Source organism: Cohnella xylanilytica (assembly GCF_014212175.1).
Lineage (GTDB): Bacteria > Bacillota > Bacilli > Paenibacillales > Paenibacillaceae > Cohnella > Cohnella xylanilytica.
This window is the reverse complement of sequence record NZ_JACJVR010000032.1, coordinates 1-115,343: the sequence shown is the minus strand read 5'-3', so window position 1 is coordinate 115,343 and position 115,343 is coordinate 1. Positions and strand designations below refer to the sequence as shown.

Annotated in this window: 104 protein-coding genes and 1 riboswitch (1 of these 105 running past the window's edge); of the genes, 81 read left to right on the top strand and 23 right to left on the bottom strand. The window is 61.9% G+C overall.

Annotated features, from left to right (window positions below):
* The 3 genes from H7B90_RS09760 to H7B90_RS09750 all read left to right on the top strand — a co-directional run.
* Positions 1-875 carry the 3' portion of a site-2 protease family protein gene (locus H7B90_RS09760; RefSeq protein ID WP_260410891.1) on the top strand. Its footprint begins 538 nt before the window's first position, so the window shows 875 of its 1,413 coding nt (coding positions 539-1,413); the start codon falls outside the window, past its left edge; it ends in the stop codon at positions 873-875.
* Positions 876-956: 81 nt separating this feature from the next.
* Entirely contained in the window at positions 957-2,147 is a 1,191-nt protein-coding gene (locus H7B90_RS09755; RefSeq protein WP_185135675.1) for an aminotransferase class I/II-fold pyridoxal phosphate-dependent enzyme, read from the top strand.
* Between the two features lie 28 nt (positions 2,148-2,175).
* Positions 2,176-3,054, top strand: a complete 879-nt coding sequence (locus H7B90_RS09750; protein ID WP_281421351.1) for a 5'-3' exonuclease — start codon at positions 2,176-2,178, stop codon at positions 3,052-3,054.
* Positions 3,055-3,129: 75 nt separating this feature from the next.
* Here H7B90_RS09750 and H7B90_RS09745 read toward each other — a convergent pair whose 3' ends face one another.
* The 3 genes from H7B90_RS09745 to H7B90_RS09735 form a co-directional block, all read right to left on the bottom strand.
* A complete protein-coding gene (locus H7B90_RS09745; RefSeq protein ID WP_185135673.1) occupies positions 3,130-3,420 on the bottom strand; it encodes a hypothetical protein in 291 nt (96 codons plus the stop codon).
* Between the two features lie 81 nt (positions 3,421-3,501).
* Positions 3,502-3,798, bottom strand: a complete 297-nt coding sequence (locus tag H7B90_RS09740) for a DUF3055 domain-containing protein (protein ID WP_185135672.1) — start codon at positions 3,796-3,798, stop codon at positions 3,502-3,504.
* A 48-nt stretch (positions 3,799-3,846) separates the two neighbouring features.
* The gene (locus tag H7B90_RS09735) at positions 3,847-4,965 is read right to left on the bottom strand and encodes a nitric oxide synthase oxygenase (protein WP_311772705.1); all 1,119 of its coding nucleotides are present in this window, start codon (positions 4,963-4,965) and stop codon (positions 3,847-3,849) included.
* A gap of 310 nt (positions 4,966-5,275) precedes the next feature.
* Here H7B90_RS09735 and H7B90_RS09730 point away from each other — a divergent pair, with 310 nt between their 5' ends.
* Positions 5,276-6,271, top strand: a complete 996-nt coding sequence (locus H7B90_RS09730) for an HRDC domain-containing protein (protein ID WP_185135671.1) — start codon at positions 5,276-5,278, stop codon at positions 6,269-6,271.
* 122 nt (positions 6,272-6,393) lie between these two features.
* Here the strand turns inward: H7B90_RS09730 and corA are convergent, their stop codons facing one another.
* Complete coding sequence (gene corA / locus H7B90_RS09725) at positions 6,394-7,329, bottom strand: magnesium/cobalt transporter CorA (protein WP_185135670.1); 936 nt, start codon at positions 7,327-7,329, stop codon at positions 6,394-6,396.
* Positions 7,330-7,669: 340 nt separating this feature from the next.
* Positions 7,670-7,791, top strand: a riboswitch (SAM riboswitch).
* A 100-nt stretch (positions 7,792-7,891) separates the two neighbouring features.
* On the opposite strand from corA, the gene metA reads away from it, so the two are divergent.
* From metA to mqnC, 5 genes are all read left to right on the top strand, one after another.
* Positions 7,892-8,809: a homoserine O-acetyltransferase MetA gene (gene metA, locus H7B90_RS09720; RefSeq protein ID WP_185135669.1), complete on the top strand. Its 918-nt coding sequence runs from the start codon at positions 7,892-7,894 to the stop codon at positions 8,807-8,809.
* Between the two features lie 259 nt (positions 8,810-9,068).
* Complete coding sequence (locus H7B90_RS09715; protein ID WP_185135668.1) at positions 9,069-10,229, top strand: aminotransferase class I/II-fold pyridoxal phosphate-dependent enzyme; 1,161 nt, start codon at positions 9,069-9,071, stop codon at positions 10,227-10,229.
* 4 nt (positions 10,230-10,233) lie between these two features.
* The gene (locus H7B90_RS09710; RefSeq protein WP_185135667.1) at positions 10,234-11,400 is read left to right on the top strand and encodes a trans-sulfuration enzyme family protein; all 1,167 of its coding nucleotides are present in this window, start codon (positions 10,234-10,236) and stop codon (positions 11,398-11,400) included.
* An 88-nt stretch (positions 11,401-11,488) separates the two neighbouring features.
* The gene (locus H7B90_RS09705; RefSeq protein WP_185135666.1) at positions 11,489-12,865 is read left to right on the top strand and encodes an EAL domain-containing protein; all 1,377 of its coding nucleotides are present in this window, start codon (positions 11,489-11,491) and stop codon (positions 12,863-12,865) included.
* A gap of 95 nt (positions 12,866-12,960) precedes the next feature.
* Entirely contained in the window at positions 12,961-14,100 is a 1,140-nt protein-coding gene (gene mqnC / locus H7B90_RS09700; protein WP_185135665.1) for a cyclic dehypoxanthinyl futalosine synthase, read from the top strand.
* Between the two features lie 719 nt (positions 14,101-14,819).
* On the opposite strand, the gene H7B90_RS33375 is transcribed toward mqnC, so the two are convergent.
* Complete coding sequence (locus H7B90_RS33375; protein ID WP_185135664.1) at positions 14,820-15,902, bottom strand: GGDEF domain-containing protein; 1,083 nt, start codon at positions 15,900-15,902, stop codon at positions 14,820-14,822.
* A 162-nt stretch (positions 15,903-16,064) separates the two neighbouring features.
* Here H7B90_RS33375 and ytxC point away from each other — a divergent pair, with 162 nt between their 5' ends.
* From ytxC to H7B90_RS09665, 6 genes are all read left to right on the top strand, one after another.
* Entirely contained in the window at positions 16,065-16,949 is an 885-nt protein-coding gene (gene ytxC / locus H7B90_RS33370) for a putative sporulation protein YtxC (RefSeq protein WP_185135663.1), read from the top strand.
* A gap of 519 nt (positions 16,950-17,468) precedes the next feature.
* On the top strand, positions 17,469-19,409 hold the full coding sequence (gene thrS / locus H7B90_RS09685; RefSeq protein ID WP_185135662.1) for a threonine--tRNA ligase: 1,941 nt from the start codon (positions 17,469-17,471) through the stop codon (positions 19,407-19,409).
* A gap of 87 nt (positions 19,410-19,496) precedes the next feature.
* Positions 19,497-20,303 (top strand): 3D domain-containing protein, encoded by an 807-nt coding sequence (locus H7B90_RS32830; RefSeq protein WP_260410887.1) that lies wholly within the window; start codon positions 19,497-19,499, stop codon positions 20,301-20,303.
* A gap of 168 nt (positions 20,304-20,471) precedes the next feature.
* Complete coding sequence (locus H7B90_RS09675) at positions 20,472-20,942, top strand: RNA polymerase sigma factor (RefSeq protein ID WP_376701724.1); 471 nt, start codon at positions 20,472-20,474, stop codon at positions 20,940-20,942.
* A gap of 115 nt (positions 20,943-21,057) precedes the next feature.
* Complete coding sequence (locus tag H7B90_RS09670) at positions 21,058-22,527, top strand: methyl-accepting chemotaxis protein (protein ID WP_260410886.1); 1,470 nt, start codon at positions 21,058-21,060, stop codon at positions 22,525-22,527.
* A gap of 93 nt (positions 22,528-22,620) precedes the next feature.
* Positions 22,621-22,971 carry a hypothetical protein gene (locus H7B90_RS09665; protein ID WP_185135660.1) on the top strand — a complete coding sequence of 117 codons (351 nt, stop codon included), beginning with the start codon at positions 22,621-22,623 and terminating at the stop codon, positions 22,969-22,971.
* 136 nt (positions 22,972-23,107) lie between these two features.
* Here the strand turns inward: H7B90_RS09665 and H7B90_RS09660 are convergent, their stop codons facing one another.
* Positions 23,108-24,385: an ammonium transporter gene (locus H7B90_RS09660; RefSeq protein WP_185135659.1), complete on the bottom strand. Its 1,278-nt coding sequence runs from the start codon at positions 24,383-24,385 to the stop codon at positions 23,108-23,110.
* 274 nt (positions 24,386-24,659) lie between these two features.
* Between H7B90_RS09660 and liaF the strand changes: the two genes are divergently transcribed.
* The 12 genes from liaF to glnA all read left to right on the top strand — a co-directional run bounded on the left by liaF (position 24,660) and on the right by glnA (position 37,977).
* Entirely contained in the window at positions 24,660-25,733 is a 1,074-nt protein-coding gene (liaF, locus tag H7B90_RS09655; RefSeq protein WP_185135658.1) for a cell wall-active antibiotics response protein LiaF, read from the top strand.
* 7 nt (positions 25,734-25,740) lie between these two features.
* Positions 25,741-26,748, top strand: coding sequence for a HAMP domain-containing sensor histidine kinase (locus H7B90_RS09650; protein ID WP_185135657.1), 1,008 nt, complete (start codon positions 25,741-25,743; stop codon positions 26,746-26,748).
* A gap of 48 nt (positions 26,749-26,796) precedes the next feature.
* Positions 26,797-27,462 (top strand): response regulator, encoded by a 666-nt coding sequence (locus tag H7B90_RS09645; RefSeq protein WP_185135656.1) that lies wholly within the window; start codon positions 26,797-26,799, stop codon positions 27,460-27,462.
* A gap of 99 nt (positions 27,463-27,561) precedes the next feature.
* Entirely contained in the window at positions 27,562-27,975 is a 414-nt protein-coding gene (locus H7B90_RS09640; protein ID WP_185135655.1) for a YugN family protein, read from the top strand.
* Between the two features lie 224 nt (positions 27,976-28,199).
* Positions 28,200-29,819, top strand: coding sequence for a S1C family serine protease (locus tag H7B90_RS09635; protein ID WP_185135654.1), 1,620 nt, complete (start codon positions 28,200-28,202; stop codon positions 29,817-29,819).
* A gap of 132 nt (positions 29,820-29,951) precedes the next feature.
* On the top strand, positions 29,952-30,638 hold the full coding sequence (locus H7B90_RS09630) for a response regulator transcription factor (RefSeq protein ID WP_185135653.1): 687 nt from the start codon (positions 29,952-29,954) through the stop codon (positions 30,636-30,638).
* A 441-nt stretch (positions 30,639-31,079) separates the two neighbouring features.
* On the top strand, positions 31,080-32,195 hold the full coding sequence (locus tag H7B90_RS09625; RefSeq protein WP_306421778.1) for a sensor histidine kinase: 1,116 nt from the start codon (positions 31,080-31,082) through the stop codon (positions 32,193-32,195).
* Positions 32,196-32,232: 37 nt separating this feature from the next.
* Entirely contained in the window at positions 32,233-33,180 is a 948-nt protein-coding gene (locus H7B90_RS09620; protein ID WP_185135651.1) for a 4-hydroxy-3-methylbut-2-enyl diphosphate reductase, read from the top strand.
* A gap of 43 nt (positions 33,181-33,223) precedes the next feature.
* On the top strand, positions 33,224-33,724 hold the full coding sequence (locus H7B90_RS09615) for a DUF2062 domain-containing protein (protein ID WP_185135650.1): 501 nt from the start codon (positions 33,224-33,226) through the stop codon (positions 33,722-33,724).
* Between the two features lie 185 nt (positions 33,725-33,909).
* The gene (aroF, locus tag H7B90_RS09610; RefSeq protein ID WP_185135649.1) at positions 33,910-34,971 is read left to right on the top strand and encodes a 3-deoxy-7-phosphoheptulonate synthase; all 1,062 of its coding nucleotides are present in this window, start codon (positions 33,910-33,912) and stop codon (positions 34,969-34,971) included.
* Between the two features lie 157 nt (positions 34,972-35,128).
* Positions 35,129-36,151 (top strand): LLM class flavin-dependent oxidoreductase, encoded by a 1,023-nt coding sequence (locus H7B90_RS09605; protein WP_311772703.1) that lies wholly within the window; start codon positions 35,129-35,131, stop codon positions 36,149-36,151.
* A 401-nt stretch (positions 36,152-36,552) separates the two neighbouring features.
* Positions 36,553-37,977 (top strand): type I glutamate--ammonia ligase, encoded by a 1,425-nt coding sequence (gene glnA / locus H7B90_RS09600; protein ID WP_185135648.1) that lies wholly within the window; start codon positions 36,553-36,555, stop codon positions 37,975-37,977.
* Between the two features lie 837 nt (positions 37,978-38,814).
* On the opposite strand, the gene thpR is transcribed toward glnA, so the two are convergent.
* On the bottom strand, positions 38,815-39,534 hold the full coding sequence (thpR, locus tag H7B90_RS09595; protein WP_185135647.1) for an RNA 2',3'-cyclic phosphodiesterase: 720 nt from the start codon (positions 39,532-39,534) through the stop codon (positions 38,815-38,817).
* Positions 39,535-39,661: 127 nt separating this feature from the next.
* Here thpR and serC point away from each other — a divergent pair, with 127 nt between their 5' ends.
* The 4 genes from serC (at position 39,662) to H7B90_RS09575 (ending at position 43,414) form a co-directional block, all read left to right on the top strand.
* Positions 39,662-40,750, top strand: a complete 1,089-nt coding sequence (gene serC / locus H7B90_RS09590) for a 3-phosphoserine/phosphohydroxythreonine transaminase (protein WP_185135646.1) — start codon at positions 39,662-39,664, stop codon at positions 40,748-40,750.
* A 168-nt stretch (positions 40,751-40,918) separates the two neighbouring features.
* Entirely contained in the window at positions 40,919-41,386 is a 468-nt protein-coding gene (trmL, locus tag H7B90_RS09585) for a tRNA (uridine(34)/cytosine(34)/5-carboxymethylaminomethyluridine(34)-2'-O)-methyltransferase TrmL (protein WP_185135645.1), read from the top strand.
* 175 nt (positions 41,387-41,561) lie between these two features.
* Positions 41,562-41,807, top strand: coding sequence for an AbrB/MazE/SpoVT family DNA-binding domain-containing protein (locus tag H7B90_RS09580; protein ID WP_185135644.1), 246 nt, complete (start codon positions 41,562-41,564; stop codon positions 41,805-41,807).
* Positions 41,808-42,193: 386 nt separating this feature from the next.
* Positions 42,194-43,414 (top strand): aminotransferase class I/II-fold pyridoxal phosphate-dependent enzyme, encoded by a 1,221-nt coding sequence (locus tag H7B90_RS09575; RefSeq protein ID WP_185135643.1) that lies wholly within the window; start codon positions 42,194-42,196, stop codon positions 43,412-43,414.
* A gap of 55 nt (positions 43,415-43,469) precedes the next feature.
* Here the strand turns inward: H7B90_RS09575 and H7B90_RS09570 are convergent, their stop codons facing one another.
* Both H7B90_RS09570 and H7B90_RS09565 read right to left on the bottom strand, forming a co-directional pair.
* Positions 43,470-43,775: a Rieske (2Fe-2S) protein gene (locus H7B90_RS09570; protein WP_185135642.1), complete on the bottom strand. Its 306-nt coding sequence runs from the start codon at positions 43,773-43,775 to the stop codon at positions 43,470-43,472.
* Positions 43,772-44,629 carry a DUF2161 family putative PD-(D/E)XK-type phosphodiesterase gene (locus tag H7B90_RS09565; RefSeq protein ID WP_185135641.1) on the bottom strand — a complete coding sequence of 286 codons (858 nt, stop codon included), beginning with the start codon at positions 44,627-44,629 and terminating at the stop codon, positions 43,772-43,774. Before H7B90_RS09565 ends, H7B90_RS09570 begins: the two co-directional genes overlap by 4 nt.
* 216 nt (positions 44,630-44,845) lie before the next feature.
* Here H7B90_RS09565 and H7B90_RS09560 point away from each other — a divergent pair, with 216 nt between their 5' ends.
* Complete coding sequence (locus H7B90_RS09560; RefSeq protein WP_185135640.1) at positions 44,846-46,741, top strand: ATP-dependent protease PrkA; 1,896 nt, start codon at positions 44,846-44,848, stop codon at positions 46,739-46,741.
* 192 nt (positions 46,742-46,933) lie between these two features.
* On the top strand, positions 46,934-47,290 hold the full coding sequence (locus tag H7B90_RS09555) for a KGG domain-containing protein (protein WP_185135639.1): 357 nt from the start codon (positions 46,934-46,936) through the stop codon (positions 47,288-47,290).
* Between the two features lie 164 nt (positions 47,291-47,454).
* On the opposite strand, the gene H7B90_RS09550 is transcribed toward H7B90_RS09555, so the two are convergent.
* Positions 47,455-47,910, bottom strand: a complete 456-nt coding sequence (locus tag H7B90_RS09550; protein ID WP_260410884.1) for a hypothetical protein — start codon at positions 47,908-47,910, stop codon at positions 47,455-47,457.
* A 253-nt stretch (positions 47,911-48,163) separates the two neighbouring features.
* On the opposite strand from H7B90_RS09550, the gene H7B90_RS09545 reads away from it, so the two are divergent.
* From H7B90_RS09545 to H7B90_RS09525, 5 genes are all read left to right on the top strand, one after another.
* Positions 48,164-48,814: a hypothetical protein gene (locus H7B90_RS09545; RefSeq protein WP_185135638.1), complete on the top strand. Its 651-nt coding sequence runs from the start codon at positions 48,164-48,166 to the stop codon at positions 48,812-48,814.
* Position 48,815: 1 nt separating this feature from the next.
* On the top strand, positions 48,816-49,346 hold the full coding sequence (locus H7B90_RS09540) for an accessory gene regulator ArgB-like protein (protein ID WP_185135637.1): 531 nt from the start codon (positions 48,816-48,818) through the stop codon (positions 49,344-49,346).
* Entirely contained in the window at positions 49,343-49,468 is a 126-nt protein-coding gene (locus H7B90_RS09535; protein ID WP_185135636.1) for a cyclic lactone autoinducer peptide, read from the top strand. The genes H7B90_RS09540 and H7B90_RS09535 overlap by 4 nt, the downstream gene beginning before the upstream one ends.
* Before the next feature lie 18 nt (positions 49,469-49,486).
* Positions 49,487-49,879, top strand: a complete 393-nt coding sequence (locus H7B90_RS09530) for a LytTR family transcriptional regulator DNA-binding domain-containing protein (protein ID WP_185135635.1) — start codon at positions 49,487-49,489, stop codon at positions 49,877-49,879.
* 173 nt (positions 49,880-50,052) lie between these two features.
* A complete protein-coding gene (locus H7B90_RS09525; RefSeq protein WP_185135634.1) occupies positions 50,053-51,399 on the top strand; it encodes an MATE family efflux transporter in 1,347 nt (448 codons plus the stop codon).
* Between the two features lie 112 nt (positions 51,400-51,511).
* On the opposite strand, the gene H7B90_RS09520 is transcribed toward H7B90_RS09525, so the two are convergent.
* Both H7B90_RS09520 and H7B90_RS09515 read right to left on the bottom strand, forming a co-directional pair.
* Positions 51,512-52,408, bottom strand: a complete 897-nt coding sequence (locus tag H7B90_RS09520; RefSeq protein WP_185135633.1) for an SDR family oxidoreductase — start codon at positions 52,406-52,408, stop codon at positions 51,512-51,514.
* A gap of 53 nt (positions 52,409-52,461) precedes the next feature.
* Positions 52,462-53,868 carry a SpoVR family protein gene (locus H7B90_RS09515; RefSeq protein WP_185135698.1) on the bottom strand — a complete coding sequence of 469 codons (1,407 nt, stop codon included), beginning with the start codon at positions 53,866-53,868 and terminating at the stop codon, positions 52,462-52,464.
* Between the two features lie 403 nt (positions 53,869-54,271).
* Here H7B90_RS09515 and H7B90_RS09510 point away from each other — a divergent pair, with 403 nt between their 5' ends.
* From H7B90_RS09510 to H7B90_RS09500, 3 genes are read left to right on the top strand one after another with little or no spacing between them, the layout of a single operon-like run.
* On the top strand, positions 54,272-54,853 hold the full coding sequence (locus tag H7B90_RS09510; protein WP_185135632.1) for a TetR/AcrR family transcriptional regulator: 582 nt from the start codon (positions 54,272-54,274) through the stop codon (positions 54,851-54,853).
* A gap of 43 nt (positions 54,854-54,896) precedes the next feature.
* The gene (locus H7B90_RS09505) at positions 54,897-55,511 is read left to right on the top strand and encodes a VC0807 family protein (protein WP_185135631.1); all 615 of its coding nucleotides are present in this window, start codon (positions 54,897-54,899) and stop codon (positions 55,509-55,511) included.
* A gap of 13 nt (positions 55,512-55,524) precedes the next feature.
* Positions 55,525-56,025 (top strand): GNAT family N-acetyltransferase, encoded by a 501-nt coding sequence (locus H7B90_RS09500; protein WP_185135630.1) that lies wholly within the window; start codon positions 55,525-55,527, stop codon positions 56,023-56,025.
* A 41-nt stretch (positions 56,026-56,066) separates the two neighbouring features.
* On the opposite strand, the gene H7B90_RS09495 is transcribed toward H7B90_RS09500, so the two are convergent.
* Entirely contained in the window at positions 56,067-56,219 is a 153-nt protein-coding gene (locus H7B90_RS09495) for a hypothetical protein (RefSeq protein WP_185135629.1), read from the bottom strand.
* A gap of 44 nt (positions 56,220-56,263) precedes the next feature.
* Positions 56,264-56,455 carry a hypothetical protein gene (locus H7B90_RS09490; protein ID WP_185135628.1) on the bottom strand — a complete coding sequence of 64 codons (192 nt, stop codon included), beginning with the start codon at positions 56,453-56,455 and terminating at the stop codon, positions 56,264-56,266.
* Positions 56,456-56,633: 178 nt separating this feature from the next.
* Here H7B90_RS09490 and helD point away from each other — a divergent pair, with 178 nt between their 5' ends.
* The 3 genes from helD to H7B90_RS09475 all read left to right on the top strand — a co-directional run bounded on the left by helD (position 56,634) and on the right by H7B90_RS09475 (position 62,092).
* A complete protein-coding gene (gene helD / locus H7B90_RS09485) occupies positions 56,634-58,997 on the top strand; it encodes an RNA polymerase recycling motor HelD (RefSeq protein WP_185135627.1) in 2,364 nt (787 codons plus the stop codon).
* A 5-nt stretch (positions 58,998-59,002) separates the two neighbouring features.
* The gene (recQ, locus tag H7B90_RS09480) at positions 59,003-60,823 is read left to right on the top strand and encodes a DNA helicase RecQ (protein ID WP_311772702.1); all 1,821 of its coding nucleotides are present in this window, start codon (positions 59,003-59,005) and stop codon (positions 60,821-60,823) included.
* Positions 60,824-60,964: 141 nt separating this feature from the next.
* Complete coding sequence (locus H7B90_RS09475) at positions 60,965-62,092, top strand: M24 family metallopeptidase (RefSeq protein WP_185135626.1); 1,128 nt, start codon at positions 60,965-60,967, stop codon at positions 62,090-62,092.
* Between the two features lie 63 nt (positions 62,093-62,155).
* On the opposite strand, the gene H7B90_RS09470 is transcribed toward H7B90_RS09475, so the two are convergent.
* Complete coding sequence (locus tag H7B90_RS09470; protein WP_185135625.1) at positions 62,156-63,397, bottom strand: MFS transporter; 1,242 nt, start codon at positions 63,395-63,397, stop codon at positions 62,156-62,158.
* A 228-nt stretch (positions 63,398-63,625) separates the two neighbouring features.
* Between H7B90_RS09470 and H7B90_RS09465 the strand changes: the two genes are divergently transcribed.
* The 9 genes from H7B90_RS09465 (at position 63,626) to H7B90_RS09425 (ending at position 71,511) form a co-directional block, all read left to right on the top strand.
* Positions 63,626-64,207 (top strand): TetR/AcrR family transcriptional regulator, encoded by a 582-nt coding sequence (locus H7B90_RS09465; RefSeq protein WP_185135624.1) that lies wholly within the window; start codon positions 63,626-63,628, stop codon positions 64,205-64,207.
* 482 nt (positions 64,208-64,689) lie between these two features.
* Positions 64,690-65,574, top strand: a complete 885-nt coding sequence (locus tag H7B90_RS09460) for a LysR family transcriptional regulator (protein WP_185135623.1) — start codon at positions 64,690-64,692, stop codon at positions 65,572-65,574.
* Between the two features lie 247 nt (positions 65,575-65,821).
* Positions 65,822-66,763, top strand: coding sequence for a transporter substrate-binding domain-containing protein (locus tag H7B90_RS09455; RefSeq protein WP_185135622.1), 942 nt, complete (start codon positions 65,822-65,824; stop codon positions 66,761-66,763).
* Positions 66,764-66,784: 21 nt separating this feature from the next.
* Positions 66,785-67,576 (top strand): amino acid ABC transporter permease, encoded by a 792-nt coding sequence (locus H7B90_RS09450; protein WP_185135621.1) that lies wholly within the window; start codon positions 66,785-66,787, stop codon positions 67,574-67,576.
* On the top strand, positions 67,573-68,283 hold the full coding sequence (locus H7B90_RS09445; protein ID WP_185135620.1) for an amino acid ABC transporter permease: 711 nt from the start codon (positions 67,573-67,575) through the stop codon (positions 68,281-68,283). Before H7B90_RS09450 ends, H7B90_RS09445 begins: the two co-directional genes overlap by 4 nt.
* The gene (locus H7B90_RS09440; RefSeq protein WP_185135619.1) at positions 68,280-69,032 is read left to right on the top strand and encodes an amino acid ABC transporter ATP-binding protein; all 753 of its coding nucleotides are present in this window, start codon (positions 68,280-68,282) and stop codon (positions 69,030-69,032) included. Before H7B90_RS09445 ends, H7B90_RS09440 begins: the two co-directional genes overlap by 4 nt.
* Positions 69,033-69,067: 35 nt before the next feature.
* Positions 69,068-69,562 carry a DinB family protein gene (locus H7B90_RS09435; protein WP_185135618.1) on the top strand — a complete coding sequence of 165 codons (495 nt, stop codon included), beginning with the start codon at positions 69,068-69,070 and terminating at the stop codon, positions 69,560-69,562.
* Between the two features lie 73 nt (positions 69,563-69,635).
* On the top strand, positions 69,636-70,160 hold the full coding sequence (locus H7B90_RS09430) for a GNAT family N-acetyltransferase (RefSeq protein WP_185135617.1): 525 nt from the start codon (positions 69,636-69,638) through the stop codon (positions 70,158-70,160).
* 25 nt (positions 70,161-70,185) lie between these two features.
* Positions 70,186-71,511: an LLM class flavin-dependent oxidoreductase gene (locus tag H7B90_RS09425; protein WP_185135616.1), complete on the top strand. Its 1,326-nt coding sequence runs from the start codon at positions 70,186-70,188 to the stop codon at positions 71,509-71,511.
* A gap of 99 nt (positions 71,512-71,610) precedes the next feature.
* Here H7B90_RS09425 and H7B90_RS09420 read toward each other — a convergent pair whose 3' ends face one another.
* Complete coding sequence (locus H7B90_RS09420; RefSeq protein WP_185135615.1) at positions 71,611-74,286, bottom strand: hypothetical protein; 2,676 nt, start codon at positions 74,284-74,286, stop codon at positions 71,611-71,613.
* A 241-nt stretch (positions 74,287-74,527) separates the two neighbouring features.
* Here H7B90_RS09420 and H7B90_RS09415 point away from each other — a divergent pair, with 241 nt between their 5' ends.
* From H7B90_RS09415 to H7B90_RS09355, 13 genes are all read left to right on the top strand, one after another.
* On the top strand, positions 74,528-76,300 hold the full coding sequence (locus H7B90_RS09415; protein ID WP_185135614.1) for a sensor histidine kinase: 1,773 nt from the start codon (positions 74,528-74,530) through the stop codon (positions 76,298-76,300).
* On the top strand, positions 76,281-77,330 hold the full coding sequence (locus H7B90_RS09410) for a response regulator transcription factor (protein WP_185135613.1): 1,050 nt from the start codon (positions 76,281-76,283) through the stop codon (positions 77,328-77,330). Before H7B90_RS09415 ends, H7B90_RS09410 begins: the two co-directional genes overlap by 20 nt.
* A gap of 225 nt (positions 77,331-77,555) precedes the next feature.
* Positions 77,556-78,980, top strand: coding sequence for an ABC transporter substrate-binding protein (locus H7B90_RS09405; protein ID WP_221481976.1), 1,425 nt, complete (start codon positions 77,556-77,558; stop codon positions 78,978-78,980).
* A 115-nt stretch (positions 78,981-79,095) separates the two neighbouring features.
* Positions 79,096-79,980, top strand: a complete 885-nt coding sequence (locus tag H7B90_RS09400) for a carbohydrate ABC transporter permease (protein ID WP_185135612.1) — start codon at positions 79,096-79,098, stop codon at positions 79,978-79,980.
* Complete coding sequence (locus H7B90_RS09395; RefSeq protein ID WP_212961300.1) at positions 79,977-80,801, top strand: carbohydrate ABC transporter permease; 825 nt, start codon at positions 79,977-79,979, stop codon at positions 80,799-80,801. The genes H7B90_RS09400 and H7B90_RS09395 overlap by 4 nt, the downstream gene beginning before the upstream one ends.
* Positions 80,802-80,837: 36 nt before the next feature.
* Positions 80,838-81,872: a Gfo/Idh/MocA family protein gene (locus H7B90_RS09390; RefSeq protein WP_185135611.1), complete on the top strand. Its 1,035-nt coding sequence runs from the start codon at positions 80,838-80,840 to the stop codon at positions 81,870-81,872.
* A gap of 238 nt (positions 81,873-82,110) precedes the next feature.
* A complete protein-coding gene (locus H7B90_RS09385) occupies positions 82,111-83,169 on the top strand; it encodes a lactonase family protein (RefSeq protein WP_185135610.1) in 1,059 nt (352 codons plus the stop codon).
* Positions 83,170-83,237: 68 nt separating this feature from the next.
* Complete coding sequence (locus H7B90_RS09380; RefSeq protein WP_185135609.1) at positions 83,238-84,035, top strand: lipase family protein; 798 nt, start codon at positions 83,238-83,240, stop codon at positions 84,033-84,035.
* A 227-nt stretch (positions 84,036-84,262) separates the two neighbouring features.
* The gene (locus H7B90_RS09375) at positions 84,263-85,066 is read left to right on the top strand and encodes a sugar phosphate isomerase/epimerase family protein (RefSeq protein ID WP_185135608.1); all 804 of its coding nucleotides are present in this window, start codon (positions 84,263-84,265) and stop codon (positions 85,064-85,066) included.
* A 40-nt stretch (positions 85,067-85,106) separates the two neighbouring features.
* Positions 85,107-86,237 carry a Gfo/Idh/MocA family protein gene (locus tag H7B90_RS09370; RefSeq protein WP_185135607.1) on the top strand — a complete coding sequence of 377 codons (1,131 nt, stop codon included), beginning with the start codon at positions 85,107-85,109 and terminating at the stop codon, positions 86,235-86,237.
* Between the two features lie 9 nt (positions 86,238-86,246).
* The gene (locus H7B90_RS09365; protein WP_185135606.1) at positions 86,247-87,416 is read left to right on the top strand and encodes an MFS transporter; all 1,170 of its coding nucleotides are present in this window, start codon (positions 86,247-86,249) and stop codon (positions 87,414-87,416) included.
* 87 nt (positions 87,417-87,503) lie between these two features.
* Positions 87,504-87,962 carry a cupin domain-containing protein gene (locus H7B90_RS09360; RefSeq protein ID WP_185135605.1) on the top strand — a complete coding sequence of 153 codons (459 nt, stop codon included), beginning with the start codon at positions 87,504-87,506 and terminating at the stop codon, positions 87,960-87,962.
* A gap of 296 nt (positions 87,963-88,258) precedes the next feature.
* On the top strand, positions 88,259-92,542 hold the full coding sequence (locus tag H7B90_RS09355; RefSeq protein ID WP_185135604.1) for a choice-of-anchor I family protein: 4,284 nt from the start codon (positions 88,259-88,261) through the stop codon (positions 92,540-92,542).
* A gap of 136 nt (positions 92,543-92,678) precedes the next feature.
* On the opposite strand, the gene H7B90_RS09350 is transcribed toward H7B90_RS09355, so the two are convergent.
* Positions 92,679-93,611, bottom strand: coding sequence for an AraC family transcriptional regulator (locus H7B90_RS09350; RefSeq protein ID WP_185135603.1), 933 nt, complete (start codon positions 93,609-93,611; stop codon positions 92,679-92,681).
* A gap of 183 nt (positions 93,612-93,794) precedes the next feature.
* Here H7B90_RS09350 and H7B90_RS09345 point away from each other — a divergent pair, with 183 nt between their 5' ends.
* The 5 genes from H7B90_RS09345 (at position 93,795) to H7B90_RS09325 (ending at position 98,915) form a co-directional block, all read left to right on the top strand.
* Positions 93,795-94,526 (top strand): ThuA domain-containing protein, encoded by a 732-nt coding sequence (locus H7B90_RS09345; protein ID WP_246578725.1) that lies wholly within the window; start codon positions 93,795-93,797, stop codon positions 94,524-94,526.
* A gap of 1 nt (position 94,527) precedes the next feature.
* On the top strand, positions 94,528-95,565 hold the full coding sequence (locus H7B90_RS09340; RefSeq protein WP_185135601.1) for a Gfo/Idh/MocA family protein: 1,038 nt from the start codon (positions 94,528-94,530) through the stop codon (positions 95,563-95,565).
* A gap of 160 nt (positions 95,566-95,725) precedes the next feature.
* Positions 95,726-96,775 (top strand): LLM class flavin-dependent oxidoreductase, encoded by a 1,050-nt coding sequence (locus H7B90_RS09335; RefSeq protein ID WP_185135694.1) that lies wholly within the window; start codon positions 95,726-95,728, stop codon positions 96,773-96,775.
* A gap of 823 nt (positions 96,776-97,598) precedes the next feature.
* Positions 97,599-98,621 carry a potassium channel family protein gene (locus H7B90_RS09330; RefSeq protein WP_185135600.1) on the top strand — a complete coding sequence of 341 codons (1,023 nt, stop codon included), beginning with the start codon at positions 97,599-97,601 and terminating at the stop codon, positions 98,619-98,621.
* Positions 98,622-98,684: 63 nt separating this feature from the next.
* The gene (locus tag H7B90_RS09325) at positions 98,685-98,915 is read left to right on the top strand and encodes a hypothetical protein (RefSeq protein WP_185135599.1); all 231 of its coding nucleotides are present in this window, start codon (positions 98,685-98,687) and stop codon (positions 98,913-98,915) included.
* A gap of 241 nt (positions 98,916-99,156) precedes the next feature.
* Here the strand turns inward: H7B90_RS09325 and H7B90_RS09320 are convergent, their stop codons facing one another.
* Positions 99,157-99,336 (bottom strand): hypothetical protein, encoded by a 180-nt coding sequence (locus H7B90_RS09320; RefSeq protein WP_185135598.1) that lies wholly within the window; start codon positions 99,334-99,336, stop codon positions 99,157-99,159.
* Positions 99,337-99,457: 121 nt separating this feature from the next.
* A complete protein-coding gene (gene yhbH, locus H7B90_RS09315) occupies positions 99,458-100,603 on the bottom strand; it encodes a sporulation protein YhbH (protein ID WP_185135597.1) in 1,146 nt (381 codons plus the stop codon).
* A gap of 219 nt (positions 100,604-100,822) precedes the next feature.
* Between yhbH and H7B90_RS09310 the strand changes: the two genes are divergently transcribed.
* Together H7B90_RS09310 and H7B90_RS09305 are read left to right on the top strand one after the other, a co-directional pair.
* On the top strand, positions 100,823-101,200 hold the full coding sequence (locus tag H7B90_RS09310; protein ID WP_185135596.1) for a DUF423 domain-containing protein: 378 nt from the start codon (positions 100,823-100,825) through the stop codon (positions 101,198-101,200).
* 134 nt (positions 101,201-101,334) lie between these two features.
* Entirely contained in the window at positions 101,335-103,056 is a 1,722-nt protein-coding gene (locus H7B90_RS09305; protein ID WP_185135595.1) for a sensor domain-containing protein, read from the top strand.
* A 50-nt stretch (positions 103,057-103,106) separates the two neighbouring features.
* On the opposite strand, the gene H7B90_RS09300 is transcribed toward H7B90_RS09305, so the two are convergent.
* Entirely contained in the window at positions 103,107-103,529 is a 423-nt protein-coding gene (locus H7B90_RS09300; RefSeq protein ID WP_185135594.1) for a hypothetical protein, read from the bottom strand.
* Between the two features lie 214 nt (positions 103,530-103,743).
* On the opposite strand from H7B90_RS09300, the gene H7B90_RS09295 reads away from it, so the two are divergent.
* Complete coding sequence (locus H7B90_RS09295) at positions 103,744-104,070, top strand: YunC family protein (protein ID WP_185135593.1); 327 nt, start codon at positions 103,744-103,746, stop codon at positions 104,068-104,070.
* Positions 104,071-104,115: 45 nt separating this feature from the next.
* Here H7B90_RS09295 and mtnA read toward each other — a convergent pair whose 3' ends face one another.
* From mtnA to H7B90_RS09280, 3 genes are all read right to left on the bottom strand, one after another.
* The gene (gene mtnA, locus H7B90_RS09290) at positions 104,116-105,189 is read right to left on the bottom strand and encodes an S-methyl-5-thioribose-1-phosphate isomerase (protein ID WP_185135592.1); all 1,074 of its coding nucleotides are present in this window, start codon (positions 105,187-105,189) and stop codon (positions 104,116-104,118) included.
* Between the two features lie 36 nt (positions 105,190-105,225).
* Positions 105,226-106,434, bottom strand: coding sequence for an S-methyl-5-thioribose kinase (mtnK, locus tag H7B90_RS09285; RefSeq protein WP_185135591.1), 1,209 nt, complete (start codon positions 106,432-106,434; stop codon positions 105,226-105,228).
* 307 nt (positions 106,435-106,741) lie between these two features.
* Positions 106,742-107,407: a GntR family transcriptional regulator gene (locus H7B90_RS09280; protein ID WP_185135590.1), complete on the bottom strand. Its 666-nt coding sequence runs from the start codon at positions 107,405-107,407 to the stop codon at positions 106,742-106,744.
* A gap of 174 nt (positions 107,408-107,581) precedes the next feature.
* On the opposite strand from H7B90_RS09280, the gene H7B90_RS09275 reads away from it, so the two are divergent.
* The 7 genes from H7B90_RS09275 to sufB all read left to right on the top strand — a co-directional run bounded on the left by H7B90_RS09275 (position 107,582) and on the right by sufB (position 114,370).
* Positions 107,582-108,115 carry a YbhB/YbcL family Raf kinase inhibitor-like protein gene (locus H7B90_RS09275; RefSeq protein ID WP_185135589.1) on the top strand — a complete coding sequence of 178 codons (534 nt, stop codon included), beginning with the start codon at positions 107,582-107,584 and terminating at the stop codon, positions 108,113-108,115.
* Positions 108,116-108,278: 163 nt separating this feature from the next.
* Positions 108,279-108,848, top strand: coding sequence for a DUF1802 family protein (locus H7B90_RS09270; RefSeq protein ID WP_185135588.1), 570 nt, complete (start codon positions 108,279-108,281; stop codon positions 108,846-108,848).
* A gap of 262 nt (positions 108,849-109,110) precedes the next feature.
* Entirely contained in the window at positions 109,111-109,890 is a 780-nt protein-coding gene (sufC, locus tag H7B90_RS09265; RefSeq protein ID WP_185135587.1) for a Fe-S cluster assembly ATPase SufC, read from the top strand.
* Positions 109,891-109,913: 23 nt separating this feature from the next.
* Positions 109,914-111,218, top strand: a complete 1,305-nt coding sequence (gene sufD / locus H7B90_RS09260) for a Fe-S cluster assembly protein SufD (RefSeq protein ID WP_185135586.1) — start codon at positions 109,914-109,916, stop codon at positions 111,216-111,218.
* Positions 111,219-112,448, top strand: a complete 1,230-nt coding sequence (locus H7B90_RS09255) for a cysteine desulfurase (RefSeq protein WP_185135585.1) — start codon at positions 111,219-111,221, stop codon at positions 112,446-112,448.
* Complete coding sequence (gene sufU / locus H7B90_RS09250; protein ID WP_185135584.1) at positions 112,432-112,881, top strand: Fe-S cluster assembly sulfur transfer protein SufU; 450 nt, start codon at positions 112,432-112,434, stop codon at positions 112,879-112,881. Before H7B90_RS09255 ends, sufU begins: the two co-directional genes overlap by 17 nt.
* A 91-nt stretch (positions 112,882-112,972) precedes the next feature.
* On the top strand, positions 112,973-114,370 hold the full coding sequence (gene sufB / locus H7B90_RS09245) for a Fe-S cluster assembly protein SufB (protein WP_185135583.1): 1,398 nt from the start codon (positions 112,973-112,975) through the stop codon (positions 114,368-114,370).
* Positions 114,371-115,343: the final 973 nt, after the last annotated feature.

Sequence of the window (115,343 nt, the reverse complement as noted above, 5' to 3'; positions counted from 1 at the left end):
TCGTCGCCCTTATTTTCGTGCACGAGATGGGGCACGTCTGGGTGGCGAAGCGCAAGGGGCTTCCCGTGAGCGCCCCGGTCTTCATCCCCTTCCTCGGGGCGATGATCCTGCTCAAGAGGCAGCCGAAGGACGCCGTCACCGAAGCCGCGATCGCCATCGGCGGCCCTCTGCTCGGATCGGCCGGAGCGCTGCTCTGCTACGGAATCTGGTATTGGTCGGGCAGCGAGGTTTGGCTTGCGCTTTCTTACGTCGGCTTTTTCCTCAATCTGATCAACCTGCTGCCGATCCACCCGCTCGACGGGGGGCGCATCGCGGTGGCGGTCAGCCGCTGGCTGTGGGTCGTCGGCGCCGTCGCGGGACCGTTCGTGATCTGGTACACGCACAGCATCCTGTTCCTGCTGTTGTGGATCTGGTTCCTCTGGCAGATGTACCGCAGGTTCTTCGGCAAGAGCAAGGGCGGGGGCCGGGCGCATTACGCGGAAGGCATGTATCGGGCCGACGTCGACCCGGCGCTTCCGGATTGGTATTTGTCCGGCCAGCTGCACAAGCGCGAGCTGCCGTTCACCGCCTACTGCCGGATGGACGGCCAGCATGTCGTCGAATTCAGCTGGGATACGCTGTCGTTCAAGGGAGAGCTGGAGATCGACCAGCCGTGCACGATCCGCAGCGTCTCCATCGTCCAGGTCGCCGGCCCCGACGCCGAACGCCGCGTGACGCTGCGCGTCCGGGCGGAAGGCGAAGTGCACGAGCCGTCCAACTATTACGAGGTGCCCCTGGCGGCCCGCTGGCGCTTCGGCCTCTTGTACGGCGGCTTGGCGGCGGGGCTCGCGTTCATGATGTGGCTCGTCCACGAATCCGGCTTGACGCGGCCGTAGCGCCGCAGTCGAGCCTCATCTGGCCCTCATCGAAGAATCCTCTGAGCGATTCAGCGACGAACGGAAGGAAGTATCGGAAAAATGACTCAATCGAAATGGCGGTCCGGAAGGCTGGACCGCCTCGGCTCCTCGATTTTCGCGGAGGTCGCCCAATGGAAGAGGGATGCCCGGTCGCGCGGCGTCGACGTCATCTCGCTGGACATCGGCACGCCGGCTTCGCCGCCGGCCGAAGAAGTGCGCGCCGCGCTCGCGCAAGCCTGCCTCGACCCCGGCCTGTACGGATACCCGGGGTCGCACGGCTCGCCGCGGTTCCGCGAGACCGTCGCGCGCTGGTTCGAGCATCGGTTCGGCGTCGCGCTCGATCCGAACCGGGAAGTGCTGTCTCTGATGGGCACGCAGGACGGCCTCGCCCATCTGGCGCTCGCGGTCACGGACCCGGGCGACGCGGCGCTGCTGCCCGATCCCGGCTACCCGGTCTACCAGGCGGGACTCGCCGTCGCCGGAGTCGAGACGGTTCCGCTCCCCCTGCTGGAGGAGAACGGGTACTTGCCCGACTTCGACGCCGTGCCGGAAGAGGCCTGGAGCCGAATCAAGTTCATGCTGCTCAACTACCCGAGCAATCCGCTGTCCGCCGTCGCCGACCTCGCGTTCTTCGAGAAGGCGGTCGCGGTCGCCCGCCGGCGCGGCGTTCTGCTCGTTCACGACAACGCCTACAGCGAGATGGCGTTCGACGGCTTCCGTCCGCCGAGCATTCTGGAGATTCCGGGGGCGAAGGAGATCGCCGTCGAATTCCATTCGCTGTCGAAGTCGTTCCACATGGCCGGCGCCCGCATCGGCTTCGCCGTCGGCAACCCGGACGTGATCGCCACGCTGCTGAGGTTCAAGGACAACATCGACTTCGGCGTATTCCTCGCCGTGCAGGAGGCCGCCGCCGTCGCCCTGGAGCGCGACATGAGCGAGCCGGACCCGGCGTCCTCGCTGTACGAGCGCCGCCGCGACCTGTTCGTAGGCGCGCTGCGCGAGGAAGGCTGGGACGTGCCGCTCCCGCGAGCGACGATGTTCGCCTGGACGCCCGTGCCGGAAGGCTGGACGTCCCGCGGCTTCGCGCGAGGCCTGCTGGAAGCGGAAGGCGTCGCGCTCGTCCCCGGCAACGCGTTCGGCGAGAGGGGAGAGGGCTACGTCCGGATGGCCGTCGTGGAGCCGGAGGAGAGGCTGCTCGAGGCGGCCCGGCGGATCGGCCGGTTCCTGCGCTCCGGTGGGCCCGGAGCTTAAAGAGAGGAGGATGCGAGTTTTGACCTTTATCGATAAAGAGACGCAGCATTCGGTGCTGCTCGTGGACGGAATGGCGGTCCTGTTCCGCGCCTATTACGCGACCGCTTACGGCGGTTCCGTCAAGCGGACGCGGACGGGCGTGCCGGTCAACGCGATTCACGGCTTCCTGCGCTACCTCGGCGACGCCGTCCAGAGGTTCAAGCCGAGCCACGTCGCTTGCTGCTGGGATCTGGGCAGCACGACGTTCCGGACGGCCGACTATCCGGCCTACAAGGGCAACCGTCCCGAAGCGCCGGACGATCTCATTCCGCAGTTCGAGCTGATCAAGGAAGTGACCGAGAGCTTCGGCATCCCGAACGTCGGCGTGCCGGGCTACGAGGCGGACGACTGCATCGGAACGCTGGCCCGCCGCTTCAAGAGCGAAGCCGCCGTTACGGTTATGACGGGCGACCACGACATGCTGCAGCTCGTCGACGAGCGCGTCACCGTCGCCATCATGAAGAAGGGCCATGGCAATTATGCGCTTTATACTCCCGAATACTTGATGGAGGAACGCCAGATGACCCCGGCCCAGATCGTCGATCTGAAGGGGCTCATGGGCGACGCCAGCGACAACTATCCGGGCGTCAAGGGAATCGGCGAGAAGACGGCGATGAAGCTTATCCGCGAATACGCTTCGATCGACGGCATTCTGGACAACCTGTCCCTGCTGCCGGCAACGCTCCGCGGCAAGATCGAGGCGGATCTCGAGATGCTGCGTCTGTCCCGCCAGCTCGCGACGATCCACTGCGAGGCGCCGGTGGCGATGGAACTGGCGGATTGCCTGTGGAAGGTTGATCTGGGGCGCGCGGCGGCGAAGTGCGAGGAGCTGGAGTTCCGCGATCGCCTTCGTTGGATCGCCGGTTAAGACTATGCGAACGACCCTATCGAAGTCCGACTCGCAAGATCGCGGTCGGACCCCGATAGGGTCGCGTCGTCTAAGTCAGTCCGTCTTCGGATAGCCGGCCGACTCGTCCCCGGCTTCGTCGTGCAAGCCGTGGTCGCCGGGATATTCCCGCTCGAAGCCGGCGTGCAGCTCCCGGTTCTCGTACGAGTAGGTGTTCGGCGGCCGCTGCTCGGGCCTCCAGGGCGTGCTCTTGCCGAGGGACGCGGCGACGATGGCCGAGCCGTAAGGCCCTTCGGGGAATTCCTCGGCCGTCAGGTCGTTGCGTCTGGATTCGACGGTGGCGAGATCGCCCGTCGGTTCGCGCTGGTCGCGGCGCAGGTAGAACATGGGAACGATACCTCCTTCCGGCGGATGTCCCTTTAGGGTGTCCCCGGCCGGAGGTTCCATGCGCGCCTTCCGGCTGACGAGTCAGTCCGTGAAATGAACGTCCCCGAGCACGAACGTCAGGAACTGGGCGAGCTCGGCCGCTTCGTCGTCGCTCAGCCTGAACACCGACTCCAGCACCCCCTCTTCCTCGAGATCGTCCGCGCCGAGCACGCCGCTGCGTCCCGATTGCATGTCGACGACGAGCTTCTTCCCGTAGAACCGGTTGGTCGTCGTGACGGCCAGGTCGAACCGCCGCAGCCCCGGGGTGATGAAGGTGACGAACCTCGTCGAGGTCTGCTCCGTGCTGTCCGACAGGAAGTCGAAGTCTTTGAGTTGCATCGTGATCCCTCCTCCTGGAATACCGGCCCGATCGGCCGGCTCGTCTTGCTAATCCGCGTAAGGCCGCGGCTGAGGGGCGAAGCCGGGAAGCACCGTCTTGTCCTCGAAGCTGTCGTGGAATATCGGAGTCAGCGCGGGCGACAGCGGCGGAATGAGCCACGACCACCTGCCCGTGACTTCCCGTCCTTCCTTCTCTTCGTTGCGGCTGAACGTCATGAACTGCTGCGCGGCCGTATGATGGTCGACGATGCTGACGCCGGCTTCGCGGAACGAATGGAGCACGGCGACGTTCAGCTCCACGAGCGCTCGGTCCTTCCACAACGTCGAGTTGCCGCTAGTGTCGAGGCCCAGATTGGCGGCCACCTTCGGCAGCAAGTCGTAGCGGAATTCGTCCGCCAGATTGCGCGCGCCGATCTCGGTTCCCATGTACCAGCCGTTGAACGGGGCGGCGGGATAGCGGACGCCTCCGATCTCGAGACACATGTCCGAGAGGATCGGAACGGCGTACCAGCGGGCGTCGAAGCCTCGGAAAAGCTCCTTCTCGGGGTGCGACAGCTTCACCTCCAGCACCGAGGATTCCGGCAAGGGGAACCAGCGGGGCTCCTTGCCCTCCAGCTGGATGACGATCGGCAGCACGTCGAACGGGGTTCCCCGCCCGCGCCAGCCGAGCTTCAGGCATTGCCGCGTGAAGGCGACGGAGGCCGGGTCGCCGACGATTCCGTCCGGCGTCTCGTAGCCCGCGTAACGGATCAGCTGGTGGTTCCAGATGCGGACCGGCTCCCGGTTCGCGGCCGCCGGCTTGAACAGCGTCAGCGCCGGGCGAATCTCGCCGCCGTTCGTCGCGTAATCGATATGCCGCAGGAGGGCCCGGAAGACCTCCTCCTCGGAATCGCAATCGCGCGCGTCGAACACGTGCAGCCGGTTCCAGAACAGCCGCCCGATGCAGCGGTTGGCGTTGCGCCAAGCCATTTTCGCCCCGTGGGCCGCCTCTTCGTACGTGTGCGCGTAGACGCCTTCGCGTTCGAGCTCGGCTTCGATCTCATCCAGCCGCGTCTTTAGACCGGCCTCGGGCTGGCGAAGCTCCGCGCGGCAGACGCGCAAGAAGCTCTCGGCTTCGGCGAGCGCGCGCGCGGCGTCCGTCATCCACTCCTTCGTCCTATGCGTCATTCCCGCCGCATCCTTTCCCATCGCGGCCCTGGGGTCCATGGCCGTCCTTATTAACCTAACAGTACCATAGGTCGAAGAAGCCGGGCAAAAGACAATCGTGTGACAGAAAAGCGCCGGAAACCGATGCCCTCTCTTGCCAATGTCGCCCAATTATGCTAATATAGACGTACATTGTTCGGGTTGCTCGGTAGAGGAAGCACCTCTCCGCCATGTGCGGAAGGGTGCTTTCTTTTTTGTATTCCTTCTTCCGCCGGGCTCGCGCCGGAACGAGACTATTTTCGCCGCAGAAGCGATGGAGGAGGAAGCGCAAATGGAGATCGTGTTTTTGAATCGGTTCGAACGCACGGAAGGGACGGCGGATACCGAGAGAGGCCAGGTGTTTATCGGGGAGGAGCAGGGGACGTGGTCGTCCGGCTGGCATTCGCTTCCCGACCAAGGCGAAGCGAAGCAGGACGTCTGGTACGAAGGGATGAGCTGGGAAGAGCTGCTCGCTTCGTTCCGCCACGGGGTCGCCCGGAAGATGAGGGAGGGCTTCCGCCCGCTGCTGGACGGCATGCTGGAAGACGCGCCGTTCTGGGAGCGCAGGCCTCCGCTGCCGGCCCTCCTGCAGTGCTACGCGGATCAATTCGACATGAGCGAGGCGCTGGAGCCGCTGCGGCTATGGCGCCGGGCCAAGTCCGCCGAGGAGAAGCGGACGGCGTACCTGATCGCGACCAACCGCGAGCTCCAGTCGCTGGCCGTGTACGTGCCGCGAACGCTCGAGGAGCTGAAGCAGATACCGGGCTTCGGCCACAAGAAGATCGAGCGCTACGGAACCGAACTGCTCGAGCTGGTGCGCGAGCTTCCCCGCGACCACGAGTTCCCGCTCGATTGGGTGGCCTCGGTCGTCTCGGACGAGACGCTGGCCGAATGGACGTTCAAGCAGAAGGAAGAGAAGTACGGGAAGAGCCTGACGAGCGTCCAGGAGAAGAAGAAGCTTCTCGCCGGCATCCGGCAAGGACATAGCCTCGCCGAGCTGGAGAAGGAGATGGGGATCTCGCGGAGACTGCTGCTCGAGAGGATCGACCGGCTGGACGAGGAAGGGTACGACGTTCTTCCTCTCGTCGAGCAGGAGCTGTCCGCCGTGGACGCCGCGGAGATCGACGAGGCGGAGAAGGCGATGGGCGAGCTGGGCGACAAGTTCCTGAAGCCGCTGTACCAGCGGCTGTACGCCGAAGGAGACGGCGCCGGCGAGACGGAGCGGAATTACGAGAAGCTGCGGATGCTCCGGATCCGGTTCCGCCGGACCCGCCAATCGGCCGTGTAGCCCGCGAGGCGCCTAAGCCCGCGAAGCCGCGACGAAGAACGAACGAGGGGCCGTCTCCCGGGTCGCCTGGACCTAGGGGGCGGCCCCTCGTTCATGAGGGACGTCTCGCGCCTCGGATTCGCTCATAGCCAATCCTTCTTGCGGAAGAAGTAGAACATGCCGAAGCCGAGGCAGACCATGACGACCAGCAGCACGATCGAGCCGTTCTTGTCGTGCATGCCGGGAATATAATCGAAGTTCATTCCGTATACTCCGGTAATGAACGTCAAGGGCATGAAGATCGTCGTCAGCGCGGTGAAGACGCGCATGATCTCGTTGGCGCGGTTCGCGACGCTGGACTGGTAAGCTTCTCGCAAGTTGCCCATCAGATCGCGGTACGTCTCGAACGTTTCGTAAATTTTGACGGCGTTCTCGTAGATGTCCCCGAAGTACTTCTGCAGTTGAACGTCGAACAGGCGAAGCTCCTTCTTGTTCAAGGCGCCGATCACGTCCCGCTGCGGGCCGAGCACCTTCTTCAGCCACAGAATCTCGCTTCGCAGACCGATGATCTCGGTCAGATGCGACTTCTTCGTGTGCATCAGGATGTCTTCCTCGAGGCTCTCGATCCTGGCTTCGATCCGGTCCCCGACGAGGAAGTAGTTATCCACGACGAGGTCGACCAGGTGGTAGAGCAGCCGGTCCGCGGAATTGACTTCTTCTTCCCACAGAATGGGCTTGATGGCGCGAAGCTCGTGGATCTTCTGCTTCGTGACGGTAATCAGGTAATGGCGCCCGAGGAAGATGTTCAAGGCTCTCAGGAAGATCTCTTCGTCGTCGAACCGGATGCTGTTGATAACGATAAAATAATGGCTCTCGTGCACTTCCAGCTTCGGGCGCTGCTCCTCTTCGGTCAGGCAGTCCTCGACTTCGAGGTCGTGGATGCCGAACAAGGGCTGCAGCTCGAGCAGGTCCTCCGTGTCGGCGTCGATCCAATAGAAGCCGTTGGCCGGAGGGACGAGCGTCTGCGTAATGTCTTCGATCGGCGTAAAGATGCCGTTGGTCACCAGTCGGATCTTCATCGGAATCCGCTCCTTCTGCATGGTATTCATGCAGGGCGTCAATCCGCGCCTAAGGAAGGCGATCCGACCGCGGAGCCGGCCGTAAGATCCCCTTCGTCGCGCGGCAGCGTCCCGCCGTGACGATAAACAAGCTGCGACTCGGCCCAGGATGATCTCCTTCCATGACCGGCTCCCCCCTTTCGATACCGTATTAGAATCGTGCGCAATTCGTGATAAGTATAATCCTCCTCCAAGCCCCTTTCAAGGGCATTTTCATGCGTATTCCGCGTCTTGACGGTGGGGGCGTTTTCGGGTACAGTAGGATGTAGATTTGATCGACGACAACCGAATAGGTTTTGCCATCTTATCAAGAGCAGGCGGAGGGACTAGCCCGATGAAGCCCGGCAACCGGCGTTCGCGAGGACGCACGGTGCTAAATCTTGCAGGATGCGCGGCTTCGGACGCGCATTCGGGAGATGAGAGAGGCGAGCGTACGAATACCGACGACGACCCTTTCTCATGCGAAGGGTCTTTTTTATTGCGCGGGATCGACGCCGCCTACAGACTGAGGAGGAATGAAGAGATGCCGATCAAAGTTCCGGACAACCTGCCGGCCAAGGAGATTCTGGCCGGGGAGAACATCTTCGTCATGGACGAGAGCGTCGCCTTCCATCAAGACATCCGGCCGCTCCGGATCGTGATCCTGAACATCATGCCGACCAAGGAGACGACGGAGACGCAGCTGCTCCGCCTGATCGGCAATACGCCGCTTCAAGTGGAGATCGTGTTGCTCCATCCGAAGACGCATATATCGAAGAACACGTCGACCGAGCACCTGGAATCGTTCTACAAGACGTTCGACGAGATCTCCCACCAGCGCTACGACGGGATGATCATCACCGGAGCGCCGGTCGAGCAGCTCGACTTCGAGGAAGTGAACTACTGGGAAGAGCTGAAGGACATCATGGATTGGAGCGCCAAGAACGTCACCTCCACCTTCCACATCTGTTGGGGGGCCCAGGCCGGTCTATTCCACCACTTCGGGGTTCCGAAGCACAACCTGGACAAGAAGCTGTTCGGCGTTTTCCCGCATACGGTGACGACGCGCAACATCAACCTGCTGCGGGGCTTCGACGAGCTGTTCTACGTTCCGCAATCCCGCCATACCGAAGTGAGGAAGGAAGACATCGAGAAGATTCCGGAGCTCGAGATCTGGTCCGAATCCGAAGAAGCCGGCGTCTATATCGCCGCCACGCGGGACGGACGGCAGATCTTCGTCACCGGGCATTCCGAGTACGATCCGCTCACCTTGAAGTGGGAATACGACCGCGACAAGGCGAAGGGGCTCCGCATCGACGTGCCGGTCAATTATTTCCCCGGCAATGACCCGACGAAGATGCCGCTCTCCAGCTGGAGAGCCCATGCCAATCTGCTGTTCTCCAACTGGCTCAACTACTACGTGTATCAACAGACGCCTTACGACCTTGGAGCCGGCATTTAGTTCTTTGTTACCCGCATAATAAGGATCGCAAGCGAAGCTTGGAGGATCGGAGAGGGAGAGCCCCGGAGGGAAGGGAATCTTCCGGAAGAGCTTGCGCCCGCCTTCGCTCGCCGATCGCTACCTTTGACAAGCTTGTTCAAGGCAATCGGCAAGCGACGGCCGGCCGGAGGAGGATGCCCGCAACCGGGAACCCCATTCGATGCTTGCGCCGCGCGCGATCCATTATTCACTACCTGACCAGCAGGAGGCCCGCCAATCGATGAACATTGAGAGCCGTTTAGCCCAGATCGGATCGCAGGAGGATCCGAAGACGGGAGCCGTCAGCTTCCCGATCTACCACGCCACCGCGTTCCGCCACCCGAAGCTCGGACAGAGCACCGGGTTCGACTACTCCCGGACGAAGAGTCCGACCCGGTTCGTCCTGGAGGCGGCCGCGGCGGAGCTGGAGGGCGGAGACGCCGGCTTCGCCTGCAGCTCGGGCATGGCCGCGCTGACGACGATCTTCGCGCTTTTCTCGCACGGCGATCACTTGATCGTCTCGCTCGACCTGTACGGCGGAACATACCGTCTGCTGGAGAGAATTCTGTCCCGCTACGGGATCTCGGCTTCCTATGTCGACACGAACGACATCGACGAGCTCGAATCCCAGTGTACGGACCGGACGAAGGCCGTTCTGATCGAGACGCCGACCAATCCGCTCATGATGATCACCGACCTGGAGAAGGTGTCGGCCTGGGCCAAGCGCCGCGGGCTGCTGACGATCGTCGACAACACGCTGCTGACGCCGTTCCTGCAGCGGCCGCTCGAGCTGGGAGCCGACATCGTCATCCACAGCGCCACCAAGTATTTGGCCGGCCATAACGACGTCCTCGCCGGGCTTATCGTGACGAAGGGCAAGGAGCTGTCGGAGCAGATGGCGTTCCTTCACAACTCGCTCGGAGCCGTTCTCGGCCCGCAGGATTCGTGGCTGCTCATGCGCGGAATGAAGACGCTGGCCCTGCGCATGGAACGCCACCAGTACAATTCCGTCAAGATGGCCGAGTGGCTCAAGACCCACCCCGCCGTCGACGAGGTGTATCACCCGGGCCTGCCGCACCATCCCGGCTACGACATCCAGCGCCGCCAATCGTCCGGCGACACGGGCATCTTCTCGTTCCGCATGAAGGACGCCCGCACGATCGAGCCGATCCTCCGCCATCTGAAGCTGATCGCCTTCGCGGAGAGCCTGGGCGGCGTCGAATCGCTGCTCACGTACCCGGCCGTGCAGACCCACGCGGACATTCCGGAGGAGATTCGCCGGAAGGTCGGCGTCGACGACCGGCTGCTGCGCTTCTCGGTCGGCATCGAGCACATCGACGACCTGATCGCGGATTTGGGCGGGGCTATCGACGCGGCATTGAAGGAAATCGGGGAGGCGTAAGGCCATGAGCCAGGGCAATTCGAATCATGAAGACAAAGACTTCGCGACGAAGCTGATCCACTTCGGCCTCGAGATCGATAAGGCCACAGGAGCTTCGAGCGTTCCGATCTATCAGGCTTCGACGTTCCACCACTTCGATCTGGACAACCCTCCGGCGCACGATTACAGCCGTTCGGGCAACCCGACCCGGGAAGCGCTCGAGCATTACATCGCGCTTCTCGAAGGGGGAGCCCGCGGCTTCGCGTTCTCGTCCGGCATGTCGGCGATCTCGACGGCGTTCCTGCTGCTGTCCGCGGGCGATCACGTGATCGTGACGGAGGACGTGTACGGGGGCACGTACCGGCTCTTGACGACGGTGCTGAACCGGCTGAACATCGACTCCACGTTCGTCGACATGACCGACTTCGAGCAGGTGAAGGCCGCTCTGAAGCCGAATACGAAGGCGGTATTCCTCGAGACGCCGTCCAATCCGACGCTCAAGATTACGGATATCGCCGAGATCGCTTCCTGGGCGAAGGAGCTCGGGCTCCTGACGATGCTGGACAATACGTTCATGACTCCGTACCACCAGCGCCCGATCGAGCTCGGAATCGACCTCGTCATTCATAGCGCGACGAAGTTCCTCGGCGGCCACAGCGACGTGCTGGCCGGGCTCGTCGTCACGGCCGACGAATCGCTAGGCCGCCGGGTGAAGCAGCTGCAGAACGGTCTGGGCACCGTCCTGAGCACGCAGGAGAGCTGGCTTCTGATGCGGGGCATGAAGACGCTGAAGGTGCGCATGGAAGCGAGCGAGAGCGGCGCGGCCAAGCTGGCCGCCTGGCTGAGCGCGCATCCGGCCGTGGAGCGCGTCTATTACCCCGGGCTCGCCGATCATCCGCGGCGCGAAGTGCACGAGAAGCAATCGAAGGGCTACGGCGCGGTCGTCTCGTTCGACGTCGGGAGCGGGGAGAAGGCGCGGAAGCTGCTCGGGCGGGTACGGATCCCGCTCGTGGCCGTCAGCCTCGGCGCCGTCGAGAGCATCCTCTCGTACCCGGCGATGATGTCGCACGCCGCAATGCCGAAGGACGTTCGGCACTCGAGGGGCATCACGGACGGCCTCGTCCGGTATTCGGTCGGGCTCGAGGACCCGGACGATCTGATCCGCGACCTGGAGCAGGCGCTGGAAGCTTGACCCTTTTTTTGTGCCAAACTCTTCTATTCAGCGTCTAAGCGTTCATGATACAATGTTCGTAACGTCACATAAGGGTGGCTGAGCTGTTGTGAACGTCCAATTGCTGATCGATCGCTTGGTCTTCGGCGCCAAGCTGCTGATGACCGACCGGGCTCTTAAATATTTCCCTCCGGACTTCACGATCCGGAGACCGCTCCTCTCCATGCTGGACAAGCATATGCGAAGAGGAGACGAATGCTATCTGGCCCTGTTCCGCTGGGAGTGCCCGGACTCCTACCTGGATACGTGGAAGAGCGTTCTTCCCCGGCTTCGCGAGGAGACCCGCCGGCTGCTCCGGGAATTGGGAAGCCAGCTGTGGGAAGAGAAGGATCTCATCGGGATGGACCAGTACGGCCCGCAGGAGTTCGTCGTCCTGATCCGGGGCGACCGTCCGTCCGAGGACGAATTCATTCCCGCGGACCTGTTCCGGAGGCTGGATCATCTGAGACACTGCCTGGAGCTCGGTCCGGATGCCGGCGGGCAGCCGGAGTACCGGAAGCATCTGAAGCTGACCGGCACGTACGTTCCGCTTAAGCTGCAAGGCTCGGAAGGCGGAACGACGGCGGAGCGGCTGGAGGAAGCTTACCAGTTCGCGCTGGCGCTCGCGACGAAGCAGGTGACCCCGCAGGTGATCGCCGCCCGCAAGCAGCTGGACCAGATCCTTCAGGACTGCAACATCTCGGTGCTGGCCCAGCCGATCATGAACCTGAACAACGGAGACGTCTTCGGCTGGGAGATTCTGACGCGCGGCCCGGTAGCCAGCGTCTTCCACCTCCCGGACGAGCTGTTCCGCTTCGCCAGCCAGAGCAAGCAGCTGAGCAAGCTGGAATTCATGGTCGTCAAGTTCGCCCTGGAGGAGATCGCATCGCGCCAAATTCGGGAGCCCGTGTTCCTGAACGTAACGGCGGTCACGTTGTCCCATCCGTTGTTCCTGTCCCACGTTCTGCAATGCCTGGAGAAGCATCCGCCGCTCTCGCCCGCGCAGATCGTCTTCGAGATTACGGAACGGCACGAGGTCGAAGACTTCAAGGCGATGACCGAGACGCTCGACCGGTTCCGCCGGCACGGCTTCCGCTTCGCCGTCGACGACATGGGGGCGGGCTATTCCAGCCTGCAGTGGGTCGGCGAGCTGGCGCCCGAGCTGATCAAGATCGACCGGTCCGTCATCCAGTTCGTCGACCGCTTCGCGGTGAAGATGAGCCTGCTGCGCGCCATCGTGACGGCCGCCCGCGAGATGAGCTGCGAAGTGGTGGCCGAAGGGGTCGAGCGCGAGGAAGAAGCCGACGTCCTGTTCCGCCTCAACGTGGGCATGGGCCAAGGGTATTACTTCGCCAAGCCGAACGTTCTTCTTCGCGAGAACGAACGGGAAGCCTTTCAAGAGACGAAGCAGCGCATTCAGAACCGCCGCGATCAAGTCGCCTCTTAGGTGACTGCGGCGGTCTTTTTGTGCTAGGATAGATATTGTGAAGAAAAGAACGAGTCCGAAGGAACGAAGCTTCAACGGAGAGGAGAGTGCGGGCGATGAGCACCGTAGATCGAATATTGCAGCAAGCCCTCCAGGGGGAGAGGCTGATGCAGGAGGATATTATCGCGCTGTTCGAGAGCGACGAGATCGAGAAGATCGGCGACGCGGCGAACCGGATTATGCTGAAGCATCATCCCGAGCCGATCACGACGTTCGTCGTAGGGCGCAACGTCAACTACACGAACATCTGCGACGTCTATTGCCGGTTCTGCGCGTTCTATCGGGCGCCGGGCTCGAAGGAAGGGTACGTGCTGCCGGACGAGACGATTCTGCAGAAGATTCAAGAGACGGCGGACGTAGGCGGCACCGAGATTCTGATGCAGGGCGGCACGAATCCGGATCTGCCGTTCACTTATTATCTGGATCTGCTCCGCAAGATCAAGGCCCGGTTCCCGAACATAACGATGCATTCGTTCTCCCCCGCGGAGATTCGCAAGATGCAGGACGTCTCGAACGGCCTGTCGCTGGAGGAGGTCGTGCGCCAGCTGCACGAAGCCGGGCTCGATTCGCTGCCGGGCGGCGGGGCCGAGATTCTCGACGACCGCACCCGCAAGAAGATCAGCCGCCTGAAGGGAAGCTGGCGGGACTGGATGGACGTCATGACGACCGCCCACAAGGTCGGGATGACGACGACGGGCACGATGGTCATCGGCTTCGGGGAGTCGATGGAGGAGCGGGCGCTTCACCTGATCCGCATCCGGGACGCCCAGGACGAATGCCTGAACAACGGCTACCCGTCGCGCGGCTTCCTCGCCTTCATCCCGTGGACGTTCCAGCCGGACAACACGAACATGAAGCGGGAGAAGGCGACTCCCGAAGAATACTTGAAGACGCTGGCGATCAGCCGCATCGCTCTCGACAACATCCCGAACTTCCAGTCGTCGTGGGTGACGATGGGGCCGGAGATCGGCAAGCTGTCGCTCTCTTACGGCGCCAACGACTTCGGCAGCACGATGATGGAGGAGAACGTCGTCTCCGCCGCGGGCACGACACACAAGGTCAACATCGAGGCTTGCCTGCGCATCATTCGCGAAGCCGGGAAGATTCCCGCGCAGCGCAACACGCAGTACGAGATTCTCAAAGTGTACGACGACGTCAACGAGAAGATCGACCGCGACTTCGTCATGCAGAACTGATCGGCCTACATTTATCGGAACAAGCAGCCCTTCTCGGGGCTGCTTGTTTGCGCGTATGGGCGGCGAATGTCGGCACCGACAGCCGATTGATGTTCTAACGGACGATTCGTCCGTTGCAGCGACCAATCTTCGCTCATGGGGCTCGGTAACGCTAATGAGCGGTGGAGCAGCCGAGTTCGGTATGCGAGCGAAGAGCTATTTTCCGAAGACCGTGGCGGTAGGATGAAGTCGGTTCGGCGACGTAAAATAGTTTGTGTACCATGATCTGGAGTCTCTCCAGAACCCAAAAAAGTAGGGTTCTCGGGATTGCTGAGATCACCAAGAAGGAGCCCTACTCGATTAATGGTCTACTTGAAAATGCTGTATCTAAGTTACTACAGGACAAACTAGAACAGCTGCTGCGCGAAGAAATCCAAAATTACATCCGGTGCTAACGGACTCAGGAGACGCTAATTCCCAAAAAACGCGCCAGATTTGATTCTAACGGACCCAGGAAGCGCTATTTATGTATTAAGGCCCCTATTTGACCTCAAATTTGGCAAATAGCGTCGCTGGAGTTCGTTAGAAAATAAAACACCCCTATTTTTAACAAATAGCGCTTATACGATTCGTTAGAGAAGCCGACCCGAACCATAACGGCGGGTCCCATCCGTAAATGTCCAAAAAACGAAAGGCAACAGCAAGCACTAACCCGCAATAGCCGATCCCCAAGCTCCCCCTTATCGGGCGAGCACGGTCCGGTTCTTGCCATGCCTCTTGGCTTCGTTCAAGGCCGCTTCGGCCTTCTCGAAGAAAGCCTCCTTGCCCTGGCCGGGCGAATACGAGGCGACCCCGGCGCTGACGGTGACGGACTCGCCGCCGATCGCCGGCTGCGGCCTGGCATGGATCGTGCCGCGGATCTCCTCCATCCGCTCGTACGCCTCCTCGGCCGTCATGTCCGCGAACAGAACGGCCAGCTCTTCCCCTCCGTAACGGGCGACGATGTCGTGCACGCCGACCATGGAACGGACGACCGAGCCGACGTCCCGCAGAACCGCGTCGCCCGCCCGGTGGCCGTAGCCTTCGTTCACGCTTTTGAAATTATCGATATCCAGCATCGCGAGCTGAAGCGGCATTCCGCTCGATTCGCTCTGTTCGACCAGCCGCTCGAGATACTCGTGAAAGGCCATATGGTTGTACGTCTCCGTCAACGCGTCCGTCTTCGCGAGCTTGTCCATCATGATGGTCCGCAAGAGCAGCTCCTGATTCGATTCGTAGGAGGACTTCAGATGCAGCCTCAGCTCCCGGCCCCGCAGCAGAATGCCGACGGCGACGATGCTGAACAGGATGAGGATGCTGACGATGCCGACGAAGGAGCCTGGAGTCAGAGAAGCGCAGTTGACTTCCCCGAACGCGAAGATCGCGGCCAGGGAGACGAAGCCGTTAAGCAAAGCGAACAGCAGGTGGGTCAGCTTAAAATAAAAGATGCTGATCATGACCGGGAAAAAGAGGGTGAAAATCAGGTAAGGTTCCTCCGGGTTCGATACCGTCAGAACGCTGGCGATCAAAGCCGAGGCGGAGATCAGGACGTAATCGTGCTGCTTCGGCAGGAAGCGAACTCCCGCCTCGGCGAGCAGAATAATCGCGAGGATAAGCGCCGAAGGGCGAACGATAAACGCCCAGACGAAATATTCCGGCCGGTCCGTCATCGTGAAGTAAACGCTCTCCACTCCGATCGAGAGGATCAGCACGAACCAGAAGCCGCGAAGCAAAAGACGATTCCACCGGAGCTGGTTATAGTCGGAAGACTGGTCGTCGAGCACGAGTATCGCCTCTCATCTGCCGGAAGGAGCGTAAGTCTGGCACGTCGCAAAAATAGAAGGATTTGTCTATTCGCTTATAAAATATACCATACCCGATCGCCGATCGTATATCCCCTTTTCGGCCACCATATAGTAAGAAAAGGGGAAGCCGGAGGTGGTCAGGTGAAGAGGGATGAATGGACGATCGACGCGGGAGGGGACCGCGATTCGGCGGCGCGTCTGACGGCGCTGCTGAACCAGCCTTTCGCCGGGTTGACGGGGCGCGGGGGCGAAGGACCGTGGGAGCTGTCGGAGGCGGACGGCCGCATCCGATGCGCCCTGACGATCGAGACGGGACGGGAGGACTTCTGCGCCAAGACCGGCGCCGCCTTGTCCGAATATATCGTGGCGGAGAGGGAGCCGGCGCTGCTGAGGCGGCTGATTCGCCATCCGATCGGCCTCAAGGCCGACAACGTGGAGGCCGACGTGCTCGTCTCGGAGGCGATCGGCCTGCTCGACGGCGAGCCCGAACCCGGCTCCGAAGCGCTGTCCGCGGGGCGGGGCAGGGAGCGGCGAATCCGCAAGTGGGGGCAGCTGTTCGCGGCTTATTTAATGGAGCATGAATACCTGCACGTGGAAGGATTTATCCGGTTCCGGCTGAAGGACTACGAAGCCGAGGTCCGGGAGGCGGCGGAGGCCGCCGTCGAGGAGAGACTGATGGAGCGACAGTACCAGGAGTTCGTCACGCTGCTCCAGTCGATGGTCGAATGGCAGGAAGTCCGGGTACCGGCCGTTCACGTGCTCCATTCGGGCGGACATGCCTTTCGCCTTCTCGACGACAAGATGCGTCCCCTCGAGAAGGATGCGGAAGCCCATGAAGCGCCGCGGCCGGCCGACGGGAACGTCCTGGACGAGCAGGAGGAGGAGAGCTTGCTCGTCAGCCGTCTGCTCGCGGCTTCTCCGAGGCACCTGTACATTCATACGGCCGAACCGGATGCCCAGGTGATCCGGACGCTGTTGGGCATCTTCGGAGAGAGGGCCGCCTTATGCCCGGACGTGCCGAAGTAACCGGACCCGATCGGACAACCGGTTGACCGAATCGGCTTGACCGAATCCGCTTGACGGGCGCGGGACGAAGGGGGTATAATTCCGGGTATCAACCTTGCGTGATCCCGGGAGACGTCGCATGACGGAATCCCGCCATATCCGAACAGCGATGAGAAAGACACCGATGCCCGTTATGGACGGCCCAGAGAGAGGAACCTCGGCTGCAAGTTCCTTCCGATACCGGCAGGCATCGACCCCTTTCGAGCTGCAACGCCGAACCCGCGGCCGATCCGGAGAGGATCGCAGGCGGCAGTAGGCGCTGCCGGGTCATGACCGTTACTCATGCCTGAGAATCGGCCGCCGTGCGCACATGCGCAAGCAGCCGGTTGAATAAGGGTGGAACCACGAGACGCGAACGATACCGAGCGCTCGTCCCTACGGGACGGGCGTTTTTTGTTTTTCTCGAAGGACCGATGCGCTCGTCCCTTGCCAAGTCCGCATTCACGACAAGGTAGAATGATCCAAGGGAGGCTGCAGAGTATGGCATTGAACATCAAGCTGCCGGACGGCTCCGTCCGGGAATACGAAGCCGGCGCGACCGTCGAGGACGTCGCCGGTTCGATCAGCCAAGGGCTGAAGAAGAACGCCGTCGCCGGCAAGGTGAACGGGAAGGTCGTCGATTTGAACACGGAGCTTAAGGAAGACGCTTCGCTCGAGATTCTGACCCTCGACTCTCCCGAAGGCCTCGAGGTCATGCGCCATAGCACGGCCCACCTGATGGCCCAGGCGATCAAGCGGCTGTTCGGGGGCGACAAGGTCAAGCTCGGCATCGGGCCTGTCATCGAAGACGGCTTCTACTACGACATCGACCTCGAACAATCGATCACTCCGGACGATCTCGCAAGCATCGAGAAGGAGATGGAGAAGATCGTCAAGGAGGATCTTCCGATCGTCCGCCGCGTCGTCTCCCGCGAAGAAGCTCTTCGCATCTACCGGGAGATCGAGGATCCGCTCAAGATCGAGCTGATCGAAGGGCTGCCGGAAGGCTCGGTTATCACGATCTACGACCAGGGCGAGTTCTTCGACTTGTGCCGCGGACCTCACCTTCCGTCGACGGGCAAGATCAAGGCGTTCAAGCTGCTTAGCGTCGCCGGCGCCTACTGGCGCGGAGACAGCAAGAACAAGATGCTGCAGCGCATCTACGGCACGGCGTTCGCGAAGAAGTCGCAGCTCGACGAGCACCTGCACTTCCTCGAAGAAGCGAAGAAGCGCGATCACCGCAAGCTGGGCAAGGAGCTCGGCATGTTCACCTTCTCCCGCGAAGTGGGCCAAGGGCTGCCGCTGTGGCTGCCGAACGGAGCGAAGGTGCGCCGCACGTTGGAGCGCTATATCGTCGATCTCGAGGAGAAGCTCGGCTACCAGCACGTCTACACGCCGGTTCTTGCGAACGTCGAGCTCTACAAGATCTCGGGCCACTGGGAGCATTATCAGGAAGACATGTTCCCGCCGATGGCGATGGACAACGAAGAGCTCGTCCTGCGCCCGATGAACTGCCCGCACCATATGATGGTGTACAAAAGCGAAATGCGCAGCTATCGCGACCTGCCGATCCGCATCGCCGAGCTGGGCACGATGCACCGCTACGAGATGTCCGGCGCCCTGACCGGGCTGCATCGCGTACGCGCGATGACTCTGAACGATTCGCATATCTTCTGCCGGCTCGATCAGATCAAGGACGAATTCAAGCGCGTCGTCCAGCTCATCCAGCGCGTCTACGAGGACTTCGGCATCAAGGAGTACCGGTTCCGCCTCTCCTACCGCGATCCGCAGGACAAGGAGAAGTACTGGCCGGACGACGTGATGTGGGAGACTTCCCAGCGGATGCTGCGCGAGGTCGTGGAGGAGCTCGGCCTGCCGTTCTTCGAAGCGGAAGGCGAAGCCGCGTTCTACGGCCCGAAGCTGGACGTGCAGGTGAAGACGGCGCTCGGCAAGGAAGAGACTCTCTCGACGGCGCAGATCGACGTGCTGCTTCCGGAGCGCTTCGAGCTCGAATACGTCGGCGAAGACGGCAAGAAGCACCGTCCAGTCGTCATTCACCGCGGCATCATCAGCACGATGGAACGCATGACGGCGTTCCTGCTGGAGAACTTCGCCGGCGCCCTTCCGACTTGGCTGTGCCCGGTTCAGGCGAAGGTCATTCCGGTCAGCCTGGCCTACGAGGACTACGCGCGCGAAGTGGCCGAGAAGCTGCAGGAAGCCGGCGTCCGCGTCGAGAACGACCTGCGCAACGAGAAGATGGGTTACAAGATCCGCGAAGCCCAGCTGGAGAAAATCCCGTACATGCTGATCGTCGGCGAGAACGAAGCCGCGAACGGCACCGTATCGGTCCGGCGCCGCGGGGAAGGCGACATCGGCGCCCAGCCGGTGGCCGACTTCATCGCCCGCGTCACGGGCGAGATCGCTTCGAAGCGTCCGGACTGACGATTCGCCGGTCGCGCCGAACCGGGCCGCGTCCCGCATAAAGCTTGCCGGCATGGGGCACCCTTCCGTACAGGGGAGTGTGCCATCATGCCAGCAAGCTTTTTTGTCATGCCAAGACGTTACCTGCGCAAGTGGGTCGTGCTTCCGGCCTTGCTCGCTCTGCTCGGGCCGGCGGAAGCGAGCGCCTACGCCGGCATAGGGCTCGACGCGGCTCCGGCGGCCAAGCAAACGGTCAAGCCCGCGGCCAAGCAAACGGCCAAGCAAGCGATCAAGCCCGCGGCCAAGCAGGCACACAAGCCCGCAGCCACGCCGATACACAAGCCGACACACAAGTCCGCGGCTAAGCAAGCACTCAAGCCGGCCGGCAAGCAAGCACTCAAGCCGACGGACAAGCAAGCGGACCAAGCGGGCGTCCGGCAGCCCGCGATGCCCGGCGGCCCCGCGAAGCCGGTCCAGGCCGCGGAGAGAAGCGCGGCGTCCGCCCTCGCCTCGGCCGGACAGACGATCCGGGTCGTGGCAACCGGCTATACGGCGGGGGTCGAATCGACCGGCAAGCGGCCGGGCCACCCCCAATACGGGATCACGTATTCCGGGGTGAAGGTGCGCAGGGGCAAGGTATCGACGATCGCGGCGGATCCGAAGCTGTTCCCGATCGGAACGGTGCTCTATATTCCCGGCTACGGCTACGGAATCGTGGCCGATACCGGGTCGCGGATCAAGGGGAGGAAGATCGATCTCTACTTCCCGTCGACCAAGCAGGTATTCCGAGAATGGGGCAAGCGGACGGTCGACGTCAGGGTGATCCGGCGCGGCACGGGGAAGGTAACGGAGACGATGCTGGACTCGATCGGCGAGGTGATCGCTGCGCGGCCGAACAAAGCGACTTCCGGCTGATCGGCCAATTGTCGCTTTTTTCCTATTAAATGGAAAATATTCTCTTTTACTCGCACCTATGTTACAATGGTCGGAGAGTCATACGTTTCTCCAAGGAGTGACCGCTCTATTATGACGAACTTCCTTCGAGATTTTGGACCTCCGGATCGGGCGAACATGGAAGAGGACATGCTTGACGAACTTTACAGACAAATGGTGCGGGTCGTGCGGCACAAGCTTCACTGCAAAAGCGACGTCAGCGACGTCGTCCAGGAAGCGTGGGTGCGCATCCTGGAGAAGAGAGACACTCTTCGCGAATCGGACAAGCTCATCCCGTGGGCGAAGACGATCGCCTCGAATCTGGCTTCGAACGCCAATCGGGCCAGGAGGCTGTCTTCTTCGTACGACGGCGGAAGAGACGACTACGAAGCGGCGGCGCGTTCGGGGCCGGATCCCGAGCTGATGACCGAGCTGTCGGACTTGTTGGGCCGTCTGGACCCGACGACGAGAACGCTGCTTTTGTACAAGTTCTATTACGGCTTCCGAGACGAAGAGATCGCATCGGCGTTCGATCTGCCAGTCGGAACGATCAAATCCCGCATTCACCGCGGCAGGGAGAGGCTTCGAGCCCAGGACAAGGACGACCCCCCGCGTATATAGAAGGGCTGCGGCCTATATACGATCGGATGAAGGAGGGACGATGGCTCCCTCTTTCTTTATGCCTATTTTCGGAGTATAATGTGAGAAATTCTTACATTTTGCCGGATAGATCGTCATGAATCGGGGGATGGATATGGCGCAGTGGCAGCGTTGGAGAAGGGATCGCGGCAACGTCGTCCGCATCGCGAAGGCGACGGAGCCGGAAGGTGCGGCATCGACGGGAGCGGATACGAATGCGGAACCGGGCGGCGCGAACCGGGAAGCGCTGAGGCATGTCATCGAAGAGGCGGTCGTCACGTCCGACCGGCTGCAGGCGGCCGTGGCGGAAGTCGATTCCAGCATGGGGCAGCTGGAGGAGATCGCCCGGCATGCCGCCGAACAGGAGCAGCTTCTCCGGAGGAACAGCCGCGGCGCGGCCGAACGGCTGGAGCAGTCGTTCTCCGCGCTTCAGGAAGTCGCCGCCTCGTCGGAGCAGATTCGCGCGACCTCGGAGGAGATGAGCGCCCGGAGCCGGGAAGCGAAGGACGTCGTCATCGAGGTGGCCCGTTCCCTGCACCAGACGGACGAAGTCATGAACGACCTGGCGCTTCACCACGGCACGATGGAGGAGAGGATCCGCGCGTTGATCGAGCAAGCCTCCAAGATCGGCGAGATGAACGCCCTCATCCAGGAGATCGTCGCCCAGACGTCGCTGCTCGCGCTGAACGCGGCGATCGAAGCGGCGCATGCCGGCGAATACGGACGGGGCTTCTCCGTCGTCGCCGGGGAGATCCGCAAGCTGGCCGAGCAGAGCGGGAACGCCGTCAAGCGCTCCTCCACCGTCGTGCAGGACATCGAGGAAGGCATTCGCCAGGTCGTCGCCTCGGTCGACCGGGAGAAGCGGTCGGTCTCGCGCGGCCTGGAAGAGATGAGGGCCAACCGGGAGCGGATGGACTCCATCTTCAATCACATCGTGAAGGTGGACGGGCAGGTCGGGCAGACGCTCGCCGCGACGGTCGAGCAGGCGGAACGGACGGCTTCGGCGAACGGGATGCTGAAGGACGTCGTCGACTCGGTGGAGCGCATGGTCGGAAGCGTGGACGACGCGCTGGCCCACAGCGAGCTGCAGAGGCAGGCGCTCGCGAAGCTGGGGAGGGTGTCGGCGGAGGTGAAGCACGCCGCGGACGAGCTCGCCGCCGCCGTGCAGCAGGCCGGCGGCCGCGTATGGGGCGAGCGGGGCGCGACGGACGCGACCCGGTGGATCGCCCGGCTCGCGGAAGCCGCCGAGGACCCCGCCCTGGCAGAGCTGGACGAGTCGGTCCATCGCCGCGTTCTCGGCGCGCGGCTCTCGCGCGTCGACGGAGTGGAAGCCGTCTGGTCGAACCGGAGCGACGGCTCCTTCGTCTTCTCGCAGCCGGAAGCGGGACTGCTGAACGCGAAGGGCCGGGAATGGTGGCGCCGGGCGATGGAAGGGGAGACCTTCGTCTCCGACGTCTACCTGTCCGCCATTACGAAGCGCCCCTGCATTACCGTCTCGGTGCCGCTGAGAGGGCCGGAACGGCAGCCGATCGGCGTGATCGGCATCGACATTGTCGTTTCTAACTAAAATACCTGACATAGAGATTCTCAAACCGGTCTTTTTCCTGTACAATATGTTTAAGTGTCACAAAAGTTAACGGGAATAGACAGGTGATATCTCATGCAGGAATCGGCTAACATCGCGCCGCCGAACGCTTCTTCCCGGCGGAAGAATGCGGAAGTGTATTCGTTTCTGGAATCTCTCATCGAGAAGCGCCAGCAGGAGATTGCCGAGATCGAGCAGATGGTCGAGAGATACGAGCGCCGCATCCGCAAGGAGGAGCAAGCCTATCGATCGATGTCCCCGATCCGCCGCATTCTCGCCGGCAAGAAGCCGGATCATCATGTCGCCGTCGAATACATCCATTACGTGAAGAAGCCGATGGAGAAGGCGAAGCTTCTTCGCGACGAGATCGCGCGCTACCGGGAGATGCTCGAAGGCAAGGTTCCGGTGGATATCTCCGACCTCTAGCGCGGCGATGGCAACAAGTCGCCTCTATGACATAGAAGAAGCTCCTTCGGTTCGCCGAAGGAGCTTCTTCTATTCGGATGGGGGGATTACCGTGGAGCGAAGGGACGTCGCCTGGCTCAGGCGGACGGCTGCGGGCTCAGGGAGCCCGCAGCTTGTCGACTTCGATGAAGTCGTGCTCCCGGCTGTAGGCGGGAACCCCGTGAATGCTGACGTCCAGCCCGACGAGCTCTTCGTCGGAGGAGACGCGGACGGGGCGCCACAGGTTGATCGCCTTCAGCGCGATCCACGTCAAGCCGAAGCCCCATACGGCGACGACGGCGAGGCCGAGAGCCTGGACGCCGAGCAGATGCCAGCCGCCTCCGTAGAACAGCCCGCTGTGCGATGCCGCGCCCGGCAGCGCGAACAAGCCGACGGCCAGCGTCCCGATGCTGCCGCTGATGCCGTGAACGGCGAACGCCCCGACCGGGTCGTCGACCTTGCGCTTCTCGAGCCACTCGGAAGCGAGCACCATCACGATGCCGGAGACGGCGCCGATCAGAATGGCGGCTCCGTCGGAGACGAAGGCGCAGCCGGCGGTGATGCCGACCAGTCCCGCGAGAGCGCCGTTGATGACCATGGGCGGATCCGCCTTCTGGTAGCGAAGAATGGTGAACAGGATGCAGGCGGCGCATCCGGCGGCGGAAGCGAGCATCGTCGTGACGGCGATATGCCCGATGCCCGGGTTCGTGGCGCTGAGCGTGCTGCCCGAATTGAAGCCGAACCAGCCGAACCACAGGATGAACGCGCCGACCGAAGCGAGAGGCAGGTTGGAAGGCGGAACGATGTTCACCTTGCCGTCGGCGCCGTAGCGGCCGAGCCGGGGGCCGAGGAACAGGGCGGCGGCGAGAGCGGCGAAGCCTCCCAGCGCGTGGATCGCGGCCGAGCCCGCGAAGTCGATCATCCCAATCTTCGCCAGCCAGCCGTTCGGCGACCAGATCCAGTGGCCCGAGATCGGATAAATCAGACCTGTCATAACGATCGTATAGACGATGTAGGCGCGGAAGTGAATGCGTTCCGCCGCCGCTCCCGAGACGATCGAGATGACCGCGATGACGAACGCGCATTGGAACAGCCAGAACGTATCGTGCGAGACGTTGGCGGGGAGATGCGTCAGATCTCCTCCCATATTGAACCCGGTGAGGCCGATCAGGCCGCCGGCATCTTTGCCGTGCATGAGGGCGAAGCCGAAGACGTAATAGATCAAGGCGCCGAACGAGATGTCGACGAATACCTTCATGATGATGCTGACGGCGTTCTTCTGACGGACGAAGCCGGCCTCCAGCAGCGCGAAGCCGCCTTCCATCAGCAGGATCATGGCGGCGGTGAGCACGACCCAGACCGTATCGAGGCCGTTGGACAAATCGGAGAGCTGCATACGTTCATCCCCATCTTTTATTGTGGAAACCTTACATGGAATCTTCGAAACCGCCCTCATTATATAGTGGAGAGTTACCTATGTCAACAAATAATGTTAACGTATATCACATATTACATGAGGTGTCGCCCCGCCTCCGTCTCCAGACCGAGGCCGAATTCCACCCCGCGCCGCTGTGGCATCCCGCTCGCATCCGTTATAATGAATCTAGCGATACGAAATTAAGCGACGAAGGCTTCGCGAGAGCAACCCGCTTATAACGGAGGAATCGATTATGCAGCAATCCGTCTTGCATCGAATATTTTGGGGGATCGTCCTGGTCGGGGGCGGGGTCGTCTTCCTGCTGAACCAGACCGGAGCGATCTCGATCGACATCGGCGAGCTGTTCCGCAACTTCTGGCCGATCATCCTGATCCTCGTCGGGGTTCAAGGGCTGCTGATCCAGCGCCAGGGAGGGTTCTGGTGGAACCCGATCGTCATCCTGGTCGGCGTCTTCTTCCTCGGCAAGAACATGGGATGGGTCGAATGGGACTTCGGCGATCTGATCCGATTCGCCGGTCCGGTCATTCTCATCGTCTACGGGCTCTGTCTGATGACCCGCGGCGGACGTTCCCGAGCGAAGAGGGAAGAGCCGAACGGTTGGAATTCCGTGACGCCCCAGTCGCCTCCGTCGCCCCCGCCGGCTCCGGGCCCGGACATGGGGCCTCCGCCCCCGCCTCCTCCTTACGACGCGGAGTACGGTTTCGGTCCCGAACCTTCTCCGCAGGAGAAGAACGACGCCGGAGACCGCTCGCGGCCTCCGTTCGGGGAAGGGAGCGGCCCGTCCCCGTCGTCCGGTCCGTCCGCCGGTCCCTCGTTCCGGGAGATGCCTTCCGGGGATCCCCGTTCCAAGGAAGGGCGCCACTGGAAGCATCAATATTGGAAGGAACACCACCAGCCGCCGTGGAAGAGCGGCTACCAGGAGTACGGGCGCGAGGACCACAGCCGGTTCATCGGCGACTTCGTCATCGGGCAGGATTATTTCGAGCTTCGCCCGATGAGCATCTCCCATTTCATCGGGGACACGAAGCTGGACCTTACCCGCGCGCAGATTCCTCTCGGCGAGACGAAGATCTACGTCTCCTCGTTCATCGGCGACGTCAAGGTGTTCGTGCCGAACGACTTCTCCGTCGGGGTGCGCGTCGTATCGAGCAGCCTGGTCGGCGACGTCAAGGTGATGGAGCAGAAGCGGGGAGGCCTGTTCAACCAGATGAACGTGGAGACTCCGGGGTATATCGACGCCTCCCGTCAGATCGTTCTTATCGTCAGCACGTTCATCGGCGACGTCCGAGTGACGAAGGTAGGTTGAGTCCGGGATGAGGCTGATCCGCAACAGCAAGTGGGAGTGGGCCTTCTACTCCGGCGCTTCGTCGGCCGTCTTGATGGGGCTTATCTATATCAGTTGGAAAACGACGCGCGGCGACTTCTCGAATCCGGAATGGTGGATGAGCTGGGGGCCGGGGCTGATCGTCTTCCATATCGCCTTCGCGTATATATTGGGAAGGCGGACGCAGAGGCGGATCGATCAGCTCCAGCTGGCGATGAAGCAGGCCGCGGCGAACAACTGGAGCGTCCGGCTTCCGGACATCCAGGGAGACGCCTTCGCGGAGACGTACCAGGACTTCAACGCGATGGTCGCGAAGCTGGAATCCCGGATGAAGCTGCTCCAGCAGCTTGGGGAGCAGCGAGTCATGGAAGAGGCTCCGGCGCTCGAAGCGGCCGTTCAAGAGGAACGCCGCCGTCTGGCGCGCGACCTGCACGATACGGTCAGCCAGCAGCTGTTCGCCCTGCACATGGCGTCCTCCTCCCTTCCGAAGCTGATGGAGCTGGACGCCGAACAAGGGCGCAAGGTGATGGAGCAGCTGATCGTCATGTCCTCGTCCGCCCAGCGGCAGATGCGGGGCCTCATCGCGCAGCTTCGCCCGATGGAGCTTCAGGGACGGACGCTGCACGAGGCGCTAGACCGCTGGTTCCCGGACTACTGCCGTCAGAACGGTCTGCAGGGCACGCTCGAGATTCAATCCGACGTGGAGCTGACGGAAGCGAAGGAGCATCAGATGTTCCTGATCATCCAGGAAGCGATGGCCAACGTCGTCAAACATGCGGACGCCAAGGAAGTCCGTCTCATGCTCGGAGAGACGGACAGCCGCATCTCGCTGCAGATCGAGGACGACGGCTCGGGCTTCAAGGCGGAGCAAGTGCGAGCCGGAACCTACGGCCTGTCCACGATGCAGGAGAGGGCGCAGAAGCTGGGCGGCGAGGCGGAGATCGTGACGAAGCCGGGCTCCGGCACGCGCGTCCGCGTCTGGGTCCCCAAATTTTGACGGATCTCCGACATTCCTACATTTTCAACCCCAAAAGGAGCCAGTAGAATGAATGCCGAAGCTACCGCATGCAACGTGCTGATCGTGGACGATCACGAAATGGTAAGAACGGGCCTGCGAACGTATCTGATGCTGGACCCGCGCTTCTCCGTCATCGGCGAGGCGTCGAGCGGGAAGGAAGCGCTGGACGCCCTCGCTAACGGAGGGTACGGCGGCAAGATGCCCCAGCTCGTGCTCATGGACCTGATGATGCCCGACATGAACGGCGTCGAGGCGACGCGGGCGCTGCTCGAGAGATATCCCGGTCTGCGCATCGTCATTCTGACGAGCTTCCTCGAGGACGACAAAGTCGTCGAAGCGATCGAAGCGGGAGCGGTCAGCTACGTGCTCAAGACCGTGTCCGCGGACGAGTTGATCTACGCGATGCAAGGCGCGATGCGCAGCATGCCGGTCATGAGCGGGGAAGTGTCGCAGGCGCTCACCCGCGGCCTCAGGCGCCGCTCGGTCCAGGAGGAAGACGAAGGGCTGACGGAGCGGGAGCGCGAGGTGCTTCTCTTGATCGCGGAGGGCAAGTCGAACAAGGAGATCGGAGACGAGCTGCACATCAGCATCAAGACGGTCAAGACGCACGTCAGCAACCTGCTCATGAAGTGCGAGGCGGAGGATCGGACCCAGCTCGCCATCTACGCCCACCGCAAAGGCTGGGCCCAATAGCGAACGGACATAAGCCCCCTTCGATCCCTTTCCCATGGGCGGAAAGGGATAACTTGCGTAAAAAACGGTTACGCTAAAGATAAAAAGGGAGGACTGTCCGTGCATCCGCTGCAGTCCCGATTGACCGGCCAGGAACAGGAATTCGCTCCCGTCCGGAGCGCGCTGGCCGAGAGAGGCTTCGCGCTCGGAGGGGCATGGGAGTACGACCGCGGTTCGTTCGACTGCGCCCTCGACGAAGGGAACAAGGTATGGCTGCGCCTTCCGTTCCGCGTGACGAACGGGAATCTCGACGGCGAGACGGCCGAGAACGACGCGAAGATCCGGTTCGACGAGCCTTACGTGCTCAAGCACTTGTATAACGAAGGGTTGGACGCCGAAGCCCAGCCCCGGACGTTCGGGGCCGTGTTCGATCAATTCCAGGATCCGGTCGAGCCCGACGCCGATATCGAGCCCAGATGGATCGACGAAGCCCGCGAACGCCTGGAAGAGGTAGAGAGAATTTATCCCGCCTGAAGCGGCGGCGGATGCGAGCGCCCTCCGGGCCCACCGGGGGGCGCCGCCTTTTCTGGAAATCCGGCGCCGTCGTTCATCTTCCGTTCATCTTTTTAGTTTCGGCTCATTTCGGTTTAATATAGTTTTAAGGTTGACGAGCGAAGATAGAGTCAAGCAGAACGGAGATCGCGACCGCCCAAGACGCGCAAGACCCGGGCGCCGCGCGACTAGAGGAGGAATAGACGATGAGTGATCAATTCAAGAAGCCGGAAGATTTGTTCGGATTCCGATATGCAGAAGAGCCGTCGAAGGAGAATCGGGAAGCCGAAGAGCGCGAGCCCGCCGCGGAACGCGCGGAAGCGGAAGCGGCGGATGCCGGCGAGACGGTGTACCGCCCGTACGGCCCGGTCTCCGGCCGGGAGAGCGGGAACGAGAGCCGGACCGAGGCGACGACGTTCACGTACGGTCCGTTCGGGGCGGCTTCGTCCGCCGGCTCCGGCAGCGGGGACGGCTCCGGCCGACACCTGCCGGCGAACCGGGAATACCGTCCGTTCACCGTCTCGGGCAACGGGCGCCACTGGGAGAATCCTCCCCGCCGCCGCACGTCGCTTCGCGCCGTATTCGCCTCGTTCATGGTCGGCGTCGTGGCCGTCGGCGGCCTGATGTTCGCGGCGGACCGCGGCAACTGGTTCTCCGGAACGCAGCTTGCGGGCGGATCGTCCCCGACGCAGGCGACTTCCGCGAAGCCGGTCAGCAGCACCGTCTCCAACGCGGTCGATACCGTAAGGCCGAACAACATCTCGAAGATCTTCGAGCAGGCGAGCCCGGCGGTCGTCAAGATCGAGACGTATACGACGGTGCAGAACCGCTCGGGCGGCAACAGCCTGTTCGACGATCCGTTCTTCCGCCAGTTCTTCGGCGACGACTACGGCAACGGCAACGGCGGCAATGGCGGGAATAACGGCGGCGGATCGCAGGAACAGAAGAGCGGCATGGGCTCCGGCTTCATCTTCGATTCGACCGGCTACATTCTGACGAACGAGCACGTCATCGACGGCGCGAGCGAGATCAAGGTCACGGTGAACGGCTACGAGCAGCCGTTCACGGCGAAGCTGCTCGGCTCGAGCTACGATCTCGACCTGGCCGTCCTCAAGATCGAGGGCAGCAACTTCCCGACCTTGAAGCTGGGCGATTCCAACGCGACGAACATGGGCGACTGGGTCGTCGCCATCGGCAACCCGTACGGCTTCGACCATACGGTGACGGTAGGCGTGCTCAGCTCCAACGAACGCGAGATCAGCATCCAGGACACGAACGGCACGCGCAACTACGAGCATCTGCTGCAGACGGACGCTTCCATTAACCCGGGCAACTCCGGCGGCCCGCTGCTGAACCTGAACGGCGAAGTCATCGGCATCAATACGGCCGTCAGCTCGGAAGCGCAAGGCATCGGCTTCGCGATTCCGACGAGCACGATCAGCGAAGTGCTGGATAAGCTGAAGACGAACACGAAGATTCCTTCGAAGCCGGTTCCGTTCATCGGCGCGACGCTGCAGGACGTCAACTCGACGATCGCAAGGCAGCTGGGCCTCGACAGCGCCAGCGGCTCCTACGTCTACAGCGTTCTGTACAACTCGCCGGCATATAAGGGAGATCTTCGCCAATACGACGTCATCACCGGCATGGACGGCAAGACCTACAAGACGTCGACCGACTTGATCGAGGCGATCAAGAAGAAGAACGTCGGCGACAAGGTGACCTTGAACGTCATTCGCGGCGGGAAGAAGGTCGACATCAACGTCGAGATCGGCGACAAGAACGCCTTCGAGGATCAGCTCGAGCAGCAACAGCAGCAGCAACCATAATCGCGGGCCGGATCGCGGATCCCGGACCCAGCGGAGAAGGGGCAGTCTTCCACGGCTGCCCCTTTTCAAATAAAATAGGGATTACGGAACGGGCCACGGGCTTTGATTAACGACGGTCAAAAGGAGTATGGCATGAGATCTCATATTGTAGTGATCGACGACGACGAGAAAATCACTTCTTTGCTTCGGCGCAGCCTGGCCTTCGAGGGCTACGAGGTGACGACCGCTCCGAACGGGCAGGAGGGTCTGCGGATTCTGCAAGGCCGGCATGCGGACCTCGTCATCCTGGACGTCATGATGCCGATCTTGGACGGCTGGGAGGTGTGCCGCCGGCTACGGGCCGCGGGCATTCAATCGCCGGTCCTCATGCTGACGGCGAAGGACGACGTGCAGGATCGCGTCAAGGGGCTGGACATGGGAGCCGACGATTATCTCGTCAAGCCGTTCGCGCTAGAGGAGCTGATGGCCCGCGTCCGCGCGCTGCTGCGGCGCAAGCCGGAGCAGGCCGAGGACAACCACCAGCTGCGGTACGAGGACCTGCTCATGGACGTGGACGCGCGCGAGGTCATGCGCGGGGAGCATCGCATCGAATTGACCGCGAAGGAATTCGATCTGCTCCATCTGTTCATGCAGAATCCGAAGCGGGTGCTCTCCCGGGATCAAATCATGGAGCGTATCTGGGGCTACGATTACAGCGGCGAATCGAACGTGCTGGAGGTCTACGTGGCCATGCTCCGGCAGAAGCTGGAGGAGCACGGAGGCAACCGGCTCATTCTGACCGTCCGGGGCGCCGGGTATGTGCTGAAAGGAGAAAGCTGATTCGCCATGTCCATCCGGCTCCGCCTCACCTTATGGTATTCGGGACTGCTCGCCGTTACGTTGGTGGCGTTCGGATTTTTGGTCTATTACGTTGTTTATCACAATACGATGCAGGACGTAAGACACAAACTTAGATCCGAAGCGGACAATATGGGCTATGATTTCAATATCGGGAATTTCACCCAGACCCCTCTAACGCTTCGGGAATCAGGCGAATTGGGCCGCGATCAGATGGGCGCGCAGCTTATTCTTTATACGCAAGACGGCAAAGGCGTCATGGGGGACCAAACCAGTTTTCTTCTTCAGAACAATATCCAATTCCCATACCCTGATCAGAAGCATGCTCGCGATCGTTTCGTCAAATATAAGGTAAATGGCCACCCCTTCTACGTCTTGGAGCAAAGTCTTTACTTAAGGGGAAGCGACAAGGTTGTCGCTCTCTTGCAGATTGCCGCTTACACCTATAAAGAAGAAACTTTGTTTTCCCAGCTTCGTACTATCCTGCTGCTGACGGGAGCCGCCGGTCTGCTCGTCGCGTTCCTCCTCGGACTCTTCCTCTCGCGCAAGGCGCTGCGTCCGATCGAGCAGGTGACGGAAGCGGCCGAGCGCATTCAGAGCGGGGTCGACCTGAGCATCCGCATTCCGGGGAACAGCCAGGACGAGATCGGCCGCCTGCGGAGCACGCTGAACCATATGCTGGAGCGGATCGAACGGGCGTACAACGGGCTCGAAGAGACGAATATCGCCCAGCGCCGGTTCGTGTCGGACGCCTCCCACGAGCTGCGCACCCCGCTGACCACGATTCGGGGCAACGTCGACTTCCTGGAGAAAATATGGGCGGACAGCGGCCGGCAGTCGGGCGGCGCGGAAGACGCGGAGAGCGCGGGCGCTTCGGGACGCGCGCTCACCATCGCGGAGCGGGAGTCGATGTCCAAGGAAGCGATCCACGACATCGCGGACGAAGCGCGCCGGATGAGCCGGCTCGTGAACGATCTGCTGTCGCTCGCCCGGGCCGACGCGGGCTACGTTATGGACATGGAGCGCGTCGAGCTGAAGTCGCTGGCGGAGGAGGCGGCCCGCCGGGCGGCGTTCCTGCCGCGGACCGCGGAATGGAAGCTCGGGTCGCTGGACGCGCTGGACGGCGTCTGGGTGAAGGGGAACCGCGATTACCTGCTGCAGCTCTTGTTCATTTTCATCGAGAACGGGTTCAAGTACACGCCGTCCGGCGAAGTGCGGCTGGAATCCGTCCGGGCGGACGACAAGGTCGGGCTCATCGTCTCGGACACCGGCATCGGCATGAGCCGGGAGGAAGTGCCGCACATCTTCGACCGCTTCTATCGCGTCGACGTCTCGCGGGGGCAGACGCCCGGCACCGGCCTCGGGCTGTCGATCGCCAAGTGGATCGCCGACATGCACAACGCCTCCCTCGAGGTCCGCACGAAGCTCGGGGAAGGAAGCCGGTTTATCGTCTGGCTGCCCATCGACTTTTCCGAACCTCCCGAATGCGATATAATAGAAGGTACGGTACGCCCGGAGCTTCCGAACAGGGAGACTTGAATCACTACAACAAGGGCGGGAAAGCAGGCGTTAGACAATGGAAGTCGTGAAGATATCTCCGAGAGGCTATTGCTATGGCGTGGTCGATGCCATGGTTCTGGCGCTGCAGACGGCCCGGAACCTGGATCTGCCCCGCCCTATTTATATTTTGGGCATGATCGTTCACAACAGCCACGTGACGGATTCGTTCAAGGACGAAGGCATCATTACGCTGGACGGGCCGAACCGGCTCGAGATTCTCGAGCAGATCGAGAGCGGCACCGTCATCTTCACCGCGCACGGGGTCTCTCCGGAGGTACGCAAGCGCGCCCGCGACAAGGGCTTGACGATCGTCGACGCGACGTGCCCGGACGTGACGAAGACGCACGATCTCATTCGCGAGAAGGTCGCCGACGGCTACGACGTGATCTACATCGGCAAGAAGGGCCATCCCGAGCCGGAAGGCGCGGTCGGCATCGCGCCGGAGCACGTTCACCTGATCGAGAAGGAAGAAGAGATCGCGCGGCTGAACCTGAAGAATGACCGCATCATCATCACGAACCAGACGACGATGTCCCAATGGGATATCAAGCATCTGATGGCCAAGCTGCTGCAGACGTATCCGTCCGCCGAGATTCATAACGAGATCTGCCTGGCGACGCAGGTTCGCCAGGAAGCCGTCGCCGATCAGGCGGGGCAAGCGCAGCTGTGCATCGTCGTCGGCGATCCGCGGAGCAACAACTCGAACCGGCTGGCGCAGGTGTCCTCGGAGATCGCCGGCGTTCCGGCCTACCGGATCTCGGATTTGTCCGAGCTCAAGCGGGAGTGGCTCGAAGGCATCGAACGGGTCGCGGTCACGTCGGGCGCTTCCACTCCGACGCCGCTTACGAAGGAAGTCATTCAATACTTGGAGCAGTACGATCCTAACAATCCCGACACTTGGGAGATTCGCAGAACCGTCAACATGAACAAGCTGCTGCCTACCGTAAGGGACAAAACGGTATAGGGGTGAGGGAATCGGCGCCGTAGACAGCGAGAAAGGAGCGCCTATGAACACCATACGCAAGATTCCGCGCTGGCTCAAATTCCAATACGTCAAGCTTCTCAGGGCCAAGGGAGGGGCGTCCGTCGTCGCCATGGGATTCGCCGTCGGCCTGTTCGTCGAGATGTTCAACCTTCCGACGTACGGGACGTCCTTCCTGCTCATCTTCCCGCTGAACTTCATACTTCGCGGAAGCTTCGCGGCGGCGCTGGTCGGCTTCCTGTTCGGGAAGATGATCTACATTCCGATGTCCTTCCTGAACGCGAAGATGGCCGGAACCGTGCTGCCGAAGAACTTCGCGATTCAAATCTCGTTTCTGCCGGAGTGGATCAATCACATTCTGCTGCTCAATCTGAAGCTGATCGTCGGCGGAATTATCGACGGGGCGATTCTCGGATTGCTCTTCTACTTCCCGATCCGCTACAGCGTCGAAGCCTTCAAGCGGAAGAGACGGGAGAAGCGGAGGCTGAATCGAGCCCGGGTGGAGGCGAACACGGTTCTTGAATAAGATAAAGGCAAGAGATGCGCAATGCTCGAAGCTCGCGAGTCGATGGGGAATTCTCCTCGATACGCGCAACGACGGCGTTGACATCCTGCCTTTTTTTCGATATAGTTGCTTTAACGGATCAAAGCTTAAAAGCGGATAAGCGTCGAAGCGGATAAGCGTTAAAACTAACTGGAGCGTGAGGAATCATGATCGTCATTACATCCCCGCAAATTTCCGAAGAACGAATCTCCGAGATCGTCAAATACATCGAACAGAGCGGCGTCCAAGCGCACGTATCCCGCGGAACGGACCGCACGGTTATCGGCATCATCGGCAAGGCCGACCCGCACCTGGCCGATCATATCCGGTCGATGAAGGGCGTCGAGAACGTCATCAAGATCTCCAAGTCCTACAAGCTCGCGAGCCGCGACTTCCATCCGGACGACACGATCATCGAAGTGAAGGGCATCAAGATCGGCGGCGACAGCCTGGTCGTCATGGGCGGCCCCTGCGCGGTGGAGACGCCGGAGCAGATCGACGAGATCGCCCGTCTGGTCAAGACGGCCGGCGGCCAAGTGCTTCGCGGCGGCGCGTTCAAGCCGCGCACCGGTCCTTACAGCTTCCAGGGCATCGGCGTGGAAGGACTGAAGTGGATGAAGGAGGCCGGCGACAAGTACGGTCTCGTCACGATCACGGAAGTGATGGCGCCCGAATTCGTCGACATCTGCGCCGAATACGCCGACATCATGCAGGTCGGCACGCGCAACATGCAGAACTTCGATCTGCTCCGCAAGCTGGGCACGATCAAGAATCCGGTCCTGCTCAAGCGCGGCTTCAGCGCCACCTACGACGAATGGCTGAACGCGGCGGAATACATCCTGGCCGGCGGCAACCCGAACGTCATGCTCTGCGAGCGCGGCATCCGTACGTTCGAGACGTACACGCGCAATACGTTCGACCTGACCGCCATTCCGGTCATCCAGCAGCTGTCCCACCTGCCGGTCATCGCCGACCCGAGCCACGCGACCGGCCGCCGCGAGCTGGTCGAGACGATGACGAAGGCGTCCGTCGCCGCCGGCGCGAACGGCCTGATCATCGAGATGCATACCGATCCCGACAACTCGGCGACGGGCGACGGCGTCCAATCGCTGTTCCCGGACCAGTTCGCCAACCTGCTGAAGGAGCTGGAGCAGCTCGCTCCGCTGCTCGGCAAGCGGTTCGACACGGCGAAGGAGCCGGCGGAAGCGTTCCGCACCTGGAAGATCTAACTGCCGGCGTCAAGACCGGAACGGAATAAGAAAAGGAAGAGAAAAGACCGTCCGTTCGGCCCTCGAGCCGAGCGGGCGGTTTTCGTTCATAAGCGAAGGTTTATGCTATTCTTGACGGGAGAAGGTTCGCATACTAGTGGAACAGGGAGGTGTCCGCATGGTCTTGAAGCTGGGCGTATTGGACCAGTCGCCGATCGGCCGGGGAGAGGACGCCGTCGTCGCCTTCAAGCATACGCTGGAGCTGGCGCGGGCGGCCGATCGGTTGGGTTATTCGAGATTCTGGGTGTCGGAGCATCACGATACGACCGGGCTGGCCGGGTCCTCGCCGGAGGTGCTGCTCGCCGCGATCGGAGCGAACACGTCGCGCATCCGCATCGGATCGGGAGGCGTGCTTCTGCCGCATTACAGCCCTTACAAAGTCGCGGAGAACTTCCGCGTGCTCGAAGCGCTCTACCCCGGAAGGTGCGATCTCGGCATCGGCCGCGCGCCGGGAGGAATGCCGCTCGCCTCGATCGCTCTGCGCAACGGCGCTCCCAAGCCGCCCGAGGAGCGGTTCCCCGAGACGCTGCGGGAGCTCGGCGCTTATCTCGAGTCGGGACCGCCGCTCGGGCCGGAGCACCCGCTGGCGGAGCTTCGCGCCACTCCGAGGGTCGGGACGGTCCCGGAGATCTGGCTGCTCGGCTCGAGCGGCTACAGCGCCGCCGTGGCGTCCCGAATGGGGGCGGGCTTCTCGTTCGCCCACTTCATTAACGGCTACGGCGGGCAGGGCGCCGTCTGGGATTACTTGCGTTCGTTCCGCCCGGGCCCTCTCGGGACGATGCCGCGGGTGAACGCTTGCGTGTTCGTCATCTGCGCGGACACCGACGCAATCGCGGAACGGGAGGCCTCGTCGATGGACCTGCGCTTGCTCTATAACGAGAAGGGGGAGTTCGGCCGGCCGTTCCCGACGGCGGAAGAAGCGGCGGCCTACCCCTATTCGGAGTGGGATCGCGCCCGAATCGCCGACAACCGGAAGCGGATGATCGTCGGCGGGCCGGACCGGGTGCGGAAGGCGCTCGCCGCGTTCGCGGACAGCTACCGGACCGACGAAGTGATCGTTACCTGCATCATGTCGGATTTCAGGCTGCGCATGCGGAGCTACGAGCTGCTGGCCGAGCTGTTCGATTTGAAGGGGCGTTGAGACGTATTCCTTATAATGGAAGAGATTGCTTTTCGTTAGGTTTGTTGGCGTCGAGAAAAATAGAACGATCGGACGGCGTGCCCGGTTGGGAACGCGCGTCGGAGAAGAGGCCGGAAAGCGCTTTATCCGGCCTCTTCATTTTTGGCGATTATCGCCGAAGAACCGAGTCGCGGCGCGGCTTCCCGGCTTCGGGGAGAGGGTTGGGGCGGCCGGGTCTGTGGCCAAATTGTGAACCTTTTATGAAAGTGTGAGGATAGCTTACACTTCCACAAAAAATACCTTACATAACTATTGACGCTCCCTATAGCGAGAATTATAATAGCCTCAGTGAGTTGGGTTAAACTTGAACGTTCAAGGTGAAATGAAGACTTAATGTTCGGAAATGGGGAGGAAATTCGAAAATGTCCGTACAAAAAGTATTGGAATTGATCAAGGAAAAAAACATCGAGTTCGTTGATTTCCGATTCGTAGACCTGGCTGGCCGCGCTCACCACATCACGCTGCCTGCTTCCGAAGTTGACGCAGAAACGTTCGTGAACGGAGTTGCGTTCGACGGTTCCTCGATCGCCGGCTTCCGCGGCATCGAAGAATCCGACATGGTCATGATGCCGGACGCGGAGACCGCTTATGTCGATCCGTTCACGGCTCATTCGACCCTGATCGTCATGAGCAACATCCATACGCCGGACGGCGTTCGCTACGAGCGCGACCCGCGTTCGATCGCTCACAAGGCCGAAGAGTACCTGCAAACGACGGGTGTCGGCACGGCTGCGTTCTTCGCTCCCGAATCCGAATTCTTCATTTTCGACGACGTTCGCTATGAATCGACCATGAACTCTTCCTCCTTCTTCGTCGACTCCGAGGAAGCGGCTTGGAACACGAACCGCAAGGAAGAGGGCGGCAACCTCGCGTTCAAAGTCGGCGTCAAGGGCGGATACGTTCCGGTCGCTCCGGTCGACTCCCAACAAGACATCCGCAGCGAGATGGTTCGCCTGCTGCAAGAATCCGGACTTCGCGTCGAGCGTCATCACCACGAAGTCGCGACGGCCGGCCAAGCGGAGATCAACTTCCGCTTCGACACCCTGACGAAGACCGCCGACAACCTGATGAAGTACAAATATATCGTGCACAACGTAGCTCGCCAATACGGCAAAGTCGCTACGTTCATGCCGAAGCCTCTCTTCGGGGACAACGGCAGCGGCATGCACGTTCACCAATCGATCTTCAACGAAGGCGAGCCGCTCTTCTACGAGAAAGGCGGTTACGCGAACCTGAGCCAGATGGCGCTGAACTACATCGGCGGTATCCTGTACCATGCTCCGGCTCTGATCGCGATCACGAACCCGTCCACGAACTCGTTCAAGCGTCTCGTTCCGGGTTACGAAGCTCCGGTTAACCTCGTATTCTCCAAGGGCAACCGTTCCGCTGCCGTTCGGATTCCGGTCGCAGCGGTTACTCCGAAGGGCTGCCGCATCGAGTTCCGCACGCCGGACTCCACGGCGAACCCGTACCTGGCGTTCGCGGCTATGCTGATGGCCGGCCTGGACGGCATCAAGCGCAAGATCGACCCGACCGCGCTCGGCTATGGCCCGTACGACAAAAACATCTACGAGCTGTCCGACGAAGAGAAGAAAGAAATCCGCAGCGTTCCGGGAACCCTGGACGAAGCGCTGGACGCTCTGGAAGCCGACTACGAATTCCTCACCGAAGGCGGCGTCTTCACGAAGGAATTCATCGACAACTACGTCGCGTTCAAGCGCGCCGAAGCCAAAGCCGTCTCCATCCGCGTACACCCGTACGAGTACGGCCTCTACTTCGACTGCTAATCCCCAATACGCTCGTCAAGCTCCCTTCGGGGAGCTTTTTCATTTTTTACCGGGACAAGCGGGGGGACGGCATGGCGGAGCTGTCTGTCGCCTGTCTGTCGTCTGCGGTCGACGTCAGGGTTAAGGCTTGACATGGCACTATCCCGTCGATTCAGGGAGAAGGTTGCGGGATCGGAAGCAGCATGCCATTATCCCCTTGGGTCAGGAGGCAGGGGGGGGCGGAATCGAGGGGACGTACTCCTATCCCGTCGAATCAGGGAGAAGGTTGCGAGAACGGAAGCGGCGTGCCATTATCCCCTTGGGTCAGGAGGCAGAGGTGCGGAATCGAGGGGGACGTCCCCCTATCCCGTCGAATCAGAGAGAAGGCTGCGAGAACCTAAGCAGCGTGCCATTATCCCCTTGGGTCAGGAGGCAGAGGTGCGGAATCGAGGGGGACGTCCCCCTATCCCGTCGAATCAGGGAGACGAACGAGCGTTATCCTGATGGGAGGGGATAAGGCGACAAAAGGTAGTGGCGCGAACGACATCCCACGCCTGAGTCGGAGGGATAGTGGGAGGACGGGGAGTTCTGTACCTGAGCAGAAGGGATAGTGGTCGTAAGGCGCGGCTAGGCGTAATGCATAATTCGTAATGCGTGGTCGGGCCCGGCTCCTGACCGGAAGGGATAAGAGGACGTATCGCGAGAAAAGCAAAAGGGATGCGAAGCGTCAGGGCCTCCTGACGCGAAGGGATAATGGGACGGCGAAGACGGAAGAGGATTCCTTCTGCACGGAAAGGGCACCGCGCAAGGGCAGTACGGGCAGCGGCAAAAATGTTCGAGCAAGTCTCAGGGCCGCCGTTAGAGCCCGAAGGGGAATTCGGCGATGCGCTCGTAGCTGGGGCGCCGGCCGAGGTGCGAGCGGTACAGCGTGATTCCGCTCGATGTCCAGAAGCCGGCGGGGCCGTCAACGAGGGCTCGGCCGCTGTCTTCGCCGCTGGCGGTAGCGGGCGGCTGGACGTTATGGCCGTCGCCGCTGTCAGGCGCGAGAGGCTGCGCGGTTCCGTCGCCGCGGGAGCCGAGCGCCTGCACGGCGCGGGACCAGGCGGCCCGGAGGGAGGCGGAATCCCCGCTGCCCGGGCCGCCTCCGCGCGCGAGCGTAATATGCGCGCGGAACGGACGCTCCTCCGGCACGAAGCCGGAGGAGGCGGCGAGACGCCGCCCGAGCTCGGCCTGCAGCGCCGCCAGCGCGGACAGGCCCGCACCGCTGGCGGCGGCGCCCGGCTCCCGGACGCCGCACCAGAGGATGCGCGGCGCCGCGGGAGAGCCGAACGTGCCGGGCTCGCCCAGCTCGAGCGCCAGCGGCGCCGCGTTCGCCGCGGCGGCCCGCGCCGCCTCGGCGACGGAGTCGACCCGCGACGAGGGGGTGTCGCCGAGGAAGTGGAGCGTCATATGGTAATCGGACGGATGGGTCCAGGACCGGAAGACCAGGTCGCGCGCCAGCCGTTCCGACAGTGAAGCCAGCCTCTTTTCCGCCTCGTTCGACAACGCGATTCCGAGATAAAGACGAAGATTCTCCATTTTGCGCACCGCTTTCGTTCGGAATTTCTTATAATCGACATCATTTCGGACGTTTAGACGGTTGCTTGTCCCTATGGCGCTTTGATATGATAAGCCTATCATGAATATGCACAAGGTGGGAAATGGAATGAGCAATCGGGCTTACAATTTCAACGCGGGACCGGCCGCGCTGCCGCTTGAGGTGCTGGAACAGGCGCAGGAGCAATTCGTCGAGTACAAGGGCTCCGGCATGTCCTTGATGGAGATGTCGCACCGCGGCGCCATCTACGAAGGCGTACACCACGAAGCGGAACAGCTGCTGCGCGAGCTGCTCGGCATTCCGAACAATTACAAGGTGCTGTTCATCCAAGGCGGAGCCAGCACGCAATTCGCGATGGTGCCGATGAACCTGCTGCAGCCCGGCAAAGTCGCCTCGTATGTCTCCACGGGCAGTTGGGCGACGAAGGCGATCCAGGAAGCGAAGCTGTTCGGCGAGACGGCGATCGCCGCCTCTTCCGAAGCGGATAAGTTCACGCGCATTCCGTCCGCGGCCGAGCTGAAGATCGCTCCGGAATCCGCCTACCTGCACCTCACGTCCAACGAGACGATCGAAGGCACGCAATGGGCCGAGTACCCGGAGACGGGTTCGGTGCCGCTCGTGGCCGACATGTCCAGCGATATTTTGTGCCGCCCGCTAAACATTTCCCAATTCGGCCTTATTTATGCCGGAGCCCAGAAGAACCTCGGTCCTTCCGGCGTGACGATCGTCATCATCCGCGAGGATCTGATCGGCACCCCTTCCCTGACGGTCCCGACGATGCTGCGGTACTCCACGCATGCGAAGAACGATTCGCTCTACAACACCCCGCCGACGTTCGCCATTTACATGACGAACCTCGTTCTGAACTGGGTCAAGGCCCAAGGCGGAGCCGCGGCCATCGAGAAGATCAACAAGGAGAAGGCCGGCCTGCTGTACGCCGCCATCGACGGCAGCGACGGCTTCTACCGCGGAGTCGCCCAGGAAGGCAGCCGCTCGATCATGAACGTCACGTTCCGGCTCGGCAGCGAAGAGCTGGAGAAGCAATTCGCGAAGGAATCGGAAGCGCAAGGCTTCGTCGGGCTGAAGGGACATCGCAGCGTCGGCGGCCTGCGGGCGTCGATCTACAACGCCGTTCCGCTCGCCAGCGTCAAGGCTCTGGTCGACTTCATGAACGACTTCAAGCGCCGCAACGGCTAATCGGATAGAGGAACGAGCGGAAGGAAGCAAAGATGACGAGGATCGTCCAACCGAAATCGCGGCTTAGGCCGCGGTTTTTGTTTGAACGCTTCCTTTCGAATCCCTATCGGGGATAATCAAAGGTTAAAGGCAAACGCAACGTTCCGAATAAGGAGGCAGCATACCCCAATGGCATTTCACATCGTGCTGGTCGAACCGGAAATTCCGGCGAACACGGGCAACATCGCCCGGACGTGCGCCGCGACGGGAACGCATCTTCACCTCGTCCGCCCTCTCGGCTTCTCCACGGACGACAGGGTGCTGAAGCGGGCCGGGCTGGACTATTGGTACGCCGTCAACATCTCGTATTACGATTCCTTCCAGGAAGTCCGGGACAAGCATCCCGAAGGGCGCTTCTTCTTCGCGAGCACCCGCGTCAGCAAGCGTTACTGCGACTATCAATTCCGGGACGGGGACTTCTTCGTGTTCGGCAAAGAGACGAAAGGGCTGCCGCAGGAGCTGCTGGACGCCAACCCGGATACGGGGATGAGAATCCCGATGACCGACAAGGTCCGTTCGCTGAACCTGGCCAATTCCGCGGCGATCGTCGTCTTCGAAGCGCTTCGCCAGACCGGGTTTCCCGGCCTGGAGGGCTGATGTCGGAAAAGCGTAGAATTTCGACTATTTTTCGCATTTTATGTCGAAATATTGTACAATTCTAAGCAAAATACGTCTAAAGAAGGAAATAAAGGCTCACTATCGAAAGTAAAAAAAGGCTAAGGTTTCAGGTTACACTAGCTTAGATTACCGGAAACGAATGGGAGGAACTGCGTTGAAACCTGCTGGAGTCGTTCGTAAAGTGGATCAACTCGGCCGCATCGTGCTGCCGAAATCCTTGCGCAAAAGGTACCAAATGAATGAAGGAGATCCTGTCGAAATTTTGGTGCAGGGTGACCATATCATTTTGGAGCGTTATCGCCCCCGCTGCGTGTTCTGTTCTTCGATGGAAGGCGTCAGCGAATTCAAAGAACGTTACGTATGCGCTTCTTGCATGGGCGAGATGCAAGGAATGCTCTAATAAGCGAAGGCGCCGGCGCCTCGTTCGCGCGCAAAAAAGCACCGATTCTCCCGTCCGCGACGGGCAGAGCCGGTGCTTTGATTCATTCTTGGCGCGAGAGGCGAAGCCCGACCGGGTTCGCCGTCCCCCCCGATATTCCTTACAATCCCTTGGTCTTGTCGTCGTTATAAGCCGCGGTCAGAATAGCCGTCAGGATCATGGCGAAGACAAGAATGACAATCCAAAATTTATCGCTCAATCCCAGAAACATCTTCCACACCTCCGATTAACTTCCTTTATTATAACCAACCCCCGCCAAAAAGAAAACGCAAAATGTTGCGAATGGCCGGCATAGAATGGTAACGGGACCGAAGTCGCATCCGCTTAGCTGACAAGGAGGGCGCGCGATGGGCGAAATCATCAATTGGATGGGCGGCTGGCCGAAGGAAGGGCTGCTGGCCGCCGCGGATTGGGAGAGCAGGCTGGCCGAAGCCGATGCGCCGGCCGAATCTTCCGGGAGGGGGAAGGCGGGTCCCGCGGAGACCGCGCGCCTTCGCGAGCTTCTGGCCGAAGCCGGCCTGCTGCGGCTGTCGGCTCCGGAGGCGGCAGGGACGACGGAGGCCGATGGAACAACGGGGGGGACGGGGGCAGGGAGAGCGGCGGGAGGAGCCGCGTCGGCCGCGTCGGCGGGGGCGGCAGCTTCGCGGCGGCCCGAATTCGTCGTCGCCGCGGGAGCCGACGCCGCTCTGGAACGCGTCGCCCGCCTCTGGCTGCAGCCGGGGGACGCGGTTCTCGTGGAGTCGCCGACGAGCCGATCGGCGCTTCAGACGTTCCGCAAAGCCGGGGTCGTTCCCCACCCGGTGGCCGGCGACCGGTACGGCATGCTGCCGGAGGAGCTGGACCATTCGCTCGCCCAGCTTCAGCCGCGGCTCGTCTACGCGGCTCCGGCCTGCACCGATCCCGAAGGCCGCTCCTGGAGCGAAGAGCGGCGCAACGCCTTGCTGAGGCGCTGCGCGGAAGCCGGCGTGCCGGCGCTGCTCGACGACCGGCAGGCGGCGCTTCTGCCGGAGCCTTATCCCGCCGTGCCGGAGGAACTGCTGGAAGCCGGCTCGGTCTGGACGATCGGAGAGCTGCCTCCCGGCTTGATCGGAGGCTTGCGGTTCGGCTGGCTCGCGCTCGGCGGCCTGCCCGCCGAAGGGAGCGAATCGCTGCTGGAGGGCCGGGGAGCCGCGGCCGGGGTGCCGCTTCGCGAGCAGCTCGCCGTCTTGTCCTGGATGGAGGACGGCGAGCTCGGGCCCCTTCTCGAGACGCTGCGCTTCGTCTGCCGCGCCCGCAACGGCTTGCTGGCGGAGCAGCTCCGCCTTCGGCTGCCCGACCTGTCTTGGCGCGAGCCGCAAGGCGGCATGCACCTGTGGCTGTCGCTGCCGGAAGGGCTGGACGGCGACGCCCTGCTGCGGGGCGCCTGGCTGAACGGCCTGCTGTTCCAGCCGGGCGGAGCCTTCTACGCGGCCGAGCCGGAACGCGGCACGATCCGGTTGACCGCCGTCCATTCGGAGGAGAAGACGATCCGGGCGGGGGTCGAGCGGCTGGCCGCCACGGTGGAGGAGTTCCTCGCCCGCTGGGGTTAGCCTGAGGGGCCGGCGGTCTCATCCCGCAAGCGGCGGCTCTCTCCCGCGTCCGGCTTCAGTAAGGAGAGCCGACGGCGTACAGCCCGTCTTCCCTCGCCTCGACGTCCAAACGCACGAGGCGTTCGCCCGGGTTGTTCAAGCAGCCTCCGACCGACCGGTCGAACGTCCAGAAGTGAAGCGGGCAAAAAAAATGATCCCCGAGCAGGCGAACCTCGCCTCCGGCATGGGGGCAGACGGCCATCAGCAGGCCGTACCGCCCGTCTTCCCGGCGGACGAGCCAATATGGCGTTCCGCCGACGTCGACTTCGGCCGGCAGCTCGGGGTAGGCGTCGGCCGGTCCGATTCGAATGCCTTCGTTCATCTCGCTTCCTCCTCTCCGCCTTGTATCCGTTCCTCCCACCCGGAGGCCCATTCCAGCTTCGCCGCCCAGACCGCCGTCACTTCCGCGAACTCCCTCAGACCTAAGCGGCCTTCGCGCGTCAGCTCGTACAGGCCGCGTCCCGGCTTGCGGAACCAGCCGTAATGGTTGTCCCGCAGCAGGCCGCCGGCGTTCGGAACGCCGGTCAGCGCCTGGATCTCGCGCGGCGCGAGCGGCCCGCGGCACCCGAGCGCCAGCGCGCATTGAATCGCGCGCTCGCGATAAGCGGTTACCAGCTTGCGGCCCGTGCTGCCGCCGACGTTGTAGTCGCCGCTGCGCGCGGCGAACTCCCGCAGCAGCGGCTTCGCCCCCGCGCGCTTGCGCCCGCCCGCCGAGGCGGCGTACCCCGCGGCGTAAGCCGCCTCGGCCGCCTCGGCGACGCCGCTTCCGGCGGCGCCCGCGGACAGCGCGTACGCGCGGCCGCTTACCGCGGCCGGCTCGCGCCACACCTCGATGACCGGCTCCTTCGTCTTATAGAAGGTGACGGTCATCAAGCCCAGCCCGAGCCGCCCGCACAAGGCGGCCAGCTCGGGGAAGCGCTGGTTGTGCGCGCCCTTCTTCGTCCGGTTCCGCTCGACCGCGAGCCAGACCGCCGCCCCGGTGCGCTGGCGGTCGACTCCCTGCAGAAGCAGCGGGAGCGTGAACGTCTTCTTCATCTCGACGATGACGGGCATCTCCTCGTCCGGGCGGAGGGCGACGAGGTCGCAGCCGCGCACCTCGGCGCGTACCTCGTATCCCCGGCTCGCGAAGTACGCTTTGATCGGCGGGTACAGGTCTGTCTCATGCTTGACGGCCACGTCATCTATCCTCCTGCTTGCTCTTGGCAACATCTCATGAAAATTATAGCACGATCGGAGCGAAGCGTAAGAGCGGCGCGGATTTCAAGGCATTCGAGGGCGGGAGGGTGGACGTCCCCTGTCGTTTTCATCGCTTTTCGGAGCAATTTCGTCCTTCCAACCGCATAGTTATGTAATACGTTTCGTAACGGAGGGACTAGGTGAGGAGGTAGCGGCATGGATATATTCAGACGTCTCGCCGAGTATCGGACCGAGAGCGAGAAGCTGACATGGTCCGGGACTTTCAGGGATTACATCGATTTGCTGCGCCGCGATCCGGCTCCGGCGATGACCGCGCATGCCCGGGTATATGACATGATCGTCTCGCACGGCGTGGAGGAGATCGGTGGTCACAAACGATACAAGTTTTTCGAGAGGGAGATCTACGGCCTGGACCGGACGATGGAGAAGCTGGTGGAGGAATACTTCCATTCCGCCGCCCGCCGGCTCGACGTCCGCAAGCGGATCCTCCTGCTGATGGGACCGGTCAGCGGGGGCAAGTCGACGATCGTGACGATGCTCAAAAAAGGGATGGAGCAATTCTCGCGCACGGAGCGCGGCGCGGTCTACGCGATCCAGGGCTGCCCGATGCACGAGGAGCCGCTCCACCTCATCCCGAACGAGCTGCGCTCGGACGTGGAGAGGGAGCTGAACGTGCGCATCGAGGGCAATCTGTGCCCCTCCTGCCAGATGCGGCTTCGCACCGAATTCGGCGGAGACATCGAGCAGGTGCCGGTGGAGCGCGTCCTCATCTCGGAAGAGAACCGGATCGGGATCGGCACGTTCAGCCCGTCCGACCCGAAGTCGCAGGACATCGCCGACCTGACGGGCAGCATCGACTTCTCGACGATCACCGAATACGGCTCGGAGTCGGATCCGCGCGCCTATCGCTTCGACGGCGAGCTGAACAAGGCGAACCGCGGCCTGATGGAATTCCAGGAGATGCTCAAGTGCGACGAGAAGTTCCTCTGGAACCTGCTCTCCCTGACGCAGGAGGGCAACTTCAAGGCGGGCCGGTTCGCGCTCATCAGCGCCGACGAGCTGATCGTCGCCCATACGAACGAATCGGAGTACAAGGCGTTCATCTCCAACAAGAAGAACGAGGCGCTGCAGTCGCGGATGATCGTCATGCCGGTCCCTTACAACCTCAAGGTGACGGACGAAGAGAAGATTTACGCCAAGCTGATCGGCCAGTCCGACATGAAGCATGTCCATATCGCGCCCCACGCCCTGCGTTCCGCGGCCATCTTCTCGATTCTGACCCGGCTCAAGGAATCGAAGAAGCAGGGGATGGATCTGGTCAAGAAGATGCGGCTGTACGACGGCGAAGAGGTGGAAGGCTTCAAGGAAGCCGACTTGAAGGAGCTTCAGAACGAATACTCCGAAGAAGGGATGTCCGGCATCGACCCTCGCTACGTCATCAACCGGATCTCCAGCGCGCTCATCAAGCACGACCTCCCCTGCATCAACGCGCTCGACGTCCTGCGCGCCCTCAAGGACGGCCTCGATCAGCACCCTTCGATCACGAAGGAGGAGCGGGAGAAGTACTTGAACTTCATCTCGGTGGCGCGGAAGGAATACGACAACCTGGCCAAGAAGGAAGTCCAGAAGGCGTTCGTCTATTCGTTCGAGGAGTCGGCCCGCACGCTGTTCGAGAACTACCTGGACAACATCGAAGCCTACTGCAACTGGGCGAAAATCAAAGATCCCCTCACGGGGGAAGAGATGGACCCCGACGAGAGGCTGATGCGCTCGATCGAGGAGCAGATCGGCGTCTCCGAGAACGCGAAGAAGGCGTTCCGCGAGGAGATTCTCATCCGCATCTCGGCTTATTCCCGCAAGGGCAAGAAGTTCGATTACAGCACGCACGAGCGGCTTCGCGAAGCGATCGAGAAGAAGCTGTTCGCCGATCTCAAGGACATCGTCAAGATCACGACTTCGACGAAGACGCCGGACGAGAACCAGCTCAAGCGGATCAACGAGGTGACGAAGCGGCTCATCGACGAGCACGGGTACTGCCCCGTCTGCTCGAACGAGCTGATGAGGTACGTGGGAAGCCTGCTCAACCGCTAAAGCGCCGCTCGCGCCGCGGGAACCGGCATTCGCCCGAGAGGGCGGATGCCGGTTTTCGGCGCGCTCGACCCCTTCTTTTCCCCATGCCGCCGCGCTGCATTAAAACCCTCTAATGATCGTTTGAAGCCCGTCCGGGCGTGTAAATAAAGGATGTGCAACACCATAACATCAATCCTAGAGGAGTGACTTGGCATGCGCAACGGCAACGAAGACAAGATGAGTCGGGAAGAAGCGGGACGCAAGGGCGGGGAAGCGACCTCCAGGAACCACGATCGCGAGTTCTACCAAGAGATCGGCCGGAAGGGCGGGGAAGCGACCTCCAACAGCCATGACCGCGAGTTCTACCAGGAGATCGGCGAGAAGGGCGGAGAAGCGACGTCCAAGAACCACGATCGCGAATTCTACCAGGAGATCGGCCGGAAGGGCGGCGAAGCCAATTCCGGTTCCCGCAGCCGCGATTCGGACGGCGAAGGCGACGGCTCGGACCGGGACGGAATGAGCCGCGAAGAGGCGGGACGCAAGGGCGGACAAGCCCGTTCCCGCGATTGACGGATTCGGCGCGGACTCCGGCAAGGGAGTCGTTCATAAACGGAAGCCGCTCCTGGAACGGATCGAGACCGTAGCACGGATCGAGTTCCGGGAACGGCAGAAGGGGTTGTCCCGGCCATGGCGCGAAGCCGATGGGGACAACCCCTCTTCCCGTATGGCCGCCGTCAGGCGCTGCGCGGCCGAACCGCTTCGCGGTAGGCGGACAGCGAACGTTCGACGATCGCTTCGTACAGGCCTTCGCGGCTTTCCGGCACGACGGCGGACGCGTACCGCCAGGCGTTCTCTTCGATCCGCAGCGCGACGCGGGCCCGCTCTTCCGGCGCCAGCGACGGATCGTCCAGCCGCGCGGACAGCTCCGCCAGCTCCCCGTCCTGCGCATGCCCGAGCTCGTGCGCGAACACGATCAGGGCGAATTCGTCCGCGGCTTCCTCGGAGCCGAACAGCAGCGCGCACTGCGCGCGAATGGTCTCGACGTACAGCGTGATCGTGTCGGAGGACGGACTGTACTTTCCCCCGACCATCCTCCCCCCGGGAAACCGCTCTTCGATGGCGACCTTCGTCCCGCTCCCCGCGGAAGCGAGAAGCCCCCGGATCGCCACGTTCAATCTCTCGATATCCAACTCCCGCATCACCCGTTCCCAGCTTTCTACCGTCTACTTATACGACGTTCGGCCTCCGAAAGTTCCGCGCCGCCCCCGCCGCCGGAACGAAGAGGGACCCCGGACGGGGGACTTTTTAATAGGATATTGCAAAATCAGGAATCGTTTGTCCGAAATTTTGCTATTTCCAGCGATCCGAACCATAATTTAAGATATGAAAAATGATGTAACATTGGTAAAATGGGACTATAGAAGTCGAGGTGCGGGGGATCTTATGTCGTTCATCATGTTTATTGCGGCCTCAATGCTGGAGTACATTTCTTTCTTTATTTTCGTCATGGTCCTGTTTCGCTTCTCGGTCAAGGAGAACATTCTGAAGTTCGCGCTCGGATCGGTCATTCTCGCCTTCGTGTCCAACACGGTCCAGACCGAGTCGCTGCAGGATATATCGCCTCTCGTCAACGTGTTTATCTTGTTTTTCCTGCTGACCATCATCCTGAGAACCAAGCTGTTCCATTCGTTCATCATGGTGGCGATCGGATACGTGGCGCAGGCGCTCGTGCAATGGCTGCTCGTCACCATCCTGATCCACTTCGGCGTCTTCGATCAGATAACGACGTATACCGGGAACGCTTATCGCGTCCAGGTGATGACCTTCTTCGTGATGTGCCTGATCTCGGGCTTCATCAGCGTGACCAAGGGAGGCTTCAGCTATATCCAATCGAACAGCCGGTTCTATAAGGACACCCTCCGAGGGAACAAGCTGTTCGCGATCTTCATGATTCTCGGACTCGTCGTTCTGTTCGCGGGCAATATCTTCTATATGACGTACGAGAGACTGTCGGATTCGTTCGCCACGATCTGCATCGTCGTAGTCGCCATCTTGACCGTAATGATCTATTTCTCGATCCGGAAGGAAGGATAGCATGATTGAAAAGCTGGCATTATCCATCGCGACCTCGATTAAGAACGTCGACTCCGAGCAAACGCCTAGCATCGAGGTCATGAAGTTCTCCCTCATTACGATCCTACATACGCTGTTCGCCGTCGTTCTCGTCGCCGTCATCAGCCTGTTCCTCGGCAAGCCGGGGGTCACGCTGTACGGAATGGGCTACTTCATGGTGCTCCGCTTCTTCTCGGGCGGGTACCATATCGAGAAGTCGGGCCTGTGCACCGCGTTATCCGTTCTTCTCATGTGCGCGGCCCCCTTCATTCCGCTTGACGAGAAATACGTTTACATTGTCAACATAGCGAATTTATTGATGATGTTGTTTTTTGCTCCGGCCAACATTAAAGGATTTGCGCGAATTCCGGAGAAGTATTTTCCTATCCTCAAGTTGGTTTCGATGGCGATCGTGTCTGCTAACTTCTTGTTCAACAACGCTACGCTCGCTATCCTTACCATATTTCAATCCGCTTTGCTATTGATCAAACAGAAAGGAGGAGAATCCGAATGAAGAAAAAAGCGGCTATCGGCGTTGCCAAAATCTTGGGCGTGTTCGCTGTCTTTTTCGTCAGCACGGCTTGCTTCTACCTCTTCCATCGGCCCGAGATCCCTGCCGAACTGAAACGCTCGTAAAGAAACGGAGGGAGCGCCATGTCTGGTTTTCGCCTATTGGATGAGGATGGCAAACCGGTCGAAGTCGAGCTCGAAGAGGTGCTGGCGATCCGTCCGACCTCGAACGGCCCGGAATTCCACACGAAGCGGGGAATCTTCTATTACCCGACGACGCTCGAGGAATTCCAGTCGCTGCTCGGAGAGTCCGGCTTCGAGAGATTGGACCGCGGCAATCTGGTCAATATGAACCATGCCGTCGCATTCGACAAGAAGACAAGAAAAGTGTATTTCGAGGATCCGTGGTCGAAAGACAGCTTGTTCGCCACCGTCTCCGAAGCGAATATGCACAAGGTCATGCATCTGGTCCGCGAGGAGCAGACGTCCTACCAACCCGCCGCGAAGAAGCTGTTCTGGACCCGCAAGGAAGTTTGAATTCCGCGGGCCGCGGGCGGCAGGACGCCGTCTATCGTTTTGCTTGTCCTTCATCTCCCAAGCCGCAAGGCTTGGTTTTTTTTTATTGCGGAGGCTCATTGACAGCCGGAGAAGATTGGGTCAAACTGGGATCAACTCTACTAGGGAAGAAAATTACGAGGGATACCGTCATCATGAATCGACTGGCCAAATGGAAGACCATCCTGCTGCTCACGCTGCCGTCGTTCTTCTCGTTCGCGACGCAGACCGTGACCGGCTCTATCAATCTGATTATGGTAGGCCATCTCGGCGTCTTGACGATCGGGATCGTCGGCGTCGCCAACATCATCATGTACAACGTGTTCGCGTTGTTCTCGGGGATCGGGCATTCGGCGAGCTACCTCGTCGCCCAGAACTTCGGCGCGGGCGAGATGCGCAAGGGCATCGCCCGGCTCTATCTGGCGCTGCTGACCGCCGTCGGGGTCGGGCTGCTCATCGCCCTTGCCGGCTGGGGAGGGAGCGACGCGACCTTGCGCTGGACGGGAGGATCGGCCGAGCTCGTCGCGGCGGGCTCCGACTATCTGGAGCTGCGGTTCTACGCGATGGCGTTCGGGATCGTCAGCTTCGTGTTCCACGGCTTCCTGCGGGGCGTCGGAGATACGCGAACGTCGATGATCGTCTCCATCATCGGCAACGGGACGATGCTCGTTCTGACGTACGCGTTCACGAACGGCGCGCTCGGCCTCCCCAACCTCGGCTTGCGGGGAGCGGGGTACGCCATTCTGATCGGAGAGGTGCTTCAGCTCGCCTGCTGCCTGTTCGTGTTCTGGGTTCCGCTGCACAAGCGGTTCGTCACGCGGATAATGCCGAAGCCCGATTGGAAGGAGCTTCGGCTCATTCTGAAGGAGAGCGGCAAGCTCGGGCTTCAGGAATTCTCGATGAGCATATCGATGTATATCTTCACGATGTTCGTGGTCGGTCTCGGGGAAGTGGCGCTCGCCGCGAACGAGGTGGCGCTCAACGTCATGTCGCTCGGCTTCATGCCGGCGTTCGCGTTCGGGGCGACGGCGACGACGCTCGTCGGCCAGGCGATCGGCCGGAGCAGCGCCGCGGACGGCAGAAGAGCGGGCACCGACACCGCGATCATGGGCTCGATCTTCCTGCTGCTGCTCGGGACGGCCGAGATGATCTGGTCCGTTCCGATCGCCCGCGTCTACAGCTCCGACCAGGCGGTGTACGAAGCGGCCGCGCACCTGATTCAGGTGTCGGCCTTCCTGCAGATTTTCGACGGCTTGTACAACTTCTACGCGGGGGGCCTGCGGGGAATCGGCGATACGACGTTCCTCATGCGTTCGTCGATGGTGCTGAACTTCTTCCTCTTCATTCCGCTCGCCTATCTGTTCGTGGAAGTGTTCGATTGGGGAGGGACCGGCGCCTGGCTGTCGTTGTACACGTTCCTGACCGCGCTGGGCCTGACGGTCATGATCCGCTTCTACCGGACGGACTGGACGTCCGTCCGGCTCAAGGAAGCGGGAGCCTGAACGGACGAGACTCGGGGAGCCGTCTAGGCAGAGGCGCGGATAGAGACACGACAAAAGCGGACAGCGACCGGGCTGTCCGCTTCTTCATAGTTCCGCTCGTTCATCCGTTCGCTTACCCGTTCACGATCTCTCCGCCGTTGACGTGGAGAACCTGGCCCGCCATATAGGACGAGTCTTCGGAGGCGAGGTACACGTAGGCGGGAGCCAGCTCGTCCGGCTGCCCGGCCCGCTTCATCGGCGTGTCGGATCCGAACTTCGCGACCTTCGTCTCGTCGAAGGTGGAAGGGATAAGCGGCGTCCAGATCGGGCCGGGCGCGACGGCGTTCACCCGGATGCCCTGGCCGATGACGTTCAGCGCCAGCGAACGGGTGAACGAGACGACGGCGCCCTTCGTGGACGAGTAGTCGAGCAGCGTCGGGCTGCCCTTGTAGGCGGTGATCGAAGCGGTATTGATGATGGCGGAGCCCGGCTTCAAGTGGGGCATGGCCGCCTGCGTCAAGTAGAACATGCCGAACACGTTCGTGCGGAACGTCTTCTCGAGCTGCTCGGGCGTAATCTGCTCCAGCTTGTCCATCGGATGCTGCTCGGCGGCGTTGTTGACGACGACGTCGAGCTTGCCGAGCGACTGGATCGTATCCGCGACCGCCTGCTTGCAGAAGGCGGGATCGCCGATGTCTCCGGCCATGATATGGCAGCGGCGGCCTTCCTGCTCGACCTCCCGCTGCGTGTCTCTCGCGTCGGTGAATTCGCTCAGGTAGACGATGGCGACGTCCGCGCCTTCCTTGGCGAAGGCGATGGCCACCGCGCGGCCGATGCCGCTGTCGCCGCCGGAGATGAGAGCGACCTTGCCCGTCAGCTTGCCCGCCGGGCGGTAGATGGGAGATTCCGCTTCGGGGCGGGGGTGCATGTCGCTCTCCAACCCCGGCTGGCGATCCTGATGCTGCGGCGGGAAGCGATCCGGGCGGTTCGGGGCGGCCGTCGCCGGCTGCCGGTCGGATGGTGTCGTCATGATGGCAATCCACTCCTTTCCTTTAGGAGTAGATTACGACCGCCGCCCGATTTTTAAACATTTCTGCGCGTCGTCTTCTTGCCGTCGCAGCTGAACAGGACGGGCTTGCCGTCGACGACCGTCTCCAGATGCGCCGGCTTGCCCCAGAGCTGCACGACGTACGGCATCGTCCGCTCGACGTACTTCAGGTCGAGCTCCGTGCCTTCGTACAGATGGGTCAAATACAGCTCCCCGGCGCGCTGGTAATCCCCGTCGGTGACGACGAGGTACGGGAAGCCCCCGTTCACCCTCGAATAGACGAGCTGATCGCGGACGTTCTCCCACGCTTTGTCCGTGATCGTCCATTCCGGCCCTTTTTTCTCGAATACGTACAGGTCCAGCTCCTCCGTCAATTCCTTGGTCAGATAGTTGCGCAGGAACGAAGGGTCCGAATCCAGCTCCCGCACCTCGAAGATCTTCTCCCGTCCCCACCGCTTCTCGATGTCCTCGAAAATCTTAAGCCCCAGATAATACGGGTTGAGCGAGCTCCGCGACGGCTGCACGACGGCCGAATTGAGCTTCGCGTACTCGATCGTCTCCTCGCTCGTGAGCGGCAGCTCGCGCATGATCCGCTGGTGCCAGAACGTCGCCCAGCCTTCGTTCATGATTTTCGTCTCGATCTGGGGCCAGAAGTAGAGCATCTCCTCGCGCAGCATCGACAGGATGTCGCGCTGCCAATCGGTCAGGTAGGGGGAGAATTCCTGAATGAACCAGAGCAGGTCCTTCTCGGGCTCCGGCGGGAAGCGGCGCGTCTCCGGGGCGGACGTCTGCTCGGCCGCCTTCTCCTCGTTCTCCCTCTCCTCCAGCGACCACAGGTCGTCGTAGGGCGTGGACGGCCCCGCGCTCCTGCCGGCCCGCTCCTTCTCTTCGCGCTTCTGCCACTCCAGGTAGCGCCGCTTGTCGAGCCCTTGCGGCCGGACGAGCCGCGGATCGACGTGCTCCTGGATCGCCATCACCGCGTCGAGGAACTTCTCCACTTCTTCGCTGCCGTATTCGATCTCGTATTGGTTCACCCGCTCGGCGGTCGCCGACATGCTCTCGACCATGTTGCGGTTCGAGGCGGAGAAGCGGGCGTTGTTCTTGAAGAAGTCGCAGTGCGCGAGCACGTGGGCGACGATCAGCTTGTTCTGGACGAGGGTATTGCCGTCGAGCAGGAAGGCGTAGCAGGGATTGGAGTTGATGACGAGCTCGTAGATTTTGCTGAGGCCGAGGTCGTACTGCATCTTCATGCGATTGAAGGTTTTGCCGAAGCTCCAATGGCTGAACCGGGTGGGCATTCCGTACGCGCCGAACGTGTAGATGATGTCGGACGGGCAGATCTCGTACCGCATCGGGTAGAAGTCGAGCCCGAAGCCGCGCGCGATCTCGGTGATCTCCTCGATGGCGGCCTCCAGTTCGATGTATTCGTCTCCATGGGACATGAACATGCGATGAACCCCCTTGCCGAAGGCAATAGTATTACCACGCTATGTATATGCCGGAACCCGGCCGGGCGTGACTGGGGGACGAGCCGGCGGGGCGGCAAGTGTCGCGGGGAGGGGGGGCGGCACGCGGAGTTATGGAAAAAAAGGCAGTAACGAGCGGGGAAGAAGCGGAGCGTACGAGTTATTGAAAAAGGGACGGCGGAAAAGTGAAATTGCGGTATCCGCCCTATTGACATACCGGCGGTCGGTATGGAATAATGAACGCATGGCATACCGGCGGTCGGTTTGAAGGGCGAGGAACGCGCAAGCCCGCAGATCTGCAACACCGCAGCACAACAACGCCGCAAACCCGAAACGCCGCAACATCGCCGCCGGGCAGCAACCGAAAAGGGGAACGAACATGACCGTCTCAACCAACAGTTTGCAGAAAATCATGGACGCCGCCGAAGCTCTCATCCAGGAGAAGGGCTGCCGGCAGATGACGCTGCAGGATATTATCCGAAGCTCCGGCCTGTCCAAGGGCGCGATCTACCACTACGTGAGCAGCAAGGACGAATTGCTCGGCCTCGTGCTCAAATCCCGGGTCGAGAAGGCGAACCAGCGCTTCAACGAAGCGGCGAACGATCCGAACTCGTCGGGGCTCGAGAGGCCGCTTCGGACGATCGCGGAAGGAATGGCCAGAGCCTCGTCCTATGAGAACGTCACGAACAAAATATTCATTTACTTGCTCAGCCAGATGGATCAGCCGAAGGTAGCCGAGCTCGTCGAGGAGATTCACGATTACACGCTGAAGACGTGCTCGTCGTGGATCGAAGCGGGGAAGAAGGCGGGCTACATCCCGGCGGAGGCGGACAGCGCGAAGCTCGCGGAATCGCTTATCCTCTTCATGTACGGCATGCGCACGCACAGCGCGGCCACTCGAAGGAACAACTCGATCACCGTCGAAGAGCTGGTTCAATTCATGAGAAGGACTCTGAGCTAGTCGGCAATTTCTAACCCAATCGATAATAAAGGTGGTTCATTCCATGTCCAAACGCGCGCAAGTCATCCTTACCCTTCTGCTGAACGGGGTCGTCCCGTGGGCGCTGTACGTCTGGCTCCAACCCTACATGAGCAGCCTCGCCGCCCTGTCCGTCGCCACTCTCGTGCCGCTCGCCGAGAACCTGCTCTACCTCGCCAAGCACCGCAAGCTCGACGCGTTCGGCTCGCTGATGCTGTTCACGTTCATTCTGACGTTCGTCCTCGTCCTGCTCGGGGGCAGCGAGAAAATTCTGCTCGTCCGCGAATCGCTGATCACGGCTTCCGTCGGCCTCGTATTCCTCGGCTCTCTGCTGTTCCGCCGTCCCCTCATGTTCTATCTCGCCGAGCGGTTCGTCGGCCAGAGCCAATTCGCCGCGAACTGGAACTACGTCTACTTCCGGTTCGTCATGCGGCTCATGACCTTCGTATGGGGCCTCGTTCTGACCGCGGAAGCGGCGGTTCGCGTCACGATGGCGTTCGAGCTGTCCACGGAACATTATCTGGCGCTGTCCAACTTCGTGCTGTACGGCTTCATCGGGGCCGCCGTGCTGTGGACGGTCGTCTACCGCAAGCATTCGGTCGGGAAGCTGAACGCCATCAAGTCGGCGGAACGGCGATAAGAGGGGGAAGCCGATGCAGATCGAGAAGCTGGTTCCCGAGGACAAGAGGCGGCTCCTGAAGCTGTATCGGACGGTGACGGCCGATCTGCGCAAGGACGGGGTGAAGCAGTGGGACCTGTTCTATCCGAACGGGTTCGTTGTGAAGAAGGATCTTCTCCGCGGAACCGCCTTCGGGATTCGGGACGGGGGGCGGATCGTCGCCGCCGTCGTCGTCGACCGGGAGATGAGCGACCTATACGGGCCGCTCGACTGGGAGGACCGCGAAGGGACGCCGGCATGCATCCACCGGCTGGCCGTTCATCCGGAGCTGCAGGGCCGAGGGGTGGGGAAAAGGCTGCTGGCGTTCGCGGAGAACGAGGCCCGGGAGATCGGCGGCACGAGCATTCGGCTCGACGTGTTCAGCGGCAATCCCGGGGCGTTGTCGCTGTACGGCAAGAACGGATACCGGGAGGTCGGCCGGGTCCGGTATCCGATGAGGAAGCTGCCCTACTTCTGTATGGAGAAGCGATTATAAAAACGAGAGACGCCCCGCGGACAACCGCGGGGCGCCGCGCGTCATTGCGGGCGGATGCGGACGACTCCGATCTCCGACGCGTTGATGGAGATGGCGTTGCCGCCTTGGTTGATAACCGCGCTGGCGGATTGCCGGACCCGGACCTTCGTCTTGCCGTCGTTCCATTTCCGCGTGCGGGAGGACGAACGCTTCATCGGGAGCACCTCCTTTCCCCGAACGGGCGGCGAAGGGGTGCCGTTTAGCCGCGCTTGACGGTCTTCTTGATCTGGATGTTCAAGGCGTTGCTCGCGAGAGCGTTGCCCGATTCGGCGCGAGCCGCGGCCGTCTGGTAAATCTTGATGATCAGGTAGCGGTTGCGGCCGATCCGGCGCCGGAACGTCCGGATGCGGGTGCCGGTGCTAGCGCGCTTGCGTCTGCGCGTGCGTGCCATCGGAGACCTCCTCGTCCGTGAGCTTCCCGATAACATATGAAGCGTTGGACGGATTCGCCCGCGGCGAATGGCGGCGGTACGCGAGTCCATTTTGCCGGTCCGCGCGGCTTGCACTCTGCCGGTCGGCATGTTACAACAAGGGATATCGATAAGTTCGCCAGGGGAAAGGAAGAGGCTTGTGTCGAAGGAGCGGTCTATCCGCGAGGAAGAGGAACGGCGGCTCTCCGAGGCGCTCGGCGTCATCGAACGCCGGCTGCTGAAGGAGCTGTCGGTGCTGGGCGAGCGGCGCGGAGACGTCGTCGGCATCCGGCAGGAATTCTGGGACGACGTGACGGTCAATTTCTCGGACGCGACCGAGCTCGGGGAGACGTGGAGCAGCATCGTCCAGCAGGCCGAGCTGCTGGCCGAGCGCGAGCGGAGCCACAAGGTCGCGTCCACCGCCGCGTCGCGGCTGGCGCTGCAGCGCGATAATCCGTACTTCGCGAGGATCGACTTCGCGGAGGCGGGGGAGGGCCAAGCGGATCGAATCTATATTGGAAGGTCCACGCTCGTCGGCGACGACGGGGAGACGTTCTACGTCTACGACTGGCGCGCGCCCGTGTCGAGCCTGTTCTACGATCACGAGCCGGGTCCGGCCTCGTACGAGACGCCGAGCGGAACGATCGAAGGCGACTTGACGCTGAAGCGGCAGTTCGTCATCCGCGGGGGCGTCTTGAAGCACGTCTTCGATACGGAGGAGACGATCGGGGACGACATTCTGCAGGCGGTTCTGTCCGAGCGGTCGGATACGTCCATGAAGAGCATCGTGGCGACGATCCAGAAGGAGCAGAACCGCATCATCCGCGACGAGAAGCACAAGCTGCTCGTCGTCCAGGGAGCCGCCGGAAGCGGGAAGACGTCGGCCGCGCTGCAGCGGATCGCGTATTTGCTGTACCGCTACCGGGATACGTTGACTTCGGAGCAGATCGTGCTTTTCTCGCCGAATCCGGTGTTCAAGGGCTACGTCTCGCGCGTGCTGCCCGATCTGGGCGAAGCCAACATGCGGCAGATGACGTTCCGCGAGCTGATCGAATCGAGGCTCGGGCGGCGGTACGAGGTCGAGGACCTGTTCTCCCAGACGGAGGCGCTGGCCGCCGCGGAAGGGACGCCGGACGGGGAAGCCCGCGAGCGGGCGGCCCGGTACAAGGGCTCGGAGCATTTCTTCGAGACGGTGAACCGGTACTTGAAGAGGCTGGAGCGGGAAGGCGTCCGCTTCCGGCCGCTGCGGTTCCGCAAGGATACGATCGTGTCGGCCGAAGAGACGGCCGAGCGGTTCTACGGCGTGCTCGGAGGCGAGAACTTCGGCGACCGGCTCGTCAAGACGCGCAGATGGCTGAACGAGCGGCTGGATGCCTGGGTGGAGAGCCAGCTGAAGGAGCCGTGGGTCGAAGAGGCGGCGGAGCTGTCCGACCAGGAGGACATCCAGCGGGCTTACGTGGAGCTGCGGCGCGAAGGCGGGTACAGGGAGGAGTCGTTCGACGACGAGGACCGGATCTCCGGGCTGCTGCTCAAGAGGGCGGCGGAGAACGCGATCGCCCCGCTGCGCAAGGCCGTCAAGGGGTTCCGGTTCATGGACCCTCTCGCCACGTATGGGGAGCTGTTCCGCAGCCGCACGCTGTTTACGGCCTGCGCGCCGGACGGCAGGCTTCCGCTCGGCTATGAGTGGATGGCGCAGCGAGCCGAAGAGACGCTCGGCCGCAAGACCATCGACCACGAGGACGCGACGCCGCTGCTCTACGTGATGGAGGCGCTCGAGGGCTTCCGCAAGGTGGACGGCGAGGTGCGCCACCTGTTCGTCGACGAGGCGCAGGATTACTCGCCGTTCCAGGCCGCGTTCCTGCGCAAGAGGTTCCCGCGCGCGAGGCTGACGGTGCTCGGGGACTTCAACCAGGCGATCTACGCGCAGGCGGAGGAGAGCGGCGGCTTCGGCGGCTGGACGCGGCTTGTTCCTCCGGAAGAGACAGAGGTGTGGCGCCTGTCGACGAGCTACCGGTCGACCGAGCCGATCGTCCGCTTCTCGAAGCGGATTCTGAAGCCGGAGGACGCGGCCGGCATCGCGCCGTTCCACCGCGACGGCGAGCCTCCGCGGGTCGCGGAATGCGGCGACGGGGCCGAGCTGGCGGACCGGATCGCCAAGGACGCGGCCGAGCTGCTCGAAGCCGGCTACGCGACGATCGGCATCATCGCGAAGACCGCCCGCGAATGCGGCAACGCCAGCGCCGTGATCAAGGAGCGGCTGGCGGACGATGTGCCGGTGACGCTCGTGACGGGCGGCTCGGCGAACCTGCCGAAGGGCGTCTCGATTCTGCCCTCGTACCTGTCGAAGGGCATCGAGTTCGACGCCGTGCTCGTCTGGGACGCGTCCGGCAGCCGGTACGGCAGGGAGCAGGACCGCAAGCTGCTCTATACGGTATGCACCCGGGCGCTGCACGTCCTGAGGGTATACTCCCTGGGCGTGCGTTCGCCATTCCTGCCGTCCGGATATGAGGGGGATGAGGAGTGATGGGGGTGGAGAAGCTGGAACAAGCCCGCGAGGCGCTTCGCCGGTATTACGGCTACGATTCGTTCCGCAGCGGGCAGGAGCGGCTGGTCGGAGCGATTCTGGACGGCCGCGACGTGCTCGGCGTCATGCCGACCGGCGCCGGCAAGTCGATCTGCTACCAGCTGCCCGCGGTGCTGCTTCCGGGCGTCAGCCTCGTCGTCTCGCCGCTTATCTCGCTCATGAAGGACCAGGTGGACGCGCTGAACGAGACGGGCATCCCGGCGACGTACATCAACAGCTCCTTGTCCGCGCAGGAGACGACCGAGCGGCTGCGGGGCATGGTGCAAGGGCGGTACAAGCTCGTCTACATCGCGCCGGAGCGGCTCGAATCCGAACGCTTCGTCTCGATGCTCCGCCAGGTGACGGTTCCGCTCGTCGCGGTGGACGAGGCCCACTGCGTCTCGCAGTGGGGGCACGACTTCCGCCCGAGCTACATGGGCATCGTCCGGCTGCTCGCGCACATCGAGCCGCGCCCGGTCATGGCGGCGTTCACGGCGACGGCGACCGACGTCGTCAAGGAGGACATCGCGAGCCGGCTGCGATTGGCCGATCCGGTGCGGGTGACGACGGGCTACGCCCGGGACAACCTGTCGCTCTCGGTCGTGCGCAACGCCGACAAGCGGGACTACTTGTCCCGCTTCATCCGGGAGCGTCCCGGCCAGGCGGGCATCGTGTACGCGGCGACCCGGCGGGAGGTGGAGAGCGTCCACGAGTTCCTGACCCGCCTCGGCATCGCGGCGGGCAAATACCACGCCGGCCTCTCCGAGGAGGAGCGGGAGGCGGCTCAGGACGCTTTTCTAAGGGACGACCTGCAGGTCATCGTGGCGACGAACGCCTTCGGCATGGGCATCGACAAGTCGAACGTCCGGTTCGTCGTGCATAACAACATGCCGAAGAACCTCGAAGCCTACTACCAGGAAGCCGGACGCGCGGGACGCGACGGGGAGCCGGGCGAATGCGTGCTGCTGTTCTCCCCGGCGGATACGGCGACGCAGAAGTTCTTCATCGAACGGAGCGAGGCGGACGAGGAGCGGAAAAAGAACGATTACCGGCTGCTCAACGACATGGTCGAATACGCGAACACCTCGGACTGCCTCCAGCGGAACATCGTGCGGTACTTCGGCGAGGAGGACGCCGAGCCCTGCGGCCGGTGCGGCAACTGCACGGACGAGAGGGAGCTCGTGGACGTGACGCGGGAGGCGAAGATCGTCTTCTCCTGCGTGGCCCGGATGCGCCAGCGCTTCGGCGTGACGCTGACCGCCAAGGTGCTGCGCGGGGCGAACGACGCGAAGATCCGCCAATTCGGCTTCGATTCGCTGACGGTCTACGGGATGATGAAGGACAAGTCGGAGAAGGAGTTGACGCAGCTCATTCACGCGCTGATCGCCGACGGCTATCTGCGTCTGACGGACAGCCAGTACCCGGTCGTGCAGCTCGCCGAGCGGGTGCGGGGCGTCATGGACGGCGAGGAGAAGGTGTTCCGCCGGGTCGAACCGGCCGTGACGGCTCCGCGCGGCCGCAGCCGGGGACGCTACGGAGCCGGGGGCGGGGACGGCGGCGATTACGATACGGTGCTGTTCGACCGGCTGCGCCAGCTGCGCAAGGAGATGGCCGACCGGGAGGGCGTTCCGCCGTTCGTCATTTTCCACGACGCGACGCTGCGGGAGATGAGCCAGCTGAAGCCGACGACGGAGCAGGCGATGCGCGGGGTGCGCGGGATCGGCGACGCCAAGTACGCGAAGTACGGGGCGGAGTTCCTGGAGCTTATTCGCCGATCGACCGTCTAGCCTGGCGGCCTTTCGGTTTTTGCGATTTTGCGGTTTTGCGATTTTGCGATTTTGCGATATGGCGGCTTTGCAGCCTTGCGGCGGACGATAGATTAACGGAGGCCGAGCCGGGCAGCCGATTGCGAGAGGAGTGGAAGCCCTATGACAGACGTAAACGCGTGGACATCCAGAAAAGCGAAATTGCGGGCACATCTGAGTAACGGCGGAATCGACGCGGCCTTCATCTCCAATCCGACTCATCTGTATTACTTCACGGGATTCCTGTCCGAGCCGCATGAACGATTCCTCGCCTTGTACCTCGACGCGAGAACCGGCGAGGAGACGCTGTTCGTGCCGTCCCTCGACGCCGAGGCGGCATCGCGGGCGGGAGCGGGCGTTCCTAAGCGGCTCGTGCCGCTGTCGGATACGGACGACGCCTACGCGATCCTGAAGCGGGAGACGGCGGCCGGCGGTCCGGTCGGCGCGCTCGGGGTGGAGAAGAGCTTCTTGACCTTGGATCGGGCGGAACGGCTCGGGGAGGCGTTCCCGGGGGCGCGGCTGGCGGATCTGACCGGCTTCATCGACTCGCTGAGAGTCCGCAAGACGGAAGAGGAGATCGCGCGGGTCGCCGTCGCCGTCGAGACGATCGAGAAGGTAATGGAGCACGCGGTTAAGCAGGCGAAGATCGGCATGACGGAGCTCGAGCTGACGGCCGAGCTGGAATACCAGATGAAGCGGCTCGGCGCCGACAAGCCTTCGTTCGATTCGATCGTCCTGACGGGGACGCGTTCGGCGCTGCCGCACGGCGTTCCCGAAGCGGTGCCGATCGCCCGGGGCGACTTCCTGCTCATCGATATCGGCGTGAAGATGAACGGGTACTGCTCCGACATTACCCGCACGTTCCTCGTCGGGGAAGGGACGGCGGAGCAGGAGCGAATCTACGAGACCGTCCTGGCGGCGAACCTCGCCGGCATCGCGGCGGCCGGTCGCGTCGGCTCGCCCGTCGCCGAAGTCGACCGGGCCGCCCGCGAGACGATCGCGGCCGCCGGATACGGCGAGTTCTTCACGCACCGCGTCGGCCACGGCTTCGGCATGGACATCCATGAATTCCCGTCGCTGCACGGGGAGAACCGGCATCCGCTGGAGCCGGGCATGCTGTTCACGGTCGAGCCGGGAATCTACGTCCCGTCGATCGGGGGCGTCCGCATCGAGGACGACGTATATATCCGGGAAGACGGGAGCGTTCGGGTGCTGACGAGCTTCCCGAAGACGCTGACCCGGATCGGGTAAGAAGCTAGTACGGCGGAGGAAGGTTCATACGCGCTAACGACAGGTCACGGCTTCGTGGCCTGTTTATTTTGTCGAAGGCGACGTTCGGGTCGCGGCCCAGAAGAGGAGAGCCGCCGCGCTGACCGATGCCCCGAGCCAGCATACGCCGTTCCACCCCCATCGGTCGTACACATGGGTCGAGGCGATGGCCCCCGAAGCGCTGCCGATGGAATAGAACACCATGTACGCGGCGGTCAACCGGCTCCTGGCCTCCGGGCGAGAGGCCAGAATGAAGCTCTGGTTGGTTACGTGGACGGCTTGAACGGCCAGGTCCAGCAGGACGATTCCCGCGATCAGGAGCGGCAGGGATTGGATGCGACCGATCGCCGGCCAGGAGAGAAGCAGCAGAACGAGCGAGACGCCGGTCGTTCTCTGCCCGTAGCCCCGGTCGGCGAGCCGTCCCGCCCGGGACGCCGCGATCGCCCCGGCCGCTCCCGCCAGGCCGAAGGCTCCGATGGCCGCGTGGGACAAGGAGAGCGGCGGCTCGCTTAAGGGCAGCACGAGGGAAGTCCACAGGATGCTGAACGAGGCGAACAATAGAAGCGCGAGAAAGGCGCGAACGCGAAGGATGCGCTCTTGGGCGTACAGCGAGAGCGTCGATCGCAGCAGCCGAACGTAGGAGAGCGAAGCCCGCTCCGGGTCGGCCGCGGGAAGACGTCTCGATAGGAAAATCGACATGCCGAGCATGGCCGCCGCGGAGAGCAGGTACACGGAGCGCCATCCGGCGGCATCCGCGAGCAGGCCGGACACCGCCCGGGCGAGCAGGATGCCGACGACGATGCCGCTCGTCACTTGCCCGACGGCGCGGCCCCGTTCGCGTTCGTCGGCCAAGTCCGCCGCATAGGCGACGAGCGTCTGGGTCACGACGGCGAGAAGACCGGTTAGAGCGAGGGAGGCGAGCAGCGCCGCGGCCGATCGCGCCAGTCCGGCGGACGTCAGAACGACCGCGGAGAGCAGCATCTGGAAGGCGATCAGCCGCCGCCGGTTCCACAGATCGCCGAGAGGAACGAGCAATAGCAGCCCAAGCGCGTAGCAGAGCTGCGTTACCGTGACGACGATGCCGACGGTCGACGGGGCGATGCCGAGATCGCCGGCCATCTCGTCGAGCAGCGGCTGCGCGTAGTATACGTTGGCGACGGCCAATCCGCTCGCCGCCGCGAGCGCTGGAGCCGTTCGCCGGGGTCTGGGGCTGCTTCGTCTTCGGTTTCGGCCTCGTCGCGCATCCGCTTGCTTCGCCGGATCGGCGTTCGTCTGAGAGACGCTCATGGTTTCGGTCGACACTCCTTTTGTTCGGGTCGGCAGCAGTAGAACCGCACCGCATGCTATAACGTACCGAACGGTATGATATGAATGACGAAACTATAGTCGATCCGGTTTGATTTTGTCAAGGGTGGGATTTATGTTTTGGGGTTTATGGGCATTTGACAAGGAAAGGGGCGTTCATTAAAATGGATTTATAAAATACTGTTCGGTATGGAAAAGGGGCTGGCGCGGATGGCTCGGACAAAGGAATTCGACGTGGATCAAGCGTTGGAGGCGGCGATGCGCCTGTTCTGGGAGAAGGGATATGAAGCGGCTTCGTTAAGCGATCTGACGAATGCCATGGGCATTCAGCGGCCCAGTCTCTACTCCACGTTCGGAGACAAGCTGGGGCTGTTCGAGGCCGCCCTGCGCAGGTACTCCCATTTTCACGCGTCCGATCTGCGAACCCGGCTTCAACGCTCGCCTTCCGTCAAGGAAGGCTTCCGGCGCTTGTTCGAAGAAGTCGTGGAGGACGGGTATTCGGTGCGGCCCGATCGGGGCTGCTTCTGCATCAACGCGATGGTGGAGATGGCTCCCCGCGACGAGAAGTTCGAGCTGCTGACGAGAGAGCATCAGATGTATCTGTCCATTCTGTTCGCAGAGACGCTCGAACGCGGCATCCGCTCGGGCGAGCTGTCGGCCGACCTGGCGGCGAAGCCTCTCGCCCGCACGCTCGTGGTCGCCCTCATCGGCGTAACCGTCATGCTGAAGGCGCGCCCGGAGCGTTCGTTCGTCCAACAATCGGTCGACGCCGTCCTGTCCTTGGTCAAGTAAGCAGACAGGCTTCGCACATCCGTCCCCAGTACGCTACACCGACCAAGAGAGTAATCAGGTTACGCACATTCATCTCAAGTGCCGCTTCCCCGACCAAGAGAGTAATCAGGTTCCTCACATCCGTCCCAAGTACCGCTACACCGACCAAGAGAGTAATCAGGTTACGCATCGTGTCCAAGGGAAGGTTGAGCGACTCAATGGCTGAGCTACTTACGGCGGGAAACGGCGGGTAGAGCAAAATTGACTCAATGGCTGAGCTACTTACGGCGGGAAACGGCGGGTAGGGCGAAATTGACTCAGCAGCTGAGGTACTTAAGGCTGGAGCGACGACGGCAAGGCGAGAGCAATGGGAAACGAGAGAGAGGAGAGGCGCGACGCAGGACCCACGCCTTTTCCCGTATTGACAGGGTCTTCCTCAACGACTAACATGGAATCACGCTATTAATCCGACTTATTTCATTGGAAAAGTAGGGTGAATGACGATGAATATCGAGAACATGGAAGCGTTCGTGTACGTCATCCACTTCGGAAGCTTCAACAAAGCGGCGGACGCTCTCTTCCTGTCGCAGCCGTCGGTGTCCGCCCGGATTCAGTCGCTGGAGCGCGAGCTCGACTGCAAGCTGTTCGACCGGATCGGCAAGCAGGTGCAGCTTACCGAAGAGGGCAAGCGGTTCCTGCCCTACGCCCAGCAGTTGCTGCAGACGTTCCAGAAGGGGAAGCAGCACGTGCAGCAGAAGAAGAAGCTGCCGGACGAGCTTCGGATCGGCTGCACCGTGTCCGTGGCGAATTACATCCTGCCCCAGCTGCTTCCGCCTATGAAGCGGAAGTATCCCCACATTCAATTCAAGCTGCAGACCGGCGTGACGGACGATCTCGTGAACCGCGTCCTGAACAAGGAGATCGACATCGGGTTCGTCCGCAACGTCAACCATCCGAACCTGAAGTCGGTGAAGCTGATCGAGGATCCGATCCGCCTTCACGTCTACGAGGGCCACCCGTTCATCGGGAACGGCCGCCTGACGATCGAAGCGATCGGCCATGAGCCGCTCGTCTTCTTCGAATGCGGCGCGCTCGACTGGCTGCGGATCCACCGCATTTTCGAATCGCTCAACCACCCTCCGCAGCTCGAGATCCAGACGGACAACTCGGAGACGGCCAAGAAGCTTGTGCTGCAAAAAGTAGGAATCTGCTTCCTGCCCGGGCTGTGCGCGAGGCAAGAGGTGGCGGAAGGGAAGCTGTACCCGATCGAGTTCCCCGAGACGGCCGGCATCTCGATGCAGACGAACGTCATCGCCCTGCAGGGAGAGTTCTCCGAATTCCTCCAGGCGTTCGCCGAGCTCGGGCGGGAACGGCTGGCGAAGCCGTAACGCCGGGAGCTGCCGGTCACGCCGTAACCGACCTCGTAACCCTGAAGCCCTGAAGCCCCATTCACCTGTATACCCGTAAAAACCGTCCAAACCGATCGATCGAATTGTTATATCCAACTATAGAATTTCTCTATTATCCGGCGCATTGACGGCACTGGGCCCGAGTGATAAATTGTTCTCAACATAATTCTAACTTAACAGGTCGGAATTATAAGTTATCACACATTCGGGGTGGAGGAACAAAAACATGAAGAGAACCTGGCTATCGGTATCGGTAGTAATCGCGGCGCTCGCGCTGACTCTGGCCGGATGCGGCAGCAAGGAGGAGAACGGAGCCGCATCGCCGTCGGGAAGTCCGTCAGTCGCCGCAACGTCGTCGTCCTCGGCGTCGCCCTCGTCGTCCCCGGCGTCGGAATCGCCTAGCGCAAGCGCAAGCGGGAGCGCGTCGGCAAGCGAGAAGCCCGCGGAGGTCAAGAAAATCATCGTCGGCACGGGCACCCAGTTCCCTAAGGTCGCGTTCCTCGACGACAAGGGCAAGCTGACCGGCTTCGACGTCGAGCTCGTCCGGGAGATCGACAACCGGCTGCCGGGCTACGAATTCGAGCTGCAGACGTACGACTTCGGCAACCTGCTGCTCAGCCTGGAGACGAAGAAGATCGACTTCATCGCCCACGAGATGGAGAAGAATCCGGAGCGCACCGAGAAGTACCTGTTCAACAAGGAGCCCTATGCGCACTGGGTGAACAAGATCGTCGTCGCCAAGGACAACAACGACCCGATCAAGACGCTCGACGACCTGAAGGGCAAGAAGGTGCTGGTCGGAGCGACGAGCGCGGAAGCCCAGCTCGTCGAGAACTACAACAAGGAGCACGGAGAGAACGCCATCAAAATCGTCTATTCCAACGGCAACTCTGCCGATACCGTGAACCAGATCGCGACGGGCCGCGTCTACGCGACGCTGGCAGCTGACTTCGCGCTCCCCCTTATCGATCCGGAAGGCAAGCTGAAGACCGTGGGCGATTCGCTGGGGGCCGCCGATATCCTGTTCGTGTTCCGCAAGAACGATCCCGACTCCCAGACGCTGGCCGACGCGGTCGACGGCGCGATCAAGGAGCTGAAGGCGGACGGCACGCTCGGCAAGCTGAGCACGGAATGGCTCGGGCAGGACTTCACGCAAGACGTCAAGTAGCCTCAGGAAGGGTGGGGAAATATGCCCGGAGCCAAGTTCGACCTTGCGTACGTCTTCGATTACTTCCCGAAGCTGCTGTCCACGTTGAACGTCACGCTTACGATCGTCGGCCTGTCCATCGTGCTGGGGCTGGGCGTCGGCTTCCTCGTCGCCCTCCCCCGGCTCTACAAGGTGCCCGTGCTGAAGCGGGTATCGGAGGTCTACGTCTCCTTTTTCCGAGGGACGCCGATCTTGATCCAGCTGTTCTTGATCTACTACGGCTTGCCGGAGATTCTCAAGCTGGCGAACGTGGACGTCACGAGAACCCCCGTGCTCGTCTTCGTCGTCTTGACTTATTCGCTTCACGCCGGGGCGTTCATGTCCGAGATGATCCGCGCGGGAGTCGCCGCGGTGGACCGCGGACAGGTCGAAGCCGCCTATTCCGTCGGCATGACCGGGCCGCAGGCGTTCGTTCGCATCGTGTTGCCGCAGGCGCTGGCGATCTCGCTTCCGGTGTTCGCGAACCTCGTCATCGCGACGCTGAAGGACACGTCTCTGGCCTTCTCCCTCGGCGTCATGGAGATGACCGGCAAGGCGCAGACGCTGATCACGGTCGGCCAGCACTTCGTCGAGGCTTACCTGGTTCTCGCGATCATCTACTTCGTCATCAGCTTCGCGCTGGAACGGCTGTTCCGGCTGCTGGAGCGCCGCCTGCTGCGGCACGAGAAGACCGAGAACGCCGACAGGAAGCGGTTCGGGCGGCGCGGCAGTCCGTCGCTTCGCGGACTGCTGGCGGAGAGCGCAAGTCTTCCGAAAGGGGGATCGGGATTATGAAGCTGGACCCTTCGTTCATCTGGACGGCATTCGTCAAGCTGCTGTCGGCCGTCCCCACGACGCTGTTCATCACCTTCGTCTCGGTGCTGGGCGGGTTGATTCTCGGTACGGCGATCGCTCTTTGCCGAATCTATCGGGTTCCCGTGCTGGGGCCGATCTCGACCGGCTACGTCGCCTTCATCCGGGGCACTCCGATGATCACCCATCTGTTCCTCGTCTACTTCGGATTGCCGGCCGTCGTCGACGGACTCTCGGCCTCGCTCGGCTGGTCGTTCCGGTCGGTATCGATTCCGTACATCGCCTTCGCGCTCGTCGCCTTCACGATCACGGCCAGCGCCTACATGTCGGAGGTCGTCCGCTCCGGCCTGCTCGCGGTGAACCGCGGGCAGCTCGAGGCGGCGCACTCGATCGGCATGACGACGCCGCAGGCGCTGCGGCGGATCGTGTTCCCCCAAGCGTTCGCGGCCGCGCTGCCCAACCTGTCGAACAGCTTCATCGGCATGCTGCACGGCTCGACCCTCGCCTTCACCGTCTCCGTCGTCGAGATCAACGCGAAGGCGCAGATCGTCGCTTCGACTAACTGGAAGTTTTTCGAGGCGTACCTCGCGGCGGCGGTCATCTTCTGGGGACTCACGGTGCTGATCGAGAGGCTGGCGGGAGCGCTGGAGAAGCGAATCAACGTCTATAACCGAGGTGGAGTGGCATGATCAAGCTGAGTCGGATTACGAAGCATTTCGGACGGCAGCAGGTGCTGCGGGGGATCGACCTGACGGCCCGGCAGGGCGAGGTCGTCGCCATTCTGGGACCGAGCGGCTCGGGCAAAACGACGCTGCTCCGCTGCATCAATTACCTGGAGCGGCCCAGCGACGGGGAAGTGGAGATCGGCGGCTTCAAGGTCGACTGCAAGCATCCGTCCAAGAAGGAGATCCAGACGCTGCGCCGGAAGTCGGCGATGGTGTTCCAGCATTACAATCTATTCAAGCACAAGACCGCGCTCGAGAACGTGATGGAAGGGCTCGTCGTCGTGCGCAAGCTGCCGAAGGACGAAGCCCGCGAGCGCAGCGCGAAGGTGCTCGAGAAGGTCGGCCTCGGCGCGAAGCTGGACGCTTATCCGAGCCAGCTGTCCGGCGGCCAGCAGCAGCGGGTCGGGATCGCCCGGGCGCTCGCGCTCGAGCCGGAGGTCATCCTCTTCGACGAGCCGACGTCCGCGCTCGACCCTGAGCTGGTCGGCGAAGTGCTGGAGGTCATTCGCCGCATCGCCAAGGAGGGCATCACGATGATCGTCGTCACGCACGAGATGGGCTTCGCAAGGGAGGTCGCGAACCACGTGATCTTCATGGACGAAGGCCGCATCGTCGAGGAGGGCGACCCGAAGGAGATCTTCGCGAGGCCGAAGGAGGAGCGCACCCGCCAGTTCCTGAAGCGGATCACTCCCGAAGCCAGCTATTCGATTTGACAAGTAGACAAGGCACCTAACAAGGAGGACTCACGATGAGTTTGAACGAGAACGAGATTCGACGATATCTGGAGACGCCCGAACTGCTGGAGAAGGCGATCGAAGGCTTGACGGAGGAGCAGCTGAAGTGGAAGCAGGCGCCGGACAAATGGAGCGTCACCGAGGTGTTGTCGCATTTGGCCGACCACAACCTCATCGTCTCGTTCCGCATCCGCGAGATCGTCTCCGGCTCGACCGTCCAGCTGCCGGGCTTCAAGCAGGATCCGTGGGTCGAGCATTCCTTCGCGAACGCGGGGGCGGCGACCGACATTCTGGAGCTGTACAGCGCCCTGATCCGCTATAACGCGCAACTGTTCGCCCGGCTTCCGGAGGAATACGGGGAGAAGACGGCCGTCAACCAGAAGGGCGACAAGGTGACGCTGAACGACGTCATTCGTTCTTTTATCGAACACGTGCACGTCCATCTGGGACAGATCGACCGAATCAAGCGCAACGACCCGACTTCGTTGAATTCGAGCTGCGCGGTCTGAGAGCGCGGCAGGTTCGGCGCGGCCATGGCAGCTGATAACGGACAATTCCGAAGAGGAGAGCGGGGGGATTGGAATGGGAGAGTCTGCCGTGCTCGTCAGGGACATGGCGGAAGCGGACCGCGAGGAGGTCCGAAGCCTGCTGGTGCGGGCCTACGAGGAGTATTCGGCGCGAATGCCGGACCGGTGGGAGGCCTACAAGGAATCGATCGAGGCGTCCGTCGACGCGGAAGGGCCGAAGGCGCGCCTCGTGGCGGAGCTGGACGGGCGGATCGTCGGCAGCGCCCAGCTGTTCCTCGGTTCGGAGAGCGCGTACGGGCGTCCGGAGCTGGACATTCGCACTCCGATTCTGAGGCTGCTGGCCGTGTCGCCCTCGCATCGGGGCCGCGGCATCGCGACGGAGATCATCCGCGAGAGCGCCCGGCGGGCTCTGTCCTGGGGCGCCGATACGCTGCACCTGCACACGTCGGACCTGATGGCGTCGGCCGTCCGGCTGTATGAGAGGCTCGGCTTCGAGCGGGCTTACGACAAGGAATTTTACAATGGCGAGACATTGGTGAAGAGCTACAGGCTCCGGCTCGCGGAGTCGGCGCTAGTCTAATAACGAACGAACGGGAGGACGGAACATGGCCAGAAAATCGCTCAAATTCGGCGCCCTCATCCACGGCGTCGGCGGCAACGTCTCCGCCTGGCGGCATCCGGAGGTTCCGGTCGACGCCAGCGTAAGCTTCCCCTTCTACCGCAAGCAGGCTCTGAAGGCCGAGGAGGGCAAGTTCGACCTGGTGTTCATCGCGGACGGGCTGTACATTAACGAGAAGTCGATCCCTCACTTCCTGAACCGGTTCGAGCCGATCACGATTCTGTCCGCCCTGGCGGCCGTCACGTCGAAGATCGGCCTGGTCGGCACGCTCTCGACCTCGTACAGCGAGCCGTTCACCGTGTCGAGGCAGTTCGCTTCCCTCGACCATATCAGCGGAGGGCGAGCCGGCTGGAACGTCGTCACTTCCCCGCTGGAAGGCTCGGCGCTTAATTACGGGAAGACGGAGCATCCGTCCCACGACGAGCGGTACCGGATCGCGGAGGAATATCTCGAAGTCGCCAAAGGGCTGTGGGATTCGTGGGAGGACGACGCCTTCGTCCGCGACAAGGAGTCGGGCGTCTTCTTCGACCCGGCCAAGATGCACCGGCTGAATCACAAGGGCCGCTACTTCTCGGTCCAGGGGCCGCTCAATATCGCGCGCTCGAAGCAGGGCCAGCCGGTCATCTTCCAGGCGGGCTCGTCGGAGAGCGGCAAGACGCTCGCGGCCAAGGAGGCCGACGCGGTGTTCACCGGCGGGGAGTCGCTCGAGGAGACGAAGGCGTTCTATCGGGACGTCAAACGGCGGGCCGTCCAGTTCGGCCGGTCCGAGGACGACATCGTCATCCTTCCGGGCATCAATCCGATCGTCGGCCGCACGGAGGAGGAGGCCGAGCGCAAATACCAGGAGATCGCGAGCCTCGTGTCGATCGAGAACGCGCTGAACTACCTGGGCCGCTTCTTCGAGCACTTCGACTTCTCGCGGTTCCCGCTCGACGAGCCGTTCCCGGACATCGGCGACCTCGGCAGCAACAGCTTCCGCAGCGGCACCGACAAGATCAAGCGGAACGCGAAGGAGCAGGGGCTGACGCTGCGGCAGGTCGCCCTGCAGGCGGCGACGCCGCGAGGAGAGTTTATCGGCACGCCGGAGCAGATCGCGGACCGGATCCAGCGCTGGTACGAGGAAGGAGCCGCGGACGGCTTCATCATCCACTCGAACCTTCCGAGCGGGCTTAGCGACTTCGTGGACCTGGTCGTGCCGATCCTGCAGGAGCGGGGAATTTACCGGAAGGAATACGAGTCCGACACGCTGCGCGGCAATCTCGGCCTTCCGATTCCGGCGAACCGGTACAGCCTGGCGAAGGTAAAAAGCTAAGTCGAATAGGGAGCGCGCCACCTTCGCGATTCACGGATGAAACCCGGCCTGCCGATGGCATGGCCGGGTTTCCTGCGGTGAGATCGGTGTCGGGGAAGTCTACGGATCCAACCGTTCCCAAGCGGCGTGGACGTGCGTCTCATGGTTGGAATCCCCGGGGCCGAGGTCCTGCCGAGTCCCGAGATTCCGGCATTCCTGCCGGAACGCGGCTACAGCCGGATGCGTCGCTCCGACTTGCCGCCCGTTGATCACGTTCACGTCGAAGGCGACTCCTTGATAATGGTCCGAGCCGGCGGTGTGGGTCCCGCCCGCAAGCTCGGATACGCTGAACGTGTAATGACGGGCGAGCACGGTCAACCCCGTCAGCAAACGTATGCTGAGCATAACCGAGCCTCCGGGAGCGGTCCCGTAGCTGCTGCGCGCGGAAGGCTTGCCGAGAGCCGCGTCGTCGATGTTATTCCGGGCCGTCGCATTGTCGGGAATTCCCGAGGAATGGACCGTCGCCCAAGCGATCGACGGATGAACGGCGAGCCGCTCGGCCAGCAGGACGGACGAGACGGATTCCAGCACGACGGCGGACGGATCGTACCGCTCGAGCAGGGTATGCGCGAATTCGTCCTGCAATGGCGTCCGGTAATAAGGCCGGGTCACCTTGACGAATTCTCCGGTTCTGGACATATAGGAGAGCACGTTGAACAGCAGCTCGTCGACGGGAAGGAACGATTCCGAGAGACGGATGTTCAATTCCCCGCCCAAGGTTGCCTTCGTCCCCACGATCAGCTTGGAGTACCCGCCGTCTTCGTTGTAGTCGTTGATCCGAATGTCCAGCTTGGCAGCCGCTTCCTGCCGGTAATCCAAAGTCACTTGCAATCGCCCCGTCTCTTGCTGATAACCGGGACTCACCGTCGCGCCCTTGTTCTGTACGCTGCAGTCGAGCGTTCCGGAGCCGGACAACACTCCCTGCTCGAAGATCGCTTGATAGCCGTTCGTACCCAGCGTTCCTCCGAGCAGGCGCGTCTCCCCGCCCAACTGCCGGTATTCGGCGCTCTTGAAATAAAGCGTGCCGGGGCCGATCGCTACGTTTTTATGGTTGACGAGCTTCACGTAATCCATCGTCGCGACTCCGCCGGTCACCCGGATCATGCCTTCGTTCTTGAAGGTCGGGCTCGCTCCGTAGCTCCAATACAGCCGGACGTTCTCCGAGGAGCGGATCTCCCCGTGCTCCTTGTTCAGGATCGAGCCTCCGCCGCCCGCCGAGACGGTGCCCGGGCCGCTCCATTCAATCGTCCCTTCGTTGGAGATCAGGCCTCCGGACAAGTACTTCTCCTTGTCGCCCTGAATCTTCATTCCCGCGGTTACTTCGACCGCGACCGTCCCCGACAGCGTTCCTCCGGTCCAGACGAACGAGCCCCAGACGATCAGCCGCTTCATCGGATTCACGGTTCCGATCGACTTCAAAGTACCCTTCTCCGTCAATTCGAACGTGCTCTCGTCGTTCACCTTCGCGTCTCCCTCGAGAGTCATCGTGCCTCCGGCCAGCACCGTCCGGCCGCTGCCGGCGAATTCGGCTCCGTCCTTCATCGCGAACAGCCCCTGCTCGAAGCGCAGCTGGCCGGATTCCAGATGGATGAGGTTCTGGGACACGATGGCGATGTCGGACACCCTTACCTTCGGGAAATCCTGCGAGGAGGCGCGGTCCGACGATAACAGGAGATTGCCCCGGTTCTCGATCGTCCCTCCCGAGCCGTAGGAATACTTGAGCAGGGCATTGTGCCGGAAAATCAAATCCGCGTGATTCACGATCCGGCTGCCGCCGCCGAATTGGATCGTTCCTTCTTCCAGCAGCTCGATCGCTCCGTAATTTTCGATAAGTCCCGTGGATAGCAGCTTGTCGCTCGCCCCCGAGATGTGAAGCTTGCCGACGGTATCCAGCCTCGTCGTCGCGGAGAGCGTTCCCCCCGTCCACAGCAGCGTGCCGCCAACCGCCAGCTGCGGCACGATTCCTTCCGGCGGATTCGATAAATTCGTAAGCGACCCGCCTGTCCCGATCTCCAGAACGCCGGCTCCGTCAACCGCGACCGGCCCTTCGACGACGGCCCATCCGTAATCCGAGATCCGGATTCGTCCGCTGCCGGGGAGGCCCGTAAGCCGCGATCCGGGCAGGAACCGGTGCCGGCCTTCGTTGCCAACCAAGTGAAGGACGCCCGATTCTGCGCTGATGGTCCCCTTGTTCCATAAGCTGACGCCGCGGAAGGCGGCGACGTTCGAGAGCGGCAGCGGGCAGCGCACGGTCAGGATTCCGTCGTTCTGGAAGGAGACGAAAGCTCCGGAGACCCATTGCCATTCGACGGAGGAAGTGCATTCCGCGCGGCTCAAATTGTGGACGACGGCTCCTTCCGACATGCGAATTCTGCCGCCGTTCGCCGAGATCGTGCCATGATTCGTGACGGTGATGCCCCGGATCTCTTTGTCTAATCCGCCTTCGAGGATCAGCTTCGCCCCGGATTCGATGTCGACCATGCAATTCAGCGAGCCGCCAGCGAACGTGAACGTCTCCGCCACGACGATTTTCGCGCCGGACAGGAAGCCGCTTCCGTTCAGCTGCAGGGTTTTCGCCCGGAATTCCTTGGGCACGCGGGGCCCTGCGGTTTTCGAGGCGGGATAACCCGGGATGACGATCTCGTCCATGTCCTCCGGCGTCTTCTGGGAGTCCCAGTTTTTCGGATCGTCCCAGTCGGTTGTGAGGGATTCTCCCGTCCATGTGTGTCTAGCCATGAATAATCGATTCCTCCTATCGGTGAGATGGGTTCATTCTATCCGAGATCCCGCCGCGGTCCGACTATCGAAAGATATAGAAGGAGGGTATATCTTCCAACGCTGCCGATCCGAAGCCTGGCGAGACTGGCAGTCTTTTTCCTTTTCCAAACGGCGTCATTGTGTTTATAATGTCTATCAACAACGGCGGAGCCCGGAACGGGAGGGGAACGACATCGGAGACCGGCTGCTCAAGCTCGTCATGGACCGGAAATTCTTCACGAAGATCTTCGTGTCCGTCTCGCTCGTCTCGTTCATCGGGGTGTTCAGCGTGGCGTACGTTTATCAGAGCTACTTCAAGGAAGTGCTGACGAACAACGAGATCTACCGGGTGCAGCGCTCCATCGACCAGACGGCGCTCAACCTGGACAACCAGCTGTACCGGATCGTCAACAACGTCCATTACTTCTTCGAGTACTCGGGCAACGGGAACCGGCTCATGAAGCTGGCCGAAGACGATACGGCGCAAGGCGCGGAGGACCGCGAGTGGGCGGAGAACGCGCTCGGGGCGTTCCGGCTGCAGTATTCGAGCGAGTTGGAATCTGCGTTCTTCCTGCTTCGGGACGGCGGCAGCGGCGGCGCCGAGACGCTGTACTACGATTCGGAGCTCGATCCGGTGCCGGAGATGAACTACCGCAGCCAGAGCTGGTACCGGGACTTCGTCTCGGGACGGAGCCGCTTCTGGTCGGAGCCGACGGAGGAGCTGCTGTTTTTCCAGGACCGTTCCTTGAAAACGATTTATTTGTCCATGAGCCGCTACGGCGTTCAAGGACGGGACGGCATTCTCGTCGTCCGGCTCAACGGGAAGATGTTCAGCGACGCCTTCCGGCTGCTCGCGACGGAGGATCTGAACATCGAGATGCTGGACGCCTCCGGCCATCTCGTCTATGCGTCCGCCGGCTCCTTCACCCCGTCGGACGACGATCTCGTCATGGAGTCGACGATGAGCAAGAGCGCGTTCCAGGTGCGGGCCCACATCAAGCGGACGTTCATCGACGAGGCGGTTCGCAAGATTCGGAGCGTGCAGCCGTACATCGTGTTCCTGATCGTCCTGATGACGCTGTTCATCTCCCTCATCCTGTCGCTGTCTCTTTCGAGGCCGGTCAAGAAGCTGCTCAGGCTCATGAAGCGGGCGGAGCTCGGCGACCTGGAAGTCCGGTTCAACGGCCGGTTCGCGGACGAGGTCGGCATTCTGGGCAACGGCTTCAACCGGATGCTGGAGAACATGACGGCTTCCATCGAGCGCGCCCACGACGCCGAGGTGAAGAAGCTGGGCGCCGAGATGAAGCAGAAGGACGCGACGCTGCTCGCGATGCAGAGCCAGATCAATCCGCATTTTCTGTACAATACGCTCGAGGTCATCAACTGCCAGGCCATCCTGCACGAGGTGCCGAGCGTCAGCCGGATGAGCAAGGCGCTCGCCGACTTCTTCCGCTATTCCATCGACAACCCGAGGGCCGAAGTGGAGCTGTCGGTCGAGGCGGCGCACGTCGGCACGTATCTCGACATCCAGGGAGAGCGGTATCCGGATATCGAGATCGACATGGACGGGGTCGCCGGCTTCGAGCGATATCCGATCGTCAAGCTGACGCTGCAGCCCGTCGTGGAGAACGCGTTCAAGTACGCCTTCACGGGAGAGAGGGACTATTACCTGCGCATCTACGCCGAGGACGAAGGGGACTCCGCCTACGCGATCTTCGTGGAGGACAACGGGGAAGGCATGTCCGAGGAGGCGCTGGATCGGCTGAACCGCCGTCTGCTCGAACCGCCGGACGGCGGGGCGGACGAAGAGCGGAAGGATGCGGAGGGAGATCGAACGCGGGAAGGGATCGGCCTTCTGAACGTGCATCGGCGGATTCGCCTGCGCTACGGGGAGCCGTACGGGCTCGAGGCGTCCGAATCGATGTCGGGCGGCCTGCTCGTGCGCATTCTTCTGCCGAAGAGGGGGACGCGAGATGAGAATCTTGATCGTTGACGACGAGACGGTCATTCGCAAGGGAGTCGTCAAGCTGCTGGAGAACAGCCACGCTGCGATCTCGGAGATCGACGAGGCGAGGAACGGGGAAGAAGCGCTGCAGGCGATCGCACGCTCCAAGCCGGATCTCGTGATCACGGACATCCAGATGAACGTGATGGACGGGCTCGACCTGATCGAAAATATCCGGCGCTCGCACGCGGACATCGAACTCATCGTGCTGACGGGCTACGCGGACTTCCACTACGTCCAGCGGGCACTGCGCCATCAGGCGGCCGACTATCTGCTGAAGCCGATCACCCAGGAGAGCTTGAACGAAGCGCTGTCCAAGACGCTGCTCAAGGACCCTTCCAAGTGGATCGCGATCATGGACGACGCCAGCGTCCGGACGATGTCCGAGGCGGCGGGCGGGCTGGCCAAGAGCGTCATGGCCGAGAATCGGGCCGAGGCCCGGGCGCAGCTCGAGAAGTGGTTCCGGCACTGCCGGGAGAAGGGCTTCTCCTGGACCGAGCTGAAGAAGGCGATGGGGCACTTCGAATTGACGTTCCGCTCCGAGCTGTACCTGCTCCTCAAGGAATACCCGACGGAATCCTCTTCGGCGGCGGAAGCGCGGCATTCGGCGGCCTCCTATGAGGAATGGCTGGACGGCTGGGAACGCTATGCGGGAGATCTGATCGCGCACGTCTCCGAGCGAAGGTCGCCGCGCAACAAGCGGGTCGTCGAGGAGGCGATCCGGTACATCGGCGCGAACTTCGGGGACAAGGAGCTGAACCTGCAGGCGATCGCCGATCACGCGGGCGTGAGCCCGGCCTACATGAGCAAGATGTTCCGGGAAGTGATGGCGCGGCCGATCACGCAGTACCTGATCGAGTTCCGGCTCGAGAAGGCGAAGGAAGCGCTGGCGTCGCGGGCGGACGCGAAGATCGCGGCGCTGGCGGAGGAGTGCGGGTTCAACGATTACCCTTATTTTTCCAAGGTGTTCAAGAAGCATTACGGCGTCTCGCCGCTGGAATATAAAGAGAAAAATTGAACGACTCATGTCAGACTATGTAACAAACCTTTACGCGAAGGTTTGTTTTTTTGCTCTTTTTGCGGCGATTAGTTTTCAGAAGACAAGAGTCGGTGTCAGGATACATTGATGAAAGCCTTTTCAGAACGTAAAATGTGCCTTGTACCTCAAATGACATGTCAGGTTTAAGAGGGGTTTATCGAGAGTCGCCTGCAGGGTCGAACATCCAGAGAAGGAGTGTATGCAATGGCTAACAAAATGATTCGGGTCGCCGCGGCTTCCGTATTGACCGCGTCCTTGGCCGCTTCCTTGGCGGCGTGCTCTTCCGGCGGCGGCAATTCGGAGCCGTCCGCGAGCTCCGCCGCGAGCCCGTCCGGCACGGCGCCGGCATCCGCATCCGGCGCGGCGTCCGGTTCGGTCGCGACGCTGGCGGATTGGGGCCAGACGATCAAGAGCAAATACGACGGAACGGAGATCAACCTCGCGTTCGCGAGCCATCCGTCGACGGATTCCTTCCAGAAGATGACGAAGGAGTTCGAGGACTTGACCGGCATCCGCGTCAAGTGGGAGGTCATGGAGGAAGGCTACCTCAAGAACAAGCAGCTGCTCGACTTCACGGGACGGACCGGCACGTACGACGTGCTCATGGTCGACGGCTTCTGGATGAGCGAATACGGCGCCAAGAAGGTGATCGAGCCGCTCGACAAATTCCTCGAAGACAAGACGATGACGCCGGATTGGTTCGACTACGAGGATATCGTTCCCGCGTACCGGAACGGCATCAGCAAGTACGAGGGCAAGACGTACGGCATTCCGACGGCCGGCGAGACGCGCTTCATCGCTTACCGCAAGGACCTGTTCGAGAAGTACGGCAAGCAGCCGCCGAAGACGATGGACGAGTTCCTCGAGCTCGCGAAGTTCTTCAACGGCAAGGAGAAGGACCTGTACGGCGTCTCGATGCGCGCCCAGCGGGGCACGCACGCCGCTTCCGGCCTGCTCAGCCTCGTCTACAACTTCGGAGGCGGCTTCATCGACCAGAAGACCGGCAAGGCGACGATGACCGATCCGAAGACGGTGCAAGCGATGCAGTTCTACGTCGACCTGCTGAAGAATGCGCCGAAGGACGTCTCCTCCTATACGCACGAGGAAGCTCTGTCGGCGTTCACCACCGGCAAGGCGGCCATGTGGCTCGACGCGACGGCGCTGGCGAACCGGATTCTCGATCCGGCGAGCTCGCAGGTCGCGGACAAGGTCGGCTACGTGCCGACGCCGGAAGGTCCGGCGGGACGCGCGAGCGCGCTGGCCGGCTGGAACATGTCGATCTCGTCGCTGTCCAAGAAGCAGGAAGCGGCCTGGGCCTTCATCGTCTACATGAACAGCAAGGAGAAAGCGAAGGAGTACGTGCAAGGAGGCGGCGTGCCGGTGCGCACTTCCGTCTACCAAGACGCGGAGCTCGCCGCGGCGAATATCTCGTACCCGGTGCAGCTGGAGGCGCTTAACGACGCCAACGTGCTCGTCGAGCAAGGCATCTCCTGGATTCCGCCGAGCCCGAAGCTGGGCCAGATTCTCGACCGCGTCGGCTATTACGTCAGCGCCGCCATGTTCGATCAGATGACCGTTCAGGAAGCGGCGGAGAAGGCGCAGAAGGAAGTCGAAGACATTACCGGATAAGACGCGAAGGAAGTCGAAGACATTACCGGACAGACCGCAACCGCAAGTTTGCCAGGCCGTCCGGACCGCGGAGAGCCGCGGTCCGGCGGCCGCTCCGGAGAGGAGATGAACGATTATGCTGCGACAATACTTCCACAAGCGTCCTCATCTGGTCTACATTATGCCGGCCATCCTGATCCTCGGCATTCTGACCTTCGTGCCGACGGTCTTCCTATACGGACTTAGCCTGACGAACTACGAGCTCGGGTATCCCGACTTCAAGTTCGTCGGCCTCGACAACTTCGTCCGCCTGTTCTCGGGACAGGACGCGGAGTTCTGGTATTCGGTGCGGATCAGCGTCGGGTTCATGCTGATCGTCACGGTCGTCGAGCTGCTGCTCGGCTTCTGGCTCGCCGTCCTGCTCGACCGCGAATTCAAGCTGAAGCCCTTGGCGTTCGCCTGCCTGATCGTCCCGATCGCGATGACGCCGAGCATCACGGGCCAGATCTGGAAGCTGATGCTGAACGCGGAGAACGGGGTCGTCAACTACCTGCTGCATTTCGTCGGGGGCAAGGTGATCTGGCTGTCGGCGGAGAACGCCTTCCTGTCCACCGTCCTCGTCGACGTCTGGCAGAACACTCCGTTCGTCGCCCTCATCATCTACGCCGGCATGCGCTCGCTGCCGTCGGAGCCTTACGAAGCGGCGGCCATCGACGGCGCGAACCGGGTGCAGATTTTCCGCTACATTACGCTGCCTCTGCTGACGCCGATGATTCTGCTCGCCGTCGTCTTCCGGGCGATCGATTCGCTCAAGACGTTCGACATTCCGTATTCGCTCACGCAAGGCGGGCCGGGCAGCTCCACCGAGTTCCTCAGCCTGCACGTCTACCGGCTCGGCTTCGCGCAGACCGGCTGGGTCGGAAGGTCGGCCGCGGTGTCCGTCATTCTGCTGATTCTGATCACGGCGATCAGCTGGGTGCTTATCCGAGCCTACCGGAAAGGGGTGGAGAACCGGGGATGAACGCATACGGCGCCAAACGAATGGGATTCGGCACGGGACTTCTGCTTCTGATCGTCTGCCTCTTGTGCGTCTTCCCGATGTTCTGGATGATCCTCGTCAGCCTCAAGTCGAAGGCTCTCACGTACGACCCGAGCGTCTGGTTCTTCTCGCCGACGCTGGAGAACTTCAAGGCGGTGTTCGAGAATCGGAATGCCGTCGCCTATCTGCGCAACAGCGCCATCGTCGTCGTCGCGACGACCGTCGTCTCCATCTTCATCGGAGGGATGGCCGCCTACGGCTTCGCCCGCTTCGAATTCAAGAAGAAGGAGAACCGCGCGTTCTGGGTACTCAGCCTGCGGATGCTGCCGCCGATGGCTTCCGTCATCCCGCTGTTCGTCATGGCGAGCCTGATCGGCGTGCTCGACACCCACATCGTGCTGATCGTCGCGTACATGCTGTTCAACATCCCGTTCACGATCTGGATGATGCGCAGCTTCTTCGAGGAGATCCCGGTGGCGCTGGAGGAAGCGGCCTTCGTCGACGGGGCGTCGAGGTTCCGGGTATTCGTGCGGATCATCCTGCCGCTCGCCGTGCCGGGGCTCATCGCGACCGCCATCTTCTGCATCATCAACTCGTGGAACGAATTCGTCTTCGCGCTGTTCCTGACGAGTTCGCAAGCCAGCACGCTGCCGACGACGGTCACGCTGTTCCTGTCCGTATCGGGCGTCGCCTGGGGAGAGATGTCCGCGGTCGGAGTCGTGACGATTATGCCGATGCTGATCTTCGCGATGATCGTTCAGAAGTATATGATCCGGGGGCTTACCTTCGGAGGAGTCAAATAATTCAATCTATTTCCGGGACGAAAGGCGATGGACAACATGTCGAAAATCAAAATGGGGATCGTAGGCGCCGGCACTTGGGGAGAGACGCACGCCTTCATCTATAACGATCATCCGAACGCCGAATTCGCGGCCATCTGCGACCTGAACGGGGAGCGGGCGAAGGCGCTCGCCGCCAAGTTCGGCCTGCCGGAATCCGCCGTGTTCACGGACCATAACGAGATGCTGAAGAAGGCGGACATCGACGCGGTGGCGATCGTGACGCCGGACTTCGCCCACACCCGGGTCGCCGTCGATTGCGCCGACGCGGGCAAGCACTTCATCATCGAGAAGCCGCTGACGACGAGCCGGGAGGAAGCGCTGGAGATCGTGGAAGCGGTGGAGCGCAACGGCGTGCGGATGATGGTCGACCTGCACAGCCGGTGGAGCCCGCTGTTCGCGCTGCCGAAGCAGTCGATCACGGGCGGGGAGATCGGCGAGCCGTACAGCGCGTACTACCGCCTGAACGACATCAAGTGGGTGGCGACCGATCTGCTGCCTTGGGCGGCCAAGTCGTCGATCCTGTGGTTCCTCGGCTACCACAGCGTCGACGTGCTGCGGTGGCTGTTCGACGACGAGGTGGAGCGGGTGTATTCCGTCTCCCGGTCGGGCGTCCTGAAGGACCTCGGCGTCGACACGACCGACGTGTACCAGACGATTCTCGAGTTCCGCAAGGGCGGCATCGCGACGATGGAGAACGGCTGGATCACGCCGAACTCGAACCCGAACGTCAACGACATGAAGCTGAACATCACGGGGACGAAGGGGATGTTCAACGTCGACCCGACGCATAGCCAGATGCTGGAGCGGTTCACGGAGACGAAGGCCGACCGGCCCGACCTGCTCGTGCGCCACTTCATCCACGGTAAGCCGAAGGGGTTCGCGTACGAGAGCATCCGCCACTTCGTGGACCAGCTCATCACGGGCGAGCCGTTCCTCGTCACGGTCGAGGACGCGTACAACACGACGATGGTCATACTCGCCATCATGGAATCCGCGCGCACTCGCCAGCCGGTGACGGTGCGGTACGACTGATCGGCGGCGCTGCGGCGAGTTTAGAGAGGCGCGCTGATTGGCAGCGTAACCCGACGATGTTGGGTTAGAGGGAAGGGGAGGAGACTCCTTTTCCCTCTTCGTCATTTCCGGGGAAATGGCGTTTCCGCTAAGGAGGGATAAATTTCGCTACTGGCCGGTTCTCCCGATTGAACCGCGGCCGGACGCAATGGTAGAATGAGGCGATTGTGACATCCCAACGGCAAAGGGGTTATGCGCGATGAGCTCGCAAGGCGGCGAATGGATGGATATTATCGTAGGTACATACGACAGCGCGGACAACGAAGGCATTCATTGGTACAAAGTCGACCCGGGCAGCGGGGAATGGAGCCGGGCGGGAGGCATCGCGGGGATCGACAATCCCTCGTTCGTGGCGGTGCATCCGGCCCGCAGCTTCCTGTACGCGGTCAGCGAGACGGAGGACGGAGCGGTCGTCTCTTACCGGTTCGATCCGGAGGCCGCGACGCTGGCCGAGATCAACCGGCAGCCGTCCCGCGGGGACGCGCCTTGCCATCTGAGCGTCGATCGGAGCGGCCGCTGGCTGCTGGCCGTCAATTATTCGACCGGCAACGTCGTCCTCTATCCGATCGGAGAAGACGGATCGATCGGGCCGCTCGCCGACGAGGCCGCTCACGAGGGAGCGGGCCCGCGCCCGGACCGGCAGGAGAAGGCGCATGCCCATTCGATCTTCCCGATTCCGGGTACGGACGATTGGCTGGCGTGCGACCTCGGCACCGACGGCTTGTACGTCTATCGCCTGGATGCCGCGCGGGGCAAGCTGGAGCTTCGCTCCGAGACCCGGGCGACGCCCGGTTCGGGGCCTCGGCACGTCGCTTTTCACCCGAAGCTGCCCCTCGTCTACCTGATCGAAGAGCTGTCCAGCGCCGTCTCCGTCTACCGGTACGACGCCGCGGACGCTTCGCTGGAGCCGCTTCAGAGCTTGACGACTCTTCCCGACGGATTCGCCGAAGAGAATACGTGCGCGGACATTCACCTGACGGCTTCGGGCGCCTACTTGTACGCTTCCAATAGAGGGCATGACAGCCTGGCGGTCTACCGCGTCGGGGAAGACGGGCTGCTGGAGTCCCGCGGCCATGTCTCCACGCTCGGGAGAACGCCGCGCAACTTCGCCGTGATCGGGGACGAGTGGGTGCTGGCGGCGAACCAAGACTCGGATTCGGCCGTCTCCTTCCGAATCGGCGAAGACGGCATTCCGGCCGCCGAGGGAACGCCCGCCCGGATCGCGAAGCCGGTCTGCCTGATGCCCGTCGCCCGATAATCCTCGACGCGGCCAGGCACCTCGCCCATACCCGCCTAATAGTGTATAGGGTAAAGGGGGCGAGGCGAGTGGGAAGAAGAAGCTTCGAAGTCCGCAGGGCGATCTGGCTGGCGGCCGTATGCAACCAGACCTATAAACAATACGGGCATCCGGAAGGCGAGTTCGTCGTTCCGGAAGGCTGCGGCGTCCTCGCCGGCTTCGAAGCCCACTCGCTCAATCGGGTGCGGGAGCCGTTCGGCTTCATCCTGGAATCCCCGGGGGAGATCGTCGTCGCCTTCCGGGGCACGAGCTCGACGTCCGACTGGCTGTCCGACGCGCTCGCGTTCCAGCAGGACTACCCGTACGCGAAGGACGCGGGCAAGACCCACCGCGGCTTCACGCAGATCTATCAGTCCGCGAGAGACCAAATCCACGCGGCTCTAAGGGGCAGGGATCCGGGCAAGCAGCTGTACGTGACGGGGCACAGCCTCGGCGGGGCGCTCGCCGTTCTGTGCGCGATGGACGTCGCCGCCAACACCGGCTTCCGGACGCCGGGGGTATACCTGTACGGGGCGCCCCGGGTCGGCGACCCCGCCTTCGTGCGGGCGTTCGGGGAGAGGGTGAGCGGGAGCTGGCGGGTCAGCAATCTGTACGACGCGGTGACGTACCTGCCTCCTGCGACGCTGAAGATTCCGCGAAGCGGGCAGACGTACGAGTACCGGCACATCCGCTCGCTGTACTCGCTCGAGTTCCGGAACTCGAGCCTCGCGGGCAACCATGCGCTAGGAGGCTACTTCGCCGAGCTGGCGAAGCTCGACCCCGAATACGCGAGGAGGCTGCGCTTGGCGAATCCCGGGCTCTGCCCGGCTGCTCCTCTGGGCAACTGAGCGTAGAAGCTGTGATCGGCTTCGCGGCGAACGGGAGTCTGGGTATGAATATGACGATGCGGAACCGCTGTCCTTCGGACGGCGGTTTTTTTGAAGCGCCTCGCCTCGCTCCCCGATCCGAGAATCTTCTCCCTCATCCGAGGAATGAACCCCTCCCGGCCCCTCTCCTCCCTTCCTATAATCAAAGGGGAGTCCGCACCTAACCGACGACAAGGAGGGCATTCGGGATGAGGCTATCGATTATGAGTTATTCGTTCCAGCACACCTTCCAGCAAGGGATGATGGACGTATTCGGCTTTCTCGAGACCGCGGCGCACCGGTACCGGGTTCGGGAGGTGGATCTGTGGAACGGCTTCTTCATCGACCGTTCCGCCGGCCCCGTTCTCAAGCTTGCAGACGAGAGCTACATTCGGAAAATCCGGGAAGCGCTGGACGAGAGGGAACTGACCGTCGCGAACTTCGCGGTCGACGGAGCCCATCTGTGGGACCCCGATCCCGAGACGAGGCGGCGGCTGCGAGAGAATGCGCTGGAGCATCTGCGAGCCGCGGAGATTCTCGGAGCGAAGACGGTCCGCATCGACACGGGAGGCAGCTACGCGTCATCGGAGACGATGGGCGAGGAGCAGTTCGAGCATACGGTCTCGTTGTACCGGGAATACGCGCGGCGGGCGGAGGAGGGGGGATACCGAGTCGGACCGGAAAATCATATGGGCGCTTCGCTGCTTCCGGCGGAGATGAAGAGATTGGCCGAAGCGGTCGATTGCCCGGCGTTCGGCTTCCTGCTGCACCTGAACCGCTGGAAGGCCGACCGGGAGGAAGGCGACGCGATCGTCGCTCCCTGGACATTCCATACCCATATCGACGGCCGGACGGTCGCGCTGCCGGAGGCGGCCCGGAGCGTTCGCGCTTTGCTGGACGCCGGATACGCGGGCGTGTGGGGCATCGAGCATAACGCGCCCGAGCGGCAGTACGAAGAAGTCGAATGGATGGTCGCTTCCGTCCGGCGGCTCGTCGGCCAAGCGGCGCGATAGGCTCCCGGGGCACCCATTCGAGACCAAGGAGAGAGAAGCGATGACGACACCGGTACGGATCGGAATCATAGGAGTCGGCCAGATCGGCAAAATGCACCTGGACCGCTACCAGGCCATACCCGGCGCGGAGATCGTCGCCGTCTGCGACGTCAACGACGCCGAAGCGAGGCGGGTCGGCGAAGCCTACCATGTCCCGCACGTGTACGACGATTTTCGCAAGCTGCTGGAGAGGGACGACCTGGACGCGGTCGACGTCTGCCTGCACAACAACTATCACGCCCCGGCGACGATCGAAGCGCTTCGCTCCGGCAAGCACGTCTACTGCGAGAAGCCGATCGCGGGCTCCTACGCCGACGGGGCGAGCATGGTCGCCGAAGCGAAGGCGGCCGGCAAGCTGCTGCACGTTCAGCTCGGGACATTGTTCCGCAAGGAGACGAAGGCGGCGAAGACGCTGATCGACGGCGGCCAATTGGGCAGGCCGTACCATGCGCGGTCCACGGGCTTCCGGCGCCGCAACCGCCCGTTCGTGGACGGGTACGGGACGCCGACGTTCGTCCGGAAGAATACGGCCGGAGGCGGCGCGCTTCTGGACATGGGCGTCTACCATATCGCCCAGATCCTGTATCTGCTAGGCAATCCGGAAGCGGAGCGCATCTCGGGGAAGCTGCACCAGGAGATGGACATGGACGCCGGGCGGAGGGAATCGAGCGGCTTCGACGTCGAGGAGCTGGCCGCGGGCTTCGTCCGGCTGGCGGGAGGCGTCAGCTTCGAGATTATCGAAGCCTGGTCGGCGCATGCCGGAGGCTTCGAGGGGAGCAGCATCCTCGGCTCGAAGGGCGGCATCCGGCTGCCGACGGAGAGCGGTCCGTCCGGCGGGACGCCGTTCAGCTTCCATTCGACGGTGTGCGATATCGATATGGACAGCACGGTCGACCTGGACCAGATGGACCTGCGGCGGCACCGGCTCCATCCGAACGAGGACGCGTACGATTCGTCGCAGCATCACTGGATCGCGGCGCTGCAAGGAAGGGTCGAACTGCTGCCGACCGCGGACATCGCCCTTGGGACGATGCTGATCAGCGAAGGCATCTACCTGTCCGACCGGCTCGGCCGCGAAGTGTCGGCGGACGAAGTCCGCGCGATGTCCGCGTCGACGGCGGCGCGGTTGTAGACGACGGCCATGGGGACGATCAAGCCGTTCAACTTTTTCGTATACGGGGCTATGGCCGTTTTCAGCGCTTATTTTCCGATCTATCTGCAATCCGTCGGCCTGTCCGCCATCGAGATCGGCGCCCTTCTGGCCGGAGGACCGTTCATCTCGATCGTCGCCAATCCTCTCTGGGGGTACTGGAGCGACCGGACGCGCAACGTGCGGCGCATGCTGATCTGGATGCTGATCGGCAATCTGCTCGTCATGCAGCTCGCGTTCGCGACGAGGGATTACGCCTGGATTTACGGCTCGATGCTGGCTTTTTTCTTTTTCCAGATGCCGTTGTTCTCCCAGGTGAACAGCCTTATTCTGAACGCGATCGAGGGGACGGACCGCAAGTTCGGCTCCTTCCGGCTCTGGGGGTCGCTCGGCTGGGCGCTGGTCGCCGTCGGCGCGGGGCCGGTCGTCGGGGCGATCGGGATCGGCAACTTGAGGATCGTTTACTCCGTTATGCTGGCGGTCGCCATCGCGTTCGCCTTCGGCTTGCCCGCGGGCGAGCCCAAGGAAGGCGGGCGGGAGAGCGCCCGCCCGAGCTATCGGAAGGCGTTCGCGAGCCGGCCGTTCCTGCTGCTGATCGTGCTGGGGGTGCTCGTCTCCGTCCCGAATTCGATGAACAACACGTTCGTTCCGATCTTCATCTCGGATCTCGGCGGGGGCACCTCGTTGATCGGGTTGTCCGCTTTTCTCTCTTCGATCTTCGAGATTCCGGCGTTCCTGCTGCTGGACAAGTATTTGCCGAGAGGGAAGGGGAAGATGGCGCTCGGGCTCGCGGCCGTGAGCCTGTTGTTCGCTTTGCGCTGGCTGCTGATGGCGTTCGCCTCCGCTCCTTATCACGTCATCCTGATCCAGGCGCTGCATTGCGTCACCTTCGGCGGCTATTACTACATCGGCACGCAGTTGACTTCGCGGCTAGTGCCGGCCGAATACCGGGCATCCGGTCAGGCGGCGTACGCGCTCACTTGGGGCGGCCTGTCCGGCGTGATCGCCGGAGCCGCCGGGGGCTGGCTGTTCCAGCAGGCGGGACCGCGGGCGATGTACGGGCTCGGGGCCGCGCTGGCTCTGGCGGGCTGCGCCGGATTTGTCGCGCTGTCCGCGCGGTTGAGGGGAACGTCGTCGCCATCGGAGGATCGATTGTCATAATGGCTTTCTCGCCGCTCGATTTTCGGCTATGATGGGTTGCAGAGACCGCATCTAGGTGCGAATAGAGATAGAGGGAGAGAAAAGCAGATGGAACAAACGACGCTGTCGCCGCTCGTCGCCGCGTTCGGCCTGGAGCCGCACGTGGAGGGCGGCTGGTTCAAGGAGATTTGGAAGTCTTCGTTCGAGATTCCGAAGGACGTGCTCGGCCCGCGTTATTCCGGCGCCCGCGCGTCGGCGAGCTCGGTCTACTTCCTGCTGCATCCGGGGGAGACGTCGGAGTGGCACAAGGTGCTGTCGGACGAGCTGTGGCTGTACCATTCCGGAGGGCCGCTGCTGCTGACGCTCGGCGGCGACGGGGACAAGCCCGAGGCGGGAGAGCGGATCGTGCTCGGCATGGACGTCGCGAGCGGGCAGCGTCCGCAGGCGCTCGTGCCGGCCTCCGTCTGGCAGACGGCGACGCCGCTGGGCGACGAGCCGGTGTTCGTCACGTGCATCGTGGCGCCGGCGTTCCACTACGACGACTTCACGCTGATCGACACGAAATAAAGACGCGTTTGTAAGGTAGATTATATAGAAGGAATAAGGAGACGCCCGCGGGGGCGTCTCTTTTCCATGAGCGGAGACGGAGGGCGCGGTGCCGAATGGCGAGAAAATCGACTTACAAGGGCCACGCCCCCGGAGCCGAGCGTCTGTAGGGGCTTCTCCGGCGAATTGTCCTCCGTCCGAGTCCCGCGATTGTAAACGACCCTGTCGAATTAACGCTCCGATAACACAATCGGCGATTTGCATTGACCCGGCTGCCGTAAAATGGAGGAAAATTTCTTTCTTACGGGAGTGTAGATATGTCGAACAAGCCTGCCAAGAAATTACTCGCCCTGCTCGTCTCGGCGGAGATGGCGCTCGGCGCCGCGCTCGCCGCGGGACCCGCTTCGGCGGCCGAGTCCGATTCCGCTCCGGCGGCGTCCGCTCTGGCGGCGCAAGCCGCCGCTCAACCCGCCGCCCAAGCCGGAACGCCGTACGCGGCCGACGGGAGCTACGACGCGAAGATTCCCCACGTCGTCATCAACCAAGTGTACGGCGGAGGCGGCTCTACCGCTGCCGACACCTACGTCTCGAACGGCTTCGTCGAGCTGTACAACCCGACCGATGCCGACGTCGATCTGAGCGGATGGTCGCTGCAATACGCCGACCCGAACACCTCGGGCGCCTGGCGCAAGCTTGACCTGACGGGAATCATCAAGGCTCATTCCTCGTTCCTCGTAACCGGCGCTCCCACGGGCGCCTCCGCCGCTTCGCAGAAGCTGGACATCTCGGCGAAGGGAGACCAGGCTTGGACGGAGCAGTATATCAACAACAAGCAGCTGAAGGTCGTCCTGCTGAGCAATCGGACGAAGCTGGACGACGCCAACGTCAATCCGTTCGAGACGAAGCCGGCCGGATACGTCGACATGCTCGGAACGGCCGGGAACGACAACGGCAACACGATCGACGGCTACGAGACGGCTTATCCGACGGGCAAGGGGCAGGCGAACTCGAAGAAGATCGCGCTCCGCCGAAGCGAATTCGCCGACACCGACAACAACAAGGCGGACTTCGCGCTCGTCGATTACAGCTCCGCCGACGCGGCCCTTCTCGCCGAATCGAGACCGCGCAGCGGCTCCGACGGCGCTTGGGGAACCGGAACGACCGATCCCGAGAACCCCGAGAATCCCGGGGATCCCGAGGTTCAGCCGCTCGCGGTCGCGACGGCGGCTCTGCCCGGCGCGCAGGTCGGGGTCGCTTATTCCGCCAAGGTCGAGGCTTCCGGCGGCAAAGCACCCTATACGTTCAAGGCGGCGGGACTGCCCGCCGGTCTCTCCCTCGACTCGGCGACCGGAGCGATCTCGGGTACGCCCGCCGCAGGCTCCGAGGGCGCAGCGTCCGTCGAGATCTCCGTAACGGACAGCCAGGAGACGCCGGCTTCCGCGGCGAAGACGCTGACGATCCAAGTCGAAGCGGCCCCCGCGCCGGGCGAAGAACCGGTAGCGGACAAGCTCTCCGTCACCAAAATCGCCGGTTACTCGGTCGGCGCGACGGATGAAGACGGCGGCGTAGCGGAGATCGTCAAGTACAACAAGGATAACGGCAAATTTTATCTCGTCAACGGATCTTCCAATCCTCCTTCCCTCGATATCGTCGCTCTCGGCACCTCCGGACAGTTGACGAAGGAGAAAAGCCTGGACGTGAAGCCTCTCTCCGAGACGAACGGGTTCGTCTACGGCGACCTGACGAGCGTCGACGTCAATACGGCGACGAAGCGCGTTTACTTGGCCGTACAGGAAGCCGATCCGATGAAGAACGGGCGGATTCTCGCCCTCGATTACGACGGCAAGCTGCTGGAGGTTTACGAGGCGGGCGTCCAGCCGGACATGATCAAGGTCACGAGCGACGGGCGGTACGTGCTGACGGCGGACGAAGCCGAGCCCCGCACGGAAGCGGGCGATCCGGAAGGCAGCGTGACGATCGTGGACACGGTCGGCAAGAAGGTCGTCCGCGCGAAGTTCGACGATCCGTCGGTCATCGCCGACAACGTGAACATCCGCGGCAACATCCGCGGCGCCTCCTCCAAGGAATCGCCGACGATCCAGGGACCGGGCTCGAAGGCCGACGCTATTTTCGATTTGGAACCCGAATTCATCGCGCTCTCCGGAGACGAGAAGACGGCGTACGTCAGCCTTCAGGAAAATAACGCGATCGCCTCGGTCGACATCGCCAGCGGGAAGGTCGTCTCCGTCAAGGGGCTCGGCTTGAAGGATTTCAGCCAACCGGGCAACTCGCTCGATCTGATCAAGGACGGCAAAATCCGTCTCGATAACGTGCCTTTCTACGGCATGTACATGCCGGACGGCATCGACAGCTATACCGTCGGCGGCAAGACGTATCTGTTCTCCGCGAACGAAGGAGACGCCACGGAATGGCCGACCCGCGTCAACGCGGCCAAGGTCAAGGACCTGAAGGCGAAGCTGAACCCGGACTCGGCGGCCGCGCGATTCCTGGCGGGGAAGACGGAGTACGACAAGGTCGAGGCGATGGCCGGCGTCGGCACGGACTCCATCTACCTGTACGGGGGACGCTCGTTCTCCATCTGGGAAGCCGGAAGCATGAGCCAGGCGTACGACAGCGGCAACGACTTCGAGAAGATTACGGCCCAGCGGCTTCCCGAATATTTCAACGCGGGGCACAACGATACGGAGAAGGATGCCCGCAGCCCGAAGAAGGGGCCCGAGCCGGAATACGTCAAGGTCGGGCAAGTGGGGGACCGCTATCTCGCCTTCGTCGGGCTGGAACGGATCGGCGGCATCATGACGTACGACGTGACCGATCCGAATCGCGTCTCCTTCGACAACTATGTCAATCCGCGCGACTTCTCCAAGGGGCTCGAGACCGACACGGGTCCGGAAGGCCTCGAATTCATTCCGGCGAGCGTCAGTCCGACGGGGTATCCGCTGCTGCTCGTGGCGAACGAGGTCGGCGGCACCGTCAGCGTTCTTCAAGTCAACGTCTCCAAGATCGAGTTGGACAAAAAGACGCTGTCGCTGAAGGCTGGAGGCGCTTCGGCGAAGCTGACGGCGACGGTGACGCCGTCCGAGGGCGGTTCGACCGCGGTGGTCTGGACGTCTTCGAATCCTTCGGTCGCGACGGTGGACGCCGGCGGCAACGTTAAGCCGCTTCGGAAGGGCACGGCCGTCATCGCGGCGACGACGGCAGACGGTTACGCCAAGGCGGAGAGCGTCGTGACGGTCGCATCGTCCGGAAGCTCCGGCGGCGGCAGCGGCTCCGGGTCGGGAAGCGGCGGCTCCGGGACGCAGCCGACCCCGACGGCGCCGGGCCAGCCGAAGCCGCCGACGGTCGTCACGGGAGACGCGCCGAAGGTGACGACCGAGCTCGCGGGCCAAGCCGATTCGAGCGGTGCCGCGACGGTCTCGTTGACGGCGGAGCAAGCGGACGAGGCGCTCAAGGCGCTTGAGCGGTCGGACGCCGGCGGCAAGCCTTCGGCGTTCGAGATCAAGGCCGCGATCGAAGGCTCCGCGTCGCGGACGACGGTCGCGCTGCCCGCGAAGTCGCTCGCGGCGATCGCGGCTTCCTCCGCCGTCGATACGCTGCGGTTCGTCACGGCGATCGGCACGGTCTCGCTCGACCGCAAGGCGATCGCGGCCGTCTCGGCCCGCGCGGCCGGAGCCGAAGGCGACGTCCGCCTCACGCTCGACAGGGCGGACGCATCGGCCGCCGCGGCCTTGCCGGCCGACGTTCGGTCCGCCGTCGGAAGCCGCCCCGTCTACCGCCTGTCCGTCGATGCGGCCGGCGGAAGCGTGACGGGATTCGGCGGAGGCACGGCCAAGATCGTCCTCCCTTACGCGGCGGGAGCGGGCGAAGACCCGAACGCCGTGATTCTCTACGCGTTCGCGTCCAACGGAGCCGCCGCCCGCCTGATTCCGGCCGCGCGCTTCGACGCGGCGAAGGGCGAGCTGAGCTTCGCGGCCGACGGCTTGTCCGATTACGCGATCGGCTATCGCCCGTCCTCGTTCGCGGATGCGAACGGCAGCTTCGCCAAGAACGAGATCTCTTACCTGGCGGCGCGCGGCATCATCGACGGCAACGGCAGCGGCTCGTTCGAGCCGAAGGCGAAGCTGACGCGCGCGGACTTCGCGCTGCTGCTCGCCCGCGTCGCGGGGGCGGACCTCGGCGCCCCGGGCAAGGCGGCGTTCTCGGACGTGAACGCGGACGCCTACTACGCGCCGGCGGTTCAGTGGGCCGCGGACCGCGGGATCGTCGGCGGCATCGGGGACGGACGGTTCGATCCGTCCGCCCGCGTCACCCGCGAGCAGATCGCGGCCATGCTGGCGCGGCTGATCGAGCACCTGAACGCGGAGCTCCCGGCTCAAGCCGCGCCGGCGGCGGGCTTCGCCGACGAGGCGTCGATTCCGGCCTACGCGGCGGACGCGGCCAAGACGATGCAGGCGGCGGGCATCCTGTCCGGCAAGGCGTATCCGAACAAGCCGGGCGTCTACTTCGCCCCGAAGGACGAAGCGACCCGCGAGGAAGCCGCCAAGCTGCTGGCGTCCCTGATGCAGTCCATTCAGCCTTAATCCCGCCCCTTCAGCCCATGAGAATAGCCTTGCCGGGTCATGCATCCGGCAAGGCTATTTCGCTATCGACGACAGGCGAACGGCGATCTCGTCGGCGAACCGGTCCCTTCCCTCCATAACCGCGATTCCGATCCGGCTATCCGATCTCCCCTCTTTTCCTCAGCCGGTCCTTGAACTGCTTCGGGGAGCAGTCGTTCCAACGACGGAACGTCTCGTAGAAGTGCCCGAGGTTGGAGAAGCCGACCGATTCGGCCACCTCCGCGATGCTCTCGTCCTCGCCCGTGAGCAGCCGCTGCTCCGCCTTCTTGATCCGCCGGTAGCCGACGAAGTCGGTGAACGACATGCCGACGCCCCGGCGGAACGTCTTGATGAAGTGGGTGTAGCTCATATTGACGAGAGAGCTGACCTCCGAGACGGACAGCCTCTCTCCCAGATGCTGCTCGACGTAGTCGATGGCCGGCTGAAGCCTCTCCTGCAGCTTGTCGTTCGCGTAATGAAGCTTGGAACGGGTGTCGTTCCTCAGCAGCAGGAGGAGCACGTTCTTGATCTTCGAGGAGACGGCGAGCTCGTAGCCGATCCTCCCTTCGTTCATCTCCCGGTAGATCTCGCGGATGAGGGCGGCCGTCTGCGTCCGCGCTTCCTTGTTCTCTTGATAAATGTAATTGAGAGAGCTAAGAGGGCGAATGACCTCGGAGAAATGGTGCATGCTGCCGAGCGTGCTCGGGTCCCAGTATTTGCGCAGGTCGATCTGAAGCACGATATGGCTGAGGCTTCCGCTCTTCGTGTGCAGCGTCGTGTGCGGCTCCGACGACCCGAACAAGGCGACGTCCCCCTTGCGCAGGAGGAGGCGCTCTTCCTTGCAGAAGGCGGTCAGCTCGCCCTTCAGGATAAGAAGGAATTCCACTTCCTCGTGGTAGTGCCAGCCGGAGTATCGGGATTGCCGCCAATCCTGCTCCGTCCGGCGCCGCGTCTCCTCGGAGGCGAGTTTGTCGGAATCGATCTGCCAGATTCGCATCGCGAGGAACGGGTTCTGGTAGACGACGTGCTCGTAGCGCATCTCGGGATACATGGCGCGATCTCCTCTCCATGGCGAATAGGTTCGACAGAATGGCGTAACGATAGTTTACCATAAAGCGATTGCAAGAGGGACAGGGAACAGAATACCGTAAAAAAACGATCGAATCGGCCATCGATCCCGCAGACGGCGTTTACTACAATGAAGGTGTCAGACGATAGGAAGGGAGAAGGAATAGTGAGCGCGAACATCAACGTCACGATATGGAACGAACACCGCCACGAGAAGACGAACGAGAAGGTCGCGTCCGTATACCCGAAGGGCATGCACGCGGCGATCGCGGAGGGATTGACGACGAAGGGCGTCATCCGCACGGCCACTCTGGACGATCCGGAGCACGGCCTGTCCGAAGAGGTCCTGAACGATACCGACGTCCTCATCTGGTGGGGGCATATGGCGCACGGCGAAGTAAGCGACGAGATCGTCGAGAGAGTGCATAACCGCGTTCTGAAGGGCATGGGGCTTATCGTGCTGCATTCGGGACATTTTTCGAAAATATTCAAAAAGCTCATGGGGACGTCGTGCGATCTGAAGTGGAGGGAAGCGGACGAGAAGGAGCGCATCTGGGTCGTCAATCCGGCGCATCCGATCGCCTCCGGCATCGGCGAGTACATCGAGCTGCCGCAGGAGGAGATGTACGGCGAGCACTTCGACATCCCGCAGCCGGACGAGCTCGTCATGGTCAGCTGGTTCGAAGGCGGCGAAGTGTTCCGCAGCGGTTGCTGCTATTCGCGGGGCGCGGGCAAAATCTTCTACTTCCGCCCCGGCCACGAGACGTATCCGACGTATTACAACCCGGAGGTTCGCAAGGTGATCGACAACGCGGTGAGATGGGCGGCTCCGGTGGACCGCGAATACCCGCGCTACGGCAACGCGAAGCCGCTGGAAGAGATCAAGGGAGGCCGATGACATGCTGAAGGTAGGGGCCGTCGGGACGGGCGGCATTTTCAGATGGGCGCATCTTCCGGGCTGGCTGGCTTGCAAGGACGAAGTCGAGATCGTCGCGTTCTGCGACGCGTTCAAGGCTTCCGCCGAAGCGGTCGCGAAGGACTTCCCGGACGCCAAGGTGTACGACGACTACCGCGAGCTGATCGCGGATCCGTCGATCGACATCGTCGGCATCGGCACGCCGAACGTGTACCATTCGGAGATCGCGATCGCGGCCTTGCGGGCGGGCAAGCACGTCTTCTGCGAGAAGCCGGACGCGGTTAACCCGGTCGAGGCGCAGAAGATGGCCGACGCCGCGCGCGAATCGGGCAAGCTGCTGATGACGATGCGCAACAACCGGTTCAGCGAGGAAGCGAAGTTCGTGAAGCGCATCGCCGATGAGGGCCAGCTGGGCGAGCTGTATATGGGCCGCTGCGGCTGGATTCGGCGCCGGGGCATCCCGGGGCGGGGCGGCTGGTTCACGACGAAGGAGCTGTCCGGAGGCGGTCCGCTTATCGACCTGGGCGTGCATATGATCGACCTGGCGATCTGGCTCGCCGGCAATCCGAAGCCGGTGACGGTATCGGGCTCGACGTACCGCAAGTTCGCCGATCGTCCGGATGCCGACGGGAAGATTCCCGAGGGCACGTTCGACGTCGAGGATCTGGCGGCCGGCTTCATCCGCTTCGACAACGGGGCGTCCCTGCAGATCGAGTTCAGCTGGGCGTCCAACGTCGAAGAGGAGAAGAAGTTCCTCGAATGGAGAGGCACGGAGGGCGGCTTCAGCCTCGTGAACGACAAGCTGAAGCTGTTCACGGAGAACGGAGGCGTGCTGATCGACCAGCAGCCGAAGTTCCCGGAAGCGGCCGTTCCCCAGCACACGGCCAACATCCGGCATTTCGTCGAATGCGTGCTCGGCCGCGAGCGGCCGATCTTCACTCCCGATCAGGGCGTGGATATGATCAAGATTCTGTCGGCGATATACGAATCGGCCGAGCTCGGCCGCGAGATCAAGCTCTAATTAGGAGTCGATACGAAGGGACAAGATAGGGACGCGCCGATTGGTGCGTCTCTTTATTTTTACGCGTCGCTTCATTTTTGTTTGTGAAAATCCTCGAAAATGAGTATGATAATCGGTAGGTAGAAGGAGGAGATTCAAGATGGCACATTCGGCACAACCGATTGAGATAGGAATCAGCACGTTCCTCGAGACGACGCCCGATCCGTCGACGGGAACGGCGATCAGCCACGCCGAGCGGCTTCGCGACGCGGTGGAGGAGATGACGCTCGCGGACCAGGTCGGCCTGGACGTCTACGCGATCGGGGAGCACCACCGTCCCGACTACGCGGCTTCCGCCCCGGCCGTCGTGCTCGCCGCGGGAGCGGCGACCACGAAGCGGATTCGGCTGTCGAGCGCGGTCACGGTCCTGTCGTCGGACGATCCGGTCCGCGTCTTCCAGCAGTTCGCGACGCTCGACGGGCTCTCGAACGGACGCGCCGAGATCATGGCGGGCCGCGGCTCGTTCATCGAGTCGTTCCCGCTGTTCGGCTACAGCCTCGAAGATTACGACGAGCTGTTCAACGAGAAGCTGGAGCTGCTGCTCGCCATCCAGCGCTCGGAGAAGGTGACGTGGCGCGGCGGGCATCGTCCCGCGATCGACAACCTGGGCATCTATCCGCGTCCGGTTCAGGACCCGCTGCCGGTATGGATCGCCAGCGGCGGCAACCCCGAGTCCGCCGTGCGGGCGGGAATGCTCGGCCTTCCGATCGTGTTCGCGATCATCGGCGGCCAACCCGAGAACTTCGCGCCGCTCGTCGCGCTCTACAAGCAAGCCGCCGCCCGCGCCGGCCACGACCCGTCCAAGCTGTCCATCGCGACCCACTCGCACGGCTTCGTCGGCGAGACGACGGAGCAGGCGGCCGATCTGTTCTTCCCGTCGACGCAGTACGCGATGAGCAAGCTCGGGCGCGAGCGCGGCTGGCCTCCGTACACCCGCGCGACCTTCGATGCCGCTCGCAGCCTGCGCGGCGCCCTCTTCGTCGGGGATCCGGAATTCGTCGCGGAGAAGATCGTCCTGCTGCGGGAGAATCTCGGCGTCACCCGCTTCTTCCTGCACGTGCCCGTCGGTTCGATGCCGCACCGCGACGTTATGCGCGCGATCGAGCTGCTCGGCACGAAGGTCGCTCCCCTCGTGCGCCAGGAGATCGCCCGCCGGGAAGGCCGGGCTTAAGCCGCGGCGAAGGCTTCGCGATTCGAGCAACGGACGCCAGTGCGCTTATTCCCGGAATCATGCCGCTTTCGGTCCTTCCGGCGCGAATAAGGGCCACGGTGTCCGTTGTTTTTTTCACACGGCCCTTTATCGCGAGAGAAGAGCCTTGTTGTCCGAGTGGGGATATCGGAGTCTTGCCCATTTTTAGGCTTATCCCCTCTGCTCAGCCGATTGGGGGATGCACCAACGAGAAGCTCCCCCCTTTTTTATATCCATTCTTCTCTTCAGGAACGCTTCCTCGCGTATTCCCGCCTGTCCTCGAATAGTCACTCGCCGATGAAATACCGCTGATCGGTTTATTCCCGCTTATTCCTTCCTGATCGAACGGGACTGAGGCGCGGCTGAACGATAGACCGAGCTGAGGCGTGGGGATAAGCCATTCCGAGAGGCGCGGCGAGGAGTAACAGGAAGCGCCCGTACGGAGGTGCCGGGATTATCCCGGAGAGCCGAGGCGATCCGTCGACGGCAACTCGAGCTGAGGTATGGGGATAAGCCTGAAAATGAGGCGGCATGCGTAATGATGACCGGCGATTCCCGAAGCCGGATGTTCAAGCTCCGCGCAGCCGAATAAGGAAGATCGTTCGCAACTGCCGCCCCCGAAGGGGCGGCGTTTTCTCATTGCCGCGGCGGGAAGAGAATTCGCCTCAAATCCGTACCCGCGAGAGGAAGATAAGAGCCGAGAGGGGCGTATCTTAGCCCTTGACGCCTTCAGCTTATTCTATTAATGTTCATTTATGGAATTTCCGCGAACATGCGCGGATGGCGAACGATAGGAGAGAACCCGTTGCCTATTATATTGAGACTTTATCTGAGAGCCGTGAGGCTTAGGAAGACTTCCCTTCTGATCCTCGCGCTGGCGTTCATCGCCGGAAGCGCCACTCTGGCCTATGCGCTCGAGCCTTCGACCTTCGGCACGTGGTTCAACGCCCTGTACTGGGTGCTGACGACGATGGCCACGGTCGGGTACGGCGATTACTACGCGAAGACGGCGGCGGGCAAGACGTTTACGATTTTCCTTTATATTTTCGGAATCGGGCTGCTGAGCTTGATCATCGGGAAAATCGTCGACTCCGTCGCCGCCATTCATAGACAACGGGAGGCCGGGAAGCTGATGTACCAAGGCAAGGATCACGTCATCGTCATCAATTGGAGCAAAAAGGCGCACTACGCGATCGAAGAGATCTTGTCCTATTCGAGCGGAGCCGGCGTCGTCCTCATCGACGAATCGGACAAGCACCCTCTGCCGGACCGGCACGAGGTGCACTTCGTCAGCGGCGATCCGTCGGCCGACGAAGTCTTGGAGCGGGCCAACCTTCGCGGCGCGCGGGCGGCTATTATTTTCTCGGATGCCCGGATCGACGAGCCGGCCCTTGTGGACGGGAAGACGCTGCTTATCGCGTCAAGTATCGAGAGAATCGCGCCGGACATCCATACGACGGCGGAGATCTCCCAGGACAAGCACATCGCCAACTTCCGCCACGTGAAGGTGAACGAGTTCGTCCTGTCGCACGACGCGGTCTCCAGGCTGGCCGTCCGGTCGGCTCTGCAGCAGGGGAATTCGGATATTTTCAACCAGCTCCTCAGCCGCCAGCACGGGGACGACATCTACGAGATCCCGGTCCGTCCGGATTGGCGAACGTACGGGGACGCCTTCCAGGCGCTGCTTCGCGAAGGGGCGACCTTGCTCTCGGACCGAGGCGACCTGACGATCAACCGCAAGCTAAGCGATCCGATCCCGAAGGAAGCCCGGCTGTTCGCCGTCACCGACGAAGCGACGTACCGGACGATCTCGGCAGGGAAGAGGTGAAGTCCTATTCTGCGCAGACAAAGTGTTCGGGCGCTGCTCCCGGTTCTGAGCGTCTTGGCCGGCATGCTCCAATCTTATTTGCTTCTTATGGCGCTGATTCTGGGTTCCGAGTTTATCGGGGCCGATAGAGCCGAGGGATGGTTCGGAGCGGGCTGCCTCCTGCTGCTTATCTTGATCGTGGCCGGAATGGCGTGGTTGTTCTACAGGGACCGAAGGCTGGCCGGACTCTGCCTTGCCGCCGCCATCGCCGGCTTTATCGCCACGCCGGTCGTTCTCTGGCTTAAAAATATGTGAAAGGACAGCCGATCGGTCGAACCCTATGCGACTTGAAGACTTCTGAGCAGAAGATGGAGAACGATATCCCGGGAATCCTCTCGTTCACTGGAACATGGTTAGAAGGAGCAGGCGGCTCTAAACAAGAGGACGGACGAATGGAGAAATTCCGCGAGCTCGCCCCTGATCTCCCCCTATCGGATTTATACCGATATCATTCAGAAGGTCCCGAACGACATTTGACCAGCGGCCGGCCAACGGCTCATTTTCCCCAACGGATGAACTTGCTCGCGAACGCGAAGAAGGGAGTCGAGTCCAGTTCGATCAAGCCGCTCAGGTCGGACATCAGGAAGACGACCAGGAAGGGCAGCAATCCGATCGCGACGACGGCGATCGCCAATCCGAATGTAAGGCTGCGTACCATACGACCCCATGCGATCATGAGGCTCACCTCCATGTTTTTTCATCGTATAAACCATCTCACTAACCGATTACCCGGAATATCGGGTTCTATGCACAACGGAAGAAGCGACCGCCCGGGTAGGGGCGATCGCTCGCTGCGTTCACACGGCCAGTTCTCTCTTCTTGAAAAACGTCTTGAGCGCGTGGTAAATCTCGGCCTTCTCCTTGATGACGTAATACAGGAACTGCTGATGGTCCAAATGCTTGTAAGCCGACATCAGCGTGCTGGAGCGGTTGTACTGGTTCACTTCCCCGTAGCCGAATATGTTCGCGCGCTTCAGCATCTCGTGGATGAGCCGCACGCAGCGCTCGTTGTCGCTCGTCAGGTTGTCGCCGTCGGAGAAGTGGAACGGATAGATGTTGTAGAGGGAGGGCGGGTACCGGCTGTCCATGATCTCCAGCGCTTTGATGTAGGCGGAGGAGCAGATCGTGCCGCCGCTCTCGCCGCGCGTGAAGAATTCCTCCTCGGACACTTCCTTCGCTTCGGTATGGTGGGCGATGAACACGATCTCGACCTTCTCGTATTGGCGCCGCAGGAACCGGGTCATCCAGAAGAAGAAGGAGCGGGCGCAATATTTCTCGAAGGACCCCATGGAGCCGGACGTGTCCATCATGGCGAGGATGACGGCGTTGTTCTGGGGCTTGACGATCTCTTCCCAAGTCTTGAAGCGCAGATCGTCCGGCGTGATGCCGGCGATCTCGGGACGGCCTTCGCGCGAGTTGCGGCGGAGGTTCTCCAGAATGGTCCGCTTCTTGTCGATGTTGGACATGATCCCCTTGCGCCGGACGTCGTTGAAGCGAACGTCCTTGACCTCGATCTGCTCCTTCTCCTTGCGCTTCAGGTAGGGAAGTTCCAGCTCTTCGAAAAGCAGGTTCTCCAGCTCCGCGATCGAGATCTCGGCTTCGACGACGTCGTCGCCCGGCTGGTCGCCGGCTCCTTCGCCCTTGCCGTTCGCGCTGGCGGGGTCGGTTCCGAGAACGTCGCCCACCTGGCTGTCCCCGTCCCCTTGGCCGACGTGCTTGCGCTTGTTGTGGTTATACATAAAACGATATTCGTCCAGACTGCGGATCGGGATCTTGATGATCTGCCTTCCGTCGGACAGGATGATGTTCTCTTCCGACAGCAGATCGGGCAAGTTCTGCTTGATCGCCTCGCGAACCTTCTGCTGATGCCGCGACTGATCCTGGTATCCCTTGCGATGCAGCGACCAGTCTTCGCGGGACAGAATGAAAGCCGGTTCAGTCATGGCGTGGGCACCACCTTTTTTTGATGACCTCTTAAAAATCGTGTGTTATTCAATATATTCCCGCGAGGCCAAACGATGTGTGCGAATTTTGCTCGCTATGATCCGGATCATCAGAAATGGCGCCTGTCCTTGGGCAATTGTCCCAATTCCTTCATGGCGTCCGCCCGGCAAAACCGTTATGATAGGATTAAGTTCGCTTCGACACAAGGAGGATTCACGATGCTTCAGAGATATACGGCGATCGGGGCCGTCCTCGCGCTGCTGGCCGTCGCGTTCGGAGCCTTCGGGGCGCATTCGCTCAAGGAGCATATCTCCGAGGACGACCTGGCGGTCTTCGAGACGGGCGTCCGCTATCAGATGTACCACGGACTCGGCATTCTGCTCGTCGCCCTGCTGTCCGACCGGCTCGGATCGGGCAAGCTCGTTCTCTGGTCCGCGAGGCTGCTGACGATCGGCGTCGTCTTGTTCTCGGGCAGTCTGTACGCCCTGTCCCTGACGGGAATCGACGCGTTCGGCCCGATCACTCCGCTGGGCGGAGTCGCCTTCCTTGCGGGATGGCTGTGCTTAGCGCTTTCCGTACGGAAATCGTCCAAATAGTGGAAAAGAAGCGCGCGTCCGGCGATGCTTCGGTCTCAAGCCGGAACGGCTTGCCGGCAACCGCGTTCCGCGTTTTATAATGGAAGCAGCATCGGTTGTCACATTCCCCGGAACGGGAGGAAGGACGTCGCCCAGTGAACGGATGGCCCGACACGTCGTCATACCAGCTCGAGCTGCTGAATTCGATCTACAACAGTCCGGTCACGATCGCCGTCATCGACAGCCAGGGGCTCATCGTGGACGTCAACCGAGATCCGTACGATACGTTCGGTTGCGCCAAGGAAGAGCTGCTGGGCCAAGCTTTCGCCGATTGGCTGGACGAAGCCACGTACGACAACGCCGTCCAGGCGTTCCGAAGGACGCTGGCGGGAGAGACCTGCACGCAGAATATCCGCATCTTCAGCAAGAAGGGGCATTACGTCGATCTCAGCGTGAATACCGCTCCGTTGTCGCGGGAGGAAGAGACCGTCGGCATCGTCGTCTCGATGAGCGATATCAGCGATCATAAGCGCTCTCTCGACCGCATTCGCTACATGGCCTATTACGACGACATGACCGGCTTGCCGAACCGGCGCTACTTCGCGAACCGGCTCGAGGAGAAGCTGGCCGAATCGCACCGGAACGGAACCCTTCTCGCGGTCTGTTATCTGGATGTGGACCGCTTCAAGCTCGTCAACGCTTCCTTCGGAAGAGACTCGGGAGACATGCTTCTGCTGCAGATCGCGGAGCGGCTCACGAGGTTCTTCCAGAGCCAGGACAGCCTGGCCCGGATGGAAGGGGACGAATTCGCCGGCCTGCTGACCGAAGTGTCGGGAGCGGAAGACGTCTCGGCGCGAATGGACGCGCTGATCCGGCTGTTCGAGGAGCCCTTCGAGCTTGGAGGGGTTCAACTGCACGTCACCGTCAGCGTCGGCGTGACGATCGGGGGTGGCCTGGAGGAGGACGGGGGCGCCCTTCTCAAGAAGGCCGACGCCGCCCTGTACCGGGCGAAGGAGAACGGGCGCAACGACTACCAGATCTACACGTCCGACTTCGAGCATAAAGCCTTACATAAGTTAACCCTGCACCATGAGATGATGAACGCGCTGCAGAACGGCGAATTCCTGCTCTACTATCAGCCGCAGTACGATCTGGCGACGGGACGGATCGTCGGGCTGGAGGCGCTCGTCCGGTGGAAGCATCCGGTACGGGGGCTCGTTCCTCCGGGGGAATTCATTCCCGCGGCCGAAGAGAGCGGAATCATCGTCCCGCTCGGGGAGTGGGTGCTGCAGGAAGCGTGCCGGCAGAACAAGGAATGGCAGGATGCGGGGATGCCCCCGATTCCGGTGTCGGTCAACCTGTCCGTCCGCCAATTCACCCAGAGGAACTTGATCGGGAAGATCGCCGGCGCGCTGGAGCGGTCCGGGCTGGAGCCTCGCTATTTGAAGCTGGAGATCACGGAGAGCATGACGATGGACGTGGAGCGGGCGCTATCGTTCCTTCAGGAACTGAAGGAGCTCGGGGTCGGCATCAGCATCGACGACTTCGGAACGGGGTACAGCTCGTTCCACTACTTGCGCAACTTCCCGATCGGCAGCTTGAAGATCGACCGCTCCTTCGTGCGCGACATCGGCGACAATCCGAACAACGCCGCGATCGTCGCGGCCATCATCGCGATGGCGCACAACCTTCAGCTCCAGGTCATCGCCGAAGGAGTCGAGACGCTGGAGCAGGTCCGGTTCCTGCAGCAGCACGGGTGCGACGAGATGCAGGGCTATTACGGCAGCCCGCCGCTGCCCTGCGCCGGAGTCGCCAGCCTGATGGAGGCCGTCCGGAATCGGGCCGCTCTAGACATAAACGCCGCAAGCTCGTCCTGAGCCGCGGCGTTTATTCGTTCATTATCGATAATCGTGAATATAGCGCTTACTTAATCGAAGAAGTCGTCGATCTCGTTCAGCCTCACCGAATAGACCTTCTTCTCGTCGACGTGGTACAAGGTAAGCAGCTCCTGATCGGGATCGAAGTTCACGACCCGGCAAGGCATGCTGAGCTTGACGCCCTTGCCCTTGTTGACGTTCACCCGAATCAGCTTGTTCGTCTGGATGTATCCGCGAATGCGGGAATCCAGGCCTTCCGAGAGCGGGAGGGGCGTCGAAGGGCCGGCTTGCTCGAGCTCCTCTTCGATCTTCTTCCCCAACTGGATGCCGGATTGAATTCGATAATCGGCGAACTCCGCTTGGTTAAGGACCCGAAGCAGCTGCTCCATCGCGATGCCGTTCGTCGGAGCGTGAATCAGGATATCAACCTGAAAGAGGTAGGAACCGTCTGCCGTCGTTTGCTTCTTTGTCATGTTCTGTGCCAACCTCCATCAGGCCTAACGGTACATAAAGAATACCTTCAACATCAATATACCATGATTTGCGGATCGGAAATAGTACTATTTGGTTATTCGTCTACCCGGAATCCGGGACAAAACGACGGGTCATCCGCATAAATTGTATCGAAAGGATTGATCCTTTCGTCCCGCATTACGCCGTCATGGCGGCGAACCGGAGGTGATTGGGATGATGCGGCTGGTTCCGATCGACATCGAAGGCCGTACGGCGCTCGGAGCCGAAGTCCTGCTGCCGGGCACGACGCTTCTCGCGATTACGATCGGCGACGGGTATATCATGTGCGGCGCCCTGGACGTCGGATTGCTGAACGAGAGACTGAAGGAGCGCCGGATCATTGCCGGAAGGGCCGTAGGCGTTCGCACCTTCGAGCAATTGCTTGACGCTCCTCTCGAATCCGTCACCGACACGGCGCGCAGCCTCGGAATCGTTCCGGGCATGACCGGCCGAAGAGCATTGGCCGTCATGGCCGAAGCCGGCGACGTCCGCTCGGCGTGAGATGAAGAACGCGCGGCGATCGGACGGCCCGGTCTTCCCGAAGGATCAGTTCTCGAACAGCTTGCGCAGGCCGGTATCGTACGGAGCCCGCACGATGCCCTTCTCGGTAATGATCGCCGTCACCAAGTCGCTCGGCGTCACGTCGAACGCCGGGTTGTAGACCGCTACGCCTTCCGGCGCGGTTCGGCGGCCGAAGCCCTGGGTAACCTCGTCCGGATGGCGTTCTTCGATCGGAATGTCGGCGCCGGTAGGCGTCGACAAATCGATCGTGGACATCGGACAAGCTACATAGAACGGAATGTTGTGGGCCTTGGCGAGCACGGCGACGCCGTACGTGCCGATCTTGTTCGCCACGTCGCCGTTCGCGGCCACGCGGTCCGTTCCGACGATGACCGCTTGAACCCAGCCCTTGGACATGACGTGTCCCGCCATGTTGTCGGTGATGAGCGTGACGTCCACGCCCGCCTGCTGAAGCTCGAACGCGGTCAGCCGCGCGCCCTGCAGCACCGGACGGGTCTCGTCCGCGAATACTTTAAGATGAATGCCTTGCTCCAGAGCCAGATAGAAGGGCGCGAGCGCCGTTCCGTACTTGGAGGTGGCGAGACCCCCGGCGTTGCAGTGCGTGAGCACGCCCATCCCGTCCTGGAACAAGGTCAGCGCGTGCTCGCCGATCCGGCGGTTCGTCTCCTCGTCTTCCGCCTGGATCCGCTTCGCTTCGTCCAGCAGCGCGGCGATCGCCTCCTCCGTCGGGACGCCGGATTCGGCCAGCGCTTGCGCCCGCGCCTTCATCCGGTCGAGCGCCCAGAACAGATTGACCGCCGTCGGCCGCGACGTCGCCAAGTATTCGGCGTGTCGGCGCACCTCGGCCGCCAGCTCCTCCGCGGTCCCGGCGAAGCCCGCCGTTCCGAGCACGACGCCGTACGCGGCGGCGATGCCGATGGCCGGAGCGCCGCGCACCTTCAGCTCGCGGATCGCCTCCCAGACGTCCTCCGGGGTCTTCAGCTTCAGATAGACCGTCTGCTCGGGCAGCAAGCGCTGATCCAGAAGATCCAGCGCCTCGTCCGCCCAGCGGACCGATTGCAGCACCTTCGATGCCGCCGACGTTGTATGCTCGCTCATGTCGTCTATTCTCCTTCCCGTTCGTCGGCCCGCCGCTTATTCGCCGATTGCCCGCGAGGCGATGCGGAGCGCGTCTTCGATGGACTCCGCTTGCCGGTTATGCCGGATCAGGCCGGTGCCGATCGCCAGGGCCAGCCGTTGGGCGCGCTCGCGGGCGGTCGCGTCCGGAATCGTATCGATGTCGGCCACGTGCGAGAGGCCGTAGATCCGGCGGACCGTCTTCGCGCCGGCGAAGCCGATCGTGTCCTTCAGCAGGCGGCGCATATAATCGTCCTGATAACCCTTGGCGCGGAAAACGCGGTCGATTCCGTGCTCGTCCCACAGCGCGCGGAACTTCTTCTCGAACAGATTCCACGTATCCCGGATCGTGTTCAGAAGATAAGCCCGCCGCTCCCGGCGCGAGCTCTCGTCCGGGCTCCAATGCTCCTGGGCCGCGTAATTCAGCAGCAGGTTCGCGAACACCGCCCCGACGTCGAAGCCCATCGGACCGTAATACGCGAATTCGGGATCGATCACCTTGGTCGATTCCGGCGTGACGAAGATGCTTCCGGTATGCAGGTCGCCGTGCAGCAGCGCCTGGGCGTGCGTCAGGAACTTCTCGCGCAGCAGGGCGACTTCGAGCCGCAGCTCCTCGTCGCGCCAGATCGCTTCCGCGGCGTCGCGGATATGGTCTTCGATGCTGTTCGTCTCGTCGTCGAAGTACGGGGCGTCGAAGATAAGGTCTTCGGTAATTTTGCACAGATCGGGGTTTACGAATTCCTCCACGACCCGCTTCTTCTCCTGCTGGTTCATGCCCAGGTCCGAAGTGAAGAACAAGGTGCGCGCCATGAATTCGGAGATATGCTCGGCGAACTTCGGATAGACGCCGCCCTGGATCAGCCCGCGGCGCATGATGACGTGGTCGCTCAAGTCTTCCATGACCGTAAGGGCGAGCTCGGAATCCGTCTTGTATACCCGGGGGGTCAGGCCGGGCGCGAGCTTGGACTGCCGGATCAGCGCTTCGCTCTCGATGCGCGCCCGGTCGAGAGACAGCGGCCACGATTCGCCGACGACCTTCGCGTAGGGCAGCGCCTGCTTGATGATGAGGCTGCGGCCCGTCGCGGGCTGGGCGATGTGGAAGACCAGGTTCAAGTTGCCGTCGCCGATCTCCTTGGAGACGAGCTCCTCCCCGGTCGGGAACACGTCCTTGATCGTGCGGGCGATCTCGATCGCTTCCGCTTCGGACAGCGGATGGTATTGACTCACTACGATTCCACCTCCACATAGGTTCGCAAGGGTTCGACGCGTTCGTCCGGCCTGCCGCCGGCGCTTTGCCTTAAGACAGTATAATGCAATTGGGCTGCCGTTGAAAGCGCCTCGACAGCCCGCCAAAAAAAGACACAACCCAGGTCCGCGCCAAGAGGCGGAGCCTGGAAGCTGTGCCTATCCGTCCGGACGGTCGAGGCGTCTGTTCGATCCATTCCATTATAACGGCACGAACGCCGGTTCATCCACTTGCCGGAGTATCTTTATGCGTTGCTATGGATAACGCGACGGGCCGTCAGCTCCGCCGCTATCGGTTGTCGAACAGGATATCCGCGGTGAGTCGGATATGCGCTTGAAAGATCTCGACGGCGCGATCGCCGTCGCGGCTTAGGACGGCATCCGTTAATGCCTTATGCTCGGCGCGTCCGTCGCGAACTTGCTGCCGAGGCGTCGAATAATGCCGATAAAATTCGCTCAAATCCCAGAGGCGCCTGCAAATATCGAGGAGAACCGGATTCGGACATGCGGCGATCAGTTCGTAATGGAATTGGCGGTGGATGTCGGACCATTCCTCGCGAACGGCAAGCGTCCGATTCGCTTCCTTGAACTCGGGCGTCTGCGATAATTTGTGATGCGCGGCGATGACGTTGGATTCCCATGTCAGATCGCCATGGGCGATGGAGAGGCGCAACGCTTCGGATTCATTGATGGACCGCGCCTGAATGATGTTGTTCAGTTCTTCTTCCGACGCCGTCTTCACCGAGAAGCCGTGATTCGGGTTTTGCAGGACGAGGCCTTGGGTCGCCAACCGGGTCAGCGATTCCCGAACGACGGCAACCGAGACGTCGAAGCCTTTGGCAAGTTCGGATACGGTTAACGGAGAGCCCGGCTCATATTGTCCGGATAGTATATCGGACCGCAGTTTTTTCGTGACATTTTCGGTTAACGTGGACGAACCGTCTCTCTTGGCCATGAAGCGGGCCTCCTCCTTCATCCCATTCGGATTCAACTCGTGTTAATAGTTTACTCTGATATTTTAAAAAAACAAGGTTCAAATTCGACAACGAATAATAAAATCGATTCATATTTACAAAATCGATTATTGTTAATATAATCGAATTGAAGTCAAGCGAAGGAGGTCTTTAGAATGAGTAACAATCCATTTGCCAACTTGCCGGAAGTCGCATCCTTCCAGGTGACGAGCAACGACATTGCGGATGGTCTTCCTCTGCCGCCCCCGCATTATTCGGGGATGTCGGGAGTGGAGGGCGGCCGGGATCTATCGCCTCATTTGAGGTGGTCGGGCGCGCCCGAAGGGACGAAGAGCTTCGCCGTAACCGTCTACGACCCGGATGCCCCGACCGGATCGGGCTTATGGCACTGGGCCGTCATCAACATCCCGGCCTATGTCGCCGAATTGCCGACCGGCGCGGGCGACGAGCATGGCGGCGGCCTGCCGCAAGGCGCTCTGCAATTGCCGAACGATCTGCGGCTCGAACGGTTTATCGGCGCGGCGCCTCCGGCGGGACACGGTCCTCATCGGTATTATTTTGTCGTTCATGCGCTGGATGTGGAGACGATCGGCGTCGACCCCAAGGCCACGCCGGCCGTGTTGGGATTTACCATGCTAAGCCATACGCTCGGCAGAGCCGTTCTCACGGCCATAGGGGAAATCAAGTAACCTCGTCCAGCCGGGCCAGCCGGGGCGGGGGAACGGTCGGCATTCGTTTCATACAGCCGATGGGCGGCAGGCTAGGACCTATTTTCGAGTCCAAGGCTGCCGCTTCCATGTCCGCGATGTGATATAATGGTTCCAATAGAGGCAGGAAGGGAGCCGGCAGGGAATGGAACAACCGATTGCGCTGAGGGAATGGGCGGTCGCGGTGCGGGCCTTGGAGGAAGGCAGGCAGGCGATCGTGCTGCGCAAGGGGGGCATCGCCGAGGAGACGAAGGAATTCCGGCTCGTCAGCCCGGCGTTTTACCTGTTCCCCTCCTTCGAGCATCAACGGCCGGAGCTGGTGAAGCCCGAAGCGCGGGGAATCGTGGACGAGACCCGGGAGGAGGCCGCCGCCCGTCCGGACGCGGTGGCGATCGGCTCTTACGCGGAGGTAGCGGAGGACTTGGAAGTGACGGACTCCGAGACGCTGAAGAGGCTGAGCGATCTGCATATCTGGACCGACGATTACGCGGAAGAGCGGTTGAAGTGGAAGAGAACGAAGCCTCTGCATGTCTTGCTGCTGCGCGTATATAAGCTCGACGAGCCGCTCGAGATCCCGCTACTCGACGTTTACGGCGGATGCAAGTCGTGGCTTCGCCTCGAGGAGGCGCTGCCGGCAGTCGGGAAGACGCCCGTTCTGACGGACGAGCAATTCGCGGCTTCCCGCGAGGCGGTACGGCGGGCGATCGCCGGGTAAGGCGGAGGCGGGCGATTCTCGCTGCCGGCGCTCCCGCGCCGGGATCCGAATTTCGGACCGATTAATAGGAAGAAGGAAGCCTTCGGCAGGTGGAAATGGCGAAGTTTGCGTTTTTTATGCCATTTTCATAAAATGGAGGTTGAGAATCAGTGAGAATCAAATTAAAATCATTTTAAATAAGGATGAACGATTTGGTGGTTTGACGCGGTAAGCGGTCGACTGCAACCATTCGTCCTCACCAATTCTGGAGGGATAAACACCGATGTCCAGCTTATTCGAAATTCGCGGCCTTAAATCGGCTATTGAGGGTAAAGAGATTCTGAAGGGCTTCGATCTGACGATGGGAGCCGGCGAAGTCCATGCCATCATGGGCCCGAACGGCACCGGCAAGAGCACGCTCGCATCCTCGATCATGGGTCATCCCAAATACGAGGTCACCGAAGGCGAAGTGTTCCTCGAAGGCGAGGACGTGCTGGAGATGGGCGTCGACGAGCGCGCGCGCGCCGGCCTGTTCCTGGCGATGCAATATCCGAGCGAGATTACGGGCGTCACGAACGCGGACTTCCTGCGCAGCGCCATTAACGCGCGCCGCGGCGAAGGCAACGAGATCTCCCTCATCAAGTTCGTCCGCCTCATGGAAGGCAAGATGAAGGAGCTCGAGATGAACCCCGAGTTCATGCACCGCTACCTGAACGAAGGCTTCTCCGGCGGCGAGAAGAAGCGCAACGAGATTCTGCAGATGATGATGCTCGAGCCGAAGCTCGTCATTCTCGACGAGATCGACTCCGGCCTCGACATCGATGCCCTGAAGATCGTCGCGGCCGGCGTCAACGCCATGCGTTCCCCGGAGCGCAGCTTCCTGATCATCACCCACTATCAGCGCCTGCTGAACTATATCAAGCCCGACTTCGTGCACGTCATGATGCAAGGCCGCATCGTGAAGTCCGGCGGACCGGAACTCGCGGAGCGCCTCGAAGCCGAAGGCTACGATTGGGTCAAAGAAGAGCTGGGCATCGTCGACGAGACGGTCGGCCAGGCATAAGAGGATAAGGGAGGCTAGCAACGATGAGTACACCGACCACCTCTTTCGGCCGCGAGGCCGCGGCGGCCATCTCCCGCAGCAAGAACGAGCCGTCCTGGCTCGTCGCCTGGCGGGAGGAAGCGGGAGAATTAGCGGCGACCCTGGAGCTTCCGAAGCCGGAGAAGACGCCGATCGCGCGTTGGAACCTGGACGTCCAGGGCGTTCATCGCCCCGGCAAGGCCGTCTCCTCGCCCGCGGAGCTTCCGCAGGCGATCGCTTCCTTGCTGGACGCGCAGAGCGACGCTCCGGTTATCGTCCAGCATAATTCTTCCGTCGTGTTCGCGAGACTGCCGGAAGAACTGAAGGCGAAGGGCGTCGTGCTGTCGAGCCTGGAAGACGCGGCCCGCACGCACGAGGACCTGCTTCGCGCCCATCTGATGAAGGCGTACGAGCCGAACGAGCACAAGCTGTCGGCGATGCACGCCGCTCTCTGGAACGGCGGCGTCTTCCTGTACGTTCCCCGCGGCGTCGAGATCGAAGCTCCCGTTCAGGCGATCCTGTTCGCCGACGACGCGGAAGCGACGTTCGTGCCGCACATTCTCGTCGTCGCGGACGCGAACAGCCGCGTCTCCGTCGTCGAGAACGTGACGTCCTCCCTGGGCGAGACGGAAGCGACGCTCCTCCACAACGGGGCGGTCGAAGTGTTCGCCAAGGCGGGAGCGCATGTGCAATATGCCGCGGTGCATCATATGGATAGCTCCGCGATCGATATCTCGTACCGCCGGGCCGTTCTCGACAACGACGCCCGCATCGAATGGATCATCGGCGACATGCACGAAGGCAACGTCGTCGCCGACACGCTGTCGGTGCTCAAGGGCAACGGCTCGACGTCCGACGCGAAGGTCATCTCCGTCGGCACCGGCAGCCAGCGCATGAGCCTGACGACGCGCGCCGTCCACTTCGGCCGCTCGTCCGAGAGCGACATGGTCACCCGCGCGGTCATGAAGGACGAAGCGACCGCCATTATCAACGGCATCTCCAAGATCGAGAAGGGCGCCACGAAGGCGAACGGCCAGCAGACGGAGCGCGTGCTCATGCTGAGCCCGAAGGCCAGAGGCGACGCCAACCCGATTCTGCTGATCGACGAGGACGACGTCAAAGCCGGCCACGCGGCGAGCGTAGGCCAGGTCAATGCGGAGCAGGTGCACTACCTGATGTCGCGCGGCATCACCCGGACGGAAGCGGAGAGACTGATCATCTACGGATTCCTCGATCCGGTCGTCTCCGAGATCCCGCTCGAGGCGGCGCGCGAGCAGCTGCAACGCATTCTGGAAAGGAAGCTGGGGTAAATGGATCCGATCGCGCTTAAAGCCGAATTCCCGATTCTGAATCAGGAGATCAACGGCCATCCGCTCGTGTATCTGGACAACGCGGCGACCGCCCAGAAGCCGAGAAGCGTCATCGAGGCGGTCAAACGCTATTACGAATGGGACAACGCGAACGTTCACCGCGGCGTGCATACGCTCGGATCGCGGGCGACGGACGCGTACGAGGGAGCCCGCGAGAAGGTGGCGCGGTTCCTGAACGCGGCTTCTACGCGCGAGATCGTATTCACCCGCGGCACGACCACCGGCCTGAACATGGTCGCCCACGGCTACGCCCGCCAGGTGCTGAAGCCGGGCGACGAGATCGTCATCACGCCGATGGAGCATCACAGCAACTTGATCCCTTGGCAGCAAGCCGCGAAGGCGACGGGCGCGACGCTGAAGTACATTCCGCTTCAGCCGGACGGAACCGTCAGCCTCGCGGACGTGGAGAGCGTCGTGACCGAGAACACGAAGGTAGTCTCGATCACGTACGTCTCCAACGTGCTCGGCACGGTCAACCCGATCGCCAAGATCGCCGAGATCGTCCACCGCAAGGGAGCGATCCTCGTCGTCGACGGAGCGCAGAGCACGCCTCACCTGAAGGTGGACGTGCGCGCGCTCGACGTCGACTTCTACGCCTTCTCCGGGCACAAGATGTGCGGACCGACCGGCATCGGCGCCCTGTACGGGAAGGCGCAGCTGTTCGAGCGGATGGAGCCGATGGAATTCGGCGGCGAGATGATCGACTTCGTCGACCTGTACGAATCGTCCTGGAAGGACCTGCCGTGGAAGTTCGAGGGGGGCACCCCGATCATCGCGGGCGCCGTCGGCCTCGGAGCCGCCATCGACTTCCTCGAGAGCATCGGCCTCGAAGAGATCGACCGCCACGAGAAGAAGATCGCCAAGTACGCGATGGAACGGCTGTCGGCTATCGAAGGCATTACGATCTACGGCCCGAAGGAAGAACGCGCGGGACTCGTGACGTTCAACCTCGGCGATGTGCATCCGCACGACGTGGCGACGGTGCTCGATACCGAAGGCATCGCCATCCGCGCCGGGCATCATTGCTGCCAGCCGCTCATGCGTTGGCTGAACGTGAGCGCGACGGCAAGAGCAAGCTTCTACCTGTACAACACGGAACAAGACGTCGATCGGCTCGCCGACGCGCTGGTCAAGACAAAGGAGTTTTTCGGCTATGAACCCGCTCGATGACCTGTACCGTCGCGTCATTATGGATCATTATAAGAACCCCCGCAACCGGGGGACGCTCGAAGACGGATCCGTCACCGTCAACCTGAACAACCCGACGTGCGGAGACCGGATCAGCTTGCAGATGCAGATCGAGGACGGCGTCGTCAAGAACGCGAAGTTCACCGGCGAAGGCTGCTCGATCAGCATGTCCTCGGCCTCGATGATGACGGACGCGGTCAAGGGCAAGACGGCTTCGGAGGCTCTGGCTATGGCCGACAAATTCTCCTCCCTCATGAAGGGCGAAGAGGTCGACTTCCCGGAGTACGAGGACATCGACGCGCTGTCCGGCGTGAACAAATTCCCGGCCCGCATCAAGTGCGCCACGCTGGCGTGGAACGCGCTGCGCAAGGGCGTCGAGCACGGCCAAGGGCAGCACGAAGGCATCGAGGAATAAGAGGAAGCAGAGAGATAGGCGAAAATGGGATGGCCGCGAAGGCTTTCCTGGACGGATATTCGGATTCCAATACACAAGGAGGTTGATCGTCATGGCTAAACAGATGCCCGAGCTGGATGAATACAAGTACGGGTTCCGCGACGAGCATAAGGCGATATTCCAATCCGGCAAAGGGTTGACGCCGGAGATCGTCCGCACGATCTCGGAGATGAAGGGCGAGCCGGAATGGATGCTGAAGTTCCGCCTCAAGTCGCTCGAGCAGTTCAACAAGATGGCTTTGCCGCGTTGGGGCGGCAACCTCGACGAGCTGGACTTCGACGACATCCAGTACTACGTCAAGCCTTCCGAGAAGCAAGGCAAGACGTGGGAAGAAGTGCCGGAAGAGATCAAGGCGACGTTCGACAAGCTCGGCATTCCGGAGGCGGAGCAGAAGTTCCTCGCCGGCGTATCCGCGCAGTACGAATCGGAAGTCGTCTACCACAACATGCAGGAGGATCTCGAGAAGCAGGGCGTTATCTTCATGGATACCGACTCCGCGCTTCGCGAGCACCCGGAGCTGTTCAAGGAATACTTCGGCACCGTCGTTCCTCCGGCGGACAACAAGTTCGCGGCGCTGAACAGCGCGGTATGGTCGGGCGGCAGCTTCATCTACGTCCCGAAGGGCGTGAAGTGCGAGATCCCGCTGCAGGCGTACTTCCGCATCAACTCGGAGAACATGGGCCAATTCGAGCGCACGCTCATCATCGCCGACGAAGGCAGCTTCGTGCACTACGTTGAAGGCTGCACGGCTCCGGTCTATAGCACGAACTCGCTGCACAGCGCGGTCGTCGAGATCATCGTCAAGAAGGACGCCCGCGTCCGCTACACGACGATCCAGAACTGGGCGCCGAACATCTACAACCTCGTCACGAAGCGCGCCGTCGCCGAAGAGAACGCGACGATGGAATGGGTCGACGGCAACATCGGCTCCAAGCTGACGATGAAGTATCCGGCCGTCGTCCTGAAGGGCCGCGGCGCCAAGGGCATGGTTCTGTCCATCGCCGTCGCCGGCAAGGGCCAGCACCAGGACGCGGGCGCGAAGATGCTTCACCTGGCGCCGGACACCACTTCGACGATCGTGTCGAAGTCGATCTCCAAGCACGGCGGCAAGGTGACGTACCGCGGCATCGCCTCCTTCGGCCGTCAAGCCGAAGGCGCCAAGGCGAACATCAAATGCGATACGCTCATTCTCGACAACCAGTCGACGAGCGACACGATCCCGTACAACGAGATCATGAACGACAACATCACGCTGGAGCACGAAGCGACCGTATCCAAGGTGTCCGAGGATCAGCTGTTCTACCTGATGAGCCGGGGCCTGTCGGAAGCCGAAGCGACCCAGATGATCGTCATGGGCTTCATCGAGCCTTTCACGAAGGAGCTGCCGATGGAGTACGCGGTCGAGATGAATCGATTGATCAAGTTCGAGATGGAAGGTAGTATCGGATAAGCTTGATTTATCAGGGGTTTTGAGGGGATAAGGACGCGTTCACCCAGAATTCACCCAGTTATTTCACGTAGCGGGTGTAGAGGGCGAGCGCGTCTTTTTCTATTTTCTTTGTAACGTGGAGGTATTTTTTGGTTGAAAATTTTGAAAACGACGTACTACGACAAGCAAAGGAAAGCCGTGTTTGTCTACGAATATCTTGCGGGCTAATAGGTTAGGACTAATTCTGGACTAAACGAGGACTACGACAGGAACCAACGCCTTTTTTATCCGTGATATTAAGTTATTGTGCTACAAATGGGTGTCGTTGGAGGTGCTTCGCGAACGGGCCCATGGCGTTCGCAGCGGGTCTTTCATCTTTATATTATAAAATATGGAGGAATCTGAATTGATTCCAATAATACTTTTGGAGAAGATATTGGGAAAAAGAAGTTAAGGGTAGCTTTGTTTGTATCATTGTGCGTAATGATACTAGCTGGTATGCAGTCCGCATTTGCCACAGTAGGGGTGTATGATGGGCCGGCGACGGCGAAAGTGGTTAAGCATGGAGATGTTGATTACCGGGTACATCACTGCCGCCAATGACAGCGATTGGTATGTCATGACGGAATCGGGAGTAGGCAACCGCCCTAAACTTCTGTGTCCTACGACTTCTAATCTCAATGTCCAAGTGACTCCTTCGTGGTCAACGATGCGGGTGCAGGTGGGCTCGAGGATGTCGGAGGGTATATTATCCTGAATTTCGAAAGCGCATAAGAATGCGGTGGCGATCATCCAGGAGCGGATCAACAACTGTGAATAAGTGGGAGTGGGACCAGCGAAATTTTGAAACCAATATCCACATGGGGATAACTCCCCCCTCCCCAGAAAAGGGGCATTGTTGTTTTCCATGTGAAATGTTGGAAGCCGTCACTCCAATTGAACCACTTTGGCTTCGATTCGTTTCCATGCATGACGACCGTCGAAATCCTTGATC

Bases quoted from the DNA above. Each gene is read 5' to 3' on its own strand.
- H7B90_RS09755 (WP_185135675.1), top strand. From the start codon at position 957: ATGACTCAATCGAAATGGCGGTCCGGAAGGCTGGACCGCCTCGGCTCC.
- H7B90_RS09745 (WP_185135673.1), bottom strand. From the start codon at position 3,420: ATGTTCTACCTGCGCCGCGACCAGCGCGAACCGACGGGCGATCTCGCC.
- H7B90_RS09740 (WP_185135672.1), bottom strand. From the start codon at position 3,798: ATGCAACTCAAAGACTTCGACTTCCTGTCGGACAGCACGGAGCAGACC.
- H7B90_RS09735 (WP_311772705.1), bottom strand. From the start codon at position 4,965: ATGACGCATAGGACGAAGGAGTGGATGACGGACGCCGCGCGCGCGCTC.
- H7B90_RS09730 (WP_185135671.1), top strand. From the start codon at position 5,276: ATGGAGATCGTGTTTTTGAATCGGTTCGAACGCACGGAAGGGACGGCG.
- corA (WP_185135670.1), bottom strand. From the start codon at position 7,329: ATGAAGATCCGACTGGTGACCAACGGCATCTTTACGCCGATCGAAGAC.
- metA (WP_185135669.1), top strand. From the start codon at position 7,892: ATGCCGATCAAAGTTCCGGACAACCTGCCGGCCAAGGAGATTCTGGCC.
- H7B90_RS09715 (WP_185135668.1), top strand. From the start codon at position 9,069: ATGAACATTGAGAGCCGTTTAGCCCAGATCGGATCGCAGGAGGATCCG.
- H7B90_RS09710 (WP_185135667.1), top strand. From the start codon at position 10,234: ATGAGCCAGGGCAATTCGAATCATGAAGACAAAGACTTCGCGACGAAG.
- mqnC (WP_185135665.1), top strand. From the start codon at position 12,961: ATGAGCACCGTAGATCGAATATTGCAGCAAGCCCTCCAGGGGGAGAGG.
- thrS (WP_185135662.1), top strand. From the start codon at position 17,469: ATGGCATTGAACATCAAGCTGCCGGACGGCTCCGTCCGGGAATACGAA.
- H7B90_RS32830 (WP_260410887.1), top strand. From the start codon at position 19,497: ATGCCAGCAAGCTTTTTTGTCATGCCAAGACGTTACCTGCGCAAGTGG.
- H7B90_RS09675 (WP_376701724.1), top strand. From the start codon at position 20,472: ATGCTTGACGAACTTTACAGACAAATGGTGCGGGTCGTGCGGCACAAG.
- H7B90_RS09670 (WP_260410886.1), top strand. From the start codon at position 21,058: ATGAATCGGGGGATGGATATGGCGCAGTGGCAGCGTTGGAGAAGGGAT.
- H7B90_RS09665 (WP_185135660.1), top strand. From the start codon at position 22,621: ATGCAGGAATCGGCTAACATCGCGCCGCCGAACGCTTCTTCCCGGCGG.
- H7B90_RS09660 (WP_185135659.1), bottom strand. From the start codon at position 24,385: ATGCAGCTCTCCGATTTGTCCAACGGCCTCGATACGGTCTGGGTCGTG.
- liaF (WP_185135658.1), top strand. From the start codon at position 24,660: ATGCAGCAATCCGTCTTGCATCGAATATTTTGGGGGATCGTCCTGGTC.
- H7B90_RS09650 (WP_185135657.1), top strand. From the start codon at position 25,741: ATGAGGCTGATCCGCAACAGCAAGTGGGAGTGGGCCTTCTACTCCGGC.
- H7B90_RS09645 (WP_185135656.1), top strand. From the start codon at position 26,797: ATGAATGCCGAAGCTACCGCATGCAACGTGCTGATCGTGGACGATCAC.
- H7B90_RS09635 (WP_185135654.1), top strand. From the start codon at position 28,200: ATGAGTGATCAATTCAAGAAGCCGGAAGATTTGTTCGGATTCCGATAT.
- H7B90_RS09630 (WP_185135653.1), top strand. From the start codon at position 29,952: ATGAGATCTCATATTGTAGTGATCGACGACGACGAGAAAATCACTTCT.
- H7B90_RS09620 (WP_185135651.1), top strand. From the start codon at position 32,233: ATGGAAGTCGTGAAGATATCTCCGAGAGGCTATTGCTATGGCGTGGTC.
- H7B90_RS09615 (WP_185135650.1), top strand. From the start codon at position 33,224: ATGAACACCATACGCAAGATTCCGCGCTGGCTCAAATTCCAATACGTC.
- aroF (WP_185135649.1), top strand. From the start codon at position 33,910: ATGATCGTCATTACATCCCCGCAAATTTCCGAAGAACGAATCTCCGAG.
- H7B90_RS09605 (WP_311772703.1), top strand. From the start codon at position 35,129: ATGGTCTTGAAGCTGGGCGTATTGGACCAGTCGCCGATCGGCCGGGGA.
- glnA (WP_185135648.1), top strand. From the start codon at position 36,553: ATGTCCGTACAAAAAGTATTGGAATTGATCAAGGAAAAAAACATCGAG.
- thpR (WP_185135647.1), bottom strand. From the start codon at position 39,534: ATGGAGAATCTTCGTCTTTATCTCGGAATCGCGTTGTCGAACGAGGCG.
- serC (WP_185135646.1), top strand. From the start codon at position 39,662: ATGAGCAATCGGGCTTACAATTTCAACGCGGGACCGGCCGCGCTGCCG.
- trmL (WP_185135645.1), top strand. From the start codon at position 40,919: ATGGCATTTCACATCGTGCTGGTCGAACCGGAAATTCCGGCGAACACG.
- H7B90_RS09575 (WP_185135643.1), top strand. From the start codon at position 42,194: ATGGGCGAAATCATCAATTGGATGGGCGGCTGGCCGAAGGAAGGGCTG.
- H7B90_RS09570 (WP_185135642.1), bottom strand. From the start codon at position 43,775: ATGAACGAAGGCATTCGAATCGGACCGGCCGACGCCTACCCCGAGCTG.
- H7B90_RS09560 (WP_185135640.1), top strand. From the start codon at position 44,846: ATGGATATATTCAGACGTCTCGCCGAGTATCGGACCGAGAGCGAGAAG.
- H7B90_RS09555 (WP_185135639.1), top strand. From the start codon at position 46,934: ATGCGCAACGGCAACGAAGACAAGATGAGTCGGGAAGAAGCGGGACGC.
- H7B90_RS09545 (WP_185135638.1), top strand. From the start codon at position 48,164: ATGTCGTTCATCATGTTTATTGCGGCCTCAATGCTGGAGTACATTTCT.
- H7B90_RS09540 (WP_185135637.1), top strand. From the start codon at position 48,816: ATGATTGAAAAGCTGGCATTATCCATCGCGACCTCGATTAAGAACGTC.
- H7B90_RS09535 (WP_185135636.1), top strand. From the start codon at position 49,343: ATGAAGAAAAAAGCGGCTATCGGCGTTGCCAAAATCTTGGGCGTGTTC.
- H7B90_RS09530 (WP_185135635.1), top strand. From the start codon at position 49,487: ATGTCTGGTTTTCGCCTATTGGATGAGGATGGCAAACCGGTCGAAGTC.
- H7B90_RS09525 (WP_185135634.1), top strand. From the start codon at position 50,053: ATGAATCGACTGGCCAAATGGAAGACCATCCTGCTGCTCACGCTGCCG.
- H7B90_RS09520 (WP_185135633.1), bottom strand. From the start codon at position 52,408: ATGACGACACCATCCGACCGGCAGCCGGCGACGGCCGCCCCGAACCGC.
- H7B90_RS09515 (WP_185135698.1), bottom strand. From the start codon at position 53,868: ATGTCCCATGGAGACGAATACATCGAACTGGAGGCCGCCATCGAGGAG.
- H7B90_RS09510 (WP_185135632.1), top strand. From the start codon at position 54,272: ATGACCGTCTCAACCAACAGTTTGCAGAAAATCATGGACGCCGCCGAA.
- H7B90_RS09505 (WP_185135631.1), top strand. From the start codon at position 54,897: ATGTCCAAACGCGCGCAAGTCATCCTTACCCTTCTGCTGAACGGGGTC.
- H7B90_RS09500 (WP_185135630.1), top strand. From the start codon at position 55,525: ATGCAGATCGAGAAGCTGGTTCCCGAGGACAAGAGGCGGCTCCTGAAG.
- H7B90_RS09495 (WP_185135629.1), bottom strand. From the start codon at position 56,219: ATGAAGCGTTCGTCCTCCCGCACGCGGAAATGGAACGACGGCAAGACG.
- H7B90_RS09490 (WP_185135628.1), bottom strand. From the start codon at position 56,455: ATGGCACGCACGCGCAGACGCAAGCGCGCTAGCACCGGCACCCGCATC.
- H7B90_RS09475 (WP_185135626.1), top strand. From the start codon at position 60,965: ATGACAGACGTAAACGCGTGGACATCCAGAAAAGCGAAATTGCGGGCA.
- H7B90_RS09470 (WP_185135625.1), bottom strand. From the start codon at position 63,397: ATGAGCGTCTCTCAGACGAACGCCGATCCGGCGAAGCAAGCGGATGCG.
- H7B90_RS09465 (WP_185135624.1), top strand. From the start codon at position 63,626: ATGGCTCGGACAAAGGAATTCGACGTGGATCAAGCGTTGGAGGCGGCG.
- H7B90_RS09460 (WP_185135623.1), top strand. From the start codon at position 64,690: ATGAATATCGAGAACATGGAAGCGTTCGTGTACGTCATCCACTTCGGA.
- H7B90_RS09455 (WP_185135622.1), top strand. From the start codon at position 65,822: ATGAAGAGAACCTGGCTATCGGTATCGGTAGTAATCGCGGCGCTCGCG.
- H7B90_RS09450 (WP_185135621.1), top strand. From the start codon at position 66,785: ATGCCCGGAGCCAAGTTCGACCTTGCGTACGTCTTCGATTACTTCCCG.
- H7B90_RS09445 (WP_185135620.1), top strand. From the start codon at position 67,573: ATGAAGCTGGACCCTTCGTTCATCTGGACGGCATTCGTCAAGCTGCTG.
- H7B90_RS09440 (WP_185135619.1), top strand. From the start codon at position 68,280: ATGATCAAGCTGAGTCGGATTACGAAGCATTTCGGACGGCAGCAGGTG.
- H7B90_RS09435 (WP_185135618.1), top strand. From the start codon at position 69,068: ATGAGTTTGAACGAGAACGAGATTCGACGATATCTGGAGACGCCCGAA.
- H7B90_RS09430 (WP_185135617.1), top strand. From the start codon at position 69,636: ATGGGAGAGTCTGCCGTGCTCGTCAGGGACATGGCGGAAGCGGACCGC.
- H7B90_RS09425 (WP_185135616.1), top strand. From the start codon at position 70,186: ATGGCCAGAAAATCGCTCAAATTCGGCGCCCTCATCCACGGCGTCGGC.
- H7B90_RS09420 (WP_185135615.1), bottom strand. From the start codon at position 74,286: ATGGCTAGACACACATGGACGGGAGAATCCCTCACAACCGACTGGGAC.
- H7B90_RS09415 (WP_185135614.1), top strand. From the start codon at position 74,528: ATGGACCGGAAATTCTTCACGAAGATCTTCGTGTCCGTCTCGCTCGTC.
- H7B90_RS09410 (WP_185135613.1), top strand. From the start codon at position 76,281: ATGAGAATCTTGATCGTTGACGACGAGACGGTCATTCGCAAGGGAGTC.
- H7B90_RS09405 (WP_221481976.1), top strand. From the start codon at position 77,556: ATGGCTAACAAAATGATTCGGGTCGCCGCGGCTTCCGTATTGACCGCG.
- H7B90_RS09400 (WP_185135612.1), top strand. From the start codon at position 79,096: ATGCTGCGACAATACTTCCACAAGCGTCCTCATCTGGTCTACATTATG.
- H7B90_RS09395 (WP_212961300.1), top strand. From the start codon at position 79,977: ATGAACGCATACGGCGCCAAACGAATGGGATTCGGCACGGGACTTCTG.
- H7B90_RS09390 (WP_185135611.1), top strand. From the start codon at position 80,838: ATGTCGAAAATCAAAATGGGGATCGTAGGCGCCGGCACTTGGGGAGAG.
- H7B90_RS09385 (WP_185135610.1), top strand. From the start codon at position 82,111: ATGAGCTCGCAAGGCGGCGAATGGATGGATATTATCGTAGGTACATAC.
- H7B90_RS09375 (WP_185135608.1), top strand. From the start codon at position 84,263: ATGAGGCTATCGATTATGAGTTATTCGTTCCAGCACACCTTCCAGCAA.
- H7B90_RS09370 (WP_185135607.1), top strand. From the start codon at position 85,107: ATGACGACACCGGTACGGATCGGAATCATAGGAGTCGGCCAGATCGGC.
- H7B90_RS09365 (WP_185135606.1), top strand. From the start codon at position 86,247: ATGGGGACGATCAAGCCGTTCAACTTTTTCGTATACGGGGCTATGGCC.
- H7B90_RS09360 (WP_185135605.1), top strand. From the start codon at position 87,504: ATGGAACAAACGACGCTGTCGCCGCTCGTCGCCGCGTTCGGCCTGGAG.
- H7B90_RS09355 (WP_185135604.1), top strand. From the start codon at position 88,259: ATGTCGAACAAGCCTGCCAAGAAATTACTCGCCCTGCTCGTCTCGGCG.
- H7B90_RS09350 (WP_185135603.1), bottom strand. From the start codon at position 93,611: ATGTATCCCGAGATGCGCTACGAGCACGTCGTCTACCAGAACCCGTTC.
- H7B90_RS09340 (WP_185135601.1), top strand. From the start codon at position 94,528: ATGCTGAAGGTAGGGGCCGTCGGGACGGGCGGCATTTTCAGATGGGCG.
- H7B90_RS09325 (WP_185135599.1), top strand. From the start codon at position 98,685: ATGCTCCAATCTTATTTGCTTCTTATGGCGCTGATTCTGGGTTCCGAG.
- H7B90_RS09320 (WP_185135598.1), bottom strand. From the start codon at position 99,336: ATGATCGCATGGGGTCGTATGGTACGCAGCCTTACATTCGGATTGGCG.
- yhbH (WP_185135597.1), bottom strand. From the start codon at position 100,603: ATGACTGAACCGGCTTTCATTCTGTCCCGCGAAGACTGGTCGCTGCAT.
- H7B90_RS09310 (WP_185135596.1), top strand. From the start codon at position 100,823: ATGCTTCAGAGATATACGGCGATCGGGGCCGTCCTCGCGCTGCTGGCC.
- H7B90_RS09300 (WP_185135594.1), bottom strand. From the start codon at position 103,529: ATGACAAAGAAGCAAACGACGGCAGACGGTTCCTACCTCTTTCAGGTT.
- H7B90_RS09295 (WP_185135593.1), top strand. From the start codon at position 103,744: ATGATGCGGCTGGTTCCGATCGACATCGAAGGCCGTACGGCGCTCGGA.
- mtnA (WP_185135592.1), bottom strand. From the start codon at position 105,189: ATGAGCGAGCATACAACGTCGGCGGCATCGAAGGTGCTGCAATCGGTC.
- H7B90_RS09280 (WP_185135590.1), bottom strand. From the start codon at position 107,407: ATGGCCAAGAGAGACGGTTCGTCCACGTTAACCGAAAATGTCACGAAA.
- H7B90_RS09275 (WP_185135589.1), top strand. From the start codon at position 107,582: ATGAGTAACAATCCATTTGCCAACTTGCCGGAAGTCGCATCCTTCCAG.
- H7B90_RS09270 (WP_185135588.1), top strand. From the start codon at position 108,279: ATGGAACAACCGATTGCGCTGAGGGAATGGGCGGTCGCGGTGCGGGCC.
- sufC (WP_185135587.1), top strand. From the start codon at position 109,111: ATGTCCAGCTTATTCGAAATTCGCGGCCTTAAATCGGCTATTGAGGGT.
- sufD (WP_185135586.1), top strand. From the start codon at position 109,914: ATGAGTACACCGACCACCTCTTTCGGCCGCGAGGCCGCGGCGGCCATC.
- H7B90_RS09255 (WP_185135585.1), top strand. From the start codon at position 111,219: ATGGATCCGATCGCGCTTAAAGCCGAATTCCCGATTCTGAATCAGGAG.
- sufU (WP_185135584.1), top strand. From the start codon at position 112,432: ATGAACCCGCTCGATGACCTGTACCGTCGCGTCATTATGGATCATTAT.
- sufB (WP_185135583.1), top strand. From the start codon at position 112,973: ATGGCTAAACAGATGCCCGAGCTGGATGAATACAAGTACGGGTTCCGC.